This is a genomic window from Pseudomonas sp. GQ91 (genome assembly GCF_059758795.1).
Genome location: NZ_JCAXED010000014.1, coordinates 115,343 through 197,371, shown reverse-complemented (window position 1 = coordinate 197,371; position 82,029 = coordinate 115,343). Strand labels below are relative to the sequence as shown.

69 protein-coding genes and 3 pseudogenes (1 of these 72 running past the window's edge) are annotated in these 82,029 nt (G+C 60.3%); 42 read left to right on the top strand and 30 right to left on the bottom strand.

The genetic code is table 11. The annotated features are described in order from the left end of the window. Positions 1-202: 202 nt before the first annotated feature. The 6 genes from recC to yfiB all read left to right on the top strand — a co-directional run bounded on the left by recC (position 203) and on the right by yfiB (position 11,858). The gene (gene recC, locus AC6CIA_RS21020; protein ID WP_498314786.1) at positions 203-3,652 is read left to right on the top strand and encodes an exodeoxyribonuclease V subunit gamma; all 3,450 of its coding nucleotides are present in this window, start codon (positions 203-205) and stop codon (positions 3,650-3,652) included. Then, positions 3,649-7,329, top strand: a complete 3,681-nt coding sequence (recB, locus tag AC6CIA_RS21015) for an exodeoxyribonuclease V subunit beta (protein WP_498314784.1) — start codon at positions 3,649-3,651, stop codon at positions 7,327-7,329. The genes recC and recB overlap by 4 nt, the downstream gene beginning before the upstream one ends. After that, entirely contained in the window at positions 7,326-9,380 is a 2,055-nt protein-coding gene (gene recD, locus AC6CIA_RS21010) for an exodeoxyribonuclease V subunit alpha (protein WP_498314782.1), read from the top strand. The genes recB and recD overlap by 4 nt, the downstream gene beginning before the upstream one ends. Positions 9,381-9,524: 144 nt before the next feature. Next, on the top strand, positions 9,525-10,097 hold the full coding sequence (gene yfiR, locus AC6CIA_RS21005; RefSeq protein ID WP_498314780.1) for a regulatory sequestration protein YfiR: 573 nt from the start codon (positions 9,525-9,527) through the stop codon (positions 10,095-10,097). Then, the gene (gene dgcN, locus AC6CIA_RS21000) at positions 10,094-11,362 is read left to right on the top strand and encodes a diguanylate cyclase DgcN/YfiN (RefSeq protein WP_339533291.1); all 1,269 of its coding nucleotides are present in this window, start codon (positions 10,094-10,096) and stop codon (positions 11,360-11,362) included. The genes yfiR and dgcN overlap by 4 nt, the downstream gene beginning before the upstream one ends. A 4-nt stretch (positions 11,363-11,366) precedes the next feature. After that, the gene (yfiB, locus tag AC6CIA_RS20995) at positions 11,367-11,858 is read left to right on the top strand and encodes an outer membrane lipoprotein YfiB (protein WP_498314778.1); all 492 of its coding nucleotides are present in this window, start codon (positions 11,367-11,369) and stop codon (positions 11,856-11,858) included. A 21-nt stretch (positions 11,859-11,879) separates the two neighbouring features. On the opposite strand, the gene AC6CIA_RS20990 is transcribed toward yfiB, so the two are convergent. Next, positions 11,880-12,827: a LysR family transcriptional regulator gene (locus AC6CIA_RS20990; protein ID WP_498314776.1), complete on the bottom strand. Its 948-nt coding sequence runs from the start codon at positions 12,825-12,827 to the stop codon at positions 11,880-11,882. Between the two features lie 126 nt (positions 12,828-12,953). On the opposite strand from AC6CIA_RS20990, the gene AC6CIA_RS20985 reads away from it, so the two are divergent. Both AC6CIA_RS20985 and mmsB read left to right on the top strand, forming a co-directional pair. Then, positions 12,954-14,480, top strand: a complete 1,527-nt coding sequence (locus AC6CIA_RS20985) for a CoA-acylating methylmalonate-semialdehyde dehydrogenase (RefSeq protein ID WP_498314774.1) — start codon at positions 12,954-12,956, stop codon at positions 14,478-14,480. A gap of 14 nt (positions 14,481-14,494) precedes the next feature. Beyond that, positions 14,495-15,382 carry a 3-hydroxyisobutyrate dehydrogenase gene (gene mmsB / locus AC6CIA_RS20980; protein WP_498314772.1) on the top strand — a complete coding sequence of 296 codons (888 nt, stop codon included), beginning with the start codon at positions 14,495-14,497 and terminating at the stop codon, positions 15,380-15,382. A gap of 49 nt (positions 15,383-15,431) precedes the next feature. Here mmsB and AC6CIA_RS20975 read toward each other — a convergent pair whose 3' ends face one another. After that, on the bottom strand, positions 15,432-15,776 hold the full coding sequence (locus tag AC6CIA_RS20975; RefSeq protein ID WP_029299917.1) for a cupin domain-containing protein: 345 nt from the start codon (positions 15,774-15,776) through the stop codon (positions 15,432-15,434). Between the two features lie 250 nt (positions 15,777-16,026). On the opposite strand from AC6CIA_RS20975, the gene kynB reads away from it, so the two are divergent. Further along, the gene (gene kynB / locus AC6CIA_RS20970) at positions 16,027-16,677 is read left to right on the top strand and encodes an arylformamidase (RefSeq protein WP_498314770.1); all 651 of its coding nucleotides are present in this window, start codon (positions 16,027-16,029) and stop codon (positions 16,675-16,677) included. Next, on the top strand, positions 16,674-17,531 hold the full coding sequence (gene kynA, locus AC6CIA_RS20965) for a tryptophan 2,3-dioxygenase (RefSeq protein ID WP_339531134.1): 858 nt from the start codon (positions 16,674-16,676) through the stop codon (positions 17,529-17,531). The genes kynB and kynA overlap by 4 nt, the downstream gene beginning before the upstream one ends. Before the next feature lie 221 nt (positions 17,532-17,752). On the opposite strand, the gene AC6CIA_RS20960 is transcribed toward kynA, so the two are convergent. The 4 genes from AC6CIA_RS20960 to antA form a co-directional block, all read right to left on the bottom strand. Further along, positions 17,753-19,156 (bottom strand): amino acid permease, encoded by a 1,404-nt coding sequence (locus AC6CIA_RS20960; RefSeq protein WP_498314768.1) that lies wholly within the window; start codon positions 19,154-19,156, stop codon positions 17,753-17,755. A 71-nt stretch (positions 19,157-19,227) separates the two neighbouring features. Continuing rightward, positions 19,228-20,235 carry an anthranilate 1,2-dioxygenase electron transfer component AntC gene (gene antC, locus AC6CIA_RS20955; RefSeq protein WP_498314766.1) on the bottom strand — a complete coding sequence of 336 codons (1,008 nt, stop codon included), beginning with the start codon at positions 20,233-20,235 and terminating at the stop codon, positions 19,228-19,230. Between the two features lie 143 nt (positions 20,236-20,378). Then, positions 20,379-20,870 (bottom strand): anthranilate 1,2-dioxygenase small subunit, encoded by a 492-nt coding sequence (antB, locus tag AC6CIA_RS20950; protein WP_498314791.1) that lies wholly within the window; start codon positions 20,868-20,870, stop codon positions 20,379-20,381. Then, on the bottom strand, positions 20,870-22,261 hold the full coding sequence (antA, locus tag AC6CIA_RS20945; RefSeq protein WP_498314765.1) for an anthranilate 1,2-dioxygenase large subunit: 1,392 nt from the start codon (positions 22,259-22,261) through the stop codon (positions 20,870-20,872). The genes antB and antA overlap by 1 nt, the downstream gene beginning before the upstream one ends. A gap of 308 nt (positions 22,262-22,569) precedes the next feature. Between antA and AC6CIA_RS20940 the strand changes: the two genes are divergently transcribed. After that, entirely contained in the window at positions 22,570-23,571 is a 1,002-nt protein-coding gene (locus tag AC6CIA_RS20940) for an AraC family transcriptional regulator (RefSeq protein ID WP_498314763.1), read from the top strand. A 135-nt stretch (positions 23,572-23,706) separates the two neighbouring features. Here the strand turns inward: AC6CIA_RS20940 and AC6CIA_RS20935 are convergent, their stop codons facing one another. Beyond that, the gene (locus tag AC6CIA_RS20935) at positions 23,707-24,582 is read right to left on the bottom strand and encodes a LysR family transcriptional regulator (protein WP_339531125.1); all 876 of its coding nucleotides are present in this window, start codon (positions 24,580-24,582) and stop codon (positions 23,707-23,709) included. Positions 24,583-24,696: 114 nt separating this feature from the next. Between AC6CIA_RS20935 and AC6CIA_RS20930 the strand changes: the two genes are divergently transcribed. The 3 genes from AC6CIA_RS20930 to catA are packed head-to-tail and all read left to right on the top strand — an operon-like array spanning position 24,697 to position 27,100. After that, complete coding sequence (locus tag AC6CIA_RS20930; protein ID WP_498314760.1) at positions 24,697-25,821, top strand: muconate cycloisomerase family protein; 1,125 nt, start codon at positions 24,697-24,699, stop codon at positions 25,819-25,821. A 16-nt stretch (positions 25,822-25,837) separates the two neighbouring features. Continuing rightward, complete coding sequence (gene catC / locus AC6CIA_RS20925; RefSeq protein WP_498314759.1) at positions 25,838-26,128, top strand: muconolactone Delta-isomerase; 291 nt, start codon at positions 25,838-25,840, stop codon at positions 26,126-26,128. Between the two features lie 42 nt (positions 26,129-26,170). Further along, positions 26,171-27,100, top strand: coding sequence for a catechol 1,2-dioxygenase (gene catA / locus AC6CIA_RS20920; protein WP_498314757.1), 930 nt, complete (start codon positions 26,171-26,173; stop codon positions 27,098-27,100). 306 nt (positions 27,101-27,406) lie between these two features. Here the strand turns inward: catA and AC6CIA_RS20915 are convergent, their stop codons facing one another. Beyond that, positions 27,407-27,880, bottom strand: coding sequence for an Lrp/AsnC family transcriptional regulator (locus AC6CIA_RS20915; protein WP_084379014.1), 474 nt, complete (start codon positions 27,878-27,880; stop codon positions 27,407-27,409). A 142-nt stretch (positions 27,881-28,022) separates the two neighbouring features. Between AC6CIA_RS20915 and kynU the strand changes: the two genes are divergently transcribed. Both kynU and AC6CIA_RS20905 read left to right on the top strand, forming a co-directional pair. Then, on the top strand, positions 28,023-29,273 hold the full coding sequence (gene kynU, locus AC6CIA_RS20910; RefSeq protein WP_498314755.1) for a kynureninase: 1,251 nt from the start codon (positions 28,023-28,025) through the stop codon (positions 29,271-29,273). A 179-nt stretch (positions 29,274-29,452) separates the two neighbouring features. Then, positions 29,453-30,860: pseudogene (locus AC6CIA_RS20905) on the top strand (amino acid permease). On the opposite strand, the gene AC6CIA_RS20900 reads toward AC6CIA_RS20905, so the two are convergent. Further along, positions 30,806-31,702 carry a LysR substrate-binding domain-containing protein gene (locus AC6CIA_RS20900; RefSeq protein ID WP_498314753.1) on the bottom strand — a complete coding sequence of 299 codons (897 nt, stop codon included), beginning with the start codon at positions 31,700-31,702 and terminating at the stop codon, positions 30,806-30,808. The pseudogene AC6CIA_RS20905 and the gene AC6CIA_RS20900 sit on opposite strands and share 55 nt — an antisense overlap. Before the next feature lie 190 nt (positions 31,703-31,892). Here AC6CIA_RS20900 and AC6CIA_RS20895 point away from each other — a divergent pair, with 190 nt between their 5' ends. From AC6CIA_RS20895 to AC6CIA_RS20880, 4 genes are all read left to right on the top strand, one after another. Then, positions 31,893-32,657, top strand: coding sequence for a sulfite exporter TauE/SafE family protein (locus tag AC6CIA_RS20895; protein WP_498314751.1), 765 nt, complete (start codon positions 31,893-31,895; stop codon positions 32,655-32,657). A 132-nt stretch (positions 32,658-32,789) separates the two neighbouring features. Then, entirely contained in the window at positions 32,790-33,380 is a 591-nt protein-coding gene (gene mdaB / locus AC6CIA_RS20890) for an NADPH:quinone oxidoreductase MdaB (RefSeq protein ID WP_498314749.1), read from the top strand. 41 nt (positions 33,381-33,421) lie between these two features. Continuing rightward, on the top strand, positions 33,422-34,318 hold the full coding sequence (locus AC6CIA_RS20885) for a LysR substrate-binding domain-containing protein (RefSeq protein WP_498314747.1): 897 nt from the start codon (positions 33,422-33,424) through the stop codon (positions 34,316-34,318). Positions 34,319-34,400: 82 nt separating this feature from the next. Beyond that, positions 34,401-35,846, top strand: a complete 1,446-nt coding sequence (locus AC6CIA_RS20880; RefSeq protein WP_498314745.1) for a SulP family inorganic anion transporter — start codon at positions 34,401-34,403, stop codon at positions 35,844-35,846. Positions 35,847-36,099: 253 nt separating this feature from the next. On the opposite strand, the gene AC6CIA_RS20875 is transcribed toward AC6CIA_RS20880, so the two are convergent. Then, complete coding sequence (locus AC6CIA_RS20875) at positions 36,100-36,483, bottom strand: lysozyme inhibitor LprI family protein (RefSeq protein ID WP_498314744.1); 384 nt, start codon at positions 36,481-36,483, stop codon at positions 36,100-36,102. Between the two features lie 195 nt (positions 36,484-36,678). Between AC6CIA_RS20875 and AC6CIA_RS20870 the strand changes: the two genes are divergently transcribed. From AC6CIA_RS20870 to AC6CIA_RS20855, 4 genes are read left to right on the top strand one after another with little or no spacing between them, the layout of a single operon-like run. Continuing rightward, positions 36,679-38,082 (top strand): GntT/GntP/DsdX family permease, encoded by a 1,404-nt coding sequence (locus tag AC6CIA_RS20870; RefSeq protein WP_498314742.1) that lies wholly within the window; start codon positions 36,679-36,681, stop codon positions 38,080-38,082. Positions 38,083-38,094: 12 nt separating this feature from the next. Beyond that, positions 38,095-38,955, top strand: coding sequence for a MurR/RpiR family transcriptional regulator (locus AC6CIA_RS20865; protein WP_498314740.1), 861 nt, complete (start codon positions 38,095-38,097; stop codon positions 38,953-38,955). Between the two features lies 1 nt (position 38,956). Then, positions 38,957-40,420, top strand: a complete 1,464-nt coding sequence (locus AC6CIA_RS20860) for an N-acyl-D-amino-acid deacylase family protein (protein ID WP_498314738.1) — start codon at positions 38,957-38,959, stop codon at positions 40,418-40,420. Continuing rightward, the gene (locus AC6CIA_RS20855; protein ID WP_498314736.1) at positions 40,420-40,818 is read left to right on the top strand and encodes a glyoxalase superfamily protein; all 399 of its coding nucleotides are present in this window, start codon (positions 40,420-40,422) and stop codon (positions 40,816-40,818) included. The genes AC6CIA_RS20860 and AC6CIA_RS20855 overlap by 1 nt, the downstream gene beginning before the upstream one ends. A gap of 656 nt (positions 40,819-41,474) precedes the next feature. Here the strand turns inward: AC6CIA_RS20855 and AC6CIA_RS20850 are convergent. The 3 genes and pseudogenes from AC6CIA_RS20850 to AC6CIA_RS20840 all read right to left on the bottom strand — a co-directional run. Further along, positions 41,475-42,071, bottom strand: a pseudogene (locus tag AC6CIA_RS20850) (methyl-accepting chemotaxis protein); the annotation flags it as partial. A 258-nt stretch (positions 42,072-42,329) separates the two neighbouring features. Further along, positions 42,330-43,394 (bottom strand): annotated as a pseudogene (locus AC6CIA_RS20845) (methyl-accepting chemotaxis protein); the annotation flags it as partial. 197 nt (positions 43,395-43,591) lie between these two features. After that, positions 43,592-44,623: a hypothetical protein gene (locus AC6CIA_RS20840; protein WP_498314735.1), complete on the bottom strand. Its 1,032-nt coding sequence runs from the start codon at positions 44,621-44,623 to the stop codon at positions 43,592-43,594. A gap of 163 nt (positions 44,624-44,786) precedes the next feature. Between AC6CIA_RS20840 and AC6CIA_RS20835 the strand changes: the two genes are divergently transcribed. The 7 genes from AC6CIA_RS20835 to xylB all read left to right on the top strand — a co-directional run bounded on the left by AC6CIA_RS20835 (position 44,787) and on the right by xylB (position 53,324). Then, a complete protein-coding gene (locus AC6CIA_RS20835; protein ID WP_498314733.1) occupies positions 44,787-45,245 on the top strand; it encodes a GNAT family N-acetyltransferase in 459 nt (152 codons plus the stop codon). A gap of 104 nt (positions 45,246-45,349) precedes the next feature. After that, a complete protein-coding gene (gene pdxR / locus AC6CIA_RS20830) occupies positions 45,350-46,822 on the top strand; it encodes a MocR-like pyridoxine biosynthesis transcription factor PdxR (protein ID WP_498314731.1) in 1,473 nt (490 codons plus the stop codon). 99 nt (positions 46,823-46,921) lie between these two features. Then, positions 46,922-48,121, top strand: coding sequence for a benzoate/H(+) symporter BenE family transporter (locus AC6CIA_RS20825; RefSeq protein WP_498314729.1), 1,200 nt, complete (start codon positions 46,922-46,924; stop codon positions 48,119-48,121). Between the two features lie 176 nt (positions 48,122-48,297). Beyond that, positions 48,298-49,842 carry a sugar ABC transporter ATP-binding protein gene (locus AC6CIA_RS20820; RefSeq protein WP_498314727.1) on the top strand — a complete coding sequence of 515 codons (1,545 nt, stop codon included), beginning with the start codon at positions 48,298-48,300 and terminating at the stop codon, positions 49,840-49,842. 25 nt (positions 49,843-49,867) lie between these two features. Next, positions 49,868-50,845: an ABC transporter permease subunit gene (locus tag AC6CIA_RS20815; protein WP_084379120.1), complete on the top strand. Its 978-nt coding sequence runs from the start codon at positions 49,868-49,870 to the stop codon at positions 50,843-50,845. 30 nt (positions 50,846-50,875) lie between these two features. Then, positions 50,876-51,817, top strand: coding sequence for an ABC transporter substrate-binding protein (locus AC6CIA_RS20810; protein WP_339531087.1), 942 nt, complete (start codon positions 50,876-50,878; stop codon positions 51,815-51,817). 22 nt (positions 51,818-51,839) lie between these two features. Further along, complete coding sequence (xylB, locus tag AC6CIA_RS20805) at positions 51,840-53,324, top strand: xylulokinase (RefSeq protein ID WP_498314725.1); 1,485 nt, start codon at positions 51,840-51,842, stop codon at positions 53,322-53,324. A gap of 44 nt (positions 53,325-53,368) precedes the next feature. On the opposite strand, the gene AC6CIA_RS20800 is transcribed toward xylB, so the two are convergent. Beyond that, positions 53,369-53,899: a P-loop nucleotide/nucleoside kinase family protein gene (locus AC6CIA_RS20800; protein ID WP_498314723.1), complete on the bottom strand. Its 531-nt coding sequence runs from the start codon at positions 53,897-53,899 to the stop codon at positions 53,369-53,371. 14 nt (positions 53,900-53,913) lie between these two features. Continuing rightward, a complete protein-coding gene (dapF, locus tag AC6CIA_RS20795; protein WP_498314721.1) occupies positions 53,914-54,717 on the bottom strand; it encodes a diaminopimelate epimerase in 804 nt (267 codons plus the stop codon). A gap of 427 nt (positions 54,718-55,144) precedes the next feature. Here dapF and dctP point away from each other — a divergent pair, with 427 nt between their 5' ends. The 3 genes from dctP (at position 55,145) to dctM (ending at position 58,119) form a co-directional block, all read left to right on the top strand. Then, positions 55,145-56,140, top strand: coding sequence for a C4-dicarboxylate TRAP substrate-binding protein DctP (gene dctP / locus AC6CIA_RS20790; RefSeq protein WP_498314719.1), 996 nt, complete (start codon positions 55,145-55,147; stop codon positions 56,138-56,140). A gap of 66 nt (positions 56,141-56,206) precedes the next feature. Further along, the gene (locus AC6CIA_RS20785; protein WP_498314717.1) at positions 56,207-56,839 is read left to right on the top strand and encodes a TRAP transporter small permease; all 633 of its coding nucleotides are present in this window, start codon (positions 56,207-56,209) and stop codon (positions 56,837-56,839) included. Beyond that, positions 56,836-58,119 (top strand): C4-dicarboxylate TRAP transporter large permease protein DctM, encoded by a 1,284-nt coding sequence (gene dctM, locus AC6CIA_RS20780; protein ID WP_498314715.1) that lies wholly within the window; start codon positions 56,836-56,838, stop codon positions 58,117-58,119. The genes AC6CIA_RS20785 and dctM overlap by 4 nt, the downstream gene beginning before the upstream one ends. Positions 58,120-58,124: 5 nt before the next feature. Here dctM and AC6CIA_RS20775 read toward each other — a convergent pair whose 3' ends face one another. From AC6CIA_RS20775 to AC6CIA_RS20750, 6 genes are all read right to left on the bottom strand, one after another. Further along, entirely contained in the window at positions 58,125-58,514 is a 390-nt protein-coding gene (locus tag AC6CIA_RS20775; RefSeq protein ID WP_498314714.1) for a DUF1850 domain-containing protein, read from the bottom strand. Further along, positions 58,511-60,538: a TRAP transporter permease gene (locus tag AC6CIA_RS20770; protein WP_498314712.1), complete on the bottom strand. Its 2,028-nt coding sequence runs from the start codon at positions 60,536-60,538 to the stop codon at positions 58,511-58,513. The genes AC6CIA_RS20775 and AC6CIA_RS20770 overlap by 4 nt, the downstream gene beginning before the upstream one ends. Positions 60,539-60,611: 73 nt before the next feature. Continuing rightward, positions 60,612-61,565, bottom strand: coding sequence for a TAXI family TRAP transporter solute-binding subunit (locus AC6CIA_RS20765; protein WP_498314710.1), 954 nt, complete (start codon positions 61,563-61,565; stop codon positions 60,612-60,614). 99 nt (positions 61,566-61,664) lie between these two features. Next, on the bottom strand, positions 61,665-63,122 hold the full coding sequence (locus tag AC6CIA_RS20760) for a TrkH family potassium uptake protein (RefSeq protein ID WP_498314709.1): 1,458 nt from the start codon (positions 63,120-63,122) through the stop codon (positions 61,665-61,667). A 223-nt stretch (positions 63,123-63,345) separates the two neighbouring features. Then, positions 63,346-63,822, bottom strand: a complete 477-nt coding sequence (locus AC6CIA_RS20755) for a PA2171 family ribosome-binding persister protein (protein ID WP_498314707.1) — start codon at positions 63,820-63,822, stop codon at positions 63,346-63,348. 283 nt (positions 63,823-64,105) lie between these two features. Beyond that, on the bottom strand, positions 64,106-65,266 hold the full coding sequence (locus tag AC6CIA_RS20750; protein ID WP_498314705.1) for a cytochrome P450: 1,161 nt from the start codon (positions 65,264-65,266) through the stop codon (positions 64,106-64,108). Between the two features lie 74 nt (positions 65,267-65,340). Here AC6CIA_RS20750 and AC6CIA_RS20745 point away from each other — a divergent pair, with 74 nt between their 5' ends. Continuing rightward, positions 65,341-66,108 (top strand): ArsR/SmtB family transcription factor, encoded by a 768-nt coding sequence (locus tag AC6CIA_RS20745; RefSeq protein WP_498314703.1) that lies wholly within the window; start codon positions 65,341-65,343, stop codon positions 66,106-66,108. 103 nt (positions 66,109-66,211) lie between these two features. On the opposite strand, the gene AC6CIA_RS20740 is transcribed toward AC6CIA_RS20745, so the two are convergent. Continuing rightward, on the bottom strand, positions 66,212-67,594 hold the full coding sequence (locus AC6CIA_RS20740) for an aminotransferase-like domain-containing protein (protein ID WP_498314701.1): 1,383 nt from the start codon (positions 67,592-67,594) through the stop codon (positions 66,212-66,214). A gap of 448 nt (positions 67,595-68,042) precedes the next feature. Between AC6CIA_RS20740 and AC6CIA_RS20735 the strand changes: the two genes are divergently transcribed. The 3 genes from AC6CIA_RS20735 to AC6CIA_RS20725 are packed head-to-tail and all read left to right on the top strand — an operon-like array spanning position 68,043 to position 70,618. Beyond that, on the top strand, positions 68,043-69,026 hold the full coding sequence (locus tag AC6CIA_RS20735; RefSeq protein ID WP_498314699.1) for a TauD/TfdA family dioxygenase: 984 nt from the start codon (positions 68,043-68,045) through the stop codon (positions 69,024-69,026). A 26-nt stretch (positions 69,027-69,052) separates the two neighbouring features. Next, the gene (locus AC6CIA_RS20730) at positions 69,053-69,838 is read left to right on the top strand and encodes a sulfite exporter TauE/SafE family protein (protein ID WP_339531059.1); all 786 of its coding nucleotides are present in this window, start codon (positions 69,053-69,055) and stop codon (positions 69,836-69,838) included. Between the two features lie 24 nt (positions 69,839-69,862). Beyond that, a complete protein-coding gene (locus AC6CIA_RS20725; RefSeq protein ID WP_498314696.1) occupies positions 69,863-70,618 on the top strand; it encodes an SDR family NAD(P)-dependent oxidoreductase in 756 nt (251 codons plus the stop codon). An 89-nt stretch (positions 70,619-70,707) separates the two neighbouring features. On the opposite strand, the gene AC6CIA_RS20720 is transcribed toward AC6CIA_RS20725, so the two are convergent. From AC6CIA_RS20720 to AC6CIA_RS20685, 8 genes are read right to left on the bottom strand one after another with little or no spacing between them, the layout of a single operon-like run. Next, on the bottom strand, positions 70,708-71,322 hold the full coding sequence (locus tag AC6CIA_RS20720) for a LysE family translocator (protein ID WP_498314694.1): 615 nt from the start codon (positions 71,320-71,322) through the stop codon (positions 70,708-70,710). A gap of 21 nt (positions 71,323-71,343) precedes the next feature. Next, the gene (locus AC6CIA_RS20715; protein ID WP_498314692.1) at positions 71,344-72,474 is read right to left on the bottom strand and encodes an acyl-CoA dehydrogenase family protein; all 1,131 of its coding nucleotides are present in this window, start codon (positions 72,472-72,474) and stop codon (positions 71,344-71,346) included. Positions 72,475-72,487: 13 nt separating this feature from the next. Continuing rightward, entirely contained in the window at positions 72,488-72,958 is a 471-nt protein-coding gene (locus AC6CIA_RS20710; RefSeq protein WP_498314690.1) for a YbaK/EbsC family protein, read from the bottom strand. Further along, a complete protein-coding gene (locus AC6CIA_RS20705) occupies positions 72,945-74,540 on the bottom strand; it encodes an amino acid adenylation domain-containing protein (RefSeq protein WP_498314688.1) in 1,596 nt (531 codons plus the stop codon). The genes AC6CIA_RS20710 and AC6CIA_RS20705 overlap by 14 nt, the downstream gene beginning before the upstream one ends. Continuing rightward, entirely contained in the window at positions 74,527-75,294 is a 768-nt protein-coding gene (locus AC6CIA_RS20700) for a thioesterase II family protein (RefSeq protein WP_498314686.1), read from the bottom strand. Before AC6CIA_RS20700 ends, AC6CIA_RS20705 begins: the two co-directional genes overlap by 14 nt. Positions 75,295-75,298: 4 nt before the next feature. After that, positions 75,299-75,565: an acyl carrier protein gene (locus tag AC6CIA_RS20695; protein WP_498314684.1), complete on the bottom strand. Its 267-nt coding sequence runs from the start codon at positions 75,563-75,565 to the stop codon at positions 75,299-75,301. A 25-nt stretch (positions 75,566-75,590) separates the two neighbouring features. Beyond that, a complete protein-coding gene (locus AC6CIA_RS20690) occupies positions 75,591-76,550 on the bottom strand; it encodes a chlorinating enzyme (protein ID WP_498314682.1) in 960 nt (319 codons plus the stop codon). A gap of 30 nt (positions 76,551-76,580) precedes the next feature. Then, positions 76,581-77,270, bottom strand: a complete 690-nt coding sequence (locus tag AC6CIA_RS20685) for a GntR family transcriptional regulator (protein WP_498314680.1) — start codon at positions 77,268-77,270, stop codon at positions 76,581-76,583. A gap of 407 nt (positions 77,271-77,677) precedes the next feature. Between AC6CIA_RS20685 and leuA the strand changes: the two genes are divergently transcribed. From leuA to AC6CIA_RS20665, 4 genes are all read left to right on the top strand, one after another. Further along, positions 77,678-79,372 carry a 2-isopropylmalate synthase gene (leuA, locus tag AC6CIA_RS20680; RefSeq protein WP_498314678.1) on the top strand — a complete coding sequence of 565 codons (1,695 nt, stop codon included), beginning with the start codon at positions 77,678-77,680 and terminating at the stop codon, positions 79,370-79,372. Position 79,373: 1 nt separating this feature from the next. After that, positions 79,374-80,114, top strand: a complete 741-nt coding sequence (locus tag AC6CIA_RS20675) for an AraC family transcriptional regulator (RefSeq protein WP_339531039.1) — start codon at positions 79,374-79,376, stop codon at positions 80,112-80,114. 205 nt (positions 80,115-80,319) lie between these two features. Beyond that, positions 80,320-81,822: an efflux transporter outer membrane subunit gene (locus AC6CIA_RS20670; protein WP_498314676.1), complete on the top strand. Its 1,503-nt coding sequence runs from the start codon at positions 80,320-80,322 to the stop codon at positions 81,820-81,822. After that, positions 81,819-82,029, top strand: the 5' end (the start) of a protein-coding gene (locus AC6CIA_RS20665; RefSeq protein WP_498314674.1) for an HlyD family secretion protein. The gene runs 962 nt beyond the window's last position; only the first 211 of its 1,173 coding nucleotides appear in the window; its start codon is at positions 81,819-81,821; the stop codon falls past the right edge of the window. Before AC6CIA_RS20670 ends, AC6CIA_RS20665 begins: the two co-directional genes overlap by 4 nt.

The following is an 82,029-nucleotide window of genomic DNA, read 5'->3' as shown; positions in this document are numbered from 1 at the left end:
TACGCAGACAGGGGTTTTGTTTTTGCGCGTTCGGAAAGTGACGGCGAGGGCGAGCGGAGCGCCTAGCCCTTGCTCGCGAAAAATCTCAGCGATACGCTTACCACCAGACACACCCCGCTCCAAACCCTGCGCGCCGCACCCCGCCGCCAGCCTTCAATGCTAAAGTCCATCCCTCGATTTTGCTTTTCCCAAGGAAGCCGTTATGCCGGATGCGACGTCCCTCAGCGCTGGATTCATGGTAGTTCACGGCAATCGCCTGGATGAGCTGCGCAGCTTGGTCGTCAGTTGGATGCGCCGTTATCCGCTGGCTCCTCTGGAAAACGAAATTGCCCTGGTACAAAGCAACGGCATCGCTCAATGGCTCAAGCTGGCCCTCGCTGAAGACCCTGAAGATGACGACATGGGCGGCTGCGGTATCGCCGCGGCTATCGATGTCCAACTCCCCGGCAGCTTCATGTGGCAGCTCTATCGAATGGTCTTGGGACGGGATGAAATCCCGCTCAAATCTCTGCTGGATAAAGCCCCGCTGACTTGGCGTCTCATGCGCCTGTTGCCTGAGCTTATACACCAGCCGCACTTCGAGCCGCTGCAACGCTTTCTTACGCACGATTCGGATATGCGTAAGCGCTACCAACTGGCAGAGCGCCTGGCTGACCTGTTCGACCAGTATCAAGTCTATCGCGCAGATTGGCTGGAAGATTGGGCCGCGGGGCGCCACCAACTGCGCAGTGTCCGAGGCGACGCCCGGCCGTTGAGCCCGGCCAACTGCTGGCAAGCTGAGCTATGGCGAGCCCTGCTGTTGGATGTCGGTGAAGAAGGGATGGCGCAAAGCCGTGCCGGCGTTCACCAGCGTTTTATCGAACGTATCAACCGCCTGGATACAGTGCCTGCTGGTCTGCCTTCCCGAGTCATCGTCTTTGGCATTTCCTCGTTGCCTGCCCAAGCCCTTGAGGCATTGGCCGGCCTGGCCCGTTTCAGCCAGGTATTACTGTGCGTACACAACCCTTGTCGTCACCATTGGTCAGACATCGTGGCCGATAAAGACTTGCTGAGAAACGAATACAAACGCCAGGCCCGCAAGGCCGGAATGCCCGTCGCCATCGACCCGCAAACCCTGCATCAACATGCCCATCCGCTGCTCGCCGCATGGGGCAAGCAAGGCCGCGACTACATCAATTTGCTGGACAGCTACGACGATCCGAACAGTTACCGCGCAGCTTTCCGCGACGGTCGGATCGACCTGTTCAGCGACAATGAGCCCACCACCCTACTCAACCAACTGCAGGACGATATCCTTGAACTGCGCCCGCTCAATGAAACACGTGAGCGCTGGCCGGCCGTCGACCTGGAGCAGGACACCTCGATCCGTTTCCATATCGCCCACAGCGCGCAGCGGGAGGTAGAAATTCTGCATGACCAACTGCTCCAGCGCTTCAGCGAGAACCCCGCGCTGCGACCACGGGATGTCATTGTGATGGTCCCGGATGTCGACAGTTATGCGCCCCATATCCGCGCGGTGTTCGGGCAATTGGACAGAAAAGACCCACGCTTCATCCCCTTCACTCTGACAGACCAAGGCCAACGAGGCCGTGATCCGCTGCTTATCGCGGTAGAGCATTTATTGAAGCTTCCGGATAGCCGCTTTCCAGTCAGCGAGGTCCTCGACCTGCTGGATGTTCCCGCCCTGCGCGAACGTTTTGCCATCAAGGAGCGCGATCTGCCAACCCTGCATCGCTGGATAGAGGGCGCGGGGATCCGCTGGGGACTCAACGCCGAACAGCGGGCCGGCTTGGGGTTACCGAATGAGCTGGAGCAAAACAGTTGGCGATTCGGGCTGCGCCGTATGTTGCTGGGCTACGCCGTGGGCAGCGGTCCTGCCTGCGCAGGCATTGAGCCATATGACGAAATTGGCGGGCTCGACGCGGCATTGATCGGCCCACTGGTTGCGTTGCTTGATGCGCTGCACGACGCCCACCAAACACTCTTGGAACCTGCCACGCCCCAGGTCTGGGGCGGGCGGCTGCAAGGCCTGATGCAGACGTTTTTTCTTCCCGCCAACGAGCACGACGACTATCTGCTCGGTCAGCTAGAGCAATTGAGAGAAACCTGGCTGGAGACCTGCGATTCCGTTGGTCTGTACGACGAGTTACCGCTGACGGTCGTCCGTGAGGCCTGGTTGGCGGGCCTGGATGAAGGGCGCCTGTCCCAACGCTTTCTCGCCGGAGCCGTCAATTTCTGCACCCTGATGCCGATGCGCGCCATTCCCTTCAAGCTGGTCTGTCTGCTGGGCATGAACGATGGTGATTACCCCCGCGCCCAACCGCCGCTGGATTTCGACCTGATGGGCAGCGATTACCGTCCCGGCGACCGCTCTCGCCGTGAAGATGATCGTTACTTGCTGCTTGAAGCCCTGCTCTCGGCCCGTGACCAGCTGTATGTCAGTTGGGTCGGTCGAAGCATCCGCGATAACAGCGACCGGCCAGCTTCGGTGCTGATCGGCCAGTTGCGCGATCATCTTGCCAGCGGCTGGCAGCATGCCAAAGACCAGCCATTATTGGAGGCAATGACCCAGGAACATCCGCTGCAGCCCTTCAGCGCCCGCTACTTTCACGCAGGCGACCCGCTGTTCAGCTATGCCCGCGAATGGCAGTTGTTGCATGAAGCACCAGCGCAGCGCCCCGAGGTCAGCTCGCTGCAGCCCTATATCCAGGAAGAGCCCTTGAGTCTTGGTCAGTTGCAAGACTTCCTGCGCAACCCCGTCAGACATTTTTTCAGTCAGCGGCTCAAAGTGTTTTTCGAGGCCGCCGAAGTGCCCTTGGCCGATGAAGAACCCTTCGTCCTCGACGCGCTGCAGCGCTACACATTGAGTGACAGCCTGCTGGCCGCGGCGCTGACCGAGCCCGATAACCCGCAACATGCCCTCAATGCTCAGGCGCTGCGCCTGCAGGGCAGCGGATTGCTGCCCATGGTCGGTTTCGGCGAGTGCCTGCGCAACGAATTGATCGAGCCATTGCCCGATTTGCTGCAACGCTATCAGCAACTCTTGGCGCTCTGGCCGAACCCACACAATGGCGCCGAGCCGGTCATCTTTGAACATCAGGGTATTCAACTCGACGGTTGGATCAGCGGCTTGCATCGACGCGGTGACGGCGGTTTTCTCAGCGTCACCACCATCCCCAACAGCATCGGCTCGATCAAGACCCGCAAATGGCACCGCCTGATTCGTCCTTGGGTCAATCATCTGGTGGCGTGTGCCTGCGGTCTGCCGTTGAGCACCGGCCTGGTGGCCAGCGACGACACCCTGCTACTGGCGCCGTTGGAACAAACTATCGCCCAAGACGTGCTGGGTCATCTGCTGCTGGCCTGGAAGGCCGGGATGAACGAACCGCTGCCAGTGGCCGTCAAGACCGCGTTCGCCTGGCTCGGTCAAACCGACCCCGAAAAAGCCCGGGCCGCGGCCCGCAAAGCGTATGAGGGCGACGGTTTGACCAGCGACGGTGAGCGCCGGGAAAGCCCCGCGCTCACTCGACAATTTCCTGATTACGCCGCGCTGGTTGCCAGTGAGGATTTCGAAGGTTGGTGCGAGACCTTGTATCGTCCCCTGATAAGCGCCCCATGGCGATCTCTGGCCAGCGAGGAGGTCCGCTCATGAGCGCCACCCAACCCTTGGCCCTGGCCTTTCCACTGCGCGGCAGCCAACTGATCGAAGCCAGCGCGGGTACCGGCAAGACCTTCACTATTTCTGCGTTGTACCTGCGTCTAGTGCTGGGCCATGGCGGCGACGAAGCGGGTTTCGGGCGTGAACTGTTGCCACCGCAAATTCTGGTCGTGACCTTTACCGACGCCGCGACCAAAGAACTGCGCGAGCGCATCCGCACCCGCCTGGCGGAAGCGGCGCGCTTCTTTCGTGACGAGATCGATCAGCCAGACGACTTGATCGCCGAGCTGCGCGATCAGTACCAGCCCGCGCAATGGCCGGCTTGCGCCAATCGACTCGACATTGCTGCCCAATGGATGGACGAGGCCGCCGTGTCGACCATCCACAGTTGGTGTCAGCGCATGCTGCGCGAACATGCCTTCGATAGCGGGAGCCTGTTTACCCAGACCCTGGAAACCGATCACAGCGATTTGTTGGGTGAAGTACTGCGCGATTACTGGCGGCTGTTCTGCTACCCGATGCAGGGCGATGCATTGAACTGGGTACGTGGCCATTGGGGAGGTCCGGCCGCCCTGCTGCCCAAAGTGCGCGCCTTGTTCGGCAGCGAACGCTCCGGCGACGAACAACGCGAGCCGGCGGAACTGATCAATGCCTGCTTGCAGGAGCGCCGCGAAGCGCTGGTCGCCCTCAAGGCGCCTTGGCAGCAATGGGCGACCGAGTTGCGGGACATCTGCTTGCAGGCCGTTGCTGCCAAGGTGGTGGACGGTCGTAAGATGCAGGCGCGGTACTTCGAGCCCTGGTTTGAAAAACTCAATGCCTGGGCCATTGATGAAACGCTGGAGCAACTGGACATTGGGACCGGCTTTGCGCGCCTGACGCCTGACGGAATGGCCGAAGCCTGGAAGGGCGAGCCGCCGCATCACCCTGGCCTGGAGGCGATGGCAGGTCTTAAAGCCAGTCTCGACGCGCTGCCTACGCCAGACGCCGCGGTGTTGCAACACGCGGCCACCTGGGTCGGCAAACGCTTTGAAGAAGAAAAGCGTCGGCGCGCCGAGATGGGCTTTGACGACATGCTGATCCGCCTCGACGCAGCCTTGCAGGCAGACGGCGGAGAGCGCCTGGCCTGTGTGATTCGTGAACAGTTTCCGGTGGCCCTGATTGACGAGTTCCAGGACACCGATCCGGTTCAGTACCGCATCTTTGAACGTATCTACCGCATCGAAGAAAACCACCCTGAAAGCGGTCTGTTCCTGATCGGCGATCCCAAGCAGGCGATCTACGCCTTTCGCGGTGCCGATATTTATACCTACCTGCGCGCACGGCAGGCCACCGCTGGACGCTTGCACACCTTGGGCACCAACTTTCGCTCCAGCTATGCCATGGTGGAGGCGGTCAACCATGTGTTCGAGCGTGCGGAAACAGGGCGGGGGGCGTTTCTGTTTCGCGAGGCCGAAGGTGAAAACCCGGTACCTTTTCAGCGGGTGTCATCCCAAGGCCGCAAAGAACAGCTGCAGGTCGACGGGCAAACACTGCCGGCCCTGAATATCTGGCATTTGCCTACCGACCAGCCGATCTCCAATGGGCTCTACCGCCAACAATTGGCCGCTGCGTGCGCCAGCCAGATCGTTGCGTTGCTCAATGGCGGGCAACAGGGCCGTGCGGGGTTCATCAAGGGCGATACTTTCAAACCCGTGCGGCCATCGGACATCGCCATTCTCGTGCGTGACGGCAAAGAGGCCCAGGCCGTGCGCGCCGAACTGGCCGCGCGTGGCGTGCGCAGCGTATACCTGTCGGATAAGGATTCGGTGTTCGCCGCTCAGGAGGCTCATGACCTGCTGGCCTGGCTCAAAGCCTGTGCCGAACCGGATGTCGAGCGCCCTCTGCGCGCGGCATTGGCTTGCGTCACCCTCAACCTGTCGTTGCTGGAACTTGAACAACTGAACCAGGACGAGCTGGCCTGGGAAAGCCGCGTCATGCAGTTTCGTGATTACCGCGCAATCTGGCGGAGCCAAGGTGTGCTGCCGATGCTGCGGCGCCTGCTCCACGATTTCAAGTTGCCGCAAACCCTGATCGCTCGCAGTGATGGCGAGCGCGTGCTGACCAACCTGTTGCACCTGTCTGAATTGCTGCAACAGGCGGCGGCTGAACTGGACGGCGAGCAAGCCCTGATCCGGCATCTGGCGGAACACCTGGCGCTTTCGGGCCAGGCGGGCGAAGAGCAGATTCTGCGCCTGGAAAGTGACGAGCAACTGGTCAAGGTCGTGACCATTCACAAGTCCAAGGGACTGGAGTACGACCTGGTATTCCTGCCGTTCATCTGCTCGGCAAAGCCCGTGGATGGCAGTCGTCTGCCGCTGCACTACCACGATGAGAGCGGTAAATCCCACGTGAGCCTCCGGCCGACCGCCGAGTTGATTGCCCGAGCCGACGACGAGCGTCTGGCCGAAGATCTGCGCTTGCTCTACGTTGCGCTCACGCGTGCCAGGCACGCCTGCTGGCTGGGTGTGGCAGATCTTAAGCGCGGCAATAACAACAGTTCGGTGCTGCACCTGTCGGCACTCGGTTATTTGCTCGGCGGCGGCGCTGCATTGGCTGAGTCGGCCGGCCTGGCGCGCTGGCTGCTCGATCTGGCGGACGGTTGCCCGGCCATTCACTACCGGCAAATGCCCGAAGCCGATGCGATGACATATCTGCCGCCACGCAACGAGGCCACGCTATTGGCGCCGTTGTTGCCCAAGCGCAAAGCCGCGGAAAACTGGTGGATTGCTTCATACAGTGCGCTGCGGATCGGCGAAAGCCTGAGCGCCGCCAGCCTCGAGGCACCGGAAAGCCCACAAGCACAGAAACTCTTCGACGACGAACGCCTGGACCCGGACGCGCCTCGGGAGGTGCCCGCCGCCGGGGGTGACATACACCGGTTCCCTCGTGGCCCTAACCCCGGGACGTTTCTTCACGGCCTGTTGGAATGGGCCGGCAACGAAGGCTTCAACGTCACGCCTGACGCCATCGAGGACGCTGTGGCGCGGCGGTGTAATCGGCGCGGCTGGGAAGGTTGGATCGGTACCCTGGGCGGCTGGCTGGAGCATCTGTTGCAAGTGCCGTTGAGTCTCGGCAATGCGCAAGCGCCGGTCGTCCTGAGCGGCCTGCAGCACTACCAGATTGAAATGGAGTTCTGGTTCGCCAGCCATAAGGTCGACGTCCTCAGCCTCGACCAACTGGTGTGCCAATACACCCACGAGGGGGGCTCCCGAGTGGCCGCCGAACCGGTGCTGCTTAACGGCATGTTCAAGGGTTTTATCGACTTGACGTTTGAGCATGAGGGCCGCTACTACGTGGCTGACTATAAGTCCAACTGGCTGGGCGTCGACGATCAGGCCTACACCTGGCAGGCCATGGAACTGTCGATTCTCGAGCATCGGTATGATCTGCAATACGTCCTATACCTGCTGGCCCTGCATCGCCAACTCAAGGCGCGCTTGCCCGACTATGATTACGACCGCCATATCGGCGGGGCGCTTTACGTGTTCCTGCGCGGTACTCGGTCCGCGAGTCGGGGAGCGTATTTCACCCGGCCGCCACGGGCGCTGATCGAGCGCCTGGATTTACTCTTTCAAGGCAAACCGCAACCGCCCAATGTCGAGCCCGCCTGGGAACAAGGAGTTCTGCTATGAGCCTCGAGACCCGGTTGGCGCCCCTCGACCATGCCGCTGACCTGCTTGAGCTGCTGGAACGCTGGGTAGACCGCGGCTGGCTGCGCGCGCTGGACAAGGCCTTTGTCGGGTTTCTGCATGAGCTGGACTCGCAGGCCGACCCCTTGGTGTTGCTGGCGGCGGCCCTTACCAGTCACCAGTTGGGCCACGGTCATGTTTGCCTCGACCTGTTCGAAACCCTGAAGGCCCCGGATTTCGCCTTGTCCTTGCCGCCCGAGGGGGATATGCAGACCGCCGCTATGTTGCTGCCCTCGCAATTGCTCAGTGGTCTGGACGGCGCCCATTGGTGTCACGCCCTGGCCGCCAGCCCTCTGGTCGCGCTGGCTGTCGACGGCAGTGCGCAGGCGCAAAGTCGGCCCTTGGTCTTGGCGGGCAAACGCTTGTATCTGCGTCGTTACTGGACGTATGAGCGACGGATCGACAATGCCTTGCGTCAGCGGCTTGCCACCCAGGAAGCGGTCGCGGTGGATCTGCCCCAGCGCCTGAACGGCCTGTTCGACCGGGCACCGCCGGAGGGTGTGATCGACTGGCAAAAACTCGCGTGTGCCTTGGCGACTCGCGGGGCCTTCAGCATCGTCACGGGCGGTCCTGGCACCGGCAAGACCACGACCGTGGTGCGACTGCTGGCATTGTTGCAGGCGCCCGCCGTGGAAAAGGGCACGGCCTTGCGCATCCGGCTGGCAGCGCCCACCGGCAAAGCCGCGGCGCGCTTGACCGAATCCATCAGCCAGCAAGTGCGATCGCTGAAAGTGTCTGACGGGGTGAGGGCAAAAATCCCCACTGAAGTCACCACCGTCCACCGTCTGCTGGGCAGCCGCCCCGGCACCCGGCATTTTCGTCATCATGCTGGCAACCTGTTGCCGTTGGATGTGCTGGTGGTCGACGAAGCGTCGATGATCGACCTGGAAATGATGGCCAACCTGTTGGACGCCTTGCCCTCGCATGCGCGCTTGGTCCTGCTGGGCGACAAGGATCAATTGGCTTCCGTGGAAGCCGGTGCGGTGCTCGGCGATCTGTGTCGCGATGCCGAGGCCGGTTGGTACAGCCCGCAAACCCGTGAATGGCTGGAAAGTGTCAGCGGTGAGTCGTTGGCCGCCAGTGGTTTGCAGGAAGACCTCGACGCCAGCCACCCGCTGGCACAGCAGGTGGTGATGCTGCGTTATTCGCGACGTTTTGGCGAAGGCAGTGGCATCGGCCAACTGGCGCGCTGGGTCAACCAGCAGGACTCTGAACACGCCCGGCAGTTGCTGGCCGCTCGCACACATGGCGACCTGTTCTGCCTCAGCCTCAAGGGCGAGCACGACCGGGCGCTGGAGCGTCTGGTGCTGGAAGGACAGGGCGAGGGGGCCCATGGCTATCGTTACTACCTGACTCTGCTGCGCACTTCGCGTCCACCTGTCGATACGCCACGAGATGATCCGCGTTGGACCGACTGGGCCCGTCAACTCTTGCAAGCGTTCGATGCCTTTCAGTTGCTGTGCGCTGTGCGCAAGGGGCCTTGGGGTGTCGAAGGCCTGAATCAGCGGATCACCGCCGCGCTGCTGAAGGCCCGGCTGATTGACAGCGATCAGCAATGGTACGAGGGGCGGCCGGTGTTAATGACCCGCAATGACTACGGTCTGGGTCTGATGAATGGTGATATCGGCATCGCCTTGAAACTCCCGGAAAGCGATGGCGGGCCGCAGGTATTGCGCGTGGCTTTCCCGCGCAATGATGGCCAGGGCGGCGTACGGTTTGTCCTGCCCAGCCGGCTCAATGATGTGGAAACGGTCTACGCCATGACCGTGCATAAATCCCAGGGTTCTGAATTCACCCACACCGCGCTGATCCTGCCGGACGCCTTGAACCCGGTGCTGACCAAGGAGCTGATCTACACCGGCATCACGCGCGCCCGGGAGCGGTTCAGCCTGATCGAACCGCGTAGCGGGGTGTTCGAGGAGGCCGTGCGACGCAAAGTGAAGCGCTTGAGCGGATTGATGCTGGAATTGGGCGCTCAAGAATTCGATACCTGATGAAAGGTCGTCGTCTGATTCCGATCTATGCGTCTGAATTTTCAGTGAAACTGGTAGGAATTGAACAGGTGGTGCCTCACGGGTGTTTCTGCCGATATGCTATCGTTGCGGCATCATCTCCGGAAGTTCAAAGAGAATCGCTGCATGAACGTGGCTGTCTCGCCCGTAGGACGTAGTTGGAGCAGAAGCCGAATGCTGCTGTTGGCCGTTCTCGGCCTGGTCACGCCTCTGGTTTGTGCCCAGGCGGCCGCCGTCAGCATGGCGGAGCAGCGTGCGAAGGCCGTGACTCAGGTGGTGCTGGGTATTCTCAGTTACGCCCGTTGGCCCCAAGAGCCTGAGCAACTGCGCTTATGCATCGTCGGGCCCACTCAATATACCGATGACTTGGTCAAGGGCACGACTCAGTCCACCGGACGTCCCGTGAGGGTACGGCGCCTGTTGCTCGGGAACCCGGACATAGCGGGCGCCTGCGATGCGCTGTATATCGGCGAGCTGACCCCGGATGAGCGCAGCCAGCTGTTCACCTCGCTGATCGGCCGTCCTGTCCTGAGCATTAGCGAGGGCGGCGACGAATGTACCGTGGGCAGCCTGTTCTGCCTGCGTGTGGGGGACGAGCAGGTGTCTTTCGAGGTCAACCTCGACTCGGTCGCCCGTAGCGGCGTACGTATTCATCCCAGTGTCTTGCAGTTGTCCCGCCGTCGGGCGTCCGGGCAATGAAATCAAGGCGTGTAACAGCTCGTCCCTCGTTGCGTTCGGTCCTCGGCCGAGGGCACCTGAGTGTGGCGCTGGTGGCGGTCGCCATGGCCAGCGTGTCGCTGACGCTACTCGGCGTGCTGGCGTTGCGGGTGTATGCCGATCACAACCTGCATCTGATCGCCCGCTCCATCAACTACACCGTGGAAGCGGCGGTAGTGTTTAACGACCGCGCGGCAGCCACTGAAGCCCTGGCCTTGATTGCCTCCACCGAAGAGGTGGCGGAAGCCCGGGTGCTGGACATCGACGGGATGCTCTTGGCCCACTGGATGCGTCCGGATACGGGGATGCTGTCCAGGGTTGAGCTGGAACTGGCGCATACGTTGCTCGAGGAGGCGGTCAGCCAGCCGATCCTGCACCAGGGCCAACAGATCGGCACCATTGAATTGAGTGGGCACGGCGGCAGCCTGCTGCGTTTCCTGCTCAGTGGCTTGGCGGGCATCCTGATCTGTACGGCCTTGAGCGGATGGGTCGCAATCTATCTGGTGCGACGCATGCTGCGCGATATCACCGGCCCTTTGCACAGTCTTGCCTCGGTGGCTCACGCGGCCCGTAGCGAGCGGGCCTTCGACCGTCGCGTGCCGCCGGCGCAGATAGCCGAACTCGACAGCCTGGGCAATGACTTCAATGCCCTGCTTGACGAGTTGGAAGCCTGGCAAACCCATCTGCAAACTGAAAACGAAACCCTCGCGCACCTGGCCTCCCACGATAGCCTGACCGGACTGCCCAACCGGGCCTATTTCGAAGGGCGGTTGATGCGCGCCTTGCGCAGCGCGGCCAAACTCAATGAGCGTGTAGCCGTGCTGTTTCTCGACAGCGACCGCTTTAAAGACATTAACGACAACTTCGGCCATGCTGCCGGCGATGCGGTGCTGGTGGCCGTCGCCTCACGGGTTCGCGCGCAACTACGTGAAAACGACTTGGTCGCACGCTTGGGCGGCGACGAGTTTGCGATCCTGCTCTCTCCGTTGCACAAACCTGAAGATGCTCAGCGGATCGCCGGGAAAATAATTGCCAGCATGGACCAGCCCATCCAGTTGCCCGGCAACGCAGAAGTGTTGACCTCACTCAGTATCGGCGTTGCCGTGTACCCCGATCATGGCGCCACTCCCGGCGCCTTGCTCAACGCCGCCGACGCGGCGATGTACCAGGCCAAGCGCCTCTCCCAGGGCGGCCAGCAAACGGCGGAGTCGGAGCACTCCGCCGCCAATGTACAACACAGGAGTTGATCCCTTGTTTTCTACTGCACGCATGTTGTTTATCACCTTGTTTGTGGCGCTCCTGGCGCTGAATGGCTGCCAGACCGCGCCACCGAAGGGCCTCACACCGGCACAAGTCGCGGTGCTCAAACAACAGGGATTCGAGCTGACTGAAGAAGGCTGGGCCTTTGGCTTGTCGGGTAAGGTGCTGTTCGGCAGTGACGTCGAGACCCTCAACCAACCCAGCACTGAAATCGTCGAACGTATCGGCAAGGCGTTGTTGGGTGTGGGCATTGAACGTGTCCGCGTCGACGGTCACACCGATGCTTCCGGCCCGGAAACCTACAACCAGCAACTGTCCCTGCGACGGGCCAAAAGCGTGAGTGACGTGCTGGTGGGTGTCGGCATGAAAGAAGAGAACGTGCGGTTGCGTGGCCTGGGCAGCAGCGAGCCCGTGGCACCCAACACCACGGTTGCGGGCCGCACCGAGAATCGGCGGGTGTCGATTGTGGTGATTGCCGACTGACCCGGCGCCGTCCTGCATCCGCTAGTCGGCAAACACCATGTGCCGCGTGCGCCCCATCAGCAATGCCTGATTCTGCTCCGTCACCTCGCGGATGTAATCCCACAACAGGGTAATCCGCTTGAGCTTGCGCAGGTCTTCCCGGCAGTACATCCAGAACTGCCGGGTGATGGTGAGCTCCTCGCCCAATATCGGCAGCAACCGTGGGTCCTGCGCCGCCAGGAAGCACGGCAGGATCGCCAATGATCGTCCTTGCTGCGCCGCCACGTACTGCGCAATCACGCTGGTGCTGCGCAAGCTGGCGCTGGCGCCGGGCACTACATTTGCCAGGTACAGCAGCTCCGAGCTGAACGCCAGGTCGTCCACATAGCTGATAAATGAATGGTCGGCCAAATCTGCCGGGCGCTGGATCGGTGGGTGTTGGTCCAGATAGTCCTGGGTCGCGTACAACTGCAACGTGTAATCACACAGTTTGCAGCAGACGTAGGGCCCGTGTTCCGGACGCTCCAGGGCGATGACGATATCGGCTTCGCGCTTGGACAGGCTGATGAAGTGGGGCAGGGGCAGGATGTCGACCGAAATCGCCGGGTAGGTGTCGACAAAGTGACTGAGCTGCGGGGTGACAAAGAAGCTGCCGAAACCTTCGGTACAGCCCATGCGCACATGCCCCGAGAGTGCCACGCCGGAGCCGGAAACCTGTTCGCACGCCATGTGCAGGGTGCTTTCGATGGATTCGGCGTAGCCCAGCAAGCGCTGGCCTTCGGGGGTCAGGACGAAACCGCTGGTCCGGGATTTTTCGAACAACAGCGTACCCAGTGACACTTCCAGCGAACTGATGCGCCGCGACACGGTGGTGTAGTCCACCGCCAGGCGCTTGGCGGCGATGCTGGCCTTGCGGGTGCGGGCCACTTCGAGGAAAAACTTCAGGTCATCCCAGTTCAGCGACCCCAACGACGTGATGTTTTTTTGCATGTTGGACCGGCTTTTATGTGCGTTCTTATTGGAAGTTTGCACATCTATACTCCAAAAACTGTCCGAACGCCTCTTTTCAAGGCGTGCTACGGCTCTCTGCATAACTACAAGATCTGGAGACCACTAATGAACGCATCGCTTACGTCCGCCGATACCGCCGTACAACAGGCCAAACTGTTGATCGACGGCGAGTGGGTCGAATCCAGCACCACCGAGTGGCAAGACATCGTCAATCCGGCGACCCAGGAGGTACTGGCCCGGGTGCCGTTTGCCACCGCCGATGAGGTCAATGCCGCCATCGATGCCGCCCAGCGCGCTTTCCAGACCTGGAAGCTGACGCCTATCGGCGCCCGCATGCGCATCATGCTCAAGCTGCAAGCCTTGATCCGCGAACACTCCAAGCGCATCGCCGCGGTCCTCAGCGCCGAGCAGGGCAAAACCATTGCCGACGCCGAAGGCGATATTTTCCGTGGCCTGGAAGTGGTCGAACATGCCTGCTCCATCGGCACTCTGCAAATGGGTGAATTTGCCGAGAACGTTGCCGGCGGTGTCGACACCTACACCCTGCGCCAACCCATCGGCGTATGTGCCGGGATCACGCCGTTCAACTTCCCGGCGATGATTCCGCTGTGGATGTTTCCGATGGCGATCGCCTGCGGTAACACCTTTGTGCTCAAACCCTCGGAGCAGGACCCGCTGTCGACCCTGATGCTGGTAGAACTGGCGCTCGAAGCCGGCGTGCCGGCGGGTGTGCTGAACGTGGTCCACGGCGGCAAGGACGTGGTGGACGCGCTCTGTACCCACAAAGATATCAAGGCCGTGTCTTTCGTCGGCTCGACCGCCGTCGGCACCCACGTCTACGACCTGGCCGGCAAACACGGCAAGCGCGTGCAAGCGATGATGGGCGCCAAGAACCACGCGGTGGTGCTGCCGGATGCCAACCGCGAGCAAACCCTCAACGCTCTGGTCGGCGCCGGGTTTGGTGCCGCCGGTCAGCGCTGCATGGCCACCTCGGTGGTGGTCTTGGTGGGCGCCTCCAAACACTGGCTGCCGGACCTCAAGGCCCTGGCGCAGAAACTCAAAGTGAATGCCGGCAGTGAAGCCGGCACCGATGTCGGGCCGGTGATTTCCAAGCGTGCGAAGGCACGCATCCTCGATTTGATCGAGAGCGGCGTGAAAGAAGGCGCCAGGCTGGAACTCGATGGCCGCGACATCAAGGTGCCGGGGTTCGAGCAAGGTAACTTCGTCGGTCCAACCCTGTTTTCTGGCGTGACCACCGACATGCAGATCTACACCCAGGAAATCTTCGGCCCAGTGTTGGTGGTGCTGGAAGTCGACACCCTGGATGAGGCGATCGCCCTGGTCAACGCCAATCCGTTCGGCAACGGTACCGGCCTGTTTACCCAAAGCGGTGCGGCGGCGCGCAAGTTCCAAAGCGAAATCGACGTCGGCCAGGTCGGCATCAACATCCCGATCCCGGTGCCGGTCCCGATCTTCAGCTTCACTGGCTCCCGTGGTTCGAAACTTGGCGATCTGGGCCCGTACGGCAAGCAGGTGGTGCAGTTCTACACCCAGACCAAAACTGTCACCAGTCGCTGGTTCGACGATGACAGCGTCAACGATGGCGTCAACACCACCATCAACCTGCGTTGATCGAGGAGACGATCATGAAGATTGCATTTATCGGCCTGGGCAATATGGGCGCGCCGATGGCGCGCAACCTGATCAAGGCCGGCCATGCGCTGAACCTGTTTGACTTGAACCAGAGCGTGCTCAATGAGTTGGCGGCGTTGGGCGGCACCGTCAGCGCCTCGCCCCGCGATGCGGCCCAAGGTGCGGAATTGGTGATTACCATGCTCCCGGCTGCGGCGCATGTGCGTGGTGTCTGGCTCGGTGAAGAGGGTGTCCTCGCCGGCATCGGCGAAGGTATCCCGGCGGTGGACTGCAGCACCATCGACCCGCAAACCGCTCGCGATGTAGCCGCTGCCGCCGCCAAGCACGGCGTGGCCATGGCCGATGCGCCGGTTTCCGGTGGCACCGGCGGTGCCCAGGCCGGGACGCTGACTTTCATGGTCGGCGCCACCCCTGAATTGTTCGCCGTCCTGCAGCCGGTGCTGGCCCAGATGGGCCGCAACATTGTTCACTGCGGTGAAGTCGGCACCGGGCAAATCGCCAAGATCTGCAACAACCTGTTGTTGGGGATCACCATGGTTGGTGTCAGTGAAGCCATGGCGCTGGGAGATGCGCTGGGTATCGACACCCAAGTGCTGGCCGGGATCATCAACAGCTCCACCGGGCGTTGCTGGAGTTCAGACACCTACAATCCATGGCCAGGCGTCATCGACACCGCGCCGGCATCCCGGGGCTACACCGGTGGTTTCGGTGCGGAACTGATGCTCAAGGACCTGGGCCTGGCCACTGAAGCCGCCCGCCAGGTTCATCAGCCTGTCGTGCTTGGCGCAGTGGCGCAGCAGTTGTATCAGTCGATGAGCCAGCGTGGGGAAGGTGGCAAGGACTTCTCGGCAATCATCAACAGCTATCGCAAACCCCAATAGGGGATTTTTCCGAGAGCCCGCGTCGGGCGGGCTCTCGGGTTTTTGGCGGTCAGGCAAAAACAAAATACTTGCGCACGGTCTCGACCACCTCCCACGTACCCTTCATCCCCGGCTCCACGACGAAGATATCCCCGGCCCTCAAGTGAATCGGTTCCAGGCCATCCGGGGTGATCACGCAGTAACCTTCCTGAAAGTGGCAGTACTCCCACTTCACATACTCCACCCGCCATTTGCCGGGGGTGCAGATCCAGGTGCCCATGATTTTGCTGCCGTCTTCGCTGGTGTAGGCATTGAGATTGACGGTGTGCGGGTCGCCTTCGAGTTTTTCCCATTTGCAGGCATCCAGGACCGGCAGGGGATGGGTATCACGCAGAACGGTGATGGGCTGGGACATGATGACTCCGAGGCAGGAAAAGAGAATTCCAACCCTATAGCGCCGGCCGGTTTGCCAGTGGTCTGAACTCGACATCGAGATGTCCAGAAGCGCAGCTGAATCGCGAGCGTGGCTGGATGAAATATCCCTCCAGAAAATCGCTGTTTGTTCGCAGTAAGTTCGAAAGAAATCGCGCTTTGCGCTGGAATACGCAAGATTATTTACAGCGGGCCCTCGTATCATTCACTGCAGAAACAACCGAGAGCCGTGTATGAATCCAATAAAAACGTGGTGGGATATCAGCCCTCCCTTGAGTACAGCGACCCCGACCTGGCCGGGAGATACGCCGTTCCAGGAAGAGCGGGTCTGGCAGTTCGGTCCCGAATGCCCCGTGAATGTCGGCCGCATTACCTTGTCGCCCCACACCGGTGCCCATGTCGATGCGCCTTTGCATTACAGCGCTGACGGCGCGCCGATCGGTGAGGTTTCGCTGGAGGTGTACCTTGGCCCATGCCGGGTGCTGTATTGCCTCGACAGCGGTGCGCTGGTGCAGCCGCAGCAGTTGCAAGGGCGCCTGGAGAATCTGCCGGAACGGGTGCTGTTGCGTACTTATCAGCAGGTGCCCTTGGCCACCTGGGACTCGAATTTCACCGCGGTCGCCCCAGACACCGTTGAACTGCTGGCCGGCCTCGGTGTGCGCTTGATCGGTATCGACACCCCGTCCCTGGACCCGCAACAATCCAAAACCATGGATGCCCACAACGCTGTGGCTCGTCACGGCATGGCGATTCTCGAAGGCATCGTCCTCGACGATGTGCCCGAAGGTGATTACGAGTTGATCGCTTTGCCGCTGCGTTTTGCCAACCTCGATGCCAGCCCGGTACGCGCAATCCTGCGCCCGCTCAAGGAGCCCACGCGATGAGCCAATGTCCTTTCTCGCCTGATTACCAGCCACCGGAAGAATGGCACAACGCCGAGCTGAATTTTTCCGAGTCCATGAGCTACGGCGACTACCTCGATCTGGGGCGCGTGCTGAGCGCCCAGCATCCGCTATCGCCGGACCACAACGAAATGCTGTTCATCATTCAGCACCAGACGTCCGAGCTGTGGATGAAGCTGATGCTTCACGAACTCAAGGCCGCTCGCGAACACGTACGCCAGGGTGAGTTGCCGCCGGCGTTCAAGATGCTGGCGCGGGTCTCGCGGATCTTTGATCAGTTGGTGCATGCCTGGGCGGTGCTGGCGACCATGACGCCGTCGGAGTACAGGTCGATTCGCCCGTTTCTGGGGCAGTCATCCGGGTTCCAGTCGTTCCAGTACCGGGAAATCGAGTTCATCCTCGGCAATAAAAGCTCGGCGCTATTACGTCCCCACGCCCATCGCCCGGAACTGTTGAAGGAACTGCAAGTGGCGATCGCCACGCCGTCGCTGTATGACGAGGCTGTCAACCTGATGGCCAAGGCCGGCCTTGCCATCGATCCGCAGCGCGCCGAGCGTGACCCGACGGCCCCCACGGTGCACGATGCTTCCGTAGAAGCGGCGTGGCGCGAGGTCTATCGCGATCCGAGCCGTTATTGGGACTTGTACCAACTGGCCGAAAAATTCATCGACCTGGAAGATTCCTTCCGCCAGTGGCGCTTTCGCCATGTCACCACCGTGGAACGGATTATCGGTTTCCAGCCTGGCACCGGTGGCACCGAAGGTGTCGGTTACCTGCGCAAAATGCTCGATACCGTGCTGTTCCCGGAACTCTGGCGAGTGCGTTCCTCACTCTAAAAAACCTTGTGGCGAGGGGGCTTGTCCCCCGTTGGGCTGCGTAGCAGCCCCAAAAAGGCCTCCCCGTTCGTCCAGTCAAACCGGGGGGCAGGTTTGAGGGCTGCTGCGCAGCCCAACGGGGGACAAGCCCCCTCGCCACAGGACAAGCCCCCTCGCCACAGGACAAGCCACCTCACCACAGGACAAGCCCCCTCTCCACGGGACGCCCCTTGCCACGGGGTTTACTGCGCGACGGCAAGCGCCTTGGCCTTCTTCCTGCGCAACCAGTACGCGACAAAAATAATCCCCACCCACACTGGCATCGCATACACCGAGGAGCGAATGCCCGGAATCGCCAGCATCACGCCGATGATCATCACCATGAACGCCAGGCACAGGTAATTGCTGAACGGGAACCAGAACGTCTTGAACGACGGCACCACGCCTTGCTCGCCCATGGCCTTGCGGAACTTGATGTGGGTCAGGCTGATCAGCGCCCAATTGATCATCAGCGAGGCAACCACCAGGGCAAACAACAGTTCCAGCGCGTCATGCGGTGCGACATAGTTGATCACCACGCACAACAAGGTCACTGCCGCGGAAATGCCCAGCGCGCGCAGGGGAACGCCTTGCTTGTTGAGCTTCATCAGCGCCTTCGGCGCGTCGCCTTGCTCGGCCAGGCCGAACAGCATGCGGCTGTTGCAGTACACGCCGCTGTTGTACACCGACAATGCCGCGGTCAGCACCACGAAGTTGAGGATGTGTGCGGCGGCGTCATTGCCGATCAGCGAGAAGATCTGCACGAACGGGCTGCCGCTGTAGGCGTCGCCGGAAGCGCCCAGGGTCTGCAGCAGTTGATCCCACGGGTACAGCGACAGCAGCACGGTCAGCGCGCCGACGTAGAAAATCAGGATCCGGTACACCACCTGATTGATTGCCTTGGGGATCACCTTGCGCGGCTCGCTGGCTTCGGCGGCGGTAATTCCCACCAACTCCAGGCCACCGAACGAGAACATGATGAACGCCATGGCCATCAGCAGCCCCATGCCGCCATTCGGGAAGAAGCCGCCGTGGTCCCACAGGTTGCTGATCGACGCCTGCGGGCCACCGGTGCCGCTGAACAGCAGGTAGCAGCCGAGCACGATCATGCCGAGAATCGCCACCACCTTGATGATCGCGAACCAGAACTCGGTCTCGCCGAAGAACTTCACGTTCAGGGTGTTGATCAAGTTGACCGCGATGAAAAACACCACGGCGCTGGCCCAGGTCGGCACTTCCGGCCACCAGAACTGGATGTATTTACCCACTGCGGTCAGTTCCGCCATGCCCACCAGTACATACAGGACCCAGTAGTTCCAGCCCGCGAGGAAACCCGCATAACCGCCCCAGTATTTGTGGGCGAAGTGACTGAAGGAACCGGCAACCGGCTCCTCGACAATCATCTCGCCCAACTGGCGCATGATCAGGAATGCGATGAAACCGGCGATCGCATAGCCCAGGATCATCGACGGCCCCGCCGACTTGAGCACCCCGGCCGAACCGAGGAACAAGCCCGTGCCAATCGCCCCTCCCAGGGCAATCAGCTGAATATGCCGGTTTTTCAGGCCACGCTTGAGGCCTACCGGGTTAACCATGTCATCCGCCATTAACATTCCCTTCTACTTGTTTTTTTCAGGGGTGATCCTGCACGCCAGACCCGCCCCTCACTGCTGAGGGCTCAGATATTACTCTCGGTAAACTTTTCGTAATACAGCTGAACACCATCAAGTGCCTGATCCTGCAGCCAGTTTTTGATCGAGTCGACCATTGGAGGGGGCCCGCAGACGTACATATCGGCCGTTCTATCCCGCAATTCGGTCATGTCGAAATGCTCGGTCAGATAGCCGCGTTTGCCGGTCCACTGCGACGCCGGGTCGCTCAACACTTCGGTGTAGCGAAAGCCCTGGAGTTTCTCCGCATAGGCCTTGATGCGCTCGGCTTCACACAAATCCTCTGCGCCGCGTACACCGTAATACAGATGCACCGGTTGGGCGCATCCGCGTTCGACCAGTTCATCGAGCATGCCCAGCAACGCCGAGAGCCCGGTACCGCCCGCCACCAGCACCAGCGGTTGGCTGACGTGCCTTAAATAGAAGGCCCCCAACGGCGCCTCCAACTGCAGCTCGTCACCCACCTGGCAACGCTCGCGGATGTAATTGCTCATGACCCCCTCTGGCAGCAGGCGGATCAGAAACTGCAGGCGACTGCCCGGCCGGTTGGCGAAGGAATAGGAGCGCTGGCTGTGGCTGCCAGGAACCGACAGACGCGCGTATTGGCCCGGTAGAAAGTCCAGGGCTTGCTCAAGTTGTACCTGCACAATCGCGGTGCTGGCCGAGACCTGCCGCACCTCGCAAACCTTGCCGGTGAGCTGTACGGGGCCCGGTGCATTGCACAGGCTCGAATCAAAGTCGAAGTAAAACGCCGCATCGGATTTGACCCGGGTCTGGCAACTGAGCATTTTTCGCTGTTGCAGATCAAGGCTGGAAAGCGCCTCGTCATCCACGTAATCCTGGCTGTATTCGCCGGACTCGCAGCGACCCTGGCAAGTCCCGCAGACACCTTCGCGGCAATCCAGCGGGATCTTGATGCCATTGCGCAACGCGGCGTCCAGCAGAATTTCGTTGGCACCCACTGGAAAAAACAAGGTCTTGCCGTCGGCAAAACTGAAGGCCACTTTATGATTCATCCATCGTTCTCCATGGACTGGGTAATACCTGTAGGTGCGAGCTTGCTCGCGAAGAACGTTAACGATGACGCGAGCATCCTGAATGCACGCGGCGTCCTTGAGTTTTTCGCGAGCAAGCGCGCTCCTACAGTTGGGGGGCAAGGTCAGAGGTGATAGAAATCCAGCACTGAGTTGATGGTGTCGTTGAGCAGCAGCACGTGCTTGCGGGTGATCAACCAGCTGTCGCCTTCAGGCCTGAGGCTGTAGGTGGCATGGCCGTAGAACTGCTCTGAGGTGGCCAGCCGATAAAACAGCGTGTGCCAGTTCAATCGCACTTCCAGTTGCCCGTCCGCCTGTTCGGCAATGCGCACGTTACTGACCAAATGCAGGGTGCGCGGCATGGGTGTGGCCGACGCGGCCTTGCCGGTGCGCAGGCGAAACACCCGGTCTTCCAGGCCCGTGCGGTTGGCGTAGTAGATCAGCGACATCTCGCGCTTGGGATCGCGAGTGTAGACATGCTCCGAGTCCCATTGCGGCAAGTGAAACTCGCTCTGCGGGTCAAACAACTGCACATAGGCGTCCCAGTCCTGGGCGTCGCACAGCTCGGATTTGCGGTAGAAAAACTGTTCTACCTGGTACTGCAATTGCGCCTTCATCATTTCACCTCGTGCAGCTTCAAGGATTGAGCGTCGAGACCGTCCAGCAGGAACTTCTGCCAATTGCGGTGCTGGTTGACGTACAGCCCTTCGTGGGTGAATTCGGTGCCGGTCATGGCCGGCTGGATACCGATCGCTTCGCTGTTCGGCGTCGGGCCGGTCTGCCAGCGATGACTGCCCCGGGAGATATCGCTCCAGCGCTCCAGGCGACCCTGGAAGCCGCGCTGGGCTTCGCGAAACTCCACCAGGTCGTCGGGCGTGCCCATGCCGGACACGTTGAAAAAATCCTCGAACTGGCGGATGCGGTTTTCGCGGTCGGCAGCGGACTCGTTCTTCACCCCCAGGCACTGGCTGATGATCTCGGTCTTGTTCCAGGCCACGGGGCGGATGATCCGCAGTTGAGAGCTGATCTGGTCGAGGAAAAACAGGCTGGGATAGACGTTCAGGTTGCGCAGGCGGTGCATCATCCACTCGGCCTTTTGCTGGCCATGTTCTTCGATCAGGCGCGGCATGATGGTGGCGTAACCGGAGCGCACGCTGGGGTTCGGCATGTCGCTGAACAGCACGCTGTGGCCGTTGTTGAAAGCGAACCAGCCATCATCGGTGTTGCTGTCGCCCGCGCCAAGCTTGCTGTAGTCCAGGGTCGTACCGGTTGCGCTGCCGTTTTCAGTGTTGACCTGCTGGCGATGTTGCACCGTGGCCACGTAGTTATAGTGCACGGTGCTGACGTGATAACCGTCGAGGCCATTTTCGTTTTGCAGCTTCCAGTTGCCGTCGTAGGTGTAGGCCGATTTGCCCGGCAGCACTTCCAGCTCACCGCTGGCGGATTGCGCGACCATCATGTCGAAGAACACTCTGGCATCGCCGAGAAAGTCTTCCAAGCTGTTGCGGCCGGCCACATCGAGGCTGATGAACACAAAGCCTTTATAGCTCTCGATCCGCGCTTTCTTCAGGCCGCGAGTCGCCTTGTCGAAGCCTTCCGGGTATTCCCCTGGTGCCTTGACCTTCACCAGGCGGCCATCGCTCTTGTAGCACCAGGCGTGGAAGGGGCAGGTGAAGGTGGATTGGTTGCCCTTGCCGACGCGGGTCAAGGTGGTGCCGCGATGCTGGCAGGCATTGATCAGCGCGTTGAGGCGACCTTCGCCGTCACGGGTGATGATCATCGGTTGGCGCCCGGCGCGCAGGGTCACGAAGTCGTGGTTGTTGGCCAATTCGCTTTCGTGGCAGGCGTAGATCCAGTTCTTCTCGAAGATCAGCTCCATCTCCAGATCGAACAGCTCCGGCTCGGTGAACATGTCCCGGGCAATGCGGAACACTGCGTCGGCCGGACGAAAATCCAGGCAACTTTCGATAAACGTTTTCCACTGCTCGACGTTTCTTGCACCACTCATGGGAGGCACCTTCGTTGTGTGGCCAATCGGTGATGCATTTAGCGGGCGGGAAGGGCCAGCGGGCTATCCGCTTAATGCGCGAAGGTGGGCCGGATAGTTGGGGATCAAATACCCACGCAGGTGCAGGTCGGTGACGCAATGCGCTACTGTCTTGCCAGGCAACTGTCGAAAAAAGCCGGGTCTTATCCAGATAGTCGGCGGTTGCTATCCACTCAGTGGCGAAGCCGCTGGCGTGGCGTGGAACTTGCCTTGATCCTACGGACGCGCCGTCAGAGCGCGCTGGCCATAACCGCCGTGAGTGCAGCCTGATGAGTAGCCATACACGCGACATACGTATCGAACGTTTCGACCTTGAAGGTGCGCGCAGCTGGATGTCCGGCATCTGCGGGCCGCACCGGCTGGAGACGGCCACGCCCGAGCGTCTGCGTTTTCACCACAGCGCCAATGTATTCAGGTCCCGCGCCACCACCTTGGGGATCATTGAATATGGCACTGACGTCACCATCGACATTGAAGACGCCGAACACTTCAGCAGCTACAGCTTGAGCCTGCCCCTGAGAGGCGAGCAGGAACTGAGCAGGGGCGGCGAACGCCTGAGTTCCAATCCTGACCAGGGCGTGATCATTTCGCCCAATGAACACCAAGTGCTGGCGATCTCCGGTGACTGCCGCAAGCTGCAAGTGGTGATCACCCGTGCGGCGATGAGCGAGTCCCTGGAAGGGCTGTTGCAGCGGCCGATTGATGCACCGCTGCGTTTTGACTCGGTGATGGACGCGGTGGATGGCGCTTCGGCAGCGTGGTGGCGCATGGCGCGCTACTTCATTGCCGAGCTGGCGCACGGCAGCGAGTTGTACGAACAGGCGGCTTTCACCCGCGACCTGGAAAGCTCCCTGATCAAAGGCCTGATCCTCGCGCAACCGAATAACTATTCGGCAGAACTGCGCAGCGTGCCGGGCACCAAGTTGCCGCACTATCTGGTCCGCGCGCGCCAGCATATCCACGAGCATGCGCGCGAAGCCGTGCATCTGGAAGACCTTGAAGCCGCCGCCGGCGTGTCGCGGTTCAAGCTGTTCGACGCGTTTCGCAAATACCTCGCCCTGTCGCCGATGGCCTACCTGAAGAAGTACCGCCTGAGCGCCGTGCGTCAGGAGATTCTTGAGCACGCCTCCACGCGCACCATCTCCGAAATTGCCCTGGGCTGGGGCTTTACGCATTTGGGCCGGTTCTCGGCGCAGTACCGCGAGCTGTTCGATGAGTCGCCCAGCCAGACCTTGCAGCGCAACGATGCCCGGCGCATGCGCGGTACATGAACACACTCAAGATCAAAATGTGGGAGCGGGCTTGCTCGCGATAGCGGTGGATCAGTCACCAAATGCGTTGACTGGCCCACCGCTATCGCGAGCAAGCCCCTCCCACATTGGAGTTGCGCGAAGTTGAGAAGAATCTCAGATCAACTCTTCAACCAGTTGCAGGCAATGACTGAGCCCCGGCGACTGGTCATTGGCGCGTCGGCTGAGAATGATCGGCGAGGTCGCGGCGGCTTCGACAATCGGCGTGTAGTCGATGTCTGCCCGATGCAGGATTTGCACCGAGGCCGGCACCAGCGTCACACCGATGCCGGCGCCGACCAGGCCGATAGCGGTCTGCAACTCGTTGGTCCATTGCGCCACCTTGAGCGTCAAGCCATGCGTGTCGAACAGTGCGAGCACATGGTCGGCGTAGCTCGGGCGCGGGTTGCCGGGGTACAGCACCAACGGTTCTTCAGCCAGTTGTGCAAGGGTCACCGGTGCACCCAGGAGCGGGTGATTGGCCGGCAACACGGCCACCAGGCGATCTTCCACCAATACCCGCTGGACGATGGCCGGATCGTCAATGCGTATCCGCCCGAAACCCACATCGATGCGTCCGGCCTTGAGCGCCTCGATCTGTTGCAGCGTGGTCATTTCCGACAGTCCCAGCTCCAGTTCCAGCCCGTCATGACTGCGCAAGCGCCGAATCAGCTCAGGCAATACGCCATACAGCGTCGAGGGTGCAAACCCGATGCCCAGCCAGGTCTTCTGTCCCAGGCCGATACGCCGGGTGTTGTCGCAAACCTTGCCCAGTTGTTCCAGCAGCACATTGGCATGCTCATAGAAAAAACGCCCGGCTTCGGTCAGTCGCAAGGGCCGGCCACGTTCCAGCAGGATCACGCCCAGTTCATCTTCCAACTGCTGGATCTGCCGGCTGAGGGGAGGTTGGGCGATGTGCAGGCGTTCGGCGGCGCGGGTGAAGTTCAGGGTTTCTCCCAGCACCTGAAAGTAACGCAGATGGCGCAGCTCCATATGGACCCCTTTCATACCCTGGAGGTATTGTTCGAGACCCATTCTATATTGGAACCCGTGAAAGAACTGGAACAGAATCGGCACCAGTCAATAAAAAACCCAACGGGTATTGTCATGCCGATTTGTGCCATCGAGTCGATCGAAACCATCATCGTCGATCTCCCCACCATCCGCCCGCACAAGCTGGCGATGCATACGATGCAGAACCAGACACTGGTGATCATTCGCGTGCGCTGTGCCGACGGTATCGAAGGCGTGGGGGAGTCCACCACCATCGGTGGCCTGAGCTACGGCAACGAAAGCCCCGACAGCATCAAGACCAATATCGACCAACACTTCGCTCCGTTGTTGATCGGTCAGGACGCTAACAACGTCAACGCCGCGATGTTGCGTCTGGCGCGCTGCATTCGTGGCAATACGTTTGCCAAGTCCGGTATCGAAAGCGCTTTGCTCGATGCCCTCGGTAAACGCCTGAACTTGCCGGTCAGCGAGTTGCTCGGCGGCCGTGTGCGCGATGCCTTGCCGGTGGCGTGGACGCTGGCCAGTGGCGACACCGGAAAAGACATTGCCGAAGCTGAGAAAATGCTCGACCTGCGCCGTCATCGCATCTTCAAATTGAAGATTGGCGCCGGTGAAGTGGGTCAGGATCTGACGCACGTCATTGCGATTAAAAAAGCCCTGGGCGAACGTGCCAGTGTCAGGGTCGACGTCAACCAGGCCTGGGACGAAGCTGTCGCCCTGCGTGCCTGCAAGGTGTTGGGGGATAACGGCATCGACCTGATCGAACAGCCGATCTCGCGCAATAACCGGGGCGGCATGGCGCGGCTCAACCAGTCGAGCCCGGCACCGATCATGGCCGACGAATCCATCGAATGCGTCGAAGACGCCTTCAACCTGGCCCGCGAAGGCGCAGCCTCGGTGTTTGCGCTGAAGATCGCGAAAAACGGCGGCCCGCGCGCGGTGCTGCGCACGGCGATGATTGCCGAGGCGGCCGGCGTCGGCCTGTATGGCGGCACCATGCTCGAAGGGGGGATCGGCACCTTGGCCTCGGCCCATGCCTTTCTCACACTGAACACGCTCGCGTGGGGGACCGAACTGTTCGGCCCGCTGCTGCTCACTGAAGACATTCTCACCGAGCCGCCGCTGTACCGTGATTTCCAGCTGCATGTCTCGACCGCGCCCGGCCTGGGCCTGGCTATCGATGAAGAGCGCCTGGCGTTCTTCCGTCGCGACCAATGACAAGAGGACGCCTGCGATGCTATTCCACGTAAAAATGACCGTGAATCTCCCCCTCGACATGAACCCGGAGCGCGCCGCCGCGCTCAAGGCCGACGAAAAAGCCCTCGCGCAGCGCCTGCAGCAACAAGGCAAATGGCGCCACCTGTGGCGTATCGCCGGGCTGTACGCCAATTACAGCGTGTTCGATGTCGACAGCACGCAAGAACTGCACGACCTGCTGATGCAACTGCCGTTGTACCCCTACATGGCTATCGAAGTGAACGCCCTGTGCCGGCATCCCTCTTCGATCCACGAGGATGATCGCTGAGTCTGTTTAGCCACCTGATAATTACAAGATGAGGAGTGCACCATGTCCATTCGACTGTCCCAGACTGCCCACGCCCAACAATTTCTCGAAGAAGTCAGCGGTAACTTCAACGACGCCGGCAACCCGCGGGCGAAGGCGCTGATCTACCGAATCCTGCGGGATACGGTGAACATCATTGAAGACCTGGAAGTGACCCCGGAAGAGTTCTGGAAGGCGGTCAATTACCTCAATGAATTGGGCAAGAACCAGGAAGCCGGGCTGCTCGTCGCCGGCCTGGGCCTGGAGCATTACCTGGACCTGTTGATGGATGCGGCGGACGAGCAAGCCGGCAAATCCGGCGGCACCCCGCGCACCATCGAAGGGCCGCTGTATGTGGCGGGTGCGCCGCTGTCCAAGTACGAGGCGCGGCTGGATGACGGACTCGATCCGGGCGTGCCGCTGTTCATGCGCGGTCAGGTACGGGACATCCAGGGCAAGCCCGTGGCTGGCGCGATTGTCGATGTGTGGCAAGCCAACACCGGTGGCACCTACTCCTGGTTCGACGGCAGCCAATCGGAATTCAACCTGCGGCGCCGGATCGAAACCGATGCCCAGGGCAATTACCGTTTTCGCAGCATCGTGCCGTCCGGCTACGGTTGCCCGCCGACCGGTCCGACTCAGCAGTTACTTGATCAATTGGGGCGCCATGGCCAGCGGCCGGCGCATATCCACTTCTTCATCTCGGCGCCGGGCCACCGGCACCTGACCACGCAGATCAACCTGTCGGGCGATCCGTACCTGCATGATGATTTTGCTTATGCGACGCGGGATGAATTGATCGCAGAGATTCGCTTCAGCGAGGATCAGGTACTGGCGCGTGAGTTTGGCGTGGAAGGCCAGTTTGCGCAGATTGATTTTGACTTCGAACTGCAGCCGGCGGTGGCGGCGGTGGAGCAGAAGCGCATGCAGCGGGTGCGGGCGTTGGAGGATTGACGCGCGGTCCCCTCTCCCCTCTGGGCATAGGTATCTACACAACTTTGCCTCAACGCTTAAATCCAGGCAGATAGGGCTGTTGTGGCGAGCGGGCTTGTCCCACCTAGGGCTGCGAAGCAGTCCCAGTAAGCCGAATGCGGTGTGTCAGAGACGCCGTAGCGGCTGTTTTTTGGGGCAGCTTCGCAGCCCTACGCGGGACAAGCCCGCTCGCCACAGGGACGTTCGTCAGTTTCTGAAAGTTGTGTAGATACCTATGACCTCCGGGAGAGGGTTAGGGTGAGGGGCGGTCTACCCTGACACCCCACCTCACTTGCGCACCACCAGGTCCAACACGTCATCCCGATCCTTGATCTTCTGCAGCACAATCTCCGAGCGTATATCCATCACCCCCGCCGTGCGGTTCAGGTGGTTCACGATAAAGTCCGAAAAGTGCTTGAGGTTGCGCGCCTGGACCCGCAATACATAGTTGCTGGCGCCGGTGATCACGTAGGCGCTGGCCACTTCCGGCCAGCCCTGGACCTTCTTGATAAACGTCTCGTGCCAATCCTCCACGTCCTGACGCAACGACAGGTGGACGATGGCTTCCAGTTCAATGCCCAACTGTTCGGCATTGAGCACGGCGCGATAGCCACTGATGACTCCCTCGCTCTCCAGCAGGCGCAAACGGCGCAGGCAGGCGGACGGCGACAGGGCGACCTTCTCCGCCAATTCCTGGTTGCTGATACGCCCATCCTGTTGCAGGAAGTGCAGAAGGCGCAGGTCGGTGGCGTCAAGCATCATGATTAGAATAAATCCACGTATTTACCGGTTAAATTCGAATTTCCTACAGCTTAATTAGCCTGTTGCCGCGCACTTTGCACGAAAATTCTCTAAAAGTTCGTTCATTATTTGGCTCATTGTCACTACAAGAACAGGATTGATCATGACCACCCGAACCCATTGCCTGGCCCTCGATGAACAGGATCCCCTGGCCCCCTTGCGCGAGCAGTTCGCCCTGCCCGACGGGGTGATCTACCTCGATGGCAACTCCCTCGGTGCGCGTCCGGTGGCGGCGTTGGCGCGTGCGCAAGCGGTGATCGTCGAAGAGTGGGGCAATGGTTTGATCCGCAGTTGGAACAGTGCCGGCTGGGCCGACCTGGCACAGCGCCTGGGCAATCGCTTGGCGCCGCTGATCGGTGCGCGCGACGCTGAAGTGGTGATTACCGATACCACTTCCATCAACCTGTTCAAGGTACTCAGTGCCGCGGTGACCGTGCAGCGTCAACGCCAGCCGCAGCGCAAGGTCATCGTCAGCGAGGCCAGCAACTTCCCGACCGACCTGTACATCGCCGAAGGCCTGGCCGAGTTGCTGCAGCAGGGTTATTCCCTGCGTCTGGTCAACAGTCCCGAGGAGTTGCCGCAAGCCATCGCCGAGGACACGGCGGTGGTGATGATCACCCACGTCAACTACAAGACCGGCTACATGCATGACATGCAGGCGCTGACGGCCCTGAGCCATGAATGTGGCGCGTTGACCATCTGGGACCTGGCGCATTCGGCCGGCGCGGTGCCGATCGATCTGCATCAGGCGAGGGCCGATTACGCTATCGGCTGCACCTACAAATACCTCAACGGCGGGCCGGGTTCGCAGGCGTTTGCCTGGGTCAACCCGGCGCTGGTGGAGTGTGCGCGCCAGCCGTTGTCGGGCTGGTTCGGGCATAGCCGGCAGTTCGCGATGGAGCCTCAGTATGCGCCGGGCCAAGGCATCACCCGTTACCTCTGCGGGACCCAGCCGATTACCTCGCTGGCGATGGTTGAATGTGGCCTGGATATTTTTGCCCAGACCGATATGGCTAGCCTGCGCACCAAATCCCTGGCGTTGAGTGACCTGTTCATCGAGCGGGTGCAAAGCCGTTGCGCCGCCCATGACCTGACGCTGATTACCCCGCTCGACCATGCCAGGCGTGGCAGTCATGTGAGCTTTGAACATCCGCAAGGCTACGCCATCGTCCAGGCACTAATCGCCCGTGGCGTGATTGGCGATTATCGCGAGCCGAAGATCATGCGCTTTGGCTTTACCCCGCTATACACCCGCTTCACCGAGGTGTGGGATGCGGTAGAAATCCTCGGCGAAATCCTCGATGGCAAAACCTGGGACCAGCCGCAATTCAAAGTGCGCCACAGCGTCACCTGAGAACACCACAAACCCCATGTGGGAGCGGGCTCGCTCGCGATTGCGGCGGATCAGATACATAGGCTTCAACTGACAGTCCGCTATCGCGAGCAAGCCCGCTCCCACATGGGATTGAGTGTTTCCATACAGATTCACGCTGCAGTAAACAGTGCAATCACAATAATAAAGGGGCACGTCACGTGACCACGCCAGATAACGGCTTTGCAGAAATCACCAACCGCGAACTGGGCCTGCGGCGCCAGCTCACCTCCGGGCAGATGAGCATGATCGCCATCGGTGGCGCCATCGGCACCGGGGCTGTTCATGGGCAGCGCCTACGCCATCGGCTATGCCGGTCCCAGCGTGCTGGTCAGCTATGCCATCGGTGCGCTGATTACCTTGCTGCTGATGGGCTGTTTGGCGGAGATGACGGTGGCGCACTCCACTTCCGGCTCTTTTGGTGCCTACGCCGAGTTCTACATAAGCCCCTTGGCCGGTTTTCTGGTGCGGTATGCCTACTGGGCGGCGATTGTGCTGGCGGTGGGCGCCGAGGTCACGGCGGTGGCGATGTATATGAAGTACTGGTTCGCCAACGTCCCGGAATGGGTGTGGATTGTGTCGTTCTCCAGTGTGCTGATCGTGCTTAACGCCATCAGCGTCAAGACCTTCGGCACCTTTGAGTACTGGTTCTCTACGATCAAGATCAGCGCCATCGTCGGCTTCATCATCCTGGCGGTGTACGTGGTGTTTGGCTCGGGAAATCCAGAGTACGGGGTGCAGAATTACACGGCCCATGGTGGCTTTTTCCCGAATGGCCTGAGCGGTATGTGGATTGCGGTGATCGTGTCGATCTTCAGCTACTTGAGCGTGGAAATGATCGCGGTGGCCGCCGGGGAGGCGGCCGACCCCGAGCAGGCGGTGAAAAAAGCCTTCCGCGCGACCATCGTGCGCCTGGTGGTGTTTTACCTGCTGACGTTGGCGCTGATGCTGGCCATCGTGCCGTGGACCCAGGCCGGTCAAACCCAGAGCCCGTTTGTCACGGTGATGCAGACCATTGGCATTCCCGGCGCGACCGGGGTGATGAACTTCGTGATCCTGATCGCCGCGCTGTCGGCGATGAACAGTCAACTGTACATCACCACCCGCATGATGTTCAGCCTGTCCCGCGCCGGTTTTGCGCCCAAATCCATGGGGGCGTTAAGCAAGAGCGGGATCCCGCTGAACGCCTTGTTGTTGTCCAGTTCAGGTATCGCCCTGGCCACACTGCTCAACGTGGTGTACCCGGAAAGCTCGTTCACGCTGATGATGGCGATCTCGATGTTTGGCGCGATTTTCACCTGGTTCATGATCTTCCTGACGCACTTTTTCTTCCGCCGCTACCGCAAGCGCCACGGCGGGCCGAAGCTGTCATTCGAGCTGCGCTGGTTTCCCTGCAGCACACTGCTGGGGCTGGTGCTGATGGGCGCGGTGATGATCACCACCTATTTCACCGAGGCGTTCAAGATGACCCTGGTGTTCGGGGTGCCGTTCCTGGTGATCCTCTCGGCGGTGTATTACGTGTTCTTCCGCAAGGGCGCGGACAAGGCATCGAGCAACGCCTTGGCGTAACCCGGCAACTGCTCGAAGGACCGGGCGCATAACAGCAAGCTGCGACAGGCCCATTCCTCGCTCAGGGGCTGGGCCTTGAAGCCTTGTGGATGAGGCCAGCGCTGCAGTGCGGCTTGCGGCACAATTCCCAGGCCTGCCCCACGGGCGACCATGCGCATCAATCCATCAAACGCGTCGGCGCGAATCCGCGTCTGCAAGCGAAAACCGGCGTGCAGCGCCTGCTCCTCCAGGTACACCGCCAGCGCACTGTCAGCAGCCAAGCCCACATGGTCGTATTGCAGACTCTCGATGAAGCTCGCTGGCGTTGCGCTCAACGGATGCCCAAGCGGTACGATCAGCACCAGCGGATCCTCGTGAAAGTGCCGAGTCTGCAAACCGTAGGTATCTACCGCATCGGAAATGATCCCCAGGTCTGCCACGCCTTGGCGCAAGGCGTGGGTAATGCGCAGGCTCGGCAACTCTTGCAGGTCTATATCGAGGTTGGGGTGTTGGCAGAGAAAGTCCGCCAGGCGTTCCGGCAGGTATTCGCTGATGGCCGTGGTGTTACACAGCAAGCGTACCTGGCCTTTGACGCCGTTGGCGTATTCCGTCAGGTCTTGTTGCATGCGCTCGGCTTGTTGCAACAGCAGGCGCGCATGACGGGCCAGGGCCTTGCCGGCAGCGGTCGGGGTCACGCCACGGCGGCCCCGCTGGAGGAATTCGATGCCCAATGACGCTTCCATCGCGCGAATCCGTGCACTGGCGGCGGCCAGGGACAGATGGCTGCGTGCGGCCCCGGCGGTGATGTTGCCGGTGTCGAGAATGTGCAGATAGAGGCGAAGGTCGATCAGGTCAAAGTACATGGCTTGAATTCTCGGGTGCTGGGGCGGGCCTTATCGCGAGCAAGCCCGCTCCCACATTTTGATCCGCGAACATATTCCAGATGTGGGAGCGGGCTTGCTCGCGATAAGGTCATTAGCCTCATCTAAAACAAGAGGCTGCCTCAGTATATGGCGAATTTTCAACCCTGCACCCAACCCGCACAATCCCCCCATGAATACCTTCCTAGGGTTTTACCAGAACCTCGGTCCGGCCCTGACTTTACTGGTCATTGCTACCTTTGTGCTGGCTGGCGTGGTCAAAGGCGTCATCGGTCTTGGCTTGCCCACTGTCGCCATGGGCTTGCTCGGGCTGGCTATGCTCCCGCCGCAGGCTGCAGCCTTGCTGATTATTCCGTCGATGATCACCAATCTGTGGCAACTGGCGTCCGGGGGCCATTTGAGGGTGTTGATCAGGCGCCTGTGGCCCATGCTCCTGTTGATTTTTTTCGGCACGGGCCTCGGTTCTGCGTGGCTGGGCATGGAGGCTGGGCACGAGGTGGTGCGTGCATTGGGCGCAGCGTTGCTGGCGTATGCCTTGAGCGGGCTGTTTCTGCCGAGGTTGCAGGTAAAACCTGCGGTCGAGCGTTGGCTGGGACCGGTGTGCGGCCTTGTGACAGGGCTCATTACTTCGGCCACCGGTGTGTTCGTGATTCCAGCCGTGCCCTATCTGCAAGCCTTGGGTTTGAAACGCGACCAACTGGTACAGGCCCTGGGCTTGTCGTTTAGCGTTTCTACCCTGGCCCTGGCGACTGGCCTGTTCTGGCGCGGCAACCTGGGCAGTGGCGAAATCAATGCCTCACTCCTGGCGCTGGTGCCGGCTCTGCTCGGCATGTGGGTGGGGCAAAGCGTACGTCAGCGCATCAGCGCGACACGCTTCAAGCGCGTGTTCTTCATTGGGATGGCGGCGTTGGGCGGGCATTTGTTGATAAGCGGATAAGGCTGACAAGGCAACAATTGGCATTTGATTCGTGCGTTACAGTCAAATGTATTTTGCCGAGACCCGGCTTATTCAGCGCCGGGGTAATCGATAACCTGAGGCCATACATTCTTAACTTCAGGTGCGTTCCCCATGAAAAAAGTACTGTTGCTCAACGGTGGCAAGCAATTCGCCCACTCGGACGGTCGCTACAACAACACCCTGCACGATGCCGCGTTGGCGCTGCTGGATCGTGGCGGCATCGATGTAAAAGTGACCCACATCGATCAGGGTTATGACGTGGCTGAAGAAGTTGCGAAGTTTCTCTGGGCCGACGTAATCATCTATCAAATGCCTGGCTGGTGGATGGGCGCGCCGTGGATCGTCAAGAAGTACATCGATGAAGTCTTCACCGAAGGCCACGGCAGCCTGTATGCGAGCGATGGCCGCACCCGGTCCGATGCGTCGCAGAAATACGGCAGCGGTGGCCTGATCCAGGGCAAGCACTACATGCTGTCGCTGACCTGGAATGCCCCGCAGACAGCATTCGACGACCCGAGCGATTTCTTCGAAGCCAAGGGCGTGGACGCGGTGTATTTCCCGTTCCACAAGGCCAATCAATTCCTGGGCATGCGTGGCTTGCCGACCTTCCTCTGCGTGGACGTGATGAAGCGCCCGGCCATCGAAGCCGATGTGGTTCGTTACGAGCAACATCTGGCTCAAGTGTTTAACCTGAGTCTGTAACACGGCTAGTATCCCGGCAGCCGTATTAAAGAGGACTCACCTTGAAAGCCCGATCCGATGAGCTACAGATATTCGTCTGCGTCATTGAGTGCGGATCGATTTCCGCGGCCGCCGAACAGATCGGGCAAACCCCCTCGGCGGTCAGCCGCACGTTGTCGCGCCTGGAAGCCAAGCTCGACACCACGCTGATCAACCGCACCACGCGGCGCATGGACCTGACCGAAGAGGGCAAGTATTTCTTCGAGCGGGCCAAGGTGATCCTGGAGCAAATGGACGAGTTGGAGGAGCGCCTGTCTTCGCACCGGCAAACGCCTTCCGGGCGGCTGCGGATCAACGCGGCGTCACCGTTCATGCTGCATGCGATCGTGCCATACATTGCCGAATTTCGGCGCTTGTACCCGCACATCCAGTTGGAGTTGAACAGCAACGACCTGATCATCGACCTGCTGGAGCAAAGCACGGACATCGCAATCCGTATCGGTACGCTGGCGGACTCGACCCTGCACGCCCGTGCCCTGGGCTGCAGCCCGTTGCATATCCTGGCCAGCCCTGCCTACCTGGAACAGCACGGCACGCCGACCACGGTGGCCGATCTGGCTGACCACATGCTGTTGGGCTTTACCCAGACCGAAACCCTCAACCATTGGCCGCTGCGTCATCCGGAGGGCGATCGTTGGCTGATCCAGCCAGGCCTTGCCGCTTCCAGCGGTGAAACCCTGCGCCAGTTGGCACTGCAAGGGCAGGGCGTAGCCTGCCTGTCGCATTTCATGACCAACGAAGACATTCAGACCGGGCGCCTGCAGGTGGTCCTGGAACAGTTCAACAGCGGCTATCGCCAGCCGATCAACGCCGTGTACTACCGTAACTCACAGCTTGCCCTGCGCATTCAGTGCTTTTTGGACTTCATCCAGGACAAGCTGGCCCGTTACGCGTGCTGACGGAAGCGATCAGCAACGCTAGCCCCGCTTCGCTCAATTCCGTACCATCCGCCCCTCATTTTCCGCGACGCCCCGGTAATCCATGAAACTCACTCGTCTGCGCACCGACGCCTTGGCCGGACTCACCACGTCTTTCGCGTTGCTGCCCGAATGCATCGCCTTCGCCCTGGTGGCCCATCTCAATCCGTTGATGGGGCTCTACGGCGCATTCATCATCTGCACCCTGACTGCCTTGTTCGGCGGTCGGCCAGGCATGGTTTCCGGTGCAGCGGGGTCGATGGCGGTGGTGATCGTCGCGCTGGTGGTGCAACACGGCGTGGAGTATTTGTTGGCCACGGTGTTGCTGGGCGGCTTGATCATGGTCGCCTTCGGCCTGCTGCGCCTGGGCAAGCTTGTACGCATGGTGCCGCACCCGGTGATGCTGGGTTTCGTCAATGGCCTGGCGATCATCATCGCCCTGGCCCAGCTTGAACACTTCAAGCACGGCGAAACCTGGCTCAGCGGCACAGCGTTGTATGTGATGACCGGGCTGGTGATTGCGACCATGGCTATCGTCTATCTGCTGCCACGCCTGACCCGGGCGGTGCCGCCGGCCTTGGTGGCGATCCTTGGCGTAGGGTTGGCGGTGTATCTGCTGGGCCTGCCCACGCGGACCTTGGGCGATATGGCGCATATCGCCGGCGGCCTGCCGAGCTTTGCCTTGCCGCAGATTCCGTGGACCCTGGAAACCCTCGGCATCATCGCGCCTTATGCGTTCCTGATGGCCATGGTCGGTTTGCTGGAAACCCTGCTGACCCTCAATCTCACCGACGAAATCACCGAGAGCCGTGGATTCCCGGACCGCGAAAGCGTGGCGCTGGGCACCGCCAACATGGTCTCCGGAGTGTTCGGCGGGATGGGCGGTTGCGCGATGATCGGGCAGACGGTGATCAACCTCAGTTCCGGTGGGCGCGGACGATTCTCCGGGGTGTTTGCCGGGGTCATGATCCTGTTGTTTATCCTGTTTCTGTCGCCGCTGATCGAACGAATTCCACTGGCTGCACTGGTCGGGGTGATGTTTGTGGTGTCCCAGCAGACTTTCGCCTGGGCGTCGCTGCGGGTGATCAACAAGGTACCGCTGAACGACGTGCTGGTGATTATCGCGGTGACCGTGATCACGGTCTTCACCGACCTGGCCACTGCGGTGCTCTGCGGGATTGTAATCGCGGCGCTCAATTTTGCCTGGCAACAGGCCCGCGAGCTTTACGCCGACGAGCATCTGGAAGCCGACGGCAGCAAGCTCTATCGGCTGCACGGTACCTTGTTCTTTGCCTCGACCACGCCGTTCCTCAATCAGTTCGACCCGGCCAATGACCCGGAGCAGGTGACCCTGGATTGTCGGCACCTGAGTTTTGTCGACTACTCAGCCATCGCCGCGCTGATGACCCTGCGTGAGCGTTACACCAAGGCTGGCAAGCATCTGCGGGTGCTGCACCTGTCAGAGCGCTGCAAGAAACTGCTCAAGCGCGCACGGGTGGGTCACGACTAGCCACGACTCCCGTTCAACCGGGAGCATGGTTACCGTTGTGGCGAGGGGGCTTGTCCCCCGTTGCGCTGCGCAGCAGCGCCCAATGAACTCGAAGCATTTCTTCTGACAGTACTCGGTGGCTGGTTTTAGGGCTGCTGCGCAGCCCAACGGGGGACAAGCCCCCTCGCCACAGGACAAGCCCCCTCGCCACAGGACAAGCTCCATTTACCATAAGGGTTGCATCAAGGCTGGCAGGCGCGCAGGCACATGTGAGTCAGGGGCGGACGAGGTTTTCCAGTTCCTCGGCGCGGGTCTGGGTCATGTCCAGCAGGCATCCGGAGCCGTTGACCTGATCGATGCTGCCGCCCGATGCGGAGCCGGCAAACGCACAATTGGCATCCCGGTACTTGATCCACAGGCGCTGCACGTCCTGCAGTTGCTGTTTGCGTGCACCCTCCTGAGCGGCCATCGCGGCCTTGTACGCGCTGTTCAGCCGCTTGTCCTGAACCTTGGTTTCACTGGTATTGCAGCCGACCATCGCGACCGTGGTGTTGGCGTTGTCCATGCATTTTTGCAGCGTCGGACTGCTGTCGGCGGCTGACGCGGTGCCGCACAAGGCCAGCAATAGCGCGCTGATGGCGAGGGTTTGAGCTTTCATGGGCTGCTTATCCTGAGGGTGATTCGGTTGCAGTGTATGACCTGGTATCGGCATTCGAGTTTCCTCTGGCGGGCCAATCCGCATGTAAGAACGAACCCCTGATTTTCATCGTGTGCCTGCAGGCATATCCCAGCGCGACAGCACGTGCCTGTTGGCGAAAATTACTTTCATAAAATTTGAAAGTGTTCCTCGGTAATGATTTATGAGTTTCACAACCTATTCGACGTGACCCTTTCCGAGGAGTACCGCATGGCCGCATCACCGGGCTTCTGGTTATTGGCATACGCTGCCATCGCCATCATTGCATTGATCGTGCTGATCGCACGTTATCGGCTCAACTCGTTTATCGTCATCACCCTGGTGTCCATTGGCCTGGCGCTGCTGGCCGGGATGCCGGCGGATACGATCATGGGGTCCTACGAGGCCGGCGTCGGCAAGACCCTGGGGCATATCGCGCTGGTGGTGGCCCTGGGCACCATGCTCGGCAAGATGATGGCCGAGTCCGGTGGCGCCGAGCAGGTCGCACGTACGCTGATCGACCGCTTCGGTGAGCGCAACGCCCATTGGGCGATGGTGTGCATCGCATTCCTGGTGGGGCTGCCGTTGTTTTTCGAAGTCGGTTTCGTGCTGCTGGTACCGATTGCGTTTACCGTGGCCCGGCGTGTCGGCGTGTCGATCCTGATGGTCGGCCTGCCAATGGTCGCCGGTTTGTCGGTGGTGCATGCGTTGGTGCCGCCGCACCCGGCCGCGATGATGGCCGTGCTGGCCTATAACGCTTCGGTCGGGCAAACCGTGCTCTATGCGATCCTGATCGGTATTCCGACCGCGATCATTGCCGGCCCGGTGTATGCAAAATTCATCGTGCCACGCATCCACCTGCCCGCCGAGAACCCGCTGGAACGTCAGTTCATCGACCGTGAGCCGCGCACCCGCCTGCCGAGTTTTGCCCTGACCATGGGCACCATCCTGTTGCCGGTGGTGTTGATGATGATTGGTGGTTGGGCCAACTTGATCTCCACACCCGGCACGGCCTTCAACCAGTTCCTGTTGTTTATCGGCAACTCGGTGATCGCCTTGCTGGTGGCGACGTTGGTGAGCTTCTGGACGCTGGGCCTGGCACAAGGCTTCAATCGCGAATCGATCCTCAAGTTCACCAATGAATGCCTGGCGCCGACCGCCAGCATTACTTTGCTGGTGGGCGCTGGAGGAGGGCTCAACCGGATTCTGGTGGATGCGGGCGTCACCCATGAAATTCTCGGCCTGGCCAACGCCTTCAACTTGTCGCCGCTGGTGATGGGCTGGCTGTTTGCGGCATTGATGCGTATCGCCACGGGGTCAGCGACGGTGGCCATGACCACCGCTTCAGGCGTCGTCGCGCCCGTTGCCCTGGGCCTGGGTTATCCACACCCGGAACTGCTGGTGCTGGCGACCGGTGCTGGCTCGGTAATCTTTTCCCACGTCAATGACGGCGGCTTCTGGCTGATCAAGGAATACTTCAATATGACGGTGATCCAGACCTTCAAGACCTGGACCGTGCTGGAGACCCTGATTTCCCTGGTCGCGTTCGGTCTGACTTATGCTCTGTCCTGCCTGCTGTAACCCGGAGACCGCATGGATATCCTCTACCAGATCCGCGCCCGTCAGGATTCGTTCAGCGCCGGCGAAGGGCGTATCGCCAAGCTGATGCTCGAGGATGTCGGCTTCGCCGCGTCCGCCAGCCTGGAAGCGTTGTCCCAGCGGGCCGAGGTCAGTACCGCCACCCTGTCGCGCTTTGCCCGCAGTGTCGGCTGCCGTGACTTGCGCGACCTGCGACTGCAATTGGCCCAGGCCAGTGGCGTCGGCAGTCGTTTTCTGGACCCGGCGGGCCTGCCTGAACAGTCGGCGTTTCATCGGCAAATCCTCGGTGATATCGAATTGACCTTGCGCCAGCATCTGTCGGGCTTCCAGCAGAGCAGCTTTGTCGACGCCGTGAGACTGCTGGGCAAGGCGCAGATGATTCATGCATTCGGCATGGGCGGACCCTCGAGCCTGTGCAGCGAGGAGTTGCAGGTGCGTCTGGTGCGTCTGGGATATCCGATTGCCGCTTGCCACGACCCGGTGATGATGCGCGTAACGGCCGCCACCCTGGGACCGGAACATGTGTTGATGGTGTGCTCCCTGACAGGCCTCACGCCTGAGTTGCTGGGGGTGGTGGAACTGGCCAGCAACTACGGCGCGCGGATTATCGCCATCACCCTCGCCGATTCGCCGCTGGCGCACTTGGCGGATGTGGTGCTGGCGCTGCAACCGGCCGAAACCAGTTTTATCTACAAACCCACCGCAGCGCGTTACGGCATGCTGCTGGCGATTGACGTGCTCGCCACCGAACTGGCGCTGGTCAAGCCGGACGACAACCAGGAACGCCTGCGCCGGATCAAGCTGGCCCTGGACGATTATCGCGGCGGCGCCGATTGCCTGCCGCTGGGAGACTGAGATGAAGTACCACACGCTGATCCGCAACGCGCAGGTGATTGATGGCAGCAACGCGCCGGCTTATGTCGCCGATGTGGCGTTGCTGGATGGGCGCATCGCAAAGATCGGCGACCTGTCAGGCGCCAGCGCCGGGCATGAGTTCGACGCCGCCGGACAGGTGCTCGCCCCCGGCTTTATCGACGTTCATACCCACGATGACAGCGTGGTGATCCGGCAGCCACAGATGCTGCCCAAACTCAGCCAGGGGGTGACCACGGTCATCGTCGGCAACTGCGGCATCAGCGCCTCGCCGGTGAGTCTGCGGGGTGATCCACCCGACCCGATGAACTTGCTGGGCAGCGCCGAGGCGTTCGTCTATCCGCGTTTTGTCGACTACCGTGTCGCGGTGCAAAACGCTCGGCCAGCGCTGAATGTCGCGGCCCTGATCGGCCACACGGCGTTGCGCAGCAACCATATGGACGACCTGCAGCGCAGCGCGACGCCCGGCGAAATCGCCGCGATGCGTGAGCAATTGCACGAAAGCCTGGAGGCCGGCGCCCTGGGCTTGTCCACCGGCCTGGCCTACGCCAGCGCCTATAGCGCGGAAACGGATGAAGTGCTGCAACTGAGCGAAGAGCTGACGGCGTATGGCGCGGTGTACACCACCCATTTGCGCAGCGAATTTGAACCGGTGCTGGAGGCCATGGACGAAGCCTTCCTGATCGGTCGCCATGCCCGGGTGCCGGTGATCATCTCCCACCTCAAGTGCGCCGGCGCGGGTAATTGGGGGCGCAGCCCGCAGTTGCTGGCGTCGTTGGAACAGGCGGCGAAGAGCCATCCGGTGGGCTGCGATTGCTATCCCTACGCGGCGAGTTCCTCGACCCTGGACCTCAAACAAGTCACCGACGCCTTCCGAATTACCATTACATGGTCGACGCCGCACCCGGACATGGGGGGCCGGGACCTGCAGGACATCGCGGCGCAATGGAACCTGCCGCTGATCGACACCGCCCGCCGCCTGCAGCCGGCGGGGGCGGTGTATTACGGGATGGATGAGGCCGATGTACAACGGATCCTCGCGCATCCGTTGTCGATGGTCGGTTCGGACGGCCTGCCAGAGGACCCATTCCCTCATCCGCGGTTGTGGGGCGCATTCCCTCGGGTGCTCGGGCATTTCAGCCGGGACCTGGGACTGTTCCCGCTGCACACCGCGGTACACAAAATGACCGGGTTGTCGGCGGCGCGGTTTGGCTTGTCGCTACGGGGTGAGATCCGCGAAGGGTACTGGGCTGACCTGGTGCTGTTTGATCCGCTACGGGTGAGGGATGTGGCTGACTTCAAAGACCCCCAGCGCGCCGCCGAAGGGATCGACGGCGTGTGGATCAACGGGGTGTTGAGTTACCGCGATGGTCAGGCGAACGATCAGCGGGCGGGGCGTTTTTTGCTACGCAGCGGGGATTTGCGAGAGGGCTTCAAGACTCTATAGTGGCGGCTCACGAACAGGGAGCCACCAGCATGCACTTAGGAAGAGTCATCCCCATCCTGCGGATCTTCGACGAGACCAAGGCCCTGGAGTTCTATGTCGATTTCCTGGGGTTCAAGGTCGAGTGGCAACATCGGTTCGAGACGAACTACCCGTTGTACCTGCAAGTGTCGTCGGGAACGTGTGTGTTGCACTTGTCCGAACATCATGGCGATGCTTCGCCGGGCGCAGCGGTGCGGATTCAGATTGAAGGTATTGCGACGTACCAGCAGCAATTGCTGGCCAAGGATTATCGCTATGCGAAGCCTGAGGTCGAAGAAACGGCCTGGGGCACGCGGGAAATGAGCATCAAGGATCCGTTCGGCAACCGTGTGGTATTCGTCGAAGAGATGGCGGATTGAGTCCGCCGTCTGCGGAAAAATGCAGGCAATAAAAAACCGCCTTAGTAGGGCGGTTTTTTATTGCAATCCCAGTTTTCGGCTGAGTTTGCATACTCGCAGGAAACAACGACCTGAGGCCAATACTACTGTCGCGCTACGCGACGTGCAAGATGGGGCGATGAGCGTTGGTCGATTTTTTGAGGCTTGTTCAGTCGACATTTCTGCAAATAATGGCAACAGATTTTAAGGCGCCAGAGAGGACGTTTGGCCCGATCCTGTAACACCTCCCAACCGGATGCCGAGTTAGTATCTTCCCCGTTCTGCGTTCGTTGTTATGTAAGGGAGCTGGGTTTTCGCGCGAGTTCTGGACCGACCGCCACGGGCTTGTAATCCGTGCCGGAGTCATGCGGAAGGACCATCAACCTGGCCACCTCACAGGAAACAACGACCTGAGTCCGAAGGCCCACGTGTTCCGGTAAGTGTGCTGGAGGTAAGGCCCAACGCTTGGAGGGCCGAGTATGTCTAAGTTTGCACGACGTACGTGGGACCTCGTAGTGAATTCCCTGCGTGTCTATCACGTGTGGAAATTCCTGCGGGACAGCTTTGATGACCGCTAAGGTCTGATACGCGGGAGCCGCCCCGGTTTTAGCCGAGGCGGCTTTTTTGCGCCAGGGTATCTACACCCGGAAATGGCTGACCATTTGCTGCAACTGACCGCCCAGGCGCGCCAGTTCGACACTCGACTTGGCTGTCTCGTCGCTGGCGGTGGCGGTCTGTTCCGACACATCACGCACGTTGACGATACTGCGGCTGATTTCTTCGGCCACGGCGCTTTGCTCTTCGGCTGCGGCGGCAATCTGCTGGTTCATCGACTGGATGTTCGACACCGTGCGGGTGATGTTCTCCAGTGACACGCCGGCCTTGCGAGTCAGCTCGACGCTGCTGTCGGTGAGGCTGCGACTGTTGTTCATCACGCTGGCCACTTGCTGGGTGCCGTTCTGCAAACCGGCGACCAGGCCTTCGATTTCCTCGGTGGATTTCTGCGTGCGCTGGGCCAGGCCACGGACCTCGTCGGCGACCACCGCAAAACCACGACCGGCTTCCCCGGCGCGGGCGGCTTCGATGGCGGCGTTGAGCGCCAACAGGTTGGTCTGTTCGGCCACGGCCTTGATCACGTCCATTACGCTGCCGATCTTGTTGCTCTCTTGTTGCAGGTGCGCCATGGCGTCGGTGGAACGTGCCACTTCCTCGGCCAGACGTTCGATCTGGGCGATGGCTTCGGCCACCACCTTGTCGCCTGCGCGGGCTTCGCCGTCGGCGTCCGAGGCGGCTCGGGAGGCTTGCTCGGCATTGCGCGCCACTTCTTGCACGGTGGCGGTCATCTCGTGCATCGCGGTCGCCACTTGATCGGTCTCGATCTTTTGACTGTTGACCCCGGCGCTGGTCTGTTCGGTCACGGCCGAAAGCTCTTCGGCGGCGCTGGCGATCTGGGTCACACCGTCGCGGATGCCGGCGATCAGCTCGCGCAAGGTGGTGCCCATACGCTGGATGCCTTGTTGCAATACGCCCAGCTCGTCACGACGCGTGACCTGGATGTTATGGCTCAAGTCACCGGACGCGATGCGTTCGACCACGGCAAGGGTCTCTTGCAGCGGACGGGTAATCTGCCGGGTGATGATCACGGCGGCGATGACGCCCACCAGCAGCGCCAGGAGTGTGCTGATCAATTGCAGGCTGCGGGCCTGGGCGCTTTCGGCGTCGCGACGTTGCAGTTGAATGGCATACAGCGCTTCGCTGCGCGAAACAATATCTGCGCCCTGCACGGTCATTTCCTGGCGGGCCAGGACGATATTGGCGTTGGCGGCCTTGTACGCCTGCACCGCGCTGCGATAGGCGCCGAGGGCGTTTTCCAGGGTGGTCAGTTCGGTGCGCTGAGTGGCGCCGAATACGCTGCTCAACGCTTTCAAACCGTTGATCGCAGTCTCGACCTGCGCCGCGGCGCGCGCTTCGGTGTCCGGGTTGACGTTGCTGGTGTAGCCGCGTACTTCATAACGGGCCAGCAGCAACTGTTCCTTGGCCCGGGTGATGGCCTCGAACTGGGCAAAACGCTCGGTACTGTCGGGCAGCTGGCGTACGTTACGCTCCAGTGTACTGATCGCCGCGTTGGCGGCTTTGGCACGGTCGCCCATGGTTTGGCGCGCGGCATTGCCGTTACGGTAAGCCTCGCGCATTTTGTTCAGCGACTGCTGGTAAGCAGTGATGATGCTTTTCTGCTCGTTGAGCAACTTGAGATTTTCCGGGCTCTTGAAGCTATTGAGCAATTTTTGCTGCTGGGCGGAAAACTCGTCGAGACTGGCTTGCACGTTCTGCGCCACGCTTTCGTCGCCATTGGCCAGCATGTATTGCAGGCGCACGATGCGTAATTTGGTCAGAGAGGCGTTGAGCTGGGTGATGTCGCTCATCCAGTTGCTGCGGTCGATCAGGCCCCCGAGGCTGGTCCAGCCGGTGAGGGCCAGAATCGAGGTAAGGGCCAGCACCAGGCCAAAGCCCAGGCCGAGTTTCAGGTTGACGCTAAGGTTGGCGAACCAATTGTTCATCGAATGCCTCCAGGCACGCAGTTATTTCATTATCGGCACTGGAAGGTTGTCGTTATTGGAGGCCAGTACAGCGGTGTAGAGCGTTATCGGCTAGAACGCCTTCAACTGAAGTAAATTTTCAATATGGCTGGATTTTCTGGACAGATGCCTGAAAAAACTCGCGCACTACACCGATCATTGCGCAACGAAACGGGGATTCAAGGCGCCTTCAGGCTGGCCAGGGCCGCCTTGCCTTGCGCCGACAACACGGGCTCCAGCTGCGCCCAGGTGAAACTCAGCTCATTGTCGCAACCGTCGCCGTAGGAGGGCGTTGAGAGCTGCAAGCCTTGAGTGTTGAAGCTCAGGTCGAATCTCGAGTAGCTGCTGATGGCCGGGCAGCCCTCGTCCACGCTGGCCTGCTTTTCCAGCCAGGCACTGAAGGCGGGCGACAGTTTGACCTGTGCGGAGTAGGGGTCATCCCACGCCTGGCGACTGCCGACCCAGCGCCATGGATCGACGCGTTCACCGGTTTGCAGGTCCCAGGAGTGCAAGCCCCAACTGATGCCGCTGCGCCCATAGCCGGCGGTCCAGCGATAGAACTTGACGGTGATCCAGCGGGACGACCAGTAAATGGGCTCTACCTCGATTTCGCTGGTGTGGGCGGAACCGTTGCGGCCCAGATACTCGCGCCGTTCGCGGAAGAACTCGGCCTGGCCCTCGGGGCTGACGGCCAGCTGCGCCAGGTGCTGGTTGATCTTCTGCATCGCCCGGCCCGCACCCTCCAGCTTGAGGGTGACCTCGGCGCCTTGGGTCTTTACCTGGTAGCGATGCGCGCCAAAGGTTCTTTTTTCCACCTTGGCGGGTAGCGGTGCTGATTCCATCGGCCGGTTATAGGCGTCACTGCCACACCCTTGGGCGTCAGTTCGTGTCAGCACTAACGGCAGCGGCTCGCCGCCTGAGGGCTTGGTCCAGGTTCCCGTCAGTCTGTTCTCCTGAGGCGTGTTCAGTTGCCAGGACCCACTGTTGCCTTCCTCCACCCATGGCTCGCCGGCTTGCTCACGGCTCAATTGGATCGGCGTCAGAAAACGCGTGTAGTAGTAACTGCCGTTGCTGTCGGGAGACGCATTGAAACAGGCAGTGATCGACGCTTTGCCAAGAGTGCCGCTCCACACACCGGCAAGGTCGGCCGGCGCCGCATCGGCATAGCTCGCAGCGCCCGCGAAGGCCAGGACAGCCAAGGGTTTGAACATGAGATCGGACTTCCAGTTGTCTGACGGGCATTCATGATAGCCGATGCTCAGCGGCGCGCGATTGGCCTGCTCGACGGGGCTGAAGTGGTCGGTTGCGAACGGGTTGAAGACCCTACCATTGCACGGTCCCGAACCGGTTTCGGTTTTTCTGCAGGAGAGTGCAATGGGTAATGATCAACAGAGCGTGATCGTGCGAGCGCTTCAGCCCGACGACTATGAGCGGTGGCTGGCATTGTGGCTGGCTTATCAAGACTTCTATGAAGTCACGCTGGAAGAGGCTGTATCACAGTCTACGTTCAGTCGTTTTCTCGATCCGGATGAGCCGGTTTCTGGTTTCGTGGCGGCCCAGGGCGAGGATCTGGTGGGGTTGGTCAATGCCGTCCTGCATCGCTCAACCTGGACAGTCGCCGACTACTGCTACCTGGAGGACCTGTATGTGGCGCCCACCGTCCGTGGCAGCGGGAGCGGCAAAATGCTAATCGAACAGGTGCGCGACTTTGCTCGGCAACACGGATGTTCGCGCCTGTATTGGCACACCCATCAAACCAATAAGCGCGCACAAAAGCTCTACAACTGGGTGGCCGAGGATTCGGGTTTCATCGAGTACCGCATGACGTTGTAACCCGCACTCGCTCCACACCGCCGACATTGGACATGGACATATCGGCGGTGCCGAACAAAGATGTGGGGTTTGGCGTGCCGTCTTTTTCATGCCTGGCAAACTACATGACTCACAACCTCGAGCTGGACACGCTCAAGATTCGTCTCGCCGAGCCGAAAATAGCCGCACTGGATTTACGCGTGCGTGTGCAGCGCGTGCTGCGCCAACTGATCCTGGAAGGCATCCTTGCGCCCGGCAGCCGCCTGCCGGCGACTCGCACGCTTGCACGCTCGCTGGGCATTTCTCGGGACACCGTTGAGATTGCCTATGTGCAGTTGCAACTGGACGGCTATCTCTGTCGGCGTGAAGGCTCGGGTAGCTTCGTTTCCGAAAAGATCGGGCCTGGTCTGCGGGGCGTGCGCCAGCATAAACCGGTGCCCGTGAACTTGGCCGCGACGCTCAGTACCCGCGGTGCGGATATTCTCGCCAGTGGCGGTGTCAGCGACCAGCAAGTAGTCAAGGCCTTTGCCACGGGCCTGCCTGAAACCCGTACCTTTCCCGTCGGAATCTGGGAGCGCTTGCACCGCCATACGTTGAAGGATTACCCGCCAGGCCTGCTGTTGCACGGCGACCCGCAAGGCGCCGAACCGCTGCGCCAGGCCATCGCGCATTATCTGAACCTGGAGCGGGGTGCCCGAGTGACGCCTGATCAGGTGCTGGTGTTGTCCAGTACACGCCAGGCTCTCTATTTGTGTGCCCAAGTGTTGGTGGATGCCGGCCAGCCGATCCTGATGGAAGACCCCGGCTACTTCGGTGCGCGCAAGGCGTTCGAGATGGCCCAGCTCAAGGTTGTGCCGGTTCCGGTGGATGATCAAGGCGTGTGTATCGATCAACTGCGTGCCGACCGCAGCGGCGCCAATACCGTGTACGTCACGCCGTCCCATCAATATCCCACCGGTGCGACCCTCGCCCTGGAGCGACGCCTTGAACTGACCGCCTGGGCCGCCGAGCGTCAAGGCTGGATTATCGAGGACGATTACGACAGCCAGTTTCACTACGAGGGCTTGCCGACTGCCTGCGTGCAGGGGCTGGACCGTTACCAGCGCACGCTTTACCTGGGTACGTTCAGCAAGTCGCTGTACCCCGGTTTGCGCATGGGGTTCATGGTGTTGCCGCCGGACCTGGTCAAACCCATGACCTATGCGCGCAGCATCCTCGATGGGCACACCCCGCAGCTCGCCCAACTGACGTTGGCGCGCTTCATGAGCGACGGCCATTTCGGCAGCCATATCCGTGCGATGCGCACCATCTACGGAGAGCGCCGCGATGCGATGGCGCAGGCCGTCCGGCGCCACTTGAGCGCTATCGTCACTGCCAGTTTGCCGCCGGGTGGCTTGCAGCTCCCCTGTTTGCTGAAGGAGGGGTGGACAGAACTCGAGACCCTTCGGCAAGCGGCGCGGGTGGGTATCCAGTTACCAGGTCTTAGTCGTCTCTACGCCAAGCCACCCGCTACGGGAGGCTGGCTATTGGGTTTTTCGGCGCTGACGCCCACTGAAATCGAGGCGGCGACCCGGACGCTGGCCAAGGCGCTTCGATAATCTCAAGTGGTCTGGCATGGCGCGAGGAAGTGGACTGAAAGGGGGGGCCATCGAGGGTTAGCCTTGGCGCCCTCAATCCTCTCAGTCAAGGACGCCTCCATGAGCCAATCAGCTACAAAACTGCGCCTCACCGACTTCATCTCCCCCGGCATCAGCGCGTTCATTTCGGTAATCGTCAACTACGCCGGGACCTTCATCCTGGTGTTCCAGGCCGCACAATTGGCGCAACTCAGTGCGGCGCAAACCGCTTCATGGGTCTGGTCGGTGAGCATCGGGGTGGGTGTGACCGGGGCGTGGCTGAGTTACCGCTATCGGGCGCCGATCATCACGGCCTGGTCGACACCGGGCGTGGCCTTTTTGGCAACGGTCATGCCCTTTACGCCTTATGCTGAAGTGCTCGGTGCTTATATCATGTGCGCCGCAGGCTTTGTGGTGCTGGGTCTGTGCGGCGCTTTTGAACGGTTGGTGCGGTTGATCCCGGGCGGAATTGCCGCAGGTTTGCTGGCAGGCATTCTGTTGCAGTTTGGTGTGGCGGCGTTTGGCGGTGCCAGCGCCGATCCAGTGTTAGTGATCATCCTGGTGGTGTCTTACGCGGTATTGCGGCGCTTCACTTCGCGCTATGCGATGGTCGGGATTCTGTTGATTGGCTTGGCATTGCTCATCAGTCAGCAGCGAGTCGATTTGAGCGGCGTCGAGCTGCAACTGGCGGCGCCGGTTCTGCAAATACCACACTTTTCCGTCGCCGCATTGCTCGGCGTCGCGTTACCGCTGTTTGTGATCACCCTGACGGGGCAATACATCCCAGGCATGCTGGTGCTGCGCAATGATGGCTTCAGCACCAGTGCCAACCCGATCATCACCGTCACCGGTCTGGGATCGCTCATCATGGCGCCGTTCGGTGCGCATGCGTTCAACATCGCAGCGATCACGGCGGCGATCTGCACGGGCCGCGACGCCCACGAAGATCCGTCCAAACGCTATATCGCCGGGCTGGTGTGCGGTGCGCTATACATCACTGTCGGCGTCTTTGGGGTCACGCTCGCAACGTTGTTCATGGTTCTACCACGTGCCTTTATCACTACGTTGGCGGGCCTGGCCTTGCTCGGTGCAATCGGCTCGAGCCTGGCCAGTGCGATGGCCGACACGCATACGCGGGAAACGGCGTTGATTACCTTTCTGGCGACCGCCGCCAATGTCACCTTGCTAGGAGTAGGCGGTGCGTTTTGGGGGTTAGTGGTGGGGTTGTTGGTGCATGGGTTGATTCATGGTGGGCGTAAGGCCGATGCGAGGGTGGTGTAGTGGCGTACGGGTTGGCCCTGAATATGCCGTGTTCGTCGTCGAACCCACTACGCTGAAACGTTTCTCCCACGCTTGCGTTAGCAAATAGATCTGATTACAGTCGAGCGTAATCAGGCCAGCCGACACCGCGGTGTCGCAAGAGCCAACGGACAAAAATAATAAATACCGGGGTCGCCATGTACCTTGAACCCACTGCAGTTCCCCTGCTCGAAATGCGCGATATTTCCAAGACCTTCAACGGCTTGCGCGTATTGAAAAGTGTCGGCTTGAAAGTCTATCCAGGTGAAATTCACGCCTTGATGGGGGAAAACGGCGCCGGCAAATCGACGCTGATGAAAATCCTTTCCGGCGCCTATCAGGCAGATGATGGCGGCGAAATCCGCATCAACGGCCAGCCCGTCGCCCACTATCATCCCGGTACCGCAAAAGACCTCGGCATCGCCGTGATCTATCAAGAACTGAGCCTGTGCCCGAACCTCAGCGTGGCCGAGAATATTTATCTGGGGCGTGAATTACGTCGTGGGTGGACCATCGACCGCAAGGGCATGGAGGGCGGTTGCCTCGAGGTGCTGGCGCGCTTGGGCGCTGAGTTCACGCCATCCACTCGCGTGGGCGCATTGTCGATTGCCGAGCGCCAATTGGTGGAAATCGCCCGCGCGTTGCATGCCGAGGCAAAAATCCTGGTGATGGACGAGCCCACTACGCCGCTGTCGTCGCGCGAGACCGACCGCCTGTTCGCCTTGATCAAACAGCTGCGCGGCCAGGGGCTGGCGATTATCTACATCAGTCATCGCATGGCCGAGATCTATGAACTGTCAGACCGTGTTTCGGTGTTGCGCGATGGTGAATACGTCGGCGAATTGGCCCGGGACGTGCTGTCTGCCGAGGTGCTGGTGAAGATGATGGTAGGGCGCGACCTGTCCGGGTTCTACAAGAAGGAGCACGCGGCCTACGACCCGGGGGCGGTGGTGATGCGGGTGCGCGACATGGCCGACGGCAAGCGCGTGAAGCCGTGCAGTTTCGAGCTGCATGCCGGTGAAGTGCTGGGCATCGCCGGGCTGGTGGGCGCTGGCCGTACTGAATTGGCGCGGCTGATTTTTGCCGCCGACCCACGTACTGGCGGCACCCTGGAGGTGGCGGGCAAACCCGTGACGCCGTTGCGCAACCCGACCGATGCGATCCGTGCCGGCGTGGTTTACCTCACCGAGGACCGCAAGGCCCAAGGGCTGTTCCTCGACATGAGTGTGGCCGACAACATCAACATCTGCGCCTGCGTCCCGGACGCTCGCGCCGGCGGGGTGCTTGACCGGCGCCAGGGCGCGCGGCGCGCCACGGGGGCTATCGAATCGCTGTCGATCCGTGTGGCCTCGGGCAAGGTCAATGTCGGCGCGCTGTCCGGTGGCAACCAGCAGAAAGTCTTGCTGGCGCGTCTGTTGGAGATCAAGCCGCACGTGCTGATCCTCGATGAGCCCACCCGGGGCGTGGACATCGGTTCCAAATCGGAAATCTATCGAATCATCAATCAATTGGCGCAGGCGGGCGTGGGCATCGTGGTGATTTCCAGCGAACTGCCGGAAATCATCGGCACCTGCGACCGGGTGCTGATCATGCGCGAAGGCCAGTTGGTGGCGCAGTTGGGCGGAGCCTGCGGCCATGAGATTTCCCAGGAAGCCATTATCGACCTCGCCACCGGTGGCGAGCAGGTGGCCGCTCATGGCTGACCCCAAGACTTTGGAGAGCAATGCGATGACCGTAGACACCCTTGCAACTGTGGCCAAGCGCGAGCGTATTCGCGAACTGATGCGCACCGTCGGCATGCTGCCGGTATTGGTGCTGTTACTGGTGGGCTTTGCCCTGGCCAGCGAAAACTTTCTCACGCTGCAGAATCTGTCGATCATCAGCCAGCAGGCGTCGGTGAATGTGGTCCTGGCGGCGGGCATGACCTTTGTGATCCTGACGGCCGGTATCGATTTGTCGGTGGGGGCGATTCTTGCCGCGTCTGCCGTGGTAGCGCTGCAAACCTCGATGTCACCGCAATACGGCATGCTGGGGATTGTCGCCGGGGTCGGCTTCGGCCTGTTGCTGGGCCTGGTCAACGGCGGATTGATCGCCTTCCTGCGGCTGCCCCCGTTTATCGTCACCCTTGGTGCGCTGACGGCCATGCGTGGTTTGGCGCGGTTGTTGGCCGACGACAAAACCGTATTCAACCCGGACTTGCCGTTCGCCTTTATCGGCAATGACTCGATTCTCGGTGTGCCGTGGCTGGTCGTGATCGCGGTGGCGGTGATCATCCTGTCGTGGTTCATCCTGCGGCGCACGGTGATGGGCGTGCAGATCTACTCGGTGGGCGGCAACCCGGAAGCGGCGCGCCTTTCTGGCATCAAGGTGTGGAAGGTGCTGCTCTTCGTCTACGCCATGTCCGGTGCACTGGCCGGCCTGGGCGCGGTGATGAGTGCGTCGCGCCTGTTCGCCGCCAACGGTTTGCAACTGGGACAGTCCTACGAGTTGGATGCGATTGCCGCCGTGATCCTCGGCGGCACCAGTTTTGTCGGCGGTGTCGGCACCATCGCCGGTACCTTGATTGGTGCACTGATCATCGCGGTGCTGACCAATGGCCTGGTGCTGCTTGGGGTCTCGGATATCTGGCAGTACATCATCAAGGGCATCGTGATCATTGGCGCCGTGGCGCTGGATCGTTATCGCCAATCCGGCACGCGGACCTGATTTCTCAACAACAATCACAAGAGAGTCGTCATGAACTTCAAACGTATCTTCCCTGTTGTCGCTTCCCTGAGCCTGGCTGTGCTGATGTCCCAAGCCGTGCAGGCACGTGAACTCAAAGCCCTGGGGATCAGCATGGGGTCGCTGGGCAATCCCTATTTCGTCACGCTCGCCGACGGTGCCACGGCGCGGGCCAAGGCGTTGAACCCGGACGTCAAGGTGACGTCGGTCTCGGCTGATTACGACCTGAGCAAGCAGTTCTCGCAGATCGATAACTTTATCTCGTCCAAGGTCGACCTGATATTGCTGAACGCCGTCGACCCGTCGGCCATGGCGTCGGCGATCAAGAAAGCCCGGAATGCCGGGATCGTGGTAGTGGCGGTGGACGTCGACGCCAAGGGCGTGAACGCCACGGTGCAGACCGATAACGTTGAGGCCGGCAAGTTGGCCTGTCAGTTCATCGTCGACAAACTGGCGGGCAAAGGTAACGTGATCATCCAGAACGGCCCGCAAGTCACGGCGGTCACTGATCGGGTCAAGGGTTGCAAGGCCGCCCTGGCCGGTGCGCCGCAGATCAAAGTACTGTCCGACGATCAGGACGGCAAAGGTTCCCGTGAAGGCGGCTTGAATGTGATGCAGGGTTACCTGACACGCTTCCCGCAGATCGATGGACTGTTCGCCATCAACGATCCACAGGCCATTGGCAGCGATCTGGCTGCCCGGCAGTTGAAGCGCGGCGGCATCGTCATTACCTCAGTGGACGGCGCGCCGGACATCGAGAATTCGCTCAAGTCCGAGTCGCTGATCCAGGCTTCTTCCAGCCAGGACCCGTGGGCCATGGCGCAGAAGGCGGTCGACATTGGCAACGACTTGCTCAATGACAAGCCACCGGCCGAAGCCGTGACCCTGCTCGCGCCAAAATTGATCACGCGCGATAACGTCGCGGCTTACAACGGCTGGTCGAGTAAGCGTTGATGCCGGATTGGAGCGTATCGGCATGAGCCGTCCCATCTCTCTGGGCATCGACCTTGGCACTTCGGAACTCAAGGCCATTCTGCTCGAGGAGAGCGGCCAGGTCGTGGCCCATGCCGGTGCGCGCCTGAGCGTCTCGAGGCGGCACAGCGGCTGGTCCGAGCAGCATCCCGAGGACTGGTGGCAAGCGTGTCTGCAGGTGCTCGATCAATTGCGTCTCGAGCAGCCAGAAGCCTTTGCCCGGATAGGGTGTATTGGCCTTTCCGGGCAGATGCATGGGGCGGTGCTGCTGGGGGATGATGATCGCGTGCTGTACCCGGCCATGCTCTGGGATGACTCGCGGGCCGTAGCCTGCGCCGAAGCATTGGCGCGCGACTACCCGGACTTTGCCGAGATCACCGGCAGCGTGCCGATGGCCGGGCTGACCGCCCCCAAGTTGCTGTGGCTGCAACACCATGAGCCGCAGGTTTTCAGCGCCATCGATTGCGTGCTGTCACCCAAGGATTATCTGCGCCTGCGCCTGAGCGGCGAACGCCTCAGCGACGTCTCGGATGCCGCCGGGACCTTGTGGCTGGACGTTGCCAGGCGAACCTGGTTCGAGCCCATGCTGCGGGCAACCGGGCTGAGCCTCTCGCACATGCCCGGACTGGTGGAGGGCGGGGCGCCCGGCAGCGTCCTCGACAGCCGTGCGGCGATCCGCCTGGGTTTGCCCGCAGGCCTGGTCATTGCCGGAGGCGGTGGGGACAACCCGGTGGCGGCGGTCGGTATTGGTGCGATCAATGCGGGTGACGGATTTATCACCTTGGGCACCAGCGCGGCCATCGTCGCGATCACTGATCATGCCGCGAGCAATCCCGCCAGTGCGGTGCACAGCTTTTGCCACGCATTGCCCGAGCGCTGGTACACCATGGGCGCCATGCTCGCGGGCGCCAGTTGCCTGCGCTGGGTCACACGCCTGAGCGGAATCGCCGATGAGCAGACACTGCTGGAACACGTGGAGGCAGCAGTCCCGCTCGAGCAAACTATTGCGCTCTCTCTCCCGCTGTTCCTGCCTTACCTGGCCGGTGAGCGCACGCCGCACAATGATCCGCTGTTACGCGGTGGCTTCATGAACCTGGGCCACGACTGCACCCCGGCGATGCTCGGTTATGCGGTGATGGAAGGTGTCGGTTTCGGCCTGCTCGATGCCCTGCATGCAGTGCAATCGGCCGGCGCCTCGGTACAGGCCTGCGCCTTGGTGGGCGGCGGCGCTCGCAGCGCGTATTGGGCCCAGTTACTGGCGAATATTCTGGAGCGGGACATCTACACCTTGCATGGCAGTGAATTGAGCGCGTGTATCGGTGCGGCGAAGCTGGGGTTTGTTGCGAGCGGGCGGGGGAGCGCATTGTTACAGAGTGGCATGCCGATCAAGGCGCGGTATGTACCGGATGCCAGGCAGCGTGCCGCATTGCGGGCGCGTCATGCCTTGTTCCGGGGGTTGTTGCCGGCAGCCCGGGCGCTGCATGGGTGATGTCCCAGGTTGCCTGAATGATGAGTGATATGAGGAGAAAATGTTTAACACGTGGGATGTGACTGAGTGCGGTGAAGCAATGCACATCGCCGGGCAATCAGTGCCACCGCTTGCGTCGCGGACATCAAGGCCGTGTCTATCGTCAGCGGCGCGTCATTCCACGCTTCATAATCATGCGCCAATACCGATTGCCAGGTGGGGGGCGTCAGTCCTGCAATATCGCTCTGCCGGGTTTCTACCCGTCGGCGATGCTCCTGTTGATCGGAGCAGATCACTTGAATATTCAACAAAGGGCTCGTACCACGCGCGGCAATATCGCGCCAGGCCTGTCGGCTTTCGGCCACCGGGTTAACGCCGTCGACCACCACTTGGTTGCCGATGCGCAGGTTACTCAGGGCCAACTCGTTGGCGACCCGATAACCGCTGCGACCTACGTCCTGCGCCAGGACCTCGGCGTTGCGGATGGCTTGTTCTATCGTGTCGATCCGCAGATACACGGCGCGCATTTCAGCCGCGAGGCCCTGCGCAATCGTGGTTTTTCCAGTGCCTGGAAGGCCGCTGAAGACAATTAGCATTGTGTCTTCTACCATCAGCTGTGGGTGAACGTTCCCGAGAACGTAGCTTCAACCGGACCGGTGAGCAACACCTGGCCGGCGCCGGTCCACTGAACCGTGACGTTTCCGCCATCGCACGCGACCTCGACGCGCTCATCCAACAGGCCTCGACGGATGCCGTTGACCACGGCGCCACAGGCGCAGGAGCCTGAGCCTTGCGGTATGCCGCCGCCACGTTCCCATATGCGTAACCGAATCTGCCTGCGGTTGATGATCTGGACGAAATGCACATTCGTCTTGAGAGGAAACAACGGGTGGGTTTCGATCACCGGCCCAATGCTCGCGATATCCAGGGCCGCCAGATCATCGACAAAATAGGTGCAGTGCGGGTTTCCCATGCCGCACGCGGCAGGCATGCCCTCCAACGGCAAAACCGTCGTATCCAAGGCCCGGGCCAGGGGAATATCCGACCATCCGCAACGCGGTTCGCCCATGCTGACGGTAATCGCGCCGGTAGCAGTGCGTTCGCAGGTGTGTAGGCCACGCTCGGTCCGCAACACCACCGAGGCCTTGTTCGATTCGCCCATCAGCCTGGCCGCGACACCCCGCGTGGCGCTGCCACATACCTCCAGTGGCGAGCCATCGGCATTCCAGAACAGCACCTGGGCCGCTGCGTCATCACACTTGAGCATTACCGCCAGTTGATTGAAGCCGATACCCAGGTTCCGGTCACCCATGCGCCGGACCAGGGCGCTGGTAATGGGCGTCGATGAATGTCGCAGGTCGACGATGACGAAGTCGTCGCCATTGGCATGCATCTTATGAAAACTCAGTGACATGGTGCGGTTCCTGGCGAAGGCATGGGCACAGAAAGTGATTTACCGGCAACGTTGAGCAATTGCACTGCATCGTCGCGGCGAGCTTACCCCAACCCTTGTAGGAGCAAGTTTGCTCGCGAAAAACGTCAACGATAACGCGTGCATTCTGGATAAGCGCGGTGCCTTTGAGTTCACCACCAGCAAGGGCTGGGCGCCCCTCGCCCTTACAAAAAAGCTTAACCGATCAGTATTAGTCTCACAGCCTTGCTTATTAATATTGTAAGAAAACATTGCCGCGTGAAAGCCAGTCATCTGCAAGTTTTATAACTAAATCCGCTTGTCACGGACCAAATAACCGTTTTCTGCCTAGACTTGCTTAGTCCCTCGTGCATATGCTTTCACAGCATTAAATTGCACAAAAAAAATAAAACAACAGGAGTCTCCCCCCATGTTCAAACCTATGTGGAAAGCAGTGGCCTGCGCCCTGGCGCTTGGCGCCATGAGCACAGCCATGGCCGCGGACCCGATCACCATAAAATTCTCCCACGTGGTTGCAGAGCAAACGCCCAAGGGCCAGGGTGCGTTGCTGTTCAAGAAGCTGGTGGAAGAACGCCTGCCTGGCAAGGTCAAGGTCGATGTCTACCCCAACTCCTCGTTGTTTGGCGATGGCAAGGAGATGGAGGCACTGTTGCTGGGGGACGTACAGATGATTGCCCCGTCGCTGGCCAAGTTCGAGCACTACACCAAGTCCGTGCAGTTGTTCGACCTGCCATTCCTGTTCGATGACATCTCCGCCGTGGACCGCTTCCAGTTGAGCCCTGAGGGCCAGAAGCTGCTCAAATCCATGGAAAGCAAGAACATCACCGGCCTGGCCTATTGGCACAACGGCATGAAACAGCTGTCGGCGAACAAGCCACTGCGTGAACCCAAGGATGCGCGTGGCCTGAAGTTCCGGGTGCAGGCGTCCGCGGTGCTGGAAGAGCAGTTCAAGGCGGTAAACGCCAACCCGCGCAAGATGAGTTTCGCCGAGGTGTATCAAGGCCTGCAGACCGGTGTGGTCAACGGTGCGGAAAACCCGTACTCGAACATCTACAGTCAGAAAATGCACGAAGTGCAGAAGTACATCACCGAATCCAACCACGGTGTACTCGACTACATGCTGATCACCAACACCAAGTTCTGGAACGGCCTGCCACCCGACATCCGTACCGAGCTGGACAAGATCCTGGTTGAAGTCACCCAGCACGTTAACAACGAGGCGGCGCAGCTGAACCAGAAAGACAAACAACGCATCCTCGACGCCAAGACCACCGAGATCATCACCCTCACGCCTGAACAGCGCGGCGAATGGCGCGACAAGATGAAGCCGGTATGGAAGAAGTTTGAAGGTGACATCGGTGCTGACCTGATCAAAGCCGCCGAAGCCTCCAACAAGGCTCAGTAATGGGTTGGCCGGTGCTGCCGCCCTGGCAGCGCCGGCCTGTCGTCCCCCCTGCAGGAGATGTCATCCATGAACGCCCTTCGGCGCATCTGGGAACACTTCGAGGAAGGCTTCATTGCTTTCCTTCTGGCCGCCATGACGCTGGTTACATTCGTCTACGTGGTGCTCAACAACCTCTACACCGTTTTCTACAGCCTCGGCGACAACTGGCCCGCCGCCAGCGAGCCGGCGTTCGCCATTGGCGACGGCATCATGGGCATGGCCCAGGCGATGACCTGGAGCAGCTCGCTGACCAAGGCCCTGTTTGGCTGGCTGATCTTTTTCGGCTTGTCGTATGGCGTGCGCACGGCCGGGCACATCGGCGTCGATGCATTGGTGAAACTCGCGAGCAAACCGGTACAGCGCTTTATCGGCATCATTGCTTGCCTGTGCTGCCTGGCCTACGCCGGGATGCTCGCTGTCGCCAGTTATGAATGGATCAATACCCTGATGATCGCGCAGATCGGCGCGGAAGACCTCGGCCACTTCGGCATCATGCAATGGCACATCGGCCTGATCGTGCCGGTGGGCTTTACGTTGGTGTTTATCCGTTTCGCGGAAATTCTCGTACGCATCCTGATGAATCGTCAGACAGGCCTGGGCCTGGCCGATGAAGCGGCGGAAGCGATCAAACTGACCGAACACGAGGAAGACAAGCCATGACTATTGCCTTCCTGTTCGTGGCACTGTTCGTGCTGATGTTTATCGGCGTGCCTATCGCTATTTCGTTGGGGCTGGCTGGTTCGCTGACCATCATTTTCTTCAGCCCCGACTCGGTGCGCTCCCTGGCGATCAAGCTGTTCGAGACATCTGAACACTACACCTTGCTGGCGATTCCGTTTTTCCTGCTGGCCGGTGCGTTCATGACCACCGGGGGCGTGGCGCGGCGGCTGATCGATTTTGCCAATGCTTGCGTCGGACATATCCGGGGCGGCCTGGCGATTGCGGCGGTGCTGGCCTGCATGCTGTTTGCCGCGCTGTCGGGTTCAAGCCCGGCAACCGTGGCGGCGGTCGGTTCCATCGCGATTGCCGGGATGGTGCGGTCGGGTTATCCACAGGCGTTTGGCGCGGGCATCGTGTGTAACGCCGGCACCTTGGGGATCCTCATTCCGCCATCGATCGTGATGGTGGTGTATGCGGCGGCGACGGAAACCTCGGTGGGCAAGTTGTTCATGGCCGGGGTGATTCCCGGGCTGCTGCTGGGGTTATCGCTGATGGTGGCGATCTACATCGTCGCGGTGAAGAAGAACCTGCCGGCGCTGCCTCGGGCGACGTTCCGCGAATGGCTGTCCACGGCGCGCAAAGCGCTCTGGGGCTTGCTGTTGATGGTCATCATCCTCGGCGGAATCTATTCGGGGATGTTCACCCCCACCGAAGCCGCTGCGGTGGCTGCCGTGTATTCGGCGTTTATCGCCTTGTTCGTCTACAAAGACCTGACCATTCGCGAAACCCCGAAAGTGCTGCTGGAGTCGGCCAAGCTGAGCATCATGCTGATGTTCATCATCGCCAACGCCATGTTGTTCGCTCATGTGCTGACCACCGAGCAACTGCCACAGCAAATCACCGCATGGGTGATCGATGCCGGGCTGACGCCGGTGACCTTCCTGCTGGTAGTGAACATCGTGCTGTTGATTGCCGGGGCGTTTATGGAGCCTTCGGCGATCATCCTGATCCTGGCACCGATTCTCTTCCCTATCGCCACGCAACTGGGTATCGATCCGATTCACCTGGGCATCATCATGGTGGTGAACCTGGAGATCGGCTTGATCACACCTCCCGTGGGGTTGAACCTGTTCGTGACGTCTGCCGTCACGGGAATGTCACTGACGGCTACCATCAGGGCGGCCATGCCCTGGCTGCTGATCCTGCTGGCATTCCTGATACTGATCACTTACGTACCGTGGATCTCCCTGGCGCTACCTAACTGGCTGGGCATGAGCTGATGTTGTCACCCGCCCGTCCGGCAACTCCACAACTCGACTGAGGATGGGTTGCTGACGGGAGGGCCCAGCCACTCGCTCATCGCGTGACAGCGTTGATCGAAGCACAACTGGTAGTCACCCGCCTGTGGGGAGCGTCCAAGTTTCAGCGGCTGCAAGGGCGGCAGCTGGCGCTGATAGTGCCAACTGCCGTTTTCCAGCCTGGCCCCGGGGGGGATTTCCATGCCTGCGCCATTTCCCTTGACCCTGGCTTGCGTCAGCATCAGTCCTTGTTGCGAAATGTCGTAGTCTTCTTCCCAGCGAACTTTTTCTATCGTGTGATCCCAGCCCAGCGTGAAGCTTGAGACCGGGAGTTGCGCCCACACCACGCCCGCCAGCCCCAGGCACAAACCCATCATGCCTGGGCAAACCCGGCACGACGCGAGCGCCAGACATGTTGAACTATCAGCAGGATACCCAGCATGAAACCGATCTCGTCCGTTATCGGCAGCGCGACGACCAGTAAAGCACCTGCGGCAAAGCACAGGAAACGTTCCCAGATCGGCATTTTCTGTTGCAGATAGCCGGTGCACGCCATGCCCCAGAGACCAATGGCCAATGTGGTCTTCACCACCATGTAGGCGGTCATCCAGTAATTGTCGCCTTGCATCATCAGTGCAGGGTTGTAGACCGTCATAAACGGAATGACGAAACCCGCCAGGGCAATACGTACCGCCCACAGGCTGATCTTGAAGCCCGTCTCCTTGGCGATGGGGGCTGCGGCAAAGCATGCAAGCGCGACCGGTGGAGTAAGGTCTGCAAGAATTCCGAAATAGAACACGAACATATGCGACACGATCAGCGGCACACCCAGTTCCAGCAGGGCAGGCGCGGCAATCGAACTGGTGATGATGTAGTTGGGGATCGTCGGGATCCCCATGCCCAGCACCAGGCAGGTAAGCATCGTCAATATCAGCGACAGCAGCAGGTTGTCTCTGCCGATGGCCAATATGTAGCCGGCAAAGGTCGATGCGATTCCAGTCAATGACACCACGCCGATGATGACCCCCACCAACGCGCAGGCAATCCCCACCGGTACGGCATGCCGCGCACCCTCGACCAGCGCGTGCAGGCAAATATTCAGGGTTTCCCGACCGCCCTTGATGAACCAGCAGATGAGCACCAGTGTGGCGATGACGGCAAAGATCACGCCGATCCCCAACTGGAAGAATCCGACGCAGAGGATCCCCAGGGCGATCCAGAACGCGCATCGCAACGCAAAGCTGGAGACCCTGAGAATAATGGCCGAGCCGAGAATGACGATGGCTGTCAATGCCAGCCCGACCATGCCGGAAAACAGCGGGGTACGCCCGGAAAACAGCAGGTAGACCAGCACTAGGAGCGGAATCAGCAAATACCAGCTTTCCTTTACCGCGCCCCAGGCGCTGGGGCACTGGTCTTTGGGCAGTCCTTTAAGGTTGGAGCGTTTGGCTTCAAGGTGAACCATCCAGAACACCGAACCGAAATACAGGATGGCTGGGATCAGCGCTGCCTTGGCGATTTCCACGAACGGTACATTGATGGTTTCCGCCATGATGAACGCCACCGCGCCCATGACCGGCGGCATTATCTGGCTGCCCATGCTGGCAGTCGCTTCCACGCCACCGGCAAACGCGGCCTTGTAGCCGAAGCGTTTCATCAATGGAATCGTGAACTGGCCGGTCGTCACGACGTTCGCGATGCCTGAACCCGTTATCGTCCCCATCAAGGCCGATGACACCACCGATACCTTGGCCGGCCCACCCAGTTTGTGGCCAAACAGGCCCATGGCGAAGTCAGTGAACAGCTTGATCATGCCCGCCTGTTCAAGAAAGGCGCCGAACAGAATGAACAGGAAAATATAAGTCGCCGAAACATAGGTCGGTGTGCCGTAGAGGCCTTCGGTGCCGAATGACAGCTGGTTGACGATTTGATCGAGTCCGTAGCCGCGATGGGCCAGCTCGCCTGGCAGGTATTCACCCAAGAGACCGTATGCCAAAAACAGTCCACAGATGACCGGCAACGCGATCCCCATCACCCGGCGAGCCGCCTCGAACACCAATACGATCAGTATCAGCCCGATCACCATGTCTCCAGGCGTCAGGTCGCCCGAACGCTGGATCAAATCCGCCTCGAAGAACCATTGGTACGCGGCGGTGGCAATCGCTGCGAGGCTCAATAGCCAGGCCAGCGGTTGCCAGGGACGGGCCTTGCCGTAAGCCGGGTAACTCAGGAAGACCACCCACAACAGGAAGCCGACATGCACGGCGCGTAGCACCTGGCTGGAAATAGGCGCAAATGCGGCAGTGACTATCTGGAAAATGGAAAACAGCAACGCTACGTAGAACAGCGTTTTCGGCCAGTCGCGCGGGTTCGCCGCGATGCCTTGATGATCTTCGCTCATTGGGAACCTGCCTCAAAACTACAAGGAAGGGGACGCGCCGCTCCAGCGAGCGCCCCCGTGGCCTGTTGTCGGGTTACAACGCGCCAACTTCCTTGTAGTAGCGTTCGGCGCCGGGATGCAGAGGGATGGGCAGGTTCTTCGCGGCGTTTTGCACGTGGATGTCCTTGGCGGCCGAATGAGAGTTGCCGAGGCGCTCCAGGTTATCGAACATCAGCGTGGTCATCTTGTAGGCCACGTCGTCGGAGACGTCCGAGTGAGTCACCAGAATATTGGTGATCGCCACCGTCGGCACGGGGTCGGGCTGTCCGTCATAGGTGTTGGCGGGGATTTGGGCGGGCAGGTACGCGGCATTGCCAATTTTTGTCACCACCTCCGCGGGGATGGAGACGTAGTTCAATGACATGGTTGAAGCCAGGTCACGAATAGCCGCCATTCCCAGTCCCGAGGACTGCAGCGTGGCGTCCAGCTGACGATTCTTGATCAGTTCGACCGACTCGGCGAAGGGCAGGTACTGGACCTTGCTCATGTCATCGTAGGTCAGTCCCGCGGCCTTGAAGATCGCTCGCGCGTTCAACTCGGTCCCGGATTTCGGGGCGCCGACGGAGATGGTTTTGCCTTTCAGGTCGGCCAGGGTTTTGATCCCGGACTCTTTATTCGCAACAATTTGGATGTAATTCGGATAGGCCCCCGCAATCGCGCGCAACTTGGTCAGTGGCGCCTTGAATCCGGCTTCTTCCACGCCGTTTTTTGCATCAGCCACAGAGTCTCCCAGCGCAAAGGCAAGTTCCCCACGGCCGGCTTGTAGAAGGTTGAGATTCTCCACCGAGGCTTTGGTCGCCTGGACGGAAGTCTTCGACCCCTCGATCCCCTCGCTGTAGATCTGTGACAGCCCGACCCCGATAGGGTAATAAACCCCGCTGGTGCCCCCTGTGAGGATGTTTATGAAGGTCGGTGCGGCATTGGCTGCACACGAGACTGTCAACGCAGCCGTGGCGGCCAGGAGGCTGAAGCGTTTTGTTACGCGCATGGAAGGTGCTCCGTCTTGTTATGGCTTTATGCAGAGTCTTCCTACTGTAGTCGAAATCAATGCTGGAGTGGGAGGCTGAGTTGGCCTGAAGCGGAGCGCCTAATACCTCCAGAAGACGGGGGTGACAATGACCAGCACGGTGAGGATCTCCAGGCGTCCGAGCAGCATGCCAATGGTCAGTAGCCATTTCGCTGCATCAGGCAATGAGGAGAAGTTGCCGGCGGGTCCGATGATCGTGCCCAGGCCCGGGCCAACGTTACACACCGCAGTGGCCGCGCCACTTAGCGCAGTCGTCCAATCCAGTCCGATCAGCGCCAGGCCCAAGGCAATCACGGCAATGGTGATGCTGAAGAAAAACGAGAAGGTCAGCAGTGAGCGCAGGATCTCTTCGTCAATCGGATGGTTGTTGTATTTCTTCTGGATCACCGCCCGAGGATGGATCAACTGCTTCAAGCTGCTGACCAGCAAGGCCGCGGCAACCTGGAAACGGAAAATTTTCAGACCGCCCGCCGTCGAGCCGGAACATCCGCCGACAAAGGTCAGATAGAAGAACAACAACACCGCGAAGCTGCCCCATAACGTGTAATCGCCCACCGCAATGCCCGTGGTCGTGACGATAGAGGTCACGTTGACCGCCACGATACGAACGGCATCCCACCAGGCGTAATCGCTGTGAACGCATAACCACGTCCCCACCGCCAGCCAGGTGACCAGCAAGAACCCGATAAATCCGCGAACCTGATGATCATTGGCCAGCGCGCGTCGATGACCGCGCAATGTTGCGACGTACAAGGTGAAGGGCAGGCTGCCCAGGATCATGATAACCACCGCGACCCAATGAATCGCCGGTTGCGTCCAATGCCCAAGCGAGGCATCCGAGGTGGAAAAGCCGCCTGTGGAGATCAGCGACATGGCGTGGTTGATCGCTTCGAACGGCGTCATACCCGCGATCCACAGCGCAACGGCGCTGGCGCCGGTGAGTCCCAGGTAGAGAAAAAGAATGTACTTGGCGGCCACATGGGAGCGCGGCGTGACTTTCTCCGACCAGTCGGAGGACTCCGTCTGGAACAGACGCATGCCCCCGACCCGCAGCAGGGGAAGGATGGCGACCGCCATGCCGATAAAGCCGATACCCCCCAACCAGTGCAGCATCGAGCGCCAGATCAACAATCCCGGCGAGGCGCTATCGAGGCCGCTCAGCACCGTTGATCCGGTGGTGGTGATGCCGGACATCGTCTCAAAGAATGCATCGGTGTAACTGATGTGGCTGATGAACACCATGGGCAAGGCCGCGAAGCTACACACCACCACCCAACTGGCCGTGGTCAGCAGGTACATGTCCCTGGGACGCAATTGAGCCGCTTCCGGTCGCCGTCCCCACACGCTAAGCAGGACGCCGCAGACGAACGTAATCATGGCCGACCAGACAAACGCCCATAGATCATCGCTTCGCTCGTAGAGGGCGAGCGTGATCATGGGAATGACCATGCTGACAGCCAGCGTAATCAGAAAAATGCCGAGGATAAAGCCGATAAGCCGCATGGCTGCGAGGGACATAAAAGGTGGCCTGCCAAATTAGCGCCGAGCAGTATCGGATGCTGGAGCCCACAGCTTCGTAAATTTTGCATAAAATTTCCACGAGCGATCAGCCGCTGCAGGGCAGTTATTTACCAGGTTGTTGGCGCATGTGACGCATTGAGCGGAGGCCAGACCAAAAAAAGCCCGGACAGGTCCGGGCTCAAGGTGCTGCGTTCGGCAACTGGGGCCGGGCGTTTAACTGCTACGCCGCTTGTTTCGAAGAGGTCATGCTCTTTTTGAGCGATGCTTTGAGTGTCTGCATCTGTTCGCCCAACTCATCGAGCTTGGCTTTGCCCAAGAGCTTCTTGGCTTGCGGGAACATCTCGGTTTCTTCTTCCTCGATGTGGTGCTCCAGCAGCTCCTTCACTACTTTTACACGACCTGCAAATTCCGGGCTGCCCGGGTCTGTGACTTTCAGGTCCGGAAGGACCAGGGCGTCGACGGTCCGGTGCTCTTCCTTGGCTTCGTAATACATCTCATCCTGCTCCTTGCCGCCTGCTTCTTTAAAAGCCGGGTAAAGGATCTGTTCTTCCAACTGAGTGTGAATGCTGATTTCCAACTCCAGCTTATCCAGCAGATCGACGCGTTTTTTCAGGGCGCGATCAGTCGACTCGCTCAACTGAGTCAGAATGGCTTTGACTTTTTCGTGGTCGGCTTTCAGAAGATCAATGGCGTTCATGTTTGCTGCCTCGCTATCACGGTTAGGTGTTTGCCGATCTATGTCGGCGTGCATGAATCTCCAGGTAGATATCGCATAAGCCGTGCCAGCTGCCGAAGATACAAAAAAACCAAAATTTTCAATGGGTTAGGTTTTATGGTTGCGCGAGGGTTTCGTGCAAGTTGCCCGAAGAAGAGCTGATCGTGATGCATATCGCAGTATCAGCGCGAATGAACGTGCCTGCTGTCCATTAATCGAAACGAAGCCATCCAGCGCTGCCAGCAGCGGGGCCGTTCGGCCGCGATCATTGCGGTGTTTCCTGCTCACGGTAGAACTGCGGGATGCGGCCATTCAGGGAGGGCCGATAACCCCATCGCAGCAGCCCGGCAGATGAGACCGGTTGTCTATGCAGCAGCGCTGAAATCGCTTCGCAGGCGATACTCACTGCGATTTGCTGGCCTGGGCATGCATGCCGTCCCGAGCCGAAGCTGAAGGTTCGTCGGTGAGCACGCTCGAGCAGAAAACTGTCGGGGTCGGGATTTGCGCGGGGATCCCGGTTGGCTGAAGCGAGCAACACTAGAACGGTATCGCCCGCCTCCAGCACGCGGTCGCCGATAGCGCACCGCTTCGCAACGAAGCGCCGGGTGTTTTGTACGGGCGAGGCGTGGCGCGCGACTTCAGCGACCCACTCTGCAACGAGCCGCGGCGTAGGTGGCATGCCTTCCAGCAGGTCCGCGTTGCGCTGGAGCGCGATCAGGCTGTTGCCGATCAGGCCAGCGGTGGCTTCGCAGGTCTGTGACAACAGGCCGATCAGGTTAGCCTTCAGCGCGTCACGATCGTTCCAGGCAGCGGCGCCGCATGCGTTGTGGATCTGATTCAGGAAGGGACTGCCCTGAATGGGGTGATTCAGCAGCGCAGTGAACATCTGGCTTAGCCGAGCGGCTCCAACGTCGGCATTGCCGAGTTGATCTGCGCTGCTTGACGGCGACAGGCAGGCGACAAAATCCCGTGTCAGCTTGGCGATTGCTTGCAACTGACTGGATGGGAAACCAATCAAGCTTGCAATGACTGAAAGCGGTAGCGTGAACATCAGCTCATCCAGATCCTCGAGCGGCTTATCGAGTGTCTGGATCACGCGCGCTACGCTATCGGCAATGCTTTGCCTGTCGAGCGCAGCCAAGGCCGGTTCAATAACCCTGCGTGGGCACTGATGTTGCGGCCCCTCGTTCATGCGCATCAAACGAGCGAAAATAAAACCCGCGGCACCTTGTGCGATGGCCTTTGGGACCGGCTCGTGTGGCGGGCGTACCCGGCAATCGGGATGCCCCAGAATGGCCTCGACAGCGGGCGCGCCACTTGCAATCCACAGGCGAAGATCCGCCTCGAAAAAAAGATCTCCATGTTGCCGGAGGTTGGCGTAATAAACGTAGGGATCGGCATGGGTGGCGGCTTCAAACGGCGTCATTTCGAGCGTCCTGTTCACAAAGAACCGCTACTATCAAACACTCGTCATGCCGACGATTCGCTGAGGAGCGAAATGTGGACGCCCACCGTAACGACATCGACATTTCCCGGATCGCTGGCGCCATTGCCGAACCTGCGAGAACGAAAATGCTCTGTTCGCTGATGGACGGCCACGCCCGTACCAGTACCGAAATGGCCGTCATCGCCGACGTCAGTGCGTCTACGGCGAGCGCGCATCTGGCACGACTCAAAGAGGACGGGTTGCTGAGGCTGCACACGCAAGGCCGGCACCGCTACTACAGTCTGGCAACCGCGCAAGTGGCCCAGGCTATTGAGGCCCTCATGGTAATCAGCGCAAACCCGGACACAGGGTTTGTTGCAACGACGCCCAATCGATTGCAGTTCGCGCGCACCTGTTATGACCACATGGCAGGAACATTGGCGGTGCAGTTGCACGACCACTTCATCGAGTCAGGCTGGCTGACCGCGCCGGTCGCGGATGAAGGGCAATATCAACTGACGGTGAGCGGCGAACAAGCCATGACCGGGCTCGGTCTGGAGATCGAAGCACTGCGGGCCCAGCGCCGTCGTTTCGCGTGTTCATGCCTGGACTGGAGCATGCGCCGTCCGCATCTGGCTGGCGCACTTGGCGCCGCCTTTCTACAGATGACGATAAGCCGCAAATGGCTGGTGCAGGACCTCGACAGCCGAGCGCTGGCGTTGACACCCAAGGGAAAGAAGGCGCTGTCTTGCCGATTCGGAATCCTGATCGAATCCAAAGAGACAGCTACGGCAGTCGGGCGAAATATGCGCCGACCCACCGAGCGCGGGTTGCCGAGCTGAGCACGACGGCGGGTCTGCACCGGGCGTTCCATCGACCCGGCGTGCTGGCTGACGCAAGCTTTCGGAGAGAAGTGCCAGGCAAAAGCGTGTCTCCGGTCTGGCACTAATAAAACAGGCGCGGCTCGGGGGAGGCGAGCAGGCTGGCCAGTTTGGTCAGGGCAAAGTTCAGTTCGGCGCGGCTTGGAGACATCAAGGCAATGCGTACGCCGCGTGTGGCGGTGGTTCGCTGAGACAGGAACTGGCTGCCGCTGACCACGGTCACTCCGTGAGCGCGTGCCAGGTTGGCATACTCATCGCAGCTCCAGGGCTCGGGCAAAACCAGCCAGATGTGAAAGCTGTTGGGTTGGCTGCTGATTTGATAATTGCCCAGAATTTCCCTGGCCATTTGCTGGCGCGCCGCAGCCTCCTGCTGTTGCTCCTTGACCAATTGCTCACCCATGCCGCTGTTGATCAGGTTGCTGGCGAGTTGGGCCATCATCGGCGAAGGCATCCACACGCTGCTGCGGACCATGGACGACAAGCGTGAGAGGAGTTCAGGGGGGGCGTAGAGATAACCGATGCGCAGCGCCGGCAGGATGCTTTTCGACAGACTGGTCAGATAAACCGAGCGCTCGGGGGCATAGGCCGAAATCGGCCTGTGCACCGTCTGTGACTCCAGGAACCCATAAATATCATCGTCGACGATGAACACATCATATTCGCGAGCGATCTGCGCAATGGCTTCGCGGCGCTCTGGCGGCATGATCGAGTTGGTCGGGTTCTGGTGGGTGGTCACGCAGACCAGAAGGGCTGGCCGGTGCTCGATGCAGGCGGCGCGAAAAGCCTCGGGGACCAGCCCGTACTCATCGATCTGGACGCCCATCAGGCGCCTGTCCAGGCTGTGCGCCAGGGAGATGATCCCGGGGTAGCAATGTTCTTCGCAGAGAATCACATCCTGGGTCTTGGACAAACTGCTGATCGCCACCAGCAAACCATGCTGCGCGCCGCTGGTGAGCACGATTTGTTGCCATCGGGCTTCTGGCAGGCTGCGTTGCACCCAGCGAGCGCCCGCTTGTTTATGGACGGCATGTCCGCCGTCGGTGGCGTAGTCCAGGACACGACTCAAGTCTGTCGAGTGCGCGAGTTCGGTAATCGAGTCCCGCAGCCAGGTCCCGAAGTTGGCGTCATTGGGCTTGATGATCGACAAGTCGATCTGTGCGCTTTCGTTGCTCGTGCCGGTCTCCAGTGCGGGAGGCGTCGCCTGGGGCTTGGCAGGGAGGACAAACGTCCCGCGTCCGACCTCGCCCACGACCAATCCGCGCTTGGCCGCTTCGTCATAGGCGCGTCCCACGGTGCCCGGGGTGATCTTCAAGGCTTCGGCCAACTCCTTGAGTGTCGGCAGCCGATCATCAGCACTCAAGCGCCCGGAGCCGATGTCCTGCTCCAGAGCGTCGGCGATCATTAGGTAAACCGGCTGCGCATGGCCGCTGTATTGAGGAACCCACATAGGTAAAGCACCAAAGTCTGCACGAACGCGCGAGCTTAACATGAAAGCGTAGATGAGCTTAATTTTTGTAATTGAAGGGTAATGCGCATAATTAAGTCGATTCAATTTTTGGCTGATCGTCGTGAATGCATGGGTGAAGGGTCGTTTTTTGAGCGTCGTTTCCGATAATTTCCGTGAAATCATTGGGTTTGATGCTGGCCTAATGATCGCATTAGAAATAAATTGAATTGATTCGATTTTTTTGATTACAATTATTAAGTCGATTTGTTCTGTTGATTTTATCGATGTATTGGTTGGATTTTTCTGGCATTACACGGGTTTCGTGTGAACTCAATCACCAAAAGAACAGGATGTGCCGCCGTCCGGGTCGGGCAGGGCGCGCCTCGAGCTATGGAATTCAACTGAAATGGAAAGTGCACAGCACACGCAGGTCGTTGAGGTCGTTGCAATGTTGGAGATCCGCTTGCCGTGGGTCATTTCCAGCGCATGGCAAACAGTGTTGGGCCAGACGCCGTTGGAGTTTGAAGCGACTAAGGATATTTATTTTCAGCTCAAGGAACAGGCGCTGGATGTGCTGGGGGCCGGGCTGGTGCAGCAGATCCGGGGGTTTATCGAAGATCCGGCGATCACCTCGATGGTGATTCGAAATTGCCCGCGAGACCGTGATACTCCGCCGACGCCTTACTCCGGCGTGTTGAGTCCGAAGAGTACGCCGATTGCCTGTCTGGTGAGCCTGTCGCTGCAAAGCCTGCTGGGTATCCATCCGGTGGTCTATGAAGGCGAGAATGACGGTCGCTTGTTTCGTCATGTGATTCCGTCACGGACCTCCTCCAGCCAGAAAAGCTCACACGGTTCGCGCCTGCGTTTTTCCTACCATGTGGACAACCCGGACTTGCCGCTGTCCTCCGAGGCGGTCGGCGAACTTTCCTGTTGCCCGGAATACCTGTCGTTCTTCGGCATGCGTTGCGACCCGCGCATCAACACGACGCTGGTCAATCTGGACGAGGTACTCGATCACTTGCCGGCCGCCACCGTGCGCGAACTGAGCTTGCCGCAGTTCGAGGTGCGCCGGCCGGACTCGTTCGCCAGCAATCGCCGTTCAACGCCTGGCCTCGCTGTGCTGGTTCGTGGCCAGGCCAACGAGTGGCTGTGTCGTTTCGACAGTGAAAACACCTACGGCATGAATGCCGCCGCCGATCTTGCGCTCAACACCTTGCGAACGTTGCTCGAAACCCGCCGCTTCGATGAGCCGCACCTGTTGCTGCCGGGGGATTTCATGATCTTCAAGAACCAGCGGGTGCTGCATGCCCGGGATGGTTTCGAGCCGCAGAACGATGGGGCTGATCGCTGGCTTTTGCGCCTGTTCGCGGTCAACGACCTGAACCGCGTGCGCTTTGCGCGGGCGGACCATCTGTATGAAGTCCTTTCCTGAATTCTTGATCTTCATTGGGTAACGTTATGGAACTGTTAGGAGCCTACTGGGCTGAACATTGGGTATTGGCGATTCTGTTGCTGGGCGCCATCGCTTTCATCGCCGGTTTTGTCGACAGCATCGCCGGGGGCGGTGGGCTGTTTCTGGTACCGGGTTTTCTCCTGGTGGGGCTGCCACCGCAAGTGGCGCTGGGGCAGGAGAAGCTGGTCAGTACCCTGGGTACGCTGGCGGCGATCAGGAATTTTCTGGTCAACAGCAAGATGGTCTGGAAGGTGGCGTTGGTCGGCGTGCCGTTTTCGTTGCTGGGCGCGTACCTGGGGGCGCACCTGATTGTGTCGATCCCACAGGAAACCGTGGGCAAGATCATCCTCGCGTTGATTCCCTTCGGCATTCTGATTTTCCTTACCCCCAAAGACCGGCCGGTGCGCGAGCACGTCCTGTCCGATCTGGTGCTGTTCACTGTGGTGCCACTGACCTGTTTCGTCATCGGTTTCTATGACGGCTTCTTCGGGCCAGGCACCGGCAGCATGTTCATCATCGCGTTTCACTACCTGCTGAAAATGGACCTGGTTTCCAGCTCGGCCAACTCCAAGACCTTCAACTTTGCCTCCAACATCGGCGCGCTCGTGGCGTTCGTCATGGCGGGCAAAGTGATCTACCTGCTGGCCTTGCCGTTGGTGGCGTGCAACATCCTCGGCAATCACCTTGGCAGCGGCCTGGCGATTCGCAAGGGCAACGATGTGGTGCGCAAAGTGCTGGTGCTATCGATGATGTGTCTGTTCGCCAGCCTTGGCGTGAAATACCTGGCCTGATCGGCTGAGAAAAGGGAGAACTGTATGAAAACCGCATTTGTAACCGGCGCCTCAGCCGGCTTTGGCAAGGCCATCTGTCGGCGGCTGATTGCCGAAGGTTATCGAGTGATTGGCGGCGCGCGGCGCATGGAGAAACTGCAGCTGCTGGAGCAGGAGCTGGGGGAAAACTTTATCGCGCTGGAGTTGGATGTCACCGACAAGGCATCGCTGGAGCGGGCGGTCGAGCAGATACACGAGGCATCCGTGTCGATTGATATATTGGTCAACAACGCCGGGCTGGCGCTGGGTATTGAACGCGCACAGCAGTGCGACGCGCAGAACTGGGAGCGCATGATCGCCACCAACGTCACGGGCCTTGCGCTGATCACTCAACGTGTCCTGCCGCGGATGGTCGAGGCCAACAGCGGGCTGATCATCAATATCGGCTCGATTGCCGGCACCTATCCGTATCCCGGCGGCAACGTCTATGGCGCCAGCAAGGCGTTCGTCAAACAGTTCAGCTTGAACCTTCGCGCGGACCTGGCCGGCACCCGGGTGCGGGTGACTAATATCGAGCCAGGCTTGTGTTCCGGCACGGACTTTTCAGTGGTACGGCTCAACGGCAACATGGAAGCGGTCGAAGCGCTTTACAAGGATGTCGAGGCGATCCGCCCCGAAGACATTGCCAACACGGTGTTCTGGATCACTCAGCAGCCGGAGCATTTGAACATCAATTCAATCGAGATCATGCCGGTGGCGCAAAGCAGCGCGGCCCTCAATGTTGTCCGTGGATCTCTTTAGAGGGTTGCCGGGTTAATCGGATCGTATTTTTTCAAGTAATTGATTTTAATTGAGAAAAATACGAGCAGATAACTTCTGGACACGGTTATTCACCATAGGCTGTTCGATATCTTCACCAGAAAGATCGAGCTTATGGCGATCAATAAGGCGCCAAGCGTTCCATTGGCCGAGCGTAAGTGTGGACGCAACCAGTTTTTGGCGAGCAGGAACACCCCGGAAGCTGCCGCCAGGGCCAGTCCCTTGAGCAGGCTATAGCTGAGTGAATAGAGCAATGGCTGGGTCCAGTGGAAGCTGTTGTCACCGAGTAACAATGGAAACAGGAGGGAGAAAAACACCAAGGTCTTGGGATTGAGCAATCCGGCAAAGAAAGACTCCAGCCAAGAACCGCGCAAAGAATTTGCGGTATCAAGGCTGTAGGTGACGGGCCGATAGGCATGCCTCAAACATCTCATGCCGATGATGAGGACATAGCAGGCGCCTGCCACCTGGATACCTGCGACGAGCAGGTTTGAAGCCGCAATCGCCGCACCCAGGCCATACAGCAGGACAGTGGCGGTGATCAACGTGCCGCCCAGGTCGGCCAGCAGGCGCTGTACTGCAAACAGCCAGTCGTGACGCAGACTGTTACGTACCACCAGGATTGTCGAGGGGCCTGGCGACAGGATCGGTAACAGGGAAAGTCCAAGAAAATGGGCCATGTCCATGGTTTTTGCCTCGTTGGGGGTTCAGCTGGCTGGCGTGCTGTCGAAGATGAGGTCGCGCATCAGTTCACTTGCACCGGCGGCTATCGTGCCGGCCATGGCGTCTCGATACACGCGTGCCACCTCGCAGTTAAGCTGATAGCCCCGCGCACCATGCAGTTGCGCGCAGGCCTGCGCGGCGCTGAGAGCGAGTTCGGTGGCGCGCAGTTTGAGGATGCAGGCGGAGCGCGTGTCGAGTTGACCTTTGCTGTGCTGCCATGCCACCTGATAGGCGTAGTGCCGTAGGATCTGTTGCTCGCCAATCAGGTCGGCCAGACGATGCCGGACGCTCTGTTTGTCGCCGAGCGGACTGCCCTGGACCTGATGTTGGCGGACGAAGCCGTCGAGTAGACGGATGCTGTGGTTGGCGCCGCCAAGGGCGAGAAGACCCGCGACAAGCCGTTCGAAGTCCAAGCCCTGCATCAGGTAGAGCAGGGCCTTGCCGGATTTGCCGAGCACATTGCTGGCGGGCACCGCCACTTGGGTGAAATCCAGGTCGCAGACGTCGGCGCTGCTCCAGCCGAGCATTGGACGCGCCGTGCGCAGCAGTCCCGGGCTGTCGCCATCGATCAGCAACATACTGCTATTGCCCAGTGCATGCTGGCCTTCGCCGCTGCGCACCAGGGTCACGATCAGGGCGGCGCGAGAACCATTGGCGATATAGCGTTTGCCGCCCTCGACGATGAAACCGTCGGCCGAGGGCCGTGCCCGGCATTGCATCTGGCTGAGATCGCTCCCGGCGTGTTCTTCGCTGATAGCCAGGGCGGTGATGATCCGTCCTTGGCGAATGCCCGGAAGATAGCGTTCGCGCTGTTCGTCGCTGCCGAACAGCTCCAGGTAGGCGCTGGCCATGTAGGCATGAACTGCAACTGACGCACGGATACCGGCGTACCCGAGTGTACCCAGTTCCTCGAGGAACACCGCGCTTTGCAGGAACCCTTCGCCACGCTGCGGTAAACCGAGCAGACCGTGCTCGGCCAGGGTCTGCCAGGCGTTTTCGCACAGATGTCCACGTGCTTCGGCAGCCTCTGCCAACGGCAGAAGCTGACTATGCAGGGTCTGGCGCACGTGCAGGGCGAATTTGCGATGGCTTTCGCTTGGGTAGGGGCTGGGCATGTTCGGTTCGCCTTTATTTCACCGATATCACTTGGTGCGCCGAGATTATCTCGGTCAGGCAGCCGGGAATTCTGAATACGGCGTTCGGGGTGCCGGCAGCGGCCCAGATCTCGTCGAATGTCAGCAGGTCCTGATCGACGAACAGCGTCACCTCCTGCTTATGCCCGAGAGGCGGAACGCCGCCGATGGCGAAGCCGGTAACCTCTTTGACGAAGTCCGCATCGGCCTTGAATATCTTGTCGCCGACCAGGCGCGAAATGGTCTTCTCGTTCACTCGGTTCGGACCGCTGGCCAGTACCAGCACCGGGAGATTGTCGCGGGTGCGAAAGATCAGCGACTTGACGATTTGCGCCTTCTCGCATCCCAAGGCGTGGGCGGCGTCGTCGGCGGTGCGGGTCGAGTCGGGCAACTCCTGAACGGTCAGGTCGAGGCCGCGCTGGTGAAGGATGTCCTGGAATTGCTGAGCGCGTTTACTGATGTTCATAAGCGGGTTCTCCCGATGGATGAAGTGTGGATAGCAGTCGTCGGTGATCGATTTTGCCGGTGGCGGACAGGGGCAGGGTTTCGCAGAACTGAATGCGGCGTGGAACCATGTAGCTGGGCAGTTGCGTAGCCAGATCAACACGCAGTTGCTCCGGGCAACATGACGGGTCGGTGGCGATCACGAAGGCCACCAGTGACTTCTCACCGTGCGGCGATTCGGTAACGGTGACGAAGCTTTGGCGCACCTGCGGATGGCGGTTGAGATGGTAGGCAATTTCTCCCAGCTCGATGCGAAAGCCGTTGATCTTCACCTGGTCATCGATACGTCCCTGGAACACTATCGCGCCGTCTTCGCGGAAATGGCCTCGGTCCCCAGTGCGATAGAGGCGTTCCTGGCGTGCGCCGATAAGACAGTCGACGAAACGCTCGCCGTTGACTTCTGGCAGTCCGAGGTAACCTGGCGAAAGGCCGGGCCCGGCGAGGCATACTTCGCCGCTTTGCCCGTGTCCGCAGAGGCGGCCCTGGTCAATCAGGTAGACGCGGGTGTTCTGGATCGGGAAGCCGATGGGGAGCGCGGTATCTTCGTCGCGCAGTTCGCGGAGCGGATAGTAGGTCGCGAAAGTGGTGCTTTCGGTCGGGCCATAAACGCTGACGATGCGTCCCGGCCCGTATAGCGCCAGGGCTTTGGCCATATGCCGCAGAGAGTGCGCCTCACCGCCGGTGAGGACCGTACTGACGCTGTCTAACGCCTGTGGCATTTCGTCGACCAGGGTGTTGAACAATGCGGTGGTGAGGAACAGCACGCTGATCTTTTGCGTCTGCAGGACTTGCTGCAGGCGCGAAGCGCGAATGTACACATCCGGGTACAGCACGCAGGTGCCGCCGAGCAATAGGGCGCCCCAGATTTCGAAGGTGGCTGCGTCGAAGGTCACCGGCGCCATCTGCAGCAACCGGCTGTTCTCGTCCAGGCTGGCGTAACGGGCGTTGTATACCAAGCGGGTAATGCCCCGGTGTGGGATAGGCACGCCTTTAGGCTTGCCCGTGGAGCCGGAGGTAAAGTTGATGTAGGCGATGGCCTCGGCTTCGATCGTGAGCGGCGGGTCGCCTCGATCCTCAGTCGCGCCTTCGACAGCGTCGGGAGTCAACACCTGGTAACGGGAAAAGCGGGCGTCGTGCCTGGTCTTTTCGCTTCCCACCAGGTATTCGCAGCCGGCTTGGCCGAGCACTTCATGAATACGCTGCTCCGGCCAATCCGGATCGATTGGCAGGTAGGTCGCGCCAGCCTTCAGGATCGCCAGCAGGACCCTGATCAGTTCGGTGCTGCGCGGCAGGCTCACGGCTACCACGTCGCCAGGTTGCACGCCCTTGGCCAGCAGGTACCAAGCCAAATGGTTGGCAGCGGCGTTCAACTCTCCATAGCTGCACTGATGATCCTGGTGCCGTATGGCAATGGCGTCCGGACGCCGCGCCGCGGTGCGCGAGAACAGCTCGCCGACCGAAAGGTGTTCCGGATAAGGTACCCGGGTTTGGTTGATATGTTCGTGCAGCGCCAAGGCTGAACTGTTTGACTCAAGCGTTTGCATGCTGCTCCCTCATCCGTGTGCTCAAGCTGTGCAGCAGTTGCTGGCGATGGCTGTCGAGGAAAAAGTGACCGCCATCGATCTCGATCAATTCAAACGCGTTCGAGGTGTGCGTGGACCAACCCGCCATGTTGGCTTGTCGGTCGATCGGGTCGTGGCGACCGAAATAGGCGTGTATGGGAATTTCCAGGGGTTGCTCATGCCAGTCCTCCCAGATTTCCGAGAGCCGCATGTCACTGCGCAGTACTGGAAGCATAAGACGCATCAGCATCTCGCTCTGGAGTACCGCTGGCGGCGTGCCGCCCATGGTTTGCAGGGCGCGATGGAAATCCTCGGCGCAGAGCTGATGCAGATAAGGCTGCGCCTGCGGGCTGCCCGGGCTGCGGCAGCCGCTGACGAATAAACGGAGGGTCTGGCCGGGATGGCGATGGCGGACCTGCTGGGCCAGCTCGTAGGCCAGGCGGGCGCCGAAGCTGTGCCCATAAAACACGTGGGGTGCATCGAGATAGGGCGCCAGCGCGTCGAGGCAGTCCTCGATCAGTGGCGCCCATTCCTCATACGGCGTTTCCTTGATTCTGGAGCCTCGGCCGGGCAGGCGTACGGCGAGCAATTCCACGTCTGCGTCCACGTCATTCACCCAACTGCGAAACAGATCGGGGTTGCCTCCCGCATAAGGGAAGCAGATAAGACGCAGGCGCGGTCGGACCTGGGGCCGGGGCACCAGAAACCAGCGCTCATCGTATGCGTGCCCGGACATATTCTCAGCTCTCCGTCAGGGCGTTGATGTGCTTGCTGTTGCGTTGAATGCAGGTCGCGATGTCAGTTATGCGGCTTTGTGCGAATAGATCCTCGGGGGGCAGGGCGTCCTCGCCGAAATGCTCCTCTGCCTTCGCAATCAAGCGGATGGCGCTGAGTGAGGTGCCTCCCGCTTCGAAGAAGTCGCTGCCGGTATTCTCCACGCGTAGCCCCAATTCGCGGCAAGTATTGACCAGCCAGACTTCAATCTTGCCGATTTCTCCATTGTTCATGCTCCGTTCTCCTTCTTTGGTTGGGTCAGCGCAGCGGGAATTGGAAGCCGTTGCAGGTGCGATCGACAAAGCGGTTGTGCGCGAAACGGTTCTCTCCGGACACCAGGACGCAACCGAACTTGTCCAGGCTGGCCTGCCCGCCGAACTCCTCGAGCGTGTTCGAGTAGGGATAGACTTGCACCGAGGTCGGCAGATAGCGGGCGGCGAAGCCCAGGCGCATCTGGTCGGTCAGGCCGGAGTGCGGGTGCGAGGCATGCATGAGGGTCGACCAGAAAATGATGAACTGGCCCTGGCGCATGACCATGGATTTGGCCTTGGACTCGTCGGGCTTCCAGTCCGGGTCTTTCTGCAGTTGTCGATAGTCGTAACCGAAGAAGCCCCGCCGCACGCCTTCCTTTTCCATCTTGTTGATGGCCTCGGACTGGTAATCCATGGTCTTCGATTCGTCGTAGTTCATGGTCCGGTGAGTGCCCGGAATGAACTGCAGGCAACCATTTTCAAGGGTGGCGTCGGTGAATGCGGCCCAGACCGTGATGGTGCCGCCGAACTGGGCATCTTCCGGCCAGATGATCTGAGGATGCTTGGAGCCGGCAACATTGGAGAAGTTGTCGGCTTGATGCCAGTCGGTGCCTTCGTCGCCGGGGTACTTGGGGAAGAACTCGGTGCGCCAGCAAAGTGTGTCACGCCCAAGGATGCTCGACACGCGGTCGACGATTTCCGGCCGGGTGATGTGCTCCGCGAGGAAATCGACGTCCAGGTGACGGTCATAATTGGACAGATTCGTGATCCCCGATACCGCCTTCTCCTGGCTATATATCGCGTTCTTGGTGTTGATCAGTTTGGGCCGCAGAGCGCGCAAGTTGCGCTCCATTTCGTCCTTCTGATAAAGGTCGAAAGGCCCTATGTAACCGTTACGGTGGAACGCTTCCAATTCGTTCTGGCTGAGACTGAAGTCCAGGTCAGGGGAACGTACTTGTTCTTCCATTTGACACCTCGCGGGTTGGTGGGTGGAGCTTTAACTCGTCATTTGCTGTTCCAGATAATTCTTGATCGTGTCGCAAGCCTGCTGCAGGTGCTGGCGCAAAACGGCGACTGCCTCCTCGGGGGCTCGGGCTTCGGCCAGCGATATCAATGCCTTGTGGTCCTCCTGGGCCATTTCTTCCAGCCCCATGGCCGCCAGATGGAAGCGCAAGAAACGCTCCTCCTCGTGCAGTTCGACATTGATCAGACTGAGCAGCTTCTGGTTCGTCGACCGTCGATATAGCGACATATGAAACAACCTGTTAAGGCGTCCAAGGCTTGCCAGATCGGTTTCGTTTTCCATCCCGGTAACGTATTCGCGGGCTTGCGCGAAATCCTCCTCGCGAAGGTGCGGAATTGACTGACGCAAAGCCTCTGGCTCGAGGATCAGGCGCAGGCTGTAGGTGTCCACTGCTTCGTTGACGTTCATCTGCAACACGACGGCCCCCTTGTTGGGGACGTTTCGTACCAATCCCTGGGCTTCGAGTTTCATCAAGGCTTCGCGGATTGGCATGCGGCTGACGCCGAACAAGCTCGCCAGCTCCTCCTGGCGCAATGCAGTTCCGCCGGCAAGGGTTCCGTTCAAGATCCCGTTCCTCAAGGTCTTTTCCACGAGGTTCCGTGAGAGCGGAGATTGAGCGTCGATCTCAGGGAATGCAGCTTTAAGGTCGGTCGTGGATTTCAATATTCTCTCGCTGACAGCGTGCTTTTGGATCCTGGATCCAATGTATAGTTTGACGATCCGATTCTGTCAATTAGTGCTCAAGACGGGTCCTTTCGGAAAAAACAGCACTGTGTCGCGATGCTGTTCAATCGAGGCTGAGCAATGTGTTGTGTGAGGGGCTGAGAGGGTTGGACGACATTCGTCTAGCGAGCTTCGTAGGCGTCTATGGTTGCGGTAAATTTGGTTGAATTGGTGTAAATAACCAAAAAAACAAGAAATATAGGTTTTCATGATCTGTTTTTATGATTTTTTCGCGTAAATAAGCAATTGATGTTTATTGGTTTTCGTTTAATGTTGGATCCAATCTACGGTCATGAGCAGCCACCTCGGTTGCGCATTATCGGACCTGTCGAAAAAGGAGAACCGCCATGATGCTCAAGGATCCGTCCAGCAAATATCGTCACTTCCAAACCGTGGACTTGCCAGACCGCCAATGGCCCGGCAATGTCCAGGCGCTGGCGCCCACGTGGTGCAGTGTCGATATGCGTGACGGCAACCAGGCGTTGATCGAGCCGATGAATGCCGAGCGCAAGCGCCGTTTCTTCGAGTTACTGGTCAAGGTGGGCTTCAAGGAAATCGAAGTGGGTTTTCCGGCCGCTTCCCAGACCGATTTCGACTACGTGCGTGAATTGATCGACAGCGGTGCGATTCCCGACGATGTCACGATTCAAGTGATGACCCAGGCGCGCAGTCACCTGATCGAGCGCACCTTCGAGGCGTTGAAGGGCGTTCCCCGGGCGATTGTGCATGTGTACAACGCCACCGCTCCGGTGTTTCGCGACGTTGTCTTCGGCGTGGACCGTGCCGGCTGCATCGGGATCGCTACCCAGGCGACGCGTGAGATCAAGCGGCACATGGAGAATAATCCCGGTACGCAGTGGACGTTCCAGTATTCCCCGGAAACCTTTTGCTTCACCGAGCTGGATTTCGCCCTCGAAGTCTGTGAGGCGGTGACGGATGCCTTCGGGCCGACCCCGAGCAACAAAATGATCCTGAATCTGCCGACCACCGTTGAAGTCTCCACCGCCAATGTCTTCGCCGACCAGATCGAGTGGTTCTGCCGGCATTTCAGTCGGCGCGACAGTGTCGTCATCAGCGTCCATCCCCATAACGACCGGGGTACCGGGGTCGCCACCGCGGAGCAGGCCTGCCTGGCCGGCGCCGAGCGTGTCGAGGGCACGTTGTTCGGCAATGGTGAGCGCACCGGCAATGTGGACATCCTGACGCTGGCGATGAACCTCTACACCAGTGGGATCGATCCGCGCCTGGATTTCTCGGACATCATCCATGTCCAGCGTGAGGTGGAGTTCTGCAATCAGTTGCCGACCCATCCTCGCCATCCTTATGCCGGTGAGTTGGTGTTCACCGCCTTTTCCGGGTCGCACCAGGACGCGATCAAGAAAGGCTTTGCCGCACGCCAGGCCAACCCGCAAGGCTTCTGGGAAGTGCCGTACCTGCCAATTGATCCCGCCGATATGGGCCGCAGCTATGAAGCGGTGATCCGCGTCAACAGCCAATCCGGCAAAGGTGGCGTGGCCTATCTGCTGGAGCAGCACGGCATCGTGATGCCGCGTCGCTTGCAGATGGAATTCAGCAGCCTGGTCCAGCAGGAAGCGGATGGATCTGGCCAGGAGATCAGCGGGGAGATGATCCTTGCCTGCTTTACCCGGCATTATCTGGATCAGGGCAAGCCTTACACGTTACGGGTGCCCAAATTGGTCAGTGAGGGGGACGTGACTTATCTGGAAGCCACGCTCGAGCACGGCGCGCACGGCATCGACTTGAGCGGCGAGGGTAACGGCCCGCTGGCGGCGCTGGTCGATGCCTTTGCCCAGCGTGGCATCCACTTCGACATCGCCGACTACCACGAGCATGCCACCCGTGACGGGGCCCAGGCGGAAGCGCTGGCCTATGTGGAAATCCGCGTGGGTAACCAGTTGCTGTTCGGTGCCGCCCGCGATGGCAGTAGCTTGCTGGCGTCCCTCAAGGCGCTGACGAGTGCCGTCAATCGCGCATCGCGCCTGGGTCTGCTCAGCGTGGTGAGTGCCGCGGTGCCTTCCTGAGATGAACGCGCATACCGCATTGGCGGCACTCGTCGGTAACTATGCTCACGGCGACAGGGTGGCGCCCCATCGGCATGAAGAGGGCCAATTGGTCTATGCCATTAACGGTGTGATGCTGGTGTCGGTCGTCGGGACGACCTGGGTGGTGCCTTCCGGGCATGCACTCTGGGTCCCTTCGGGGATGGAGCACCAGATCCGCATGACCGGCGAGGTGCGCATGCGCACCTTGTTGATCTCGCCGGGGGCGCATCGGACGTTGACGGAGGAGTGCCACGTCCTCAAGGTTTCGCCGCTGCTGCGCGAGCTGATCATCGCAGCGGCCGATGAGCCTGACAGTGAGGCGGCCTGGTTGCGCCATGAACAGATTGTCGAGCTGATTTTCTCGGAACTCGACAGGGCACAAAGGGTGCTGGCGCATGTGCCGATTCCTGATGAACCGAGGCTCAAGTCGCTGTGTGCCGACTTTATCGACAACCCTTCCCAGGAGTCGAAACTGGAGAGTTGGGCGGTGCAGCTCAATATGAGTTCGCGCACTCTGGCTCGGCTGTTCCAGAAAGAGTTGGGCATGAGTTATGGGGAGTGGCGCAAGCGCACGCGGCTGCTGCTCAGCATGCAGCGCCTGGCCTGCGGCGTATCCATCCTGGAAGTGGCGTTGGAGCATGGTTACCAAAGCCCCAGCGCTTTTACCGCGATGTTCAAGCGCACCATGGGCTACACCCCGAGCAACTGCCGCCTGGTCTGATTCAGCCGGCGATAGCACAACCCAATTGAACAGGGCCCGCCCCAGGGCGGGCCGTGTTTGCGCGTGCCCGGCCTGTGGGCAAGCGCGATGCAGCGGCCCGCAGGCACGTTGTCCCAATCGAAACGATGGTTGTCTGGAACTCGGGAGATGCGCAGCCCGCTGCTCTCTTACCCTGCGTCTCTACTTGGCATTCTGGATTACTGCGATGGGTTCGCCTTCTTTTTCCGCACGGCACGGCCGTCTTTCGCTCCTTGGCGTGGCGGTCGTCTTGTTGGCGGGTTGCTCGTCTTGGATCGCCCATGCGCCGGCACAGCCACACCCGGAACGCATCAATGCCCTGAGCCACCTGCCGCAAGGTGTTTCGGCCCAGGCGTTACCCGAACGTTGGTGGCAGTTGTACAACGATCCGCAACTCGATGCGCTGGTGCAGCAGGCATTGGTGCACAACCGCGACCTGGCCGCGGCCCAGGCCCATGTGCAATCGATGTTGGCCGGGATCATTCAGGCCGATGCCCAGCGCTGGCCGTCCACCCAGGCGTCACTGGGCGCCGCGTACGGCAAGACGGCCGATGATCAGACCCTGGCCGAGGCCACCGATAGCCGTGCTCCGTCACAGTGGGCGTTCAACCCAGGCTTCGAGCTGGCTTATCAAGTTGACGTCTGGGGCCAGGTCCAGCGCAGCATCGAGCGGGCCCAGGTTCAGGCCGCGGCCGCGCAAGACGCCGAAGATTTGCTGCGCATCACGGTCGTGGCGCAGACCACTCGCGCCTATGTCAATGCCTGCGCCCTGGGGGCACGCGCCAAGGTTCAGCGCCATTCGCTGGAAGTGGTTGGGCAAAGCCTGGCGTTGACCGATCGCCAGCGGCAGGCCGGTGTGGTGACTGATCTCGAATACACCCGCATGCAGGCGCTGCAGGGCGAAACCCAGGCGCTGTTGCCGATGCTGGAGGCGCGCCGGCAAGCCGCGCTATACGAATTGGCGATGCTGACCGGTGTGGCCGACCTGGAGCAAGGCGCTGGCGCGGCGACGTGTGAGGTCGTGCCGCAACTCACTGCCGAACTGCCGGTGGGCGATGGTTGGCAATTACTGGCGCGCCGCCCCGATATCCGTCAGGCCGAGCGAGCGTTGCAGGCGGCCACGCTGGAGGTGGATATCGTCCAGGCCGACCTGTATCCGAAGGTGACCTTTGGCGCTTCAGTGTCTTCATCCGCCCACAAACCCCATGAGCTGGGAGACAGCAGCGCAGTGATGTTCGGCATCGGCCCACTGATTACCTGGCAGTTCCCCAACTGGCGGGCCAATCGCGCGCGGGTCAGCCAGGCCCGGGCGCTCGAGCAGGTGCAAGTGGCGCAGTTCGAAGCCAGTGTGCTCAAGGCGCTCAAGGAGGTGCGCCAGGCCCTCGCGTTGTACGACGGCGAGCGTCAGCGCCACGCCGCCTTGAGCCAGGCGCTGGACAGCAGCCGCCACGCCTACACGTTGGCCCAGTTCAATTACGACGCCGGGTCCATCGACTTTCTTGACGTGCTGGATAGCGAACGAGAGCTGATTCGCTTGCAGGCCACGCGCGCCGATGCCGATGGCCAATTGTTGCAACGCCAGATCAGCCTGTTTCGCGCGCTTGGCGGCGGTTGGCAGTCTTCCTCCGCCGATACCCAGGCCGCTGCGCTCACCCACGCTTCCGTCACTTTTCCCGGTACCCAGCCATGAATATCGCTGTTGATGAAAAAAATGTTTTCCAGGACGAGCAGGAGCATGTGGTCGAGCAACTCATGCATGCGCGCAAACAACGCCGCAAAAGGAACTTGATGCTGCTGGGCGGCGCTGTGCTGTTGATCGCGGCGGTGGCGTTCGGGGTGTACTGGATGACGCTTGGCCGTTACCTGGAGCAAACCGATGATGCCTACGTGCGTGCCG

What these genes read in the sequence shown, in the direction of transcription:
- catA (WP_498314757.1), top strand. Translation starts at nt 26,171, where the DNA reads ATGTCCATTCGACTGTCCCAGACTGCCCACGCCCAACAATTTCTCGAA.
- AC6CIA_RS20870 (WP_498314742.1), top strand. Translation starts at nt 36,679, where the DNA reads ATGATTTATGAGTTTCACAACCTATTCGACGTGACCCTTTCCGAGGAG.
- AC6CIA_RS20960 (WP_498314768.1), bottom strand. Translation starts at nt 19,156, where the DNA reads ATGGCGGATGACATGGTTAACCCGGTAGGCCTCAAGCGTGGCCTGAAA.
- AC6CIA_RS20800 (WP_498314723.1), bottom strand. Translation starts at nt 53,899, where the DNA reads ATGCTAATTGTCTTCAGCGGCCTTCCAGGCACTGGAAAAACCACGATT.
- antB (WP_498314791.1), bottom strand. Translation starts at nt 20,870, where the DNA reads ATGAAGGCGCAATTGCAGTACCAGGTAGAACAGTTTTTCTACCGCAAA.
- AC6CIA_RS20760 (WP_498314709.1), bottom strand. Translation starts at nt 63,122, where the DNA reads ATGTCCCTCGCAGCCATGCGGCTTATCGGCTTTATCCTCGGCATTTTT.
- AC6CIA_RS20825 (WP_498314729.1), top strand. Translation starts at nt 46,922, where the DNA reads ATGAGCCAATCAGCTACAAAACTGCGCCTCACCGACTTCATCTCCCCC.
- AC6CIA_RS20720 (WP_498314694.1), bottom strand. Translation starts at nt 71,322, where the DNA reads ATGGACATGGCCCATTTTCTTGGACTTTCCCTGTTACCGATCCTGTCG.
- AC6CIA_RS20880 (WP_498314745.1), top strand. Translation starts at nt 34,401, where the DNA reads ATGAAACTCACTCGTCTGCGCACCGACGCCTTGGCCGGACTCACCACG.
- AC6CIA_RS20735 (WP_498314699.1), top strand. Translation starts at nt 68,043, where the DNA reads ATGTTGGAGATCCGCTTGCCGTGGGTCATTTCCAGCGCATGGCAAACA.
- leuA (WP_498314678.1), top strand. Translation starts at nt 77,678, where the DNA reads ATGATGCTCAAGGATCCGTCCAGCAAATATCGTCACTTCCAAACCGTG.
- AC6CIA_RS20835 (WP_498314733.1), top strand. Translation starts at nt 44,787, where the DNA reads ATGGGTAATGATCAACAGAGCGTGATCGTGCGAGCGCTTCAGCCCGAC.
- AC6CIA_RS20675 (WP_339531039.1), top strand. Translation starts at nt 79,374, where the DNA reads ATGAACGCGCATACCGCATTGGCGGCACTCGTCGGTAACTATGCTCAC.
- pdxR (WP_498314731.1), top strand. Translation starts at nt 45,350, where the DNA reads ATGACTCACAACCTCGAGCTGGACACGCTCAAGATTCGTCTCGCCGAG.
- AC6CIA_RS20915 (WP_084379014.1), bottom strand. Translation starts at nt 27,880, where the DNA reads ATGATGCTTGACGCCACCGACCTGCGCCTTCTGCACTTCCTGCAACAG.
- AC6CIA_RS20985 (WP_498314774.1), top strand. Translation starts at nt 12,954, where the DNA reads ATGAACGCATCGCTTACGTCCGCCGATACCGCCGTACAACAGGCCAAA.
- AC6CIA_RS20730 (WP_339531059.1), top strand. Translation starts at nt 69,053, where the DNA reads ATGGAACTGTTAGGAGCCTACTGGGCTGAACATTGGGTATTGGCGATT.
- AC6CIA_RS20765 (WP_498314710.1), bottom strand. Translation starts at nt 61,565, where the DNA reads ATGCGCGTAACAAAACGCTTCAGCCTCCTGGCCGCCACGGCTGCGTTG.
- AC6CIA_RS20815 (WP_084379120.1), top strand. Translation starts at nt 49,868, where the DNA reads ATGACCGTAGACACCCTTGCAACTGTGGCCAAGCGCGAGCGTATTCGC.
- AC6CIA_RS20860 (WP_498314738.1), top strand. Translation starts at nt 38,957, where the DNA reads ATGAAGTACCACACGCTGATCCGCAACGCGCAGGTGATTGATGGCAGC.
- mmsB (WP_498314772.1), top strand. Translation starts at nt 14,495, where the DNA reads ATGAAGATTGCATTTATCGGCCTGGGCAATATGGGCGCGCCGATGGCG.
- dctP (WP_498314719.1), top strand. Translation starts at nt 55,145, where the DNA reads ATGTTCAAACCTATGTGGAAAGCAGTGGCCTGCGCCCTGGCGCTTGGC.
- AC6CIA_RS20840 (WP_498314735.1), bottom strand. Translation starts at nt 44,623, where the DNA reads ATGTTCAAACCCTTGGCTGTCCTGGCCTTCGCGGGCGCTGCGAGCTAT.
- kynU (WP_498314755.1), top strand. Translation starts at nt 28,023, where the DNA reads ATGACCACCCGAACCCATTGCCTGGCCCTCGATGAACAGGATCCCCTG.
- AC6CIA_RS20715 (WP_498314692.1), bottom strand. Translation starts at nt 72,474, where the DNA reads ATGCCCAGCCCCTACCCAAGCGAAAGCCATCGCAAATTCGCCCTGCAC.
- AC6CIA_RS20740 (WP_498314701.1), bottom strand. Translation starts at nt 67,594, where the DNA reads ATGTGGGTTCCTCAATACAGCGGCCATGCGCAGCCGGTTTACCTAATG.
- AC6CIA_RS20990 (WP_498314776.1), bottom strand. Translation starts at nt 12,827, where the DNA reads ATGCAAAAAAACATCACGTCGTTGGGGTCGCTGAACTGGGATGACCTG.
- AC6CIA_RS20930 (WP_498314760.1), top strand. Translation starts at nt 24,697, where the DNA reads ATGCCGATTTGTGCCATCGAGTCGATCGAAACCATCATCGTCGATCTC.
- AC6CIA_RS20820 (WP_498314727.1), top strand. Translation starts at nt 48,298, where the DNA reads ATGTACCTTGAACCCACTGCAGTTCCCCTGCTCGAAATGCGCGATATT.
- AC6CIA_RS20755 (WP_498314707.1), bottom strand. Translation starts at nt 63,822, where the DNA reads ATGAACGCCATTGATCTTCTGAAAGCCGACCACGAAAAAGTCAAAGCC.
- AC6CIA_RS20900 (WP_498314753.1), bottom strand. Translation starts at nt 31,702, where the DNA reads ATGTACTTTGACCTGATCGACCTTCGCCTCTATCTGCACATTCTCGAC.
- AC6CIA_RS20690 (WP_498314682.1), bottom strand. Translation starts at nt 76,550, where the DNA reads ATGGAAGAACAAGTACGTTCCCCTGACCTGGACTTCAGTCTCAGCCAG.
- AC6CIA_RS20700 (WP_498314686.1), bottom strand. Translation starts at nt 75,294, where the DNA reads ATGTCCGGGCACGCATACGATGAGCGCTGGTTTCTGGTGCCCCGGCCC.
- recD (WP_498314782.1), top strand. Translation starts at nt 7,326, where the DNA reads ATGAGCCTCGAGACCCGGTTGGCGCCCCTCGACCATGCCGCTGACCTG.
- AC6CIA_RS20935 (WP_339531125.1), bottom strand. Translation starts at nt 24,582, where the DNA reads ATGGAGCTGCGCCATCTGCGTTACTTTCAGGTGCTGGGAGAAACCCTG.
- AC6CIA_RS20940 (WP_498314763.1), top strand. Translation starts at nt 22,570, where the DNA reads ATGAGTAGCCATACACGCGACATACGTATCGAACGTTTCGACCTTGAA.
- AC6CIA_RS20865 (WP_498314740.1), top strand. Translation starts at nt 38,095, where the DNA reads ATGGATATCCTCTACCAGATCCGCGCCCGTCAGGATTCGTTCAGCGCC.
- AC6CIA_RS20895 (WP_498314751.1), top strand. Translation starts at nt 31,893, where the DNA reads ATGAATACCTTCCTAGGGTTTTACCAGAACCTCGGTCCGGCCCTGACT.
- AC6CIA_RS20975 (WP_029299917.1), bottom strand. Translation starts at nt 15,776, where the DNA reads ATGTCCCAGCCCATCACCGTTCTGCGTGATACCCATCCCCTGCCGGTC.
- AC6CIA_RS20670 (WP_498314676.1), top strand. Translation starts at nt 80,320, where the DNA reads ATGGGTTCGCCTTCTTTTTCCGCACGGCACGGCCGTCTTTCGCTCCTT.
- AC6CIA_RS20875 (WP_498314744.1), bottom strand. Translation starts at nt 36,483, where the DNA reads ATGAAAGCTCAAACCCTCGCCATCAGCGCGCTATTGCTGGCCTTGTGC.
- dctM (WP_498314715.1), top strand. Translation starts at nt 56,836, where the DNA reads ATGACTATTGCCTTCCTGTTCGTGGCACTGTTCGTGCTGATGTTTATC.
- recB (WP_498314784.1), top strand. Translation starts at nt 3,649, where the DNA reads ATGAGCGCCACCCAACCCTTGGCCCTGGCCTTTCCACTGCGCGGCAGC.
- kynB (WP_498314770.1), top strand. Translation starts at nt 16,027, where the DNA reads ATGAATCCAATAAAAACGTGGTGGGATATCAGCCCTCCCTTGAGTACA.
- AC6CIA_RS20725 (WP_498314696.1), top strand. Translation starts at nt 69,863, where the DNA reads ATGAAAACCGCATTTGTAACCGGCGCCTCAGCCGGCTTTGGCAAGGCC.
- recC (WP_498314786.1), top strand. Translation starts at nt 203, where the DNA reads ATGCCGGATGCGACGTCCCTCAGCGCTGGATTCATGGTAGTTCACGGC.
- dgcN (WP_339533291.1), top strand. Translation starts at nt 10,094, where the DNA reads ATGAAATCAAGGCGTGTAACAGCTCGTCCCTCGTTGCGTTCGGTCCTC.
- AC6CIA_RS20810 (WP_339531087.1), top strand. Translation starts at nt 50,876, where the DNA reads ATGAACTTCAAACGTATCTTCCCTGTTGTCGCTTCCCTGAGCCTGGCT.
- catC (WP_498314759.1), top strand. Translation starts at nt 25,838, where the DNA reads ATGCTATTCCACGTAAAAATGACCGTGAATCTCCCCCTCGACATGAAC.
- dapF (WP_498314721.1), bottom strand. Translation starts at nt 54,717, where the DNA reads ATGTCACTGAGTTTTCATAAGATGCATGCCAATGGCGACGACTTCGTC.
- AC6CIA_RS20770 (WP_498314712.1), bottom strand. Translation starts at nt 60,538, where the DNA reads ATGAGCGAAGATCATCAAGGCATCGCGGCGAACCCGCGCGACTGGCCG.
- antC (WP_498314766.1), bottom strand. Translation starts at nt 20,235, where the DNA reads ATGAATCATAAAGTGGCCTTCAGTTTTGCCGACGGCAAGACCTTGTTT.
- antA (WP_498314765.1), bottom strand. Translation starts at nt 22,261, where the DNA reads ATGAGTGGTGCAAGAAACGTCGAGCAGTGGAAAACGTTTATCGAAAGT.
- yfiR (WP_498314780.1), top strand. Translation starts at nt 9,525, where the DNA reads ATGAACGTGGCTGTCTCGCCCGTAGGACGTAGTTGGAGCAGAAGCCGA.
- AC6CIA_RS20775 (WP_498314714.1), bottom strand. Translation starts at nt 58,514, where the DNA reads ATGATGGGTTTGTGCCTGGGGCTGGCGGGCGTGGTGTGGGCGCAACTC.
- AC6CIA_RS20710 (WP_498314690.1), bottom strand. Translation starts at nt 72,958, where the DNA reads ATGAACATCAGTAAACGCGCTCAGCAATTCCAGGACATCCTTCACCAG.
- xylB (WP_498314725.1), top strand. Translation starts at nt 51,840, where the DNA reads ATGAGCCGTCCCATCTCTCTGGGCATCGACCTTGGCACTTCGGAACTC.
- mdaB (WP_498314749.1), top strand. Translation starts at nt 32,790, where the DNA reads ATGAAAAAAGTACTGTTGCTCAACGGTGGCAAGCAATTCGCCCACTCG.
- kynA (WP_339531134.1), top strand. Translation starts at nt 16,674, where the DNA reads ATGAGCCAATGTCCTTTCTCGCCTGATTACCAGCCACCGGAAGAATGG.
- AC6CIA_RS20750 (WP_498314705.1), bottom strand. Translation starts at nt 65,266, where the DNA reads ATGACGCCGTTTGAAGCCGCCACCCATGCCGATCCCTACGTTTATTAC.
- AC6CIA_RS20785 (WP_498314717.1), top strand. Translation starts at nt 56,207, where the DNA reads ATGAACGCCCTTCGGCGCATCTGGGAACACTTCGAGGAAGGCTTCATT.
- AC6CIA_RS20705 (WP_498314688.1), bottom strand. Translation starts at nt 74,540, where the DNA reads ATGCAAACGCTTGAGTCAAACAGTTCAGCCTTGGCGCTGCACGAACAT.
- AC6CIA_RS20695 (WP_498314684.1), bottom strand. Translation starts at nt 75,565, where the DNA reads ATGAACAATGGAGAAATCGGCAAGATTGAAGTCTGGCTGGTCAATACT.